The organism is Salipiger pentaromativorans (assembly GCF_024721115.1).
Classification (GTDB): Bacteria; Pseudomonadota; Alphaproteobacteria; order Rhodobacterales; family Rhodobacteraceae; genus Salipiger; species Salipiger pentaromativorans.
Window position 1 is genome coordinate 1 of sequence record NZ_JAMDHK010000003.1, and the last position, 109324, is coordinate 109324.

Annotated in this window: 97 protein-coding genes; 33 read left to right on the forward strand and 64 right to left on the reverse strand. The window is 66.9% G+C overall.

Features of this window, described 5'->3' with window-relative positions; all coding sequences use genetic code 11:
- Window positions 1-74: 74 nt before the first annotated feature.
- The 4 genes from M4578_RS25765 (at window position 75) to M4578_RS06010 (ending at window position 2863) form a co-directional block, all read left to right on the forward strand.
- Window positions 75-323, forward strand: a complete 249-nt coding sequence (locus tag M4578_RS25765) for a HEPN domain-containing protein (RefSeq protein WP_420854802.1) — start codon at window positions 75-77, stop codon at window positions 321-323.
- 310 nt (window positions 324-633) lie between these two features.
- Window positions 634-1335 carry an adenosylcobinamide amidohydrolase gene (locus tag M4578_RS06000; RefSeq protein ID WP_258092551.1) on the forward strand — a complete coding sequence of 234 codons (702 nt, stop codon included), beginning with the start codon at window positions 634-636 and terminating at the stop codon, window positions 1333-1335.
- Window positions 1336-1431: 96 nt separating this feature from the next.
- The gene (locus M4578_RS06005; protein ID WP_258092552.1) at window positions 1432-2136 is read left to right on the forward strand and encodes a DUF1194 domain-containing protein; all 705 of its coding nucleotides are present in this window, start codon (window positions 1432-1434) and stop codon (window positions 2134-2136) included.
- A 46-nt stretch (window positions 2137-2182) separates the two neighbouring features.
- Window positions 2183-2863: a hypothetical protein gene (locus M4578_RS06010; protein WP_258092553.1), complete on the forward strand. Its 681-nt coding sequence runs from the start codon at window positions 2183-2185 to the stop codon at window positions 2861-2863.
- Window positions 2864-2921: 58 nt separating this feature from the next.
- Here the strand turns inward: M4578_RS06010 and M4578_RS06015 are convergent, their stop codons facing one another.
- The 4 genes from M4578_RS06015 to M4578_RS06030 all read right to left on the reverse strand — a co-directional run bounded on the left by M4578_RS06015 (window position 2922) and on the right by M4578_RS06030 (window position 6363).
- On the reverse strand, window positions 2922-3344 hold the full coding sequence (locus tag M4578_RS06015; protein ID WP_258092554.1) for a L,D-transpeptidase: 423 nt from the start codon (window positions 3342-3344) through the stop codon (window positions 2922-2924).
- A gap of 17 nt (window positions 3345-3361) precedes the next feature.
- Window positions 3362-3769, reverse strand: coding sequence for a c-type cytochrome (locus M4578_RS06020; RefSeq protein ID WP_258092555.1), 408 nt, complete (start codon window positions 3767-3769; stop codon window positions 3362-3364).
- 79 nt (window positions 3770-3848) lie between these two features.
- Complete coding sequence (locus M4578_RS06025) at window positions 3849-5348, reverse strand: phosphatase PAP2 family protein (RefSeq protein WP_258092556.1); 1500 nt, start codon at window positions 5346-5348, stop codon at window positions 3849-3851.
- A gap of 625 nt (window positions 5349-5973) precedes the next feature.
- Window positions 5974-6363, reverse strand: coding sequence for a hypothetical protein (locus M4578_RS06030; protein WP_258092557.1), 390 nt, complete (start codon window positions 6361-6363; stop codon window positions 5974-5976).
- Between the two features lie 185 nt (window positions 6364-6548).
- Between M4578_RS06030 and M4578_RS06035 the strand changes: the two genes are divergently transcribed.
- Window positions 6549-8153, forward strand: a complete 1605-nt coding sequence (locus tag M4578_RS06035) for an AfsR/SARP family transcriptional regulator (RefSeq protein ID WP_258092558.1) — start codon at window positions 6549-6551, stop codon at window positions 8151-8153.
- A gap of 12 nt (window positions 8154-8165) precedes the next feature.
- Here the strand turns inward: M4578_RS06035 and M4578_RS06040 are convergent, their stop codons facing one another.
- Complete coding sequence (locus M4578_RS06040) at window positions 8166-8666, reverse strand: MarR family winged helix-turn-helix transcriptional regulator (RefSeq protein WP_258092559.1); 501 nt, start codon at window positions 8664-8666, stop codon at window positions 8166-8168.
- 268 nt (window positions 8667-8934) lie between these two features.
- Between M4578_RS06040 and ectA the strand changes: the two genes are divergently transcribed.
- From ectA to M4578_RS06060, 4 genes are read left to right on the forward strand one after another with little or no spacing between them, the layout of a single operon-like run.
- On the forward strand, window positions 8935-9471 hold the full coding sequence (ectA, locus tag M4578_RS06045; RefSeq protein ID WP_258092560.1) for a diaminobutyrate acetyltransferase: 537 nt from the start codon (window positions 8935-8937) through the stop codon (window positions 9469-9471).
- Between the two features lie 44 nt (window positions 9472-9515).
- On the forward strand, window positions 9516-10790 hold the full coding sequence (ectB, locus tag M4578_RS06050) for a diaminobutyrate--2-oxoglutarate transaminase (RefSeq protein WP_258092561.1): 1275 nt from the start codon (window positions 9516-9518) through the stop codon (window positions 10788-10790).
- Between the two features lie 5 nt (window positions 10791-10795).
- The gene (locus tag M4578_RS06055; protein ID WP_258092562.1) at window positions 10796-11188 is read left to right on the forward strand and encodes an ectoine synthase; all 393 of its coding nucleotides are present in this window, start codon (window positions 10796-10798) and stop codon (window positions 11186-11188) included.
- A 3-nt stretch (window positions 11189-11191) separates the two neighbouring features.
- Window positions 11192-12619, forward strand: coding sequence for an aspartate kinase (locus M4578_RS06060; protein ID WP_258092563.1), 1428 nt, complete (start codon window positions 11192-11194; stop codon window positions 12617-12619).
- Window positions 12620-12926: 307 nt separating this feature from the next.
- Here M4578_RS06060 and katG read toward each other — a convergent pair whose 3' ends face one another.
- Entirely contained in the window at window positions 12927-15101 is a 2175-nt protein-coding gene (gene katG, locus M4578_RS06065; RefSeq protein ID WP_258092564.1) for a catalase/peroxidase HPI, read from the reverse strand.
- A gap of 337 nt (window positions 15102-15438) precedes the next feature.
- Window positions 15439-16560 (reverse strand): alpha/beta hydrolase, encoded by a 1122-nt coding sequence (locus M4578_RS06070; RefSeq protein WP_258092565.1) that lies wholly within the window; start codon window positions 16558-16560, stop codon window positions 15439-15441.
- Between the two features lie 219 nt (window positions 16561-16779).
- On the opposite strand from M4578_RS06070, the gene M4578_RS06075 reads away from it, so the two are divergent.
- The 4 genes from M4578_RS06075 to M4578_RS06090 are packed head-to-tail and all read left to right on the forward strand — an operon-like array spanning window position 16780 to window position 21287.
- Entirely contained in the window at window positions 16780-17346 is a 567-nt protein-coding gene (locus M4578_RS06075) for a 2-oxoacid:acceptor oxidoreductase family protein (protein WP_258092566.1), read from the forward strand.
- Window positions 17339-18508 carry a pyruvate ferredoxin oxidoreductase gene (gene porA, locus M4578_RS06080; RefSeq protein WP_258092567.1) on the forward strand — a complete coding sequence of 390 codons (1170 nt, stop codon included), beginning with the start codon at window positions 17339-17341 and terminating at the stop codon, window positions 18506-18508. The genes M4578_RS06075 and porA overlap by 8 nt, the downstream gene beginning before the upstream one ends.
- A complete protein-coding gene (locus M4578_RS06085) occupies window positions 18508-19593 on the forward strand; it encodes a thiamine pyrophosphate-dependent enzyme (RefSeq protein WP_258092568.1) in 1086 nt (361 codons plus the stop codon). The genes porA and M4578_RS06085 overlap by 1 nt, the downstream gene beginning before the upstream one ends.
- Window positions 19594-19595: 2 nt before the next feature.
- Window positions 19596-21287 (forward strand): FAD-dependent oxidoreductase, encoded by a 1692-nt coding sequence (locus M4578_RS06090; RefSeq protein WP_258092569.1) that lies wholly within the window; start codon window positions 19596-19598, stop codon window positions 21285-21287.
- A gap of 328 nt (window positions 21288-21615) precedes the next feature.
- Here the strand turns inward: M4578_RS06090 and M4578_RS06095 are convergent, their stop codons facing one another.
- From M4578_RS06095 to M4578_RS06110, 4 genes are all read right to left on the reverse strand, one after another.
- Complete coding sequence (locus M4578_RS06095) at window positions 21616-22536, reverse strand: PHP domain-containing protein (protein ID WP_258092570.1); 921 nt, start codon at window positions 22534-22536, stop codon at window positions 21616-21618.
- A 128-nt stretch (window positions 22537-22664) separates the two neighbouring features.
- Window positions 22665-23984: a TRAP transporter large permease gene (locus tag M4578_RS06100; protein ID WP_258092571.1), complete on the reverse strand. Its 1320-nt coding sequence runs from the start codon at window positions 23982-23984 to the stop codon at window positions 22665-22667.
- On the reverse strand, window positions 23981-24601 hold the full coding sequence (locus M4578_RS06105) for a TRAP transporter small permease subunit (RefSeq protein WP_258092572.1): 621 nt from the start codon (window positions 24599-24601) through the stop codon (window positions 23981-23983). The genes M4578_RS06100 and M4578_RS06105 overlap by 4 nt, the downstream gene beginning before the upstream one ends.
- A gap of 124 nt (window positions 24602-24725) precedes the next feature.
- Window positions 24726-25835 carry a TRAP transporter substrate-binding protein gene (locus M4578_RS06110; protein WP_258092573.1) on the reverse strand — a complete coding sequence of 370 codons (1110 nt, stop codon included), beginning with the start codon at window positions 25833-25835 and terminating at the stop codon, window positions 24726-24728.
- A 317-nt stretch (window positions 25836-26152) separates the two neighbouring features.
- Here M4578_RS06110 and M4578_RS06115 point away from each other — a divergent pair, with 317 nt between their 5' ends.
- Together M4578_RS06115 and M4578_RS06120 are read left to right on the forward strand one after the other, a co-directional pair.
- Window positions 26153-27367, forward strand: a complete 1215-nt coding sequence (locus tag M4578_RS06115) for an amidase (protein WP_258092574.1) — start codon at window positions 26153-26155, stop codon at window positions 27365-27367.
- Window positions 27367-28752, forward strand: coding sequence for an amidase (locus tag M4578_RS06120; RefSeq protein WP_258092575.1), 1386 nt, complete (start codon window positions 27367-27369; stop codon window positions 28750-28752). Before M4578_RS06115 ends, M4578_RS06120 begins: the two co-directional genes overlap by 1 nt.
- Window positions 28753-28770: 18 nt before the next feature.
- Here M4578_RS06120 and M4578_RS06125 read toward each other — a convergent pair whose 3' ends face one another.
- The 5 genes from M4578_RS06125 to M4578_RS06145 all read right to left on the reverse strand — a co-directional run bounded on the left by M4578_RS06125 (window position 28771) and on the right by M4578_RS06145 (window position 33253).
- Window positions 28771-29358, reverse strand: a complete 588-nt coding sequence (locus M4578_RS06125) for a cupin domain-containing protein (protein WP_258092576.1) — start codon at window positions 29356-29358, stop codon at window positions 28771-28773.
- A 180-nt stretch (window positions 29359-29538) separates the two neighbouring features.
- Entirely contained in the window at window positions 29539-30021 is a 483-nt protein-coding gene (locus M4578_RS06130) for a flavin reductase family protein (RefSeq protein ID WP_258092577.1), read from the reverse strand.
- Window positions 30014-30637, reverse strand: coding sequence for an FAD synthetase (locus M4578_RS06135; RefSeq protein WP_258092578.1), 624 nt, complete (start codon window positions 30635-30637; stop codon window positions 30014-30016). The genes M4578_RS06130 and M4578_RS06135 overlap by 8 nt, the downstream gene beginning before the upstream one ends.
- 64 nt (window positions 30638-30701) lie before the next feature.
- Window positions 30702-32255, reverse strand: coding sequence for a 4-hydroxyphenylacetate 3-hydroxylase N-terminal domain-containing protein (locus tag M4578_RS06140; RefSeq protein ID WP_258092579.1), 1554 nt, complete (start codon window positions 32253-32255; stop codon window positions 30702-30704).
- A 20-nt stretch (window positions 32256-32275) separates the two neighbouring features.
- A complete protein-coding gene (locus M4578_RS06145; protein WP_258092580.1) occupies window positions 32276-33253 on the reverse strand; it encodes a catechol 2,3-dioxygenase in 978 nt (325 codons plus the stop codon).
- A 688-nt stretch (window positions 33254-33941) separates the two neighbouring features.
- Here M4578_RS06145 and M4578_RS06150 point away from each other — a divergent pair.
- Window positions 33942-34655, forward strand: a complete 714-nt coding sequence (locus M4578_RS06150; protein ID WP_258092581.1) for a DNA helicase — start codon at window positions 33942-33944, stop codon at window positions 34653-34655.
- Window positions 34656-34707: 52 nt separating this feature from the next.
- Here M4578_RS06150 and M4578_RS06155 read toward each other — a convergent pair whose 3' ends face one another.
- From M4578_RS06155 to M4578_RS06170, 4 genes are read right to left on the reverse strand one after another with little or no spacing between them, the layout of a single operon-like run.
- Entirely contained in the window at window positions 34708-35529 is an 822-nt protein-coding gene (locus M4578_RS06155) for an alpha/beta fold hydrolase (protein WP_258092582.1), read from the reverse strand.
- A 7-nt stretch (window positions 35530-35536) separates the two neighbouring features.
- A complete protein-coding gene (locus tag M4578_RS06160; protein WP_258092583.1) occupies window positions 35537-36835 on the reverse strand; it encodes a TRAP transporter large permease in 1299 nt (432 codons plus the stop codon).
- A gap of 10 nt (window positions 36836-36845) precedes the next feature.
- Complete coding sequence (locus tag M4578_RS06165; protein ID WP_258092584.1) at window positions 36846-37385, reverse strand: TRAP transporter small permease; 540 nt, start codon at window positions 37383-37385, stop codon at window positions 36846-36848.
- Window positions 37369-38385, reverse strand: a complete 1017-nt coding sequence (locus M4578_RS06170) for a TRAP transporter substrate-binding protein (RefSeq protein ID WP_258092585.1) — start codon at window positions 38383-38385, stop codon at window positions 37369-37371. The genes M4578_RS06165 and M4578_RS06170 overlap by 17 nt, the downstream gene beginning before the upstream one ends.
- A 214-nt stretch (window positions 38386-38599) precedes the next feature.
- Between M4578_RS06170 and M4578_RS06175 the strand changes: the two genes are divergently transcribed.
- Window positions 38600-39307, forward strand: a complete 708-nt coding sequence (locus tag M4578_RS06175; RefSeq protein WP_258092586.1) for a GntR family transcriptional regulator — start codon at window positions 38600-38602, stop codon at window positions 39305-39307.
- On the opposite strand, the gene M4578_RS06180 is transcribed toward M4578_RS06175, so the two are convergent.
- The 8 genes from M4578_RS06180 to M4578_RS06215 form a co-directional block, all read right to left on the reverse strand.
- Window positions 39308-39874 carry an antibiotic biosynthesis monooxygenase gene (locus M4578_RS06180; protein WP_258092587.1) on the reverse strand — a complete coding sequence of 189 codons (567 nt, stop codon included), beginning with the start codon at window positions 39872-39874 and terminating at the stop codon, window positions 39308-39310.
- Window positions 39871-40065 carry a 2-hydroxymuconate tautomerase gene (locus M4578_RS06185; protein ID WP_258092588.1) on the reverse strand — a complete coding sequence of 65 codons (195 nt, stop codon included), beginning with the start codon at window positions 40063-40065 and terminating at the stop codon, window positions 39871-39873. Before M4578_RS06185 ends, M4578_RS06180 begins: the two co-directional genes overlap by 4 nt.
- 2 nt (window positions 40066-40067) lie before the next feature.
- A complete protein-coding gene (locus tag M4578_RS06190) occupies window positions 40068-40835 on the reverse strand; it encodes a 2-keto-4-pentenoate hydratase (RefSeq protein WP_258092589.1) in 768 nt (255 codons plus the stop codon).
- Window positions 40832-41851, reverse strand: a complete 1020-nt coding sequence (dmpG, locus tag M4578_RS06195) for a 4-hydroxy-2-oxovalerate aldolase (RefSeq protein ID WP_258092590.1) — start codon at window positions 41849-41851, stop codon at window positions 40832-40834. The genes M4578_RS06190 and dmpG overlap by 4 nt, the downstream gene beginning before the upstream one ends.
- A 1-nt stretch (window position 41852) precedes the next feature.
- Entirely contained in the window at window positions 41853-42797 is a 945-nt protein-coding gene (locus tag M4578_RS06200; protein WP_258092591.1) for an acetaldehyde dehydrogenase (acetylating), read from the reverse strand.
- Between the two features lie 5 nt (window positions 42798-42802).
- Window positions 42803-43594 carry a 2-keto-4-pentenoate hydratase gene (locus M4578_RS06205; protein WP_258092592.1) on the reverse strand — a complete coding sequence of 264 codons (792 nt, stop codon included), beginning with the start codon at window positions 43592-43594 and terminating at the stop codon, window positions 42803-42805.
- A 9-nt stretch (window positions 43595-43603) separates the two neighbouring features.
- Window positions 43604-45088, reverse strand: coding sequence for a 2-hydroxymuconic semialdehyde dehydrogenase (locus M4578_RS06210; protein WP_258092593.1), 1485 nt, complete (start codon window positions 45086-45088; stop codon window positions 43604-43606).
- A 406-nt stretch (window positions 45089-45494) separates the two neighbouring features.
- Window positions 45495-49763, reverse strand: a complete 4269-nt coding sequence (locus tag M4578_RS06215; RefSeq protein WP_258092594.1) for a DUF4214 domain-containing protein — start codon at window positions 49761-49763, stop codon at window positions 45495-45497.
- A 314-nt stretch (window positions 49764-50077) separates the two neighbouring features.
- On the opposite strand from M4578_RS06215, the gene M4578_RS06220 reads away from it, so the two are divergent.
- From M4578_RS06220 to M4578_RS06255, 8 genes are all read left to right on the forward strand, one after another.
- Window positions 50078-52282 (forward strand): NADP-dependent isocitrate dehydrogenase, encoded by a 2205-nt coding sequence (locus tag M4578_RS06220; protein ID WP_258092595.1) that lies wholly within the window; start codon window positions 50078-50080, stop codon window positions 52280-52282.
- A gap of 329 nt (window positions 52283-52611) precedes the next feature.
- Window positions 52612-60018: a DUF4214 domain-containing protein gene (locus tag M4578_RS06225; RefSeq protein WP_258092596.1), complete on the forward strand. Its 7407-nt coding sequence runs from the start codon at window positions 52612-52614 to the stop codon at window positions 60016-60018.
- Window positions 60019-60167: 149 nt separating this feature from the next.
- Complete coding sequence (locus tag M4578_RS06230) at window positions 60168-61418, forward strand: NAD(P)/FAD-dependent oxidoreductase (protein WP_258092597.1); 1251 nt, start codon at window positions 60168-60170, stop codon at window positions 61416-61418.
- Window positions 61419-61489: 71 nt separating this feature from the next.
- A complete protein-coding gene (locus tag M4578_RS06235; RefSeq protein WP_258092598.1) occupies window positions 61490-61780 on the forward strand; it encodes an ArsR/SmtB family transcription factor in 291 nt (96 codons plus the stop codon).
- On the forward strand, window positions 61777-62838 hold the full coding sequence (locus M4578_RS06240; RefSeq protein WP_258092599.1) for a permease: 1062 nt from the start codon (window positions 61777-61779) through the stop codon (window positions 62836-62838). The genes M4578_RS06235 and M4578_RS06240 overlap by 4 nt, the downstream gene beginning before the upstream one ends.
- A gap of 13 nt (window positions 62839-62851) precedes the next feature.
- Window positions 62852-63088, forward strand: a complete 237-nt coding sequence (locus M4578_RS06245) for a thioredoxin family protein (protein WP_258092600.1) — start codon at window positions 62852-62854, stop codon at window positions 63086-63088.
- Between the two features lie 23 nt (window positions 63089-63111).
- Window positions 63112-64023, forward strand: coding sequence for an MBL fold metallo-hydrolase (locus tag M4578_RS06250; RefSeq protein WP_258092601.1), 912 nt, complete (start codon window positions 63112-63114; stop codon window positions 64021-64023).
- Between the two features lie 124 nt (window positions 64024-64147).
- Window positions 64148-65725 carry a pyruvate kinase gene (locus tag M4578_RS06255; protein WP_258092602.1) on the forward strand — a complete coding sequence of 526 codons (1578 nt, stop codon included), beginning with the start codon at window positions 64148-64150 and terminating at the stop codon, window positions 65723-65725.
- An 18-nt stretch (window positions 65726-65743) separates the two neighbouring features.
- Here the strand turns inward: M4578_RS06255 and M4578_RS06260 are convergent, their stop codons facing one another.
- The 4 genes from M4578_RS06260 to M4578_RS06275 are packed head-to-tail and all read right to left on the reverse strand — an operon-like array spanning window position 65744 to window position 69704.
- Entirely contained in the window at window positions 65744-67183 is a 1440-nt protein-coding gene (locus M4578_RS06260; RefSeq protein WP_258092603.1) for an AtzE family amidohydrolase, read from the reverse strand.
- Complete coding sequence (locus M4578_RS06265) at window positions 67176-67379, reverse strand: DUF4089 domain-containing protein (protein ID WP_258092604.1); 204 nt, start codon at window positions 67377-67379, stop codon at window positions 67176-67178. The genes M4578_RS06260 and M4578_RS06265 overlap by 8 nt, the downstream gene beginning before the upstream one ends.
- Window positions 67380-67384: 5 nt before the next feature.
- Window positions 67385-68965, reverse strand: a complete 1581-nt coding sequence (locus M4578_RS06270) for a hypothetical protein (protein WP_258092605.1) — start codon at window positions 68963-68965, stop codon at window positions 67385-67387.
- Window positions 68966-69017: 52 nt separating this feature from the next.
- Window positions 69018-69704, reverse strand: coding sequence for a cysteine hydrolase family protein (locus tag M4578_RS06275; protein ID WP_258092606.1), 687 nt, complete (start codon window positions 69702-69704; stop codon window positions 69018-69020).
- 62 nt (window positions 69705-69766) lie between these two features.
- On the opposite strand from M4578_RS06275, the gene M4578_RS06280 reads away from it, so the two are divergent.
- Window positions 69767-70144, forward strand: a complete 378-nt coding sequence (locus M4578_RS06280; RefSeq protein ID WP_258092607.1) for an AtzH-like domain-containing protein — start codon at window positions 69767-69769, stop codon at window positions 70142-70144.
- A 277-nt stretch (window positions 70145-70421) separates the two neighbouring features.
- Window positions 70422-71318 carry a LysR family transcriptional regulator gene (locus tag M4578_RS06285; RefSeq protein WP_258092608.1) on the forward strand — a complete coding sequence of 299 codons (897 nt, stop codon included), beginning with the start codon at window positions 70422-70424 and terminating at the stop codon, window positions 71316-71318.
- A gap of 4 nt (window positions 71319-71322) precedes the next feature.
- Here the strand turns inward: M4578_RS06285 and M4578_RS06290 are convergent, their stop codons facing one another.
- The 3 genes from M4578_RS06290 to M4578_RS25735 all read right to left on the reverse strand — a co-directional run bounded on the left by M4578_RS06290 (window position 71323) and on the right by M4578_RS25735 (window position 73741).
- Window positions 71323-71736, reverse strand: coding sequence for a DUF1987 domain-containing protein (locus tag M4578_RS06290; protein ID WP_258092609.1), 414 nt, complete (start codon window positions 71734-71736; stop codon window positions 71323-71325).
- Window positions 71717-72190, reverse strand: a complete 474-nt coding sequence (locus M4578_RS06295) for a hypothetical protein (protein ID WP_258092610.1) — start codon at window positions 72188-72190, stop codon at window positions 71717-71719. Before M4578_RS06295 ends, M4578_RS06290 begins: the two co-directional genes overlap by 20 nt.
- A 183-nt stretch (window positions 72191-72373) precedes the next feature.
- Window positions 72374-73741, reverse strand: a complete 1368-nt coding sequence (locus tag M4578_RS25735; protein WP_258092611.1) for a SpoIIE family protein phosphatase — start codon at window positions 73739-73741, stop codon at window positions 72374-72376.
- Between the two features lie 198 nt (window positions 73742-73939).
- Between M4578_RS25735 and M4578_RS06305 the strand changes: the two genes are divergently transcribed.
- From M4578_RS06305 to M4578_RS06330, 6 genes are all read left to right on the forward strand, one after another.
- Entirely contained in the window at window positions 73940-77974 is a 4035-nt protein-coding gene (locus M4578_RS06305; protein ID WP_258092612.1) for an SIR2 family NAD-dependent protein deacylase, read from the forward strand.
- Window positions 77975-78005: 31 nt separating this feature from the next.
- The gene (locus M4578_RS06310) at window positions 78006-80090 is read left to right on the forward strand and encodes a S8 family serine peptidase (protein WP_258092613.1); all 2085 of its coding nucleotides are present in this window, start codon (window positions 78006-78008) and stop codon (window positions 80088-80090) included.
- Window positions 80091-80106: 16 nt separating this feature from the next.
- Entirely contained in the window at window positions 80107-81324 is a 1218-nt protein-coding gene (locus M4578_RS06315) for a ComEC/Rec2 family competence protein (RefSeq protein WP_258092614.1), read from the forward strand.
- A 42-nt stretch (window positions 81325-81366) separates the two neighbouring features.
- Entirely contained in the window at window positions 81367-82515 is a 1149-nt protein-coding gene (locus M4578_RS06320) for a patatin-like phospholipase family protein (RefSeq protein ID WP_258092615.1), read from the forward strand.
- A gap of 168 nt (window positions 82516-82683) precedes the next feature.
- Window positions 82684-83412, forward strand: a complete 729-nt coding sequence (locus M4578_RS06325) for a phosphoribosyltransferase (RefSeq protein ID WP_258092616.1) — start codon at window positions 82684-82686, stop codon at window positions 83410-83412.
- An 89-nt stretch (window positions 83413-83501) separates the two neighbouring features.
- Complete coding sequence (locus M4578_RS06330) at window positions 83502-83873, forward strand: cupin domain-containing protein (RefSeq protein ID WP_258092617.1); 372 nt, start codon at window positions 83502-83504, stop codon at window positions 83871-83873.
- A gap of 18 nt (window positions 83874-83891) precedes the next feature.
- Here M4578_RS06330 and M4578_RS06335 read toward each other — a convergent pair whose 3' ends face one another.
- From M4578_RS06335 to nifH, 29 genes are all read right to left on the reverse strand, one after another.
- Window positions 83892-84734 carry an SIR2 family NAD-dependent protein deacylase gene (locus tag M4578_RS06335; RefSeq protein ID WP_258092618.1) on the reverse strand — a complete coding sequence of 281 codons (843 nt, stop codon included), beginning with the start codon at window positions 84732-84734 and terminating at the stop codon, window positions 83892-83894.
- Window positions 84735-84737: 3 nt separating this feature from the next.
- Window positions 84738-84953, reverse strand: a complete 216-nt coding sequence (nifT, locus tag M4578_RS06340; protein WP_258092619.1) for a putative nitrogen fixation protein NifT — start codon at window positions 84951-84953, stop codon at window positions 84738-84740.
- On the reverse strand, window positions 84950-85291 hold the full coding sequence (locus M4578_RS06345; RefSeq protein ID WP_258092620.1) for a nitrogen fixation protein NifZ: 342 nt from the start codon (window positions 85289-85291) through the stop codon (window positions 84950-84952). Before M4578_RS06345 ends, nifT begins: the two co-directional genes overlap by 4 nt.
- Complete coding sequence (locus M4578_RS06350; RefSeq protein WP_258092621.1) at window positions 85291-86031, reverse strand: 4Fe4S-binding leucine-rich repeat protein; 741 nt, start codon at window positions 86029-86031, stop codon at window positions 85291-85293. The genes M4578_RS06345 and M4578_RS06350 overlap by 1 nt, the downstream gene beginning before the upstream one ends.
- Window positions 86032-86038: 7 nt before the next feature.
- Window positions 86039-86233, reverse strand: a complete 195-nt coding sequence (locus tag M4578_RS06355) for a 4Fe-4S binding protein (RefSeq protein WP_258092622.1) — start codon at window positions 86231-86233, stop codon at window positions 86039-86041.
- A gap of 66 nt (window positions 86234-86299) precedes the next feature.
- Complete coding sequence (nifB, locus tag M4578_RS06360) at window positions 86300-87787, reverse strand: nitrogenase cofactor biosynthesis protein NifB (protein ID WP_258092623.1); 1488 nt, start codon at window positions 87785-87787, stop codon at window positions 86300-86302.
- Window positions 87788-88015: 228 nt separating this feature from the next.
- Complete coding sequence (nifA, locus tag M4578_RS06365; protein WP_258092624.1) at window positions 88016-89773, reverse strand: nif-specific transcriptional activator NifA; 1758 nt, start codon at window positions 89771-89773, stop codon at window positions 88016-88018.
- A 279-nt stretch (window positions 89774-90052) separates the two neighbouring features.
- Window positions 90053-91336 (reverse strand): RNA polymerase factor sigma-54, encoded by a 1284-nt coding sequence (gene rpoN / locus M4578_RS06370; RefSeq protein ID WP_258092625.1) that lies wholly within the window; start codon window positions 91334-91336, stop codon window positions 90053-90055.
- Window positions 91337-91474: 138 nt separating this feature from the next.
- Window positions 91475-92176: an ATP-binding cassette domain-containing protein gene (locus tag M4578_RS06375; protein WP_258092626.1), complete on the reverse strand. Its 702-nt coding sequence runs from the start codon at window positions 92174-92176 to the stop codon at window positions 91475-91477.
- A complete protein-coding gene (gene modB, locus M4578_RS06380; protein ID WP_258092627.1) occupies window positions 92173-92868 on the reverse strand; it encodes a molybdate ABC transporter permease subunit in 696 nt (231 codons plus the stop codon). Before modB ends, M4578_RS06375 begins: the two co-directional genes overlap by 4 nt.
- A gap of 1 nt (window position 92869) precedes the next feature.
- Window positions 92870-93610: a molybdate ABC transporter substrate-binding protein gene (modA, locus tag M4578_RS06385; protein ID WP_258092628.1), complete on the reverse strand. Its 741-nt coding sequence runs from the start codon at window positions 93608-93610 to the stop codon at window positions 92870-92872.
- 11 nt (window positions 93611-93621) lie between these two features.
- On the reverse strand, window positions 93622-93894 hold the full coding sequence (locus M4578_RS06390) for a hypothetical protein (RefSeq protein ID WP_258092629.1): 273 nt from the start codon (window positions 93892-93894) through the stop codon (window positions 93622-93624).
- Window positions 93895-93902: 8 nt separating this feature from the next.
- Window positions 93903-94250 carry a nitrogenase stabilizing/protective protein NifW gene (nifW, locus tag M4578_RS06395; protein ID WP_258092630.1) on the reverse strand — a complete coding sequence of 116 codons (348 nt, stop codon included), beginning with the start codon at window positions 94248-94250 and terminating at the stop codon, window positions 93903-93905.
- Window positions 94251-94270: 20 nt separating this feature from the next.
- Window positions 94271-95008, reverse strand: a complete 738-nt coding sequence (gene cysE / locus M4578_RS06400) for a serine O-acetyltransferase (RefSeq protein WP_258092966.1) — start codon at window positions 95006-95008, stop codon at window positions 94271-94273.
- On the reverse strand, window positions 95008-96210 hold the full coding sequence (gene nifV, locus M4578_RS06405; RefSeq protein ID WP_258092631.1) for a homocitrate synthase: 1203 nt from the start codon (window positions 96208-96210) through the stop codon (window positions 95008-95010). Before nifV ends, cysE begins: the two co-directional genes overlap by 1 nt.
- Before the next feature lie 31 nt (window positions 96211-96241).
- Entirely contained in the window at window positions 96242-97459 is a 1218-nt protein-coding gene (nifS, locus tag M4578_RS06410; protein ID WP_258092632.1) for a cysteine desulfurase NifS, read from the reverse strand.
- 10 nt (window positions 97460-97469) lie between these two features.
- Entirely contained in the window at window positions 97470-98483 is a 1014-nt protein-coding gene (gene nifU / locus M4578_RS06415) for a Fe-S cluster assembly protein NifU (protein ID WP_258092633.1), read from the reverse strand.
- A 15-nt stretch (window positions 98484-98498) separates the two neighbouring features.
- Window positions 98499-98819 carry an iron-sulfur cluster assembly accessory protein gene (locus M4578_RS06420; RefSeq protein WP_092419781.1) on the reverse strand — a complete coding sequence of 107 codons (321 nt, stop codon included), beginning with the start codon at window positions 98817-98819 and terminating at the stop codon, window positions 98499-98501.
- 300 nt (window positions 98820-99119) lie between these two features.
- Window positions 99120-99575, reverse strand: coding sequence for a hypothetical protein (locus M4578_RS06425; protein ID WP_258092634.1), 456 nt, complete (start codon window positions 99573-99575; stop codon window positions 99120-99122).
- On the reverse strand, window positions 99562-100116 hold the full coding sequence (locus M4578_RS06430; protein ID WP_258092635.1) for a nitrogen fixation protein NifQ: 555 nt from the start codon (window positions 100114-100116) through the stop codon (window positions 99562-99564). Before M4578_RS06430 ends, M4578_RS06425 begins: the two co-directional genes overlap by 14 nt.
- Window positions 100100-100405 (reverse strand): ferredoxin III, nif-specific, encoded by a 306-nt coding sequence (fdxB, locus tag M4578_RS06435; protein WP_258092636.1) that lies wholly within the window; start codon window positions 100403-100405, stop codon window positions 100100-100102. Before fdxB ends, M4578_RS06430 begins: the two co-directional genes overlap by 17 nt.
- Window positions 100406-100409: 4 nt before the next feature.
- Window positions 100410-100619, reverse strand: coding sequence for a CCE_0567 family metalloprotein (locus M4578_RS06440; protein ID WP_258092637.1), 210 nt, complete (start codon window positions 100617-100619; stop codon window positions 100410-100412).
- A gap of 134 nt (window positions 100620-100753) precedes the next feature.
- Window positions 100754-101224, reverse strand: coding sequence for a NifX-associated nitrogen fixation protein (locus tag M4578_RS06445; protein WP_258092638.1), 471 nt, complete (start codon window positions 101222-101224; stop codon window positions 100754-100756).
- Window positions 101224-101709, reverse strand: coding sequence for a nitrogen fixation protein NifX (nifX, locus tag M4578_RS06450; RefSeq protein WP_258092639.1), 486 nt, complete (start codon window positions 101707-101709; stop codon window positions 101224-101226). The genes M4578_RS06445 and nifX overlap by 1 nt, the downstream gene beginning before the upstream one ends.
- Window positions 101684-103069 carry a nitrogenase iron-molybdenum cofactor biosynthesis protein NifN gene (gene nifN, locus M4578_RS06455; protein ID WP_258092640.1) on the reverse strand — a complete coding sequence of 462 codons (1386 nt, stop codon included), beginning with the start codon at window positions 103067-103069 and terminating at the stop codon, window positions 101684-101686. The genes nifX and nifN overlap by 26 nt, the downstream gene beginning before the upstream one ends.
- A 1-nt stretch (window position 103070) precedes the next feature.
- The gene (gene nifE / locus M4578_RS06460; RefSeq protein ID WP_258092641.1) at window positions 103071-104711 is read right to left on the reverse strand and encodes a nitrogenase iron-molybdenum cofactor biosynthesis protein NifE; all 1641 of its coding nucleotides are present in this window, start codon (window positions 104709-104711) and stop codon (window positions 103071-103073) included.
- A 240-nt stretch (window positions 104712-104951) separates the two neighbouring features.
- Window positions 104952-106490, reverse strand: coding sequence for a nitrogenase molybdenum-iron protein subunit beta (nifK, locus tag M4578_RS06465; protein WP_258092642.1), 1539 nt, complete (start codon window positions 106488-106490; stop codon window positions 104952-104954).
- 123 nt (window positions 106491-106613) lie between these two features.
- Entirely contained in the window at window positions 106614-108119 is a 1506-nt protein-coding gene (nifD, locus tag M4578_RS06470) for a nitrogenase molybdenum-iron protein alpha chain (protein WP_258092643.1), read from the reverse strand.
- Window positions 108120-108192: 73 nt separating this feature from the next.
- Window positions 108193-109077 carry a nitrogenase iron protein gene (gene nifH / locus M4578_RS06475; protein WP_258092644.1) on the reverse strand — a complete coding sequence of 295 codons (885 nt, stop codon included), beginning with the start codon at window positions 109075-109077 and terminating at the stop codon, window positions 108193-108195.
- Window positions 109078-109324 lie beyond the last annotated feature (247 nt).

The window sequence follows — 109324 nt, forward strand, 5'->3', positions numbered from 1 at the left end:
ACGAGCCCAAAATCGGTCCCTGTATGCTAAATCAAAGCCCGATTGCATGGAAATCGGCACAGCCAAAACGGTAGATCAGACGTTCCCTAACTCAAAACGCCGAGAAGAAGGCTCAGCGAAAAAACCTCAAAAAACGAGTAATGAAGCTTGTGGATATTCGGAATGAAATCGCACATGAGGCACACGTCAGATCGAACGGTGTTCCACGCACTATTTCACGTGACGATATTGCAAAACGCATTTCAGATATGAAACTCTTTGTGGAAAAGTGCGATGAGATTATCGACGCAAAGTTTGGCATAAAGCCCGCGATTTCGGCATAGATGAAGCCGGCGCGCCATCGCCGGCCCGCGGGGTGGCGATCCGACCGGTGAGCCTCTCGATTTATCCACGACACATCCGAAAGACCTCGACACGTAGCGCCCAGCCCTACCAAATCGCCAGCCCGATGGGGCGGGCCGGCGATGGCGCGGCGGCCTGCGGCCTTGTCCCGCGCCCGGGGCCACGCTCGGATTCCAGCAAAAAGGCGGCACTTCTACAGCCGCAGCCGGACAACGCACCAACAGCAGCGTCGGGGCTTGCACAGCACCGCTCAAGCGGGTTCAACACCCCGGCAGCAGATACGGGCCCGACATGCTCCACCTCTCCCCTCCCTGGCTCAGCCTCGATCTCGGGCAGGACATGCCCGTCCTCTCCTGGGCGCCGCATAAAGGCGGGCTGACCCGCGCCCGGCGCATCCTCTGGCGCGAGGTGCGCAATGCCGATCTGACCGAGGCGCTCGACGTCACCGACTGGCTACGCCGCGAGCTGGGCGCCATAAGCGCAACCGATGCCGTCTGCTTCCTCACCTCCCGCAAACTCTCCGCCGCAATCATGCGCGAGCATACCGAGGGCGGGATCACCGCAAAGGCCGTGGTCACCGCCGGGCTCTCCAATGCCGAGCGCATCGGCACGCGGCTGCCGCAGACCTGGAAGGACTGGGGCACGATCAATATCGCCGTCACCCTCTCCACCCCGCTCACCCTGCCCGCGCGGATCGAGGCGCTGAGCCTTGTCGCCGAGGCCCGCACAACCGCCGTGATCGACGCGCAGGTCACGCTGCCCAGCGGCACCGCCACCGGCACGGGCACCGATTGCATCGCCGTCGCCGCACCGGATGCGGCGCAAACACATGTCGCACCCGATGCGGCGCAAGCACATGCCGAACGAGACAGTGCGAACCCGACCGCCTATGCCGGCAAGCACACCGATGCCGGCCATGCCATCGGCCGCGCGGTCTATGACGCCACACGCGCCGCCGTGCAGGACTGGCTGCGCGACGCCGCCCGCTGGTGAGCGCCTCACATCTGCGTCAGCCGCCGCGCGGGACGCTAGGCGCCTGCCCCGCCCCCGGCTAGCCTCTCTCCATCGCCCCGCCGACGGAGACCCGCCATGCGCCGCACCGCCCTCGCCCTTAGCCTTCTCGCCGCCCCCGCCGCCGCGCAGGACACCGATCTCGAGCTGGTGCTGCTGGCCGATGCCTCGGGCTCGATCACCCCCGCCGAGCTGATGTTCCAGCGCGAGGGCTATGCCCAGGCGATCACCGATCCGGAGGTGCTCGCGGCCATCGGCAACACCGCTTACGGTGAGATTGCCGTGACCTATGTGGAATGGGCGGCGAACCAGGCGCAGGTGGTGGACTGGACACGGATCGCGGGCCTGGAGGACGCGGAGGCCTTCGCCGAGGATCTGATGGTGCAGCCGCGCCAGGCCTATGGGCGCAACGCCATCGGTGCGGCGCTGCTCGAAGCGCTGCGGCTGATGGAGGAGAACGAGATCGACGGCTGGCGCCGGGTGATCGACTTTTCCGGCGACAGCGCCGGCAACTGGTCGGGCCCCGGCATCGAAGAGGCGCGCGACATGGTGGTGGCCCAGGGCGTGACGATCAATGCGCTGCCGATCCTGCGCCCCGACGATCCGGGCCGTGCCCAGGGCGGGCTGGAGGCGATCTATGAGCAGCGCATCATCGGCGGGCTCGGCGCTTTCGTGGTCACCGCCGACAGCCGCGAGCGCTTTGCCGAGGCGGTGAAACGCAAGCTGATCCTCGAAATTTCGCACTCGGGCATGGTGGAGAAACGGCAGGCGGCGGCAGACTGACCACGCGCCCCTTGCGCCCGTCCGCGACTCCTGCCCCTATCGCACCATGCGCCTCCTGCTTCTCGCCCTCCTGCTGCTCACCGCCTGCGGCCGTCCGCTCACCCCGAACGAGACCGCCTTTCTGACCGCGATCCAGGGCGATCAGCTCGATCCGGCGCGGGTACGGTTCCATAACGGGCTGGCGGCGGGCTCGATCACCTTTCGCCGCCCGATCCGGCCGCGTCTCACCTGCATGGAGCGGATCTGGCCACCCTCGCGCGGCGAGACCATCACCGTCGCGCCCGGAGCGATGACGCTCTTCAACCGGGTGTTCTATCGCAAGGATCTGTACCGCGACGACTTCATGGCGAGCTACCCGACGCGGGTCGATCTGCTCGACGCCATGCTGATGGCGCATGAGATGGTGCATGTCTGGCAATGGCAGAACCGCCGTCGCACCGGCTATTCGCCGCTGAAGGCCGCCACCGAACACGGGCGCTCGGCCGATCCTTATCTCTTCGATCCCGACAGCAAGGCGCAGTTTCTCGATCACGGCTATGAGCAGCAGGGCGCAATCGTCGAGGAATATGTCTGCTGCCATATCCTCGACCCCGAGGCACCGCGCACCGGCCGGCTGCGCGACATGATCGGCGCGGAAATGCCCGTCGAGCGGCTCGACGCGGCGCTGAAGGCGCCGGAGGTGCTGGTGCCCTGGGCGGGGATCCAGAAACAGGGGATCTGCCGCTGAGCCGCGTGACGCGCGACGCCCCCCCCGCGAGACGACCGGGCGCGACACCCCCCGCCGATTACGGGTGGATCACCACCCGCGTCTCGGCAAAGCCCACGGCGCGCACCGCCTCGTAGAGCAGATGCGCGTTCTCGGGTGCCAGACGCACGCAGCCGGCGGAGGCGGGCGTGCCCAGCCGGTCCACGGCGGTGGTGCCGTGAATCGCGTAATTTCCCGTGAAGAAGATCGACCAGGGCATGGGCGCGTTGTCGTAAAGCGTGGAGTAATGCATCCGCTCCAGCGCATAGGGCGTGAAGCTGCCGATGGGGGTGCGCTTGCCCGCCCGCGCGGTGGAGACCGGCCAGACATGGCTGGGCAGCCCGGCCTCGAAAACCGTCATCTGCTGGTCGGAAAGGTCGATCTCGATTCGCAGCGTCTGCGCCTCAAGCGGCGCCGCAAGGACACCGAGACCCAAAAGGACCACCGCCAGACCGCCACGCATCGCGCTCTCCTACGCCGTCAGTCGCTCTTCTGGATTTCGCGCAGATAGGCGATCAGATCCACCACCGGCTGCGAGGTCATCACCGGCTGGCCCGAGGGCGCCTTGATCGGCACGTCGAAACTGCGCGCGAAATAATCGCCATAGACCGGCATCGGAGACCCGTGGCTGACCAGCGGGTCGCGCCCGTCGATGCGCATCACCACCCGTTCCAGCGGAAACACCCCGCCATTGGCGGCGGCAAGCTCGGTCAGGTTCACCGGCTTGACGGTCAGCACCCCGGACATGGGCCCGTCGCCCCGGCCCTCGAGCCCGTGGCAGGTGGCACAATGGGTGTGATAGAGCGCCCGGCCGACATCGGCATCCTGCGCCGAAACGCCCGAGGCCAGCGGCGCAAGCGCCAGGGCAAAAATGATCAGACTGCGCATGGCTCCCTCCCGGTTTGCCGCGCGATTGTCTCACTGGCGGGAGGCGCCCGCCTTGATCCCGGTCAAGCGCCGCGTCGGCTCAGACCACCGCCAGATGCGCGCCGGTGCGCAGCTTTTCCATCGGCCAGGGCGCGAGACGGCCCTCGCGGTGGAAGGTGGCGTGGCTCTTGCCCGGCCCGCGCGGATGCACCGCGACCATCACCGAGCGTCCGTCGAAATCGGTAAAGCCCAGCGACGCGCTGCGCCCCAGCGTCTCGAAGCGCTGGCGCAGCACCTGACAGGCCAGCGCCTCGCCCAGCCGCAGATCCTGGTGGTTCTCGGCTTGGTAATAGCCGCCCGCCACCGCCCGGGCGAGCGCCACATCGGCGGCCAGCCGGTCGGCTTCGACCCCGATATCGACGCCGCCGCCGGCCGCCCCGACCATGCGCAGCCGGGCGTGGCGGCGGGTGTCGAACAGCGCCTTGATCAGCGTCGACAGCGCGCCGGCGATCACCGCCTGCGCGGCGTAATCGGCGCGGTGCTGCGGCACGCTGCTTTGCAGCGCCGGCAGCAGCAGCATCTGGCCGCGCGTCGGCACCCGGCCCTGCGACCGGTTCAGCCGGTCGATCCAGTGCAGCAGATTGGGCGCCTTGCCCGAAAGCTCCTCGGCCGTGGCGCGCAGCCCGCCCTCGCCGCCCGTCATCAGATCCTCATGCGACAGCAGCGCGGTCAGCCGCGCCGCGGTCACCCCGGGGCGGCTCAGACGGTCGGCGCGCGCCTGCATGCGCATCGCGATGGAAAAGGCCCGTTCGGAAATATCCGCCATCAGCGCCAGTATCCGCTGTGCCGAGATCGGCACCGGCGCGGCGGTCTCGCTCAACCCGGGATCGAATTCGGCGCCGCGCGCCAGCAGCCGCAGCACCGCATTGTAATAGATCCGGCAGGGATGGCTTTGCTGCACCCGCGTCACCAGCGCGCGCGGCGTGGCCAGCCCCGCGCCGATCTCTTCGCCGCGCCCGGGAAGCGCCAGCGCCGCCCCCGAACAACGCTCGACCCAATCGAGCCATTGCGACATCGGCGCCTCTGCCTCGGGCGGGTCGCAGGGATCGGGATCGCCGCAGCCGTCGCGATCGGTGTTGTGAAAGGCCGAAAGCCGCGTCTCCTCGCCGCCATGAGCGACGACACCGCGGAACAGGGTGCGCAGAGTCAGCTGACCATCGCCGTTGCGCCGCAGCCCACGGCGATGATCAGCTTCCCCGCAGACGGTCCGGGAGCAAAAGACCGTCTCGACCGGGCCCGGAACAGGGAGGGCCTGATCGTCGAACCAGCTCAGGCTGCGCAGTTCGCACAGCAGCTCGTGCAGGGTGAAATGGGTCATGCCGTCGATCCAGATCTTGCAATGCGGATCGCGCATCGCAGAAAACGGCAGGTCGCGGACCAGCGCCAGCACGTAAAGCTCGGCCAGCTCGGCCGCCAGCTCCGCCGGCCCCATGCGCGGCGGGGGCGGAAGCTGTAGGCAATTGGCCGGCCCGGCGCTTGCCGGCTGGCCACCTTCGATCACGCGAAGCCCGTACGGGGCGTTTTCGGTCCGGACAGTCATTCCATGACCCCCTGTCGGTTGCGGCCCTTGCGCGGGCCGTTCATATTGACGAAACGTAAACACACTCTGTCGACTCAGCGTGAACGCATCGTGAGTAAAACGCGAAACCCGCGTGATCGTTGCGGGAGCTGTGTCAGCCATAGCAGGAGAAAGGCAGGGGCTGCGCGTGAATATTTCGCAAATCCCCGGCCCTTGCCGACGACCTTGACGGAACGGCTGGCTCCGGTGTTTCTCACGGATATTTCAAGCGTTTTTACGGAAATCCGCCGTGCTCCTGATAGGGAGCGCCCCGAATCCGCCGCGTTCCATGACGGGTCTGTGGATTTTTCCTGACCGCAGCGGCGACGCCGTCAGCCCAGGTGCAAATCCCCGTTAACGAACCGTGTTTCGTTCGCCTCAAGGGCGTCGGCCAGCGCGCCGTGCTGACGCTCTGACAGATCCCCCGAGGCGCACAGATCCCGCCCCGGCGGCTATGTGATCGGCCTCGCGGATCCGGATCGCACCCCGCAGGCGGGTTGACGGCGCCCCAACAACCGAGGCCCGGAAACGGATCGGCCGAGGCACAAGGCCCCGGCCTACTCGCACACAAAAGGCAGACAACGCCCGCCCCCACGCGTTAAACTCTTCAGGCTTCGCCCTTGGCCTCGGCCCACATCGCCCGCGACCAGTCCGGCACGCTCTTCGGGCCGATCGGGAGGGTCGTTTCGCTGATCCTGTCCTGCGCGGCGATTTCGGAACTCATCGACGACAGGCTGAAATCCCCGTCAGAAAGATCGCCGCGGGACACCCGCGCAGCCGTCTTGGCCCTGCCCTCCAGCAGATTGATCCGCGCCTCGGCGATGATCGGGCCTGGCAGCGCGGCGGGCATGCTCTCGGTCGGGGAATGCGCCCCGGTCACCGTGCCGTCGATCACGATCCGCCCTGCTTGGCTGAAAATACGGTCCGGCCCCCGCAGCGCCCCGGATCCGGCGGCGCCGTCACAACCCTCGTGGCCTTCATGACCGTAAATCGGCATATCCAGTTCCTCCCAACGGAGCCAAATGCATTCTGAAATCAATGTCCTCCCCTCAGGGTGGCAGAAAAACGAGACGCCCGTCAAAGGCTTATGGACCGATTCACGCACAATTCACGGCAGTTGCCGCAGCGCCGGGGCAATGTTACCTTCGGGTCATAATCGTGTCTTCCGAACAGGATACCCCGATGCGCGACAGCGCCCCCTCGATCCGGATTTCGGTACTGGGCCCGCTGCGCGTCCAATGCGGCGACAGCGGCGCAACGCTGACCCCGAAAGGTGCCAAGAACCAGGCGTTGCTGGCGCTGCTGGCGCTCAGCCCCGAGATGACGCGCCCGCGCCGCTGGCTCGAGGACAAGCTGTGGAGCCAGTTCGGCCCCGAACAGGCCAGCGCCAATCTGCGTCAGGCGCTCAGCAAGCTGCGCGCCGCCCTCGGCCCGCACAGCGGCATCCTGCTGGCGGATCGCAGCGCCATCGCGCTCGACACCGCGCGGGTCGCGGTGGATCTGCCTCTTGATGCCCCGCCAGACGCCCCCCGCGCCGCGTTGCTCGAAGGGCTGGACGCGCGCGACCCGGAGTTCGAGGAATGGCTGCGCCTGGAACGCGCCGAGCTGCAAACGCGCCTGTCACGAGCGCGCCCGCGCAACTCCCGCGGCATCCTGATCAACTGCCGCGCCACCGCCCCCGATGGCGGCAGCGGCGTGCTCATGGCCGATGTCCTGGCCAATCAGATCGGCGAGAATATCTCGGAACAGATCCGCGCCTGGCGCCAGAACGGCGATCCCGAAAACGCCGCCGATCTGCCGCCCAGCGACCTGTCGCTGGTTTGCAGCATCGTGAACACCGACGACGGCCATACCGTCTTTGTGAAGGGGCTCCACCTGCCCAGCGGCCGCGTGCTGCATTCCAAATTGCAGACCATCCCCCGGCTGGAAGACATCCTCGCCTCCGAGGAAACCATCGCACGGCTGGTGTTCGAGGCGGCCGACTGCATCATCGGCCGGCTGCCGCAGGTGCTCGACAGCGACCGGCCGGAAAGCCGCGCCACGGCGCTGGCCCGGCTCAGCATGTACCGCATGTTCAGCTTCGAGCGCGATGCGCTGCGCGAGGCCTATTCGCTGCTGAAACAGGCGCATGATCTGGACAACAACGGCATCTACCTGGCCTGGAGCAGCATGGTCCGGATGATCCAGCTCATGGAGCTTCTGGAGGACGATCGCGAGGCGCTGCGCGAAGAGGCGATTGCGCTGAACTATCGCGCGATGGAAGAGGCCAAGGACAACGCCCTGGTGTATGCGCTCATCAGCAAGGTGCGCGGCACCGCCCAGCACGACGCCGCCGGCGCCTTCGATCTGGCCGAAACCGCGGTCGAGCGGAACCCGGCCTCGGCCTTTGCCTGGAAATCGCTGGCCGAGGCGCATCTGCTGAAGGGCGACACCGCCGCCGCCTTCACCGCCTCGGCGCGGGCGCGCGCCATCGCCCATAACTCGCCGTTCCGGCAATGGTGGGACATGGGCCATTGCATCGTCGCCATCGCCGACAACCGCCCGCGCGAAGCCATCGAGGCCGGCGAGGCCGCCGCTCGGGCCGCGCCGCTGTCGCGCCCGGCGCACCGGCATCTTCTGGCGCTCTACGCGCTCGAGGGCCAGTACGACAAGGCGCAGGAAACCGCGACGAAGCTGGCCAAGATCGAGCCGGGGTTCACCATCGACCAGATCGTGAACGACGAAAGCTATCCGGTGCGCACGCTGCGCAGCAAGGGGCTTCTGGAGCCGATCCGCGCGCTGCTCTGATCCGCCGGCCGGTCAGGGCGCGGGCTTGCCCTCGGTCTTGTCGGTGGTCAGCGCGCCCACGGTCAGCACCGGCGAGGCGTCGATGTCGCGCGCATCCAGCATCGCGGCGACCCGTTCCAGCGACGACAGGAGCTGTGCCTGCTCCCAGTCCTCGAGCCGTTCGAACTCCCGCACGAAGCGCTGTTGCAGCGCATCGGGCGCACGCGCCAGCGTGCGCCGGCCCGCCTCGGTCAGCAGAACGTTGATCTGGCGGCGGTCGGTCTCGGATTGCGCGCGGTGCGCCATGCCCGACTTGACCAGCTTGTCCACAAGCCCGGTGATCGTCGCCTGGCTCACGCCCATCTGCGTGGCCAGCGCCTTGGGCGTGGCGCTGCCGCCCTTCATCTGGACGATCTGCATCACGCGCAGCGTCGCGGGCGAGACACCGGCGGCAGTGGCCAGATCCCGTTCGTAAAGCTCGGTGGCGCGCAGAATACGCCGCAGGGCAATCAAGCTGTCATCCGTTCGATCCATCGGACCCGGGCCTCGTCGCGGTTTGGCGGATGGTCCTTAGTGGCACAGAAGCCGCAGATGCTTCAACCGCCGAAGCACTCATGCGAAATCATTTGCACACCTAAGGATATTGCCTTTGCGACACTTTTCAATAACCTTAAATTTATCATCTAAAATCAACGACAATTTCCTCATATCGGCGGAAACCCGTCCAAAATCCTTTAGAGGTTGAAACTTTTCATCCGCCACATTAGTTTATGGATCAAAGCAAACGGAGGGACCTGACCCGATGCCGAAAGACAGCTACACGACCCGGAAAGAGGCACTTGTGCTGCGCAAGCCCGAGGCGACCGATGGTGCCGCCATCTGGGAGCTGGTGCGCGCCTGCAAGCCGCTCGACGAGAATTCGATGTACTGCAATCTCGTTCAGGCCGAACATTTCCGCGACACCTGCGTGGTGGCGGAGCTGGACGGCGGGATCGTGGGCTGGATCTCCGGCCACATGATTCCAGGTCAGGACGCCTTCTTTGTCTGGCAGGTCGCCGTGAGCCCCAAGGCGCGCGGTCTGGGCCTTGGCCGCAAGATGCTGACGCATCTGGTGAACCGCAGCGAATGCGAAGACGCCACCTGCCTCAAGACCACCATCACCGAAGACAACGATGCTTCCTGGGGCCTGTTCCGCAGCTTCGCCCGCGCCATCGGCGGCGAACTGACCGACACCCCGCATTACGAGTGCGACACGCATTTCGACGGGCAGCACGACACCGAGCATATGGTGACGATCACCCTGCCCGCCGAAGAGATCGCCCTGCCCCGCGCAGCCTGATCCGCGCCTGTCGCCTTTCCAATCAGATCCCGAAAGGACGTCTTATGACTGCCGACATCTACACGCGCCGCGAAAGCGAAGCGCGCTCCTATTGCCGCAGCTTCCCGACCAGCTTCGTGAAGGCCAGCGGCTCCATCCTCACCGACGCCGAGGGCCGCGAGTATATCGACTTTCTCGCCGGCTGCTCGTCGCTGAACTACGGCCACAACGACCCCGACATGAAGGCCGCGCTGATCGAGCATATCTCGAACGATGGCGTGACCCACGGGCTCGACATGCACACCGCGCAGAAAGAGGCCTTCCTGACCGCCTTCGAGGAGATCATCCTTCAGCCGCGCGGCATGGACCACAAGGTGATGATGGTGGGCCCGACCGGCACCAACGCCGTCGAGGCCGCCATGAAGCTGGCCCGCAAGGTGACCGGCCGCACCAATATCGTGGCCTTCACCAACGGTTTTCACGGCATGACGCTGGGCGCGCTGGCCGCCACCGGCAACGCGGGCAAGCGCGCGGGCGCCGGCATGCCGCTCGCCGGGGTGACCCGCCTGCCCTATGAGGGCGCCTTCGGGCCGGAGGTCGATACGCTGGCCCAGATCGAATGGATGCTGGAGAACCCGTCTTCGGGTCTCGATGCGCCCGCCGCCTTCCTGGTGGAGCCGGTTCAGGGCGAAGGCGGGCTGAATGCCGCCTCCAAGGAATGGATGCAGTGCATCGCGCGGCTGGCGAAAAAGCACGGCGCGCTGCTGATTGCCGACGACATCCAGGCGGGCCTCGGCCGCACCGGCACCTTTTTCTCCTTCGAGGAATTCGGCATCGAGCCTGATCTGATCCCGCTGGCGAAATCGCTGTCGGGCATGGGCCTGCCCTTTGCCGCGCTGCTGGTGAAACCCGAACACGACATCTGGAAGCCCGCCGAACATAACGGCACCTTCCGGGGCAACACCCACGCCTTTGTCACCGCCCGCGTGGCGCTGGAAAAATTCTGGAAGGACAATGCCTTCCAGGACAGTATTAAAGCCAAGACGCGCATCGTCGAGGCCGGGCTGACCGCGATTGCCGACATGATCGACGGCGCCCGCCTCAAGGGCCGGGGCCTGATGCGCGGCGTCGATGTGGGCTCGGGAGATCTGGCCGGGCGCATCTGCGCCGAGGCGTTCCAGCGCGGGCTGATCATCGAGACCTCGGGCGCGCATGACGAGGTGGTCAAGGTGCTGGCACCGCTGACCACCACCGAGGCGGAATTCGCGAAAGGGTTTGAAATCCTGCGCGACGCCACCCGTGCCGCCCTCACCGAAACAACCAAGATTGCAGCGGAGTAACCGATATGATCGTTCGCGACTTCAACGAGCTGAAAAACACCGACAAATGCGTGGCCGACGCGCGCTGGACCTCGACCCGCCTGCTGCTGGCGGATGACGGGATGGGGTTCTCGTTCCACATCACCGTGCTGGAAGCGGGTTCGGAACATACGTTCCACTACAAGCACCATTTCGAAAGCGTCTACTGCATGGCCGGCAAGGGCTCGATCACCGATCTCGCCACCGGCGAGACCCACGCGATCAGGCCGGGCGTCATGTATGCGCTGAACCTGCATGACAAGCATATCCTGCGCGCCGAGGAAGAGCTGCACATGGCCTGCTGCTTCAACCCGCCGATCACCGGCACCGAGGTGCACCGTGAGGACGGCTCCTACGCACCGGCCGAGGAGGTGGCGTAAGCCATGGCGGAGCATACGGTTGAAAAGATCGGCGGGACCTCCATGTCCCGCCTGAACGAGCTGCGCGACACGCTGTTTATCGGCGGTCGCGAGGGCGGTGACCGCTATGGCCGTATCTTCGTGGTCTCGGCCTTTGGCGGCATCACCAACCTGCTGCTCGAACACAAGAAAACCGGCGAGCCGGGCGTCTACGGCCAGTTCGCCGCCTCGGACAACAGCCACGGCTGGCACGACGCGCTGAACCGCGTGGCCGATGCGATGATCGCCGCGCACACCGCCGTGCTCGACCACCCCGCCGACATCGAGGCCGCCACCGATTTCGTGCGCACCCGCATCGACGGCGCGCGCAACTGCCTGATCGACCTGGCCCGCGTCTGCTCCTACGGCCACTTCCGGCTGTCGGAGCACATGCTGCAAACCCGCGAACTTCTTTCGGGGCTGGGTGAGGCGCATTCGGCCTATGTGACCGTGCTTCTGCTACAGCGCGCGGGCGTGGATGCGCGGCTGGTCGATCTGAGCGGCTGGCGCGGCGACGGCGACGTGACGCTGGAAGAACGCATCACCGGCGCCATGGAGGGCATCGACCCGATGTCGGAAATGCCCATCGTCACCGGCTATGCGCAATGCGCCGAGGGGCTGATGCGCGAATTCGACCGCGGCTATTCCGAGGTGACCTTCTCGCATCTGGCAGCGCTGACCGGCGCGCGCGAGGCGATCATTCACAAGGAATTCCACCTCTCCTCCGCCGACCCCAACCTCGTGGGCCCGGAGGCGGTGCGCAAGCTGGGCCGGACGAATTACGACGTGGCCGACCAGCTCTCGAACATGGGGATGGAGGCGATCCACCCCAAGGCCGCCAAGACGCTGCGCCAGGCCGATGTGCCGCTGCGCGTCACCAATGCCTTCGAGCCGGAGGATCCCGGCACGCTGATCGACGACCAGCCCGCCGAGACGGCGGCGGTCGAGATCGTCACCGGGCTCGACATCATCGCGTTGGAGCTGTTCGAACAGGACATGGTGGGGGTGAAGGGCTACGATTCCGCCATCCTCGACGTGCTGACGCGGCATGACGTGCGGATCGTCTCGAAAGTCTCGAACGCCAACACGATCACCCACTACGTCGATGCCTCGCTGAAAAGCATGCGGCGGGTGGAAAAGGATCTGTCCAGGCTCTACCCCTCGGCGCGGATCTCGTCGCGGACGCTGGCCATGGCCTCGGTCATCGGGCGCGATCTGAACGGGCTCTCCTGCCTGCAACGCGGACTTCTGGCGATTGCCGCCGAGGGGCTCGAGGCGCTGGGGGCCAGCCAGGGGCCGCGCAATGTGGACGTGCAGTTCGTGCTGGAGCGCGAGATCCTCAAACCGGTCATCAAGGCGCTGCACCAGACCTTCATCGAAGACAACGCCCCGGCCCTCCGGCAAGCCGCCTGAGGTCGGGAAGAACACAGCGTAGGGTGGGCAATTTGCCCACCCTTTTTTTATGCGCACCGCAAGCGGCGCACAGCCGGACTGTCGCCCTCGTGGCTTTTCCCGCCGAACCGCTCCACACAATCGTCGAACACTCGTAGGGTGGGCAATTTGCCCACCATTCCCCACACAAAGGGAGCCGCGCCCGGCGCTTTCGGCCTTGATTCGGCGCCATGGGCGCAGGGATTGACCAAAAAACCCGCCCCGCGATATTGCGGAGCGGGCTGAGGGCGCGGGTCGCGCGGCAGGAGACCCTGCCGCGCCTCTCACATCACGCCAGATCGAACCGGTCGGCGTTCATCACCTTGGTCCAGGCCGCCACAAAATCCTCGACGAACTTCCCGGCGTTGTCGTCCTGGGCATAGACCTCGGCATAGGAGCGCAGGATCGCGTTCGAGCCGAAGATCAGGTCCATCCGCGTCGCGGTCCACTTGGCCTCGCCGGTCTTGCGGTCGCGGATCTCGTAGACCCCCTCCGCCGCCGGAACCCACGTATAGGCCATATCGGTCAGGTTGACGAAGAAGTCCGGCGTCAGTGCCCCCTTGCGGTCGGTGAGCACGCCATGCTCGGTGCCGCCATGGTTGGTGCCCATCGCCCGCATGCCGCCGACCAGAACGGTCATCTCCGGCGCGGTCAGCCCCATCAGCTGGGTGCGGTCGAGCATCAGCTCTTCCGGGCTCACCACATAGTCCTTCTTCAGCCAGTTGCGGTAGCCGTCATGGATCGGCTCCAGCACGTCGAAGGACTCGGCATCGGTCATCTCGTCGGTGGCATCGCCCCGGCCCGGAGCGAAGGGCACCGTCACGTCGAAGCCCGCCGCCTTGGCCGCCTGCTCGACCCCGAGATTGCCCGCCAGCACGATCACATCGGCGACGCTTGCACCGGTTTCCGCCGCGATGGGTTCCAGCGCTGCCAGCACGCGGGCCAAACGCTCGGGCTCGTTGCCCTCCCAGTCCTTCTGCGGGGCGAGGCGGATGCGCGCGCCATTGGCGCCGCCGCGCATGTCCGATCCGCGATAGGTCCGGGCGCTGTCCCAGGCGGTGCTCACCATGTCCGAGACCGAGAGACCGGCAGCGGCGATCTTGGCCTTCACCGCCTCCACGTCGTAGGAGGTCGAGCCTGCGGGGATCGGATCCTGCCAGATCAGGTCTTCCGCCGGCACATCGGGGCCCACATAGCGGACCTTGGGGCCCATGTCGCGGTGGGTCAGCTTGAACCAGGCGCGGGCGAAGGTGTCGGCGAAATAGGCCGGATCGGCCATGAATTTCTGGCAGATCGCATTGTAGACCGGATCGACCTTCATCGCCATGTCGGCATCGGTCATCATCGGATTGTGACGCTTGGTCGGGTCGGTGGCGTCGAGGGGCTTGTCCTCTTCCTTGATGTCCACCGGTTCCCATTGCCAGGCGCCCGCCGGGGATTTCCGCAGTTCCCACTCATGGCCGAAGAGCATGTCGAAGAAGCCCATGTCGAACTGCGTCGGATGCGTGGTCCAGGCGCCCTCCAGGCCCGAGGTCACCGCATTCGCCGCCTTGCCGCCCATCTTGGGGTTGGCCCAGCCAAGGCCCTGCATCTCGGGGCCCGCGGCCTCGGGATCGGCACCCAGCAGCGCGGCGTCGCCGTTGCCATGGGTCTTGCCGACGGTGTGGCCGCCCGCGGTCAGCGCAGCGGTTTCCTCGTCGTTCATCGCCATCCGGGCAAAGGTCTCGCGCACCTGCGCGGCGGTCTTCATCGGATCGGGCTTGCCGTTCACCCCCTCGGGGTTCACGTAGATGAGGCCCATCTGCACGGCGGCCAGCGGGTTTTCCATGGTCGAGGGATCCTCGACATTCTCATAGCGGCTGTCCGACGGTGCCAGCCATTCCTTCTCGGCGCCCCAGTAGACGTCTTTCTCGGGGTGCCAGATGTCGGCGCGGCCAAAGCCGAAGCCGAAGGTCTTCAGACCCATCGACTCATAGGCCATATTGCCGGCGAGAATGATCAGGTCGGCCCAGCTCACCGCGTTGCCGTATTTCTTCTTGATCGGCCAGAGCAGACGGCGCGCCTTGTCGAGCGAGACGTTGTCGGGCCAGGAGTTCAGCGGCGCGAAGCGCTGGTTGCCGGTGCCGCCACCGCCGCGCCCGTCCGCCAGACGGTAAGAGCCCGCCGCGTGCCAGGCCATGCGGATCATCAGACCGCCGTAATGGCCCCAATCCGCCGGCCACCATTCCTGACTGTCGGTCATCAGCGCGCGCAGATCGGATTTCAGCGCATCCACATCGAGCGATTTCAGCGCTTCGCGGTAGTCGAAGCTCTTGCCCATCGGGTCGGTCTTCGAATCGTGCTGGTGCAGAATGTCGAGGTTCAGCGCATTGGGCCACCAGTCCATGACTGAGGCGCCCGAGGCCGAGTTGGCCCCATGCATCACCGGGCATTTGCCCGCTGTGTTCACGTCGTTTCCGTCCATTTTTCCCTCCGGAAGTCGCTGGGTTGATCAGGCGCGGGAAAAGACCCGTCACACTCCGCCTGCCGTCCCGGCAGCGGCGTGCGATCCGGCACCTCCTCCCGTCTTGGAATCGTTCTAGCATGGGGTTTCAATAATGCATAATTTCATTTTCTTACCCATGCGATAAGAATTTCAAATCAACCTTCGCCGCTAACATCCCTCTTCCCTTTCAAGCACTTGCCTTGGAAGCCCTGGCTGAGCCGGACCGGGAACAGGCCCATAGGCCCGGCACAACGGCCCCCCCGCGCAGGCACTGCATGCGAAGCGCCGCCCCCGGAAACCCGCCTTGTCAGAGAGGTCAGTTGCCCGTCAGCGTGGTGCTGACCTGAATGAGCCCGGTGCCCAGCGAATCCAGCACATAGCTGCCCGCCGCCGTGACCGCATCCACCGGCCCGCCATCGTTGCGCAGCACCTGATACATCCGCGCCAGCCGCAGAAAGCGGGAATGGCGCAGCGGGCTTTCCGGCTCCACCGTCGAAATGTCGATGAGCTGCACCTGCGCCTCGCGCGCGGCGCGCTCCACCACCGGGTTCTCGACATCCACCGCGCCGAGCCGGGGCCGCCCGGTGGAGAGCGCCGAGGACAGCGCCAGCGCGCGGTCGTCCTTGGCCACCAGCACGCTGATCGGCCGATCGAGAGGCCCCAGGGACATCAGCTGCTCGCGGAACACCAGCACGTCGATGTCCGGCGCGATCAGCACCACATCCGCATCCCGCACCACGCGCCGTTCACCGCCGATGGCCAGCGTCCGCAGCGCCTCCATCGACAGCCAGCCGCCCATGGAATGCGCCACCAGCACCGTGTCGCCGCCCTGCCGGTCGAGATCGGAGAGCAGCGAGGCCAGCGCGTCGCGCGACCAGAGCGCCTCCTGCCGGTCGGCCACATAATCCAGCGGGCGGCCCTTGGAAGGCCAGGAGAACAGCACCGGCGGCGTCTGCATCCCCGCCTCGAAGCTGAGCTTTGCCAGCCGCAGCAGCGCTTCCTGAAAGGTGTAGTTATACCCGTGTACGAAGACGAGCGTCTCGGGGTTCGCCACCCCGGCCCCGTCGCGCGCCACCCGCGACAGCAATGCGCTCCGATCCATAACCCCATGACCGACAATCAGGAAATCCTGCTCGGGGTCAGGCGCGCCCTGACGCCAGTAGATCCCACGTTCGCGCGGATGCGGCGGGACCGAGACATCGAACCAGCGATAGCTCAGCCCCAGCGCGGGGTGTTCGGAAAAGCCGATGGCGGGGTCGGGCATCGGCGCGCGCGTCGTCGCCACGTAAAGACGCACCACCTGCGCCTCCGCGACGGGCGCCACCGGAATCAGCGCCTCGGGGCCGGGCCGCGGCGTGCAGGCGGCCAGAAGCAGCAGCAGCGCCGCCAGACCGCGCCACAGCCCGAAAAGGCCCCAGATGCTCCGCCCGTTCCGCAAACCGCCTCCCGACTCGTGCCCACGCCCGAGTCCATAGCCTCACGCGATGACAGCGAAAAGACAGATCTCCCAACCATTCCGTTTCCGGAATTTGTCACCTGCCCGCGCGCTGAGCAGGACCCCGCCGAAAGCGCCCGATGAGCAGGCATCCCCGTGGGCGGCCCCGCCCCCTTTGACCTGTGTCATATCTTGTTAGCGTCAGGCCGATACTCTGCCCTCATGATCGAATACCGTATCCACGGCCGGGGCGGACAAGGGAGCGTTTCGGCCGCCTATCTTCTGGCCTCCGCCGCCTTCGAGGCGGGGCGCATGTGCCAGGCCTTCCCCGCTTTCGGCGCCGAGCGCCGGGGCGCCCCGGTCACCGCCTTCGTGCGGACCGACGACAAACCGATCGAGCTGCGCGCCCAGGTGCGCCGCCCGCATTACCTCATCGTTCAGGACGACACGCTGCTGCATGACGAGGCGATCACCGCCGGTCTGCGCCCCGGCGGCGGCATGGTGGTGAACTCCGCGCAGGACAGCACCGAGGTGAGCGCGCATTTCGGCTGCCGCGCGCTCTGCGTGCCCGCCAACGCGCTGGCGGTGGAGATGATCGGCCGGCCCATCCCCAACGCCGTGCTGCTCTCGGTGCTGCTGACACTCACCGGCGACCTGCCGCTCGACGCGCTGAAATCCGCGCTGGCCAAGCGCTTCTCCGGCAAAGTGCTGGAGGGCAATCTGAAGATGGTGGACCGCGCGGCGAAGATGGCAGAGGTCGGCGCCTGGAAGGAAAACGAAGATGCGTGAAGCGCTTGAAGGCAGTCAGGCCATCGCGCGGGCGGTGACGCTGTGCAAACCCGACGTGGTCGCCGCCTACCCGATCACCCCGCAGACCCATATCGTTGAGAACCTCTCGGAACTGGTCGCGGAGGGCGATCTGCACACCGAATTCGTCAGCGTCGAATCCGAATTCTCCGCCGCCTCGGTGGTGCTGGGCGCCGCCGCGGCGGGCGCGCGCGCCTATACCGCCAGCGCCTCGCAGGGCGTGCTGCTCATGGCCGAGGTGCTGTTCAACATCGCTGGGCTGCGCATTCCGCTGGTGATGACCGTCGCCAACCGCGCCGTCTCCGGCCCGCTGTCGATCTGGAACGACCACGCCGACTCGATGGCCGTGCGTGACAGCGGCTGGATCCAGCTGCACTGCGTCTCGAACCAGGAGGCGGTGGACACCACCATTCAGGCCTTCCGCATCGCGCAGGAAACGGATCTGCCGGTGATGGTCTGCATGGACGGTTTCATCCTCACCCATGTGATGGAGCCCATCGACCTGCCCGAACAGTCCGAGGTCGATGCCTGGCTGCCGCCCTTCGTCTTCGACCGGGCGCTCGACCCGAGCGACCCGAAATCGCTCGGCATGATGGTCACGCCCGACTATTTCCCCGAGATCCGCCACGCCCATCACGCGGCCATGGAAAAGGCGCTGCCGGTGATCGAGGCGACCGACCGCGACTGGGAGGCGAGCTTTGGCCGTGCCTGCGGCGGGCTTCTGACGGTCGAGGGCGATGCCGGCGCCAGGGTCGGCATCCTCGCCATGGGCTCCACCGTGGGCACGCTGCGCGCGGGCATGGCCGAACCGGGTGCGGCACCCGCCCGGCTCATCACCCTGCGCGCCTTCCGCCCCTTCCCGGCAAAGGCGCTGCGCGACGCCGCGAGAGGGCTCGACCACCTCATTGTCATCGACCGGGCGATCTCGCCCGGCGCGGGCGGCGTGGTCGGGCTGGAGGTCGCCGCAGCGCTCGCGGGCCATCCCGATATGCCCAGGCTGCACAACCATGCGCTCGGCCTTGGCGGGCGCGACATTCCCGAAACCATCTATGCTGATCTGATCGCCGCCATCGAGGACACCGACGCCCCCGGCTTCTCGGTCTTCGATGCCGATCTGAGCAAACTCGCCCCGGAGGACCGCTGATGTCCGACCCGACCCCCTCAGGATCGTCCATGCCCGACAATCCCCGCCTCGCCGAACTCCGCCGCAAACACGGGCGTCCGCCGCAGGCGCCGGGCGCCGAGCCGCCGCAGATCACCCCCCGCGACAGCCAGCCGCGCTTTCGCGGGCTGGAATCCGGCCACCGCGCCTGTCAGGGCTGCGGCGAGGCGCTGGCTGCAAGGCTGGTGATGGAAAGCGCCGGACCCGATGTCATGGTGTCGAACGCCACCGGCTGTCTGGAGGTCTTTACCACCACCTGGCCGCAATCGGCCTGGCGCGTGCCGTGGATCCATTCGCTCTTTGAAAACGCCTCCGCCGTGGCCTCCGGCATGGAGGCCGCGATGAAGGCAAAGGGCAAAAACACCAAGGTTCTGGCCTTCGGCGGCGACGGCTCGACCTATGACATCGGCTTCCAGACGCTTTCGGGCATGCTCGAACGGCAGCACAATGTGCTCTATGTCTGCTACGACAACGAGGCCTATATGAACACCGGCGTGCAGCGGTCCTCCTCGACCCCGCACGCGGCGGCGACCACCACCTCGCCCGCCGGCAAGGAGCGGATGGGCAAGCGGCATCTCAAGAAAGACCTGCTGTCGATCATCGCCGCCCATCACATCCCCTATGCCGCTGCCGCCTCGGTCGCCTATCCGCAGGATCTGCAACGCAAGGTGCGCTATGCCATGGGGATCGAGGGGCCGACCTTCCTCGTCATCCACTCGCCCTGCCCGCTCGGCTGGAAACACGACTCGTGCCTGACCATCGAGGTGGCGCGCCGCGCGGTGGAATGCGGCCTTTTCCCGCTGGTCGAGCTGGAGCGCGGCGCGGTGACCAATGTCATGCCGATCCGCAAGCCCCGCCCGGTGCGCGATTATCTCGAGTTGCAGGGCCGCTTTCGCCATCTCTTTGCCGAGGATCCCCGCGCCGAGGAAGAACAGGCGCATCTACAGGCGCTGGCCGACCACAATATCGCGACCTTCGGGCTGACCGGCGATGCCGAAGACCCCGCCGATACCGGCGGCGCGGCGCTGGTGCATCGCGGCGGACCGCTGGCTTCGGGAGGGTTCTGATCATGACCACGCTCACACGCGGCGCCTGGGGCTATGCCGGCGCCTCGCTCGACTTCAAGACCGGCAACTGGCGCTCGACCGACAAGCCCGTGCATCTGCACGCCAAGGCGCCCTGTCACGCCGCCTGCCCGGCGGGCGAGGACCAGCAGGCCTGGTTCGCGCTTCTGCAGGAAGGCCGGGCGCAGGACGCCTGGGAGGCGCTGGTCGCCGCCAACCCGCTGCCCGGCGTGACCGGCCGGGTCTGCCCGCATCCTTGCGAAAGCGCCTGCAACCGCGCCACGCTGGACGGCGCGCTTGCCATCCACAATGTCGAGCGCTGGCTGGGTGACGAGGCGGTGGCCAAGGGCTGGGCATATCCGCTGGAAGCGCCCGCCGGGGATGCCCCCGTGGTGGCCATCGTCGGCGCGGGCCCCGGCGGGCTCTCCGCCGCCTATCACTGCCTGCGGCTGGGGCTCAAAGCCGAGATCTTCGAGGCGGCGCCGCAGCCCGGCGGGCTGCTGCGCTCGGCCATCCCGCCGACCCGTCTGCCCCGCGCCGCGCTAGATGCCGAGCTTGAGCGGCTGCTCGCCCTGCCCGGCCTCACGCTCACCCTGCGCGCCCGGCTCGGGCGCGATGTCTCGCTCGACGAGCTGTCCTCGCGCTATGCCGCCGTGCTGCTGGCCCCCGGCTGCCAGGAGGGCAAGGAATGGGACGTGGCGGGCGCCGTGCCCACCGACCACCGCGAGGGGCTGGCGCTCCTGCGCGAGTTCATGGATCACGGCTCCTTCCCCGAGGCGCAGCGGGTCATCGTGCATGGCGGCGGCAACACCGCGATGGATCTCTGCCGGCTGATGAAACGTGCGGGCAGCGAACATGTGACGCTAGTCACCGCCTCCGGCCTGCCGGGACCGAACACCGCGCCGGGCGATCTTATCAACGTGGTGCCACGCGAACTGGAGGAGGCGCTGGAGGAAGGGGTCGAGATCATCGACCACGCCACCGTCGGACGGCTGATCATGAAGGGCAGCAAGGTGACCGGGGTCGAGGTCGTCTCGCTGCGCAAGCTGCCGGGCGGCGACGGGCGCACCCATCGCGTGGCCTTCGAGGGCACGGAACGCATCCTGCCCGCCGATATGGTGATCCCCTGCATCGGCGAACGGGTCGATCCCGAGGGGCTGGAGGGGCTGCTGGAGCGCGGCTATCTGCGCCCGGCCGATAGCTGGGGGTCGCTCTCGCGCCCGAATGTTTACGCCATCGGCGACGCCTCGGGGCAAAGCGGCACCGTGGCCGCCGCCATCGGCGACGGGCGCCGCGCGGCAGAGGCGCTGGCGCTGCGGCTGGCGGGCGAGGTGCCGGTCTCGGACGCGCGCCCGGTGCTGGAGGCGCCACAGCTCAACCCCCGCTACTACGGCGGCGGTGCGCGGCCGCATGTGCCGAAACTGCCGGCGGCGGCGCGGGATTTCGACAGCGAGATCGAGGGCGACATCGGGCGCACCGCCGCGCTCGCCGAAGCGCAGCGCTGTCTTTCCTGCGGCAATTGCCTCGCCTGCGACAATTGCTGGACCTTCTGCCCCGACAACGCGGTGATCAAGACGCAGGAGCTGGCCAGCGACGGCTCGCATTATCTCTTCGATCTGGATTACTGCAAAGGCTGCGGGCTCTGCGCGCAGGAATGTCCGACCGGCTATATCCAGATGGTGCCCGAGGAGGGGTGAGCCCGGATCGCGGGCACAGAATGAACGCAACGCGAGCCGGGCCCGGCGGCGGCCCGTGGGAGACCGCCCTGAGCGTGGAATCCCCGGTTTCATCCCTGCCAGATCCGAAGGATCTCACAACTCGGCGCTGAGGTTCCCAAAGCGGCAGCTCGCCGGATGCATCACCGCTGGGCCCGGCGGCGCGCCACGCTCTGTTCCGGGCCAAGGGGGGCTGGGATCAAGCGCCAAGACCGGAAGGGTCGCGGCAGACGACAAACACGGAGGATCCGGATCGGGTCGGATCAGATCCGTAGGGTGGGCAATCCTGCCCACCAGTCCCCAAAGGCGTTTACCGCCAGACCGGGTTCGACCACGCCCGCTTGCCCGCCCGGTCGATCACCGTCACCCGCAGCCACGGGCTGTTGCGGAACCGCTCCAGCGGCACCTCGGCGCAGGTCATCGACGCGCCATGCACCGCCGCTGCCGCGGACCCGTGCCCCTGCACGATCACCGTCGCGACCGCCGAACTTTCCACCCGCACGGCATCCTCGCCAAGCGTCACCCCGCGCAGCTCCGGCCCCTGGCTGGAGTAGAAATCGCCGCGCTTCAGCGCCTCCAGCAGCAGCGCGGGCTCATTCGCCTCGGCCTTCACCATCACCCAGCCGCCGAAATGGTCGGGCTCGGTGAAATGCGCGTCATCCGTGGCGATCAGTGTCAGCCGCCGCCCCGCGCTCAGCAGCAGATCGGCGGTATGCGCCCCGTCCGCCCGGTCGCAGCCGGTGGCGCAGCCGTGGTTGTAGATCTCCACCGCATGGGCCGCCTCGATGCTGCGCGCATCCTCCGGCGTCAGCCCCGACCATTGCGGATGCGCGATGGCCACAAAGGCCCCCGCCGCGCGCGCCCGCGCCGCGATCTCCGGCCCGCTCTCCTGACCCGCCACCGGATGGAATCCCGGCGCATGCGGCGCCGCGAAATCCTCGGGCAGACCCACGGCGAGAATGTGCCACAGCTCACCGTTCGTCATGGCGCCGGAATGCAGTTCGGCGCCCAGGATCGTGGTGAAGGCATCTTTGCGAAAGGGCTGCGTGTCGGTGATCGGATAACCATAGGCGCCGATGAAATGATCGGTGAGGGCGATGAAATCGTAACCTTCCGCCCGGTAGCGCCGGCAGACCTCTTCGGGGCTCAGGCAGCCGTCGGAGCGGTCGGAATGGGTGTGCAGATTGCCCCGCCAGAACCGGCCCGGAGCGGTGAATGCCGAAAGCGCCATGCTGGCCTCCTGTCTTTCGGCCCCGATAGCCGCGCCGCGCGACGGTTTCGTGACAGCCCCCTGCACCGCTCAAAAGACAGCGCCGCCGAAGACCCGAAGGTCTCCGGCGGCGCGTGAAGGCCGGTGGATCAGTCGAACATCACCCGCGGCAGCCAGAGCGCGATCTCGGGGAAGAGCAGCACCAGGATCAGCGCCACGACCTGGAGGCCGACGAACTGGAACATGCCGCTATAGATCTGCTTCAGCTCCCATTGCGGCGCCACCGCCTTGAGATAATAGGCCGCCATCGCCACCGGTGGCGAGAGGAAGGCGGTTTGCAGATTCACCGCGATCAGCGTGCTGATCCACAGCAGATCGAGATTCGCCTCCTCCACGATGGGCAGGAAGATCGGCAGGAAGATGAACACGATGGGCGCCCATTCCAGCGGCCAGCCCAGCAGGAACACCACCAGCATCAGCGCCAGCACCACGCCCATGGGCGGCAGATCCATGGCGACCATGACATTGGCGATCCACGGCCCCGTACCCAGCCGGTTGAAGACCGCGCCGAACATGTTCGACGCCATCAGCAGGAACAGGATCATGCTCGACACGATCACCGTCTGGAACATCGCCATCTGAAGCCGGTGCAGATTGAAGCGCCCATAGGCAACGGTCAGGATCAGCGATCCCGCCGCGCCCATCCCGGCGCCCTCGGTCGGGGTGGCGACACCGGTCAGGATGCTGCCCAGCGTGGCACCGATCAGCGCCAGCATCGGCACCATGCCCACCACCAGCTCCTTGACCGCGACGCGCCAGTTCTCGGGCCGCTCGTCCTCGGGCATGGCCGGACCCAGCGACGGGTTGATGAAACAGCGGATCAGCGTATAGCCCAGAAACAGCGCGGTGATCAGCAGGCCGGGCAGGATGCAGGCGGCAAAGAGCTTGGGGATCGACACCCCCGCCACCGGCCCCAGCACCACCAGCATGACCGAGGGCGGAATCAGCACGCCCAGCGTGCCGCCGGCGGTGATCGTCCCGGCCGAAAGCGCGGGATCGTATTTCGCCTTGGTCATCACCGGCGCCGCCAGCATCCCGATCAGCGTGACCGAGGCCCCGATGATCCCGGTGGCGGTGGCAAAGATCGTCGCGGTCAGCAGCACCCCGATGTAAAGCGCGCCGGGCACCCGCGCGAGGGTGAACTGAAAGCCCCGGAACAGCCGCTCCATGATGCCGGCCTGTTCCAGCATGTACCCCATGAAGATGAACAGCGGCACCGCGGCCAGCGTCTCGGTCCCCATCACGCCCCAGGCCTGATAGACCATGATGTCGAAGGCGCGCTCGCCCAGCCCGACAAAGCCGAAAACCACAGTCAGGACGATCAGCGTGAAGGCGATCGGGAAGCCCGCAAAAATGCCCGTCAGCAGCGCCAGAAGCTGCGCGAAGCCTAGGATGACGCCAAAGCTCATGATGTCTTTCCGGTCTTGAATTGATACCAGGCCTTGATGACCTCGGAGATGCCCTGAACCACCAGCAACAGCGCGGTCAGGGGGATGACGGCCCGGTAGGGCCAGAGGATCGGGCGCCAGAAGCTGGCGGCGGCGCGTTCGGAGATCAGGAACGAACTCAGCGCCTTCTCGAAGCCCGCCCAGAAGAAGAACACCAGCCCCGGAAAGAACAGCGCGACGTAAAAGACCAGATCCACCGCCGCCTGGGTACGCGGCGACCAGTCCTTGAAGAACAGATCGGTCCGGATATGGCCCTGAAAGCGTAGCGTCAGCGCCGCGCCCAGCATGAAGATGGTGCCATAGAGCATATAGCTCATGTCGTAGCCCCAGATGCTCGGCGCGTTGAAGACGTAGCGGCGGATCGATTCCGTCACCACGACGACCACCAGCGCCAGCACCAGCCAGGACAGCAGGACCCCGAAGCGGTCGGCGAAATTGTCGAGCGCCATCACGATGCGGCGCGCGGGTTGCGGCAGGTGCAGCGGTGGCAGCCGCATCTTCTCGATGTCTGGCAGATCCTCGTCGCTGGTCAGCAGGATATGCTCGAGCTCGTCGAGATCCTCGTCCTTGGAAGTCATCTCGTCTCCATTGGATGCGGCCGGGTCGCGTCCGCGTCTTGGGTGTCTGTGTCAGCGGGTTCGCCGGGCCGAAACGGCCCGGCGAGACAATGCGTGCCGTGCCGGGGTCACCCCCGGCACAGGCTCATTCTCCGAAGCCGAAGGTTTCGAGCGCGATGTCCAGCGGCGGGTTGATGCGCGCCTTCAGCGCCACCGCCCGGTCGGCGAACTCTTTCTGCGAAGCCAGGACCGAGGCAAAGAACGCGTCCTCGGCGGCATAGCGGTCGAGCACCGCCGTCCACGCCTTGAGCTGCGCTTCCATCACCTCACGCGGGGTTTCCGCGACGGTGACGCCCATCTCTTCTTCCATCTGCTTGAGCGCCTTGGAGTTCTCGTTCAGCCCGCGCCAGTAGAAATCGGCCGATTCCGCCATGACCGCATAGGTCACGATGGCCTTGAGATCCTCGGGCAGCTCGTCCCAGCGCTCCTTGCTGACAAAGAAGTTCTGCACCAGGCCGATCTGAAGGTAGCTCGGCATCATGTAGGTCTTGCGGACATCGGGCAGGCCCAGGATCATGTCGGCCTTGGGGCCGAAATATTCCGCCGCCGAGATCACGCCCTGCTCCAGCGCCGGCACCACTTCCGAGCCCGGAACGGTGACCACCGCGGCGCCCATCTCGCGCATCACGTCCACCGGCAGGCCCGGGGTGCGGAACTTCAGGCCCTGGATGTCCTCGACCGAGTTGATCGGCGCCTCGAACCAGCCGAAGGGCTGCGCCTGCGCCGGGCTGATGAGGAAGGGCACGGTGTTGGTATAGCGGAGCGTCTCGGTGATGTAGGAGGTGAACAGCTCCTTGCCGCCGCCGTATTCCATCCACCCCATCAGGTCGATGGAGGGCATGCCATAGCCCGGCGCCGAGGCAAAGAGGCTGCCCGCCGGGTGCTTGCCGACCCAGTAATCGCCGTCGCCGCCCGCGGCGTCGATCACCCCGTCATTGACCGCGTCGAGCACGTCGAAGGCGGGCACGAAGGCGCCGCCCGGGCTCACTTCCAGCACCAGACGCCCGCCGGACATGGCCTCGATCTTCTTGGCCAGTTCGACGAAGGTCAGGTGCAGGTCGTCGCCCGCCGCATAGGCGGTCTGCACGGTCCATTTGAAACTGTCCTGCGCCAGCGCGGGCATGGCACCGACCGCCAGCGCCGCCCCGGCGATGACCGCCCGCAGCGCGCGGCCTTTGGTTGAGAAAAACGACATCTTCGACCTCTCCATTGTTGAATTTCATTCCACTTCTGTGAGTGAATATCCTCAAGGAACGCAGGAAACGCGCCGAACCAAAGAAAAGCCGCCTCCACGTCGCATCCCATGTTCTGAATGCTTAAAATTTACCCACCAATATTTGAGTAATATTCAAATTTGACCGCTTTAGGTTCACGGAGCCCAGAAAATTTTCACTACATTCAAATTTTCATGGACGCCTCACGCCGAACGCGCCTATCGCTCCTCTAGCCCCCGGCGCGCCCCGCGCCCGGACGGGCGCCGTTGACCATAAAAAGACTGGACCGATTGATTACATGACTGCCGTTGATCTGACCGAATCCGCACTTGAACGCATTGAAAACCGCGAAACGGATCTGCTGGCCTATGCCTTTCTCGACCGCGACGCGGCGCTCGCCGAGGCGCGGCGCATCGAGGCCAGCGGCCTCGCCGGCCCGCTCAGCGGCCATGTGATCGCGGTCAAGGACGTGTTCGACACCGCCGATATGCCCACCGGCTACGGCTCGGCGATCTATGGCGGCCACCGCCCCCGGCGCGATGCCGCCGCCGTCTCGGCGATCCGCGCCGCCGGCGGGCTGATCATCGGCAAGACCGTGACCACGGAATTCGCCCATATGACGGCGGGCCCCACCCGCAACCCGCACAACCTCCTGCATACGCCGGGCGGATCCTCCAGCGGCTCGGCGGCGACGGTGGCGGCGGGGGGCGCAACGCTCGCCACCGCCACCCAGACCGCCGGCTCGGTCATCCGCCCCGCCGCGTTCTGCGGCGTGGTGGGCTTCAAGCCCAGCTTCGGCACGATCAGCCGCAGCGGCCTGTCGCTCTTTGGCGAAAGCCTCGACACGATCGGCGGCTTCGCCCGCTCCGTGGCCGAGGCCGCGTGTTTCGTCGGCGCCATGGCCGAACGCGCCGACCTGATCTCGCCGGAACGCGCCGCGGCGCCGCGCATCGCCGTCTGGACCACGCCGGACCACGCGCTTGCCGACGATGCCGCCATCGCCGAGCTGGAGCGCGTGGCCGCGCGCGCCTCGGCCGCCGGTGCGCAGGTCTCGGCCTTCGAGACCCGCGCCGACTGGCAGGCGCTGCAACAGGCGCAGAACACCATCATGGCCTATGAGGGCGCCCGCGCGCTGGCCTATGAGCGGCGCGAGAAATCCGCCCTGCTCAGCACGGCCCTGCGGCTCTATCTCGAAGAGGGTGCCAAGATCTCGGGAGACAGCTATTTCGCCGCGCTGAAGACCGCCCAGGCCGCGGCCCGGATCCTGCTGGACGACTTGCAAGACTACGATGTGCTGCTTACGCTCAGCGCCCATGGCGAGGCACCGCTCATCTCGGAAGGCACGGGCAATCCGCATTTCAACAAGGTCTGGACCTTGCTCGGCGGCCCGGCCCTGCACCTGCCCAGCGGCACCGGCCCCGCCGGGCTGCCGCTTGGGGTGCAACTGGTGAGCGGCCCGCTTCAGGACGCCCGGCTGGTGGCCGCCGCGCTCTGGCTCGAGTCGGCGTTGTGATGACCGGCGATCCGCTCACCGCGCGCCCGGCCCGGGTCATCGCCGCGCAGGTCGCGCGCGGCGAGGTGACGATTGCCGAGGTGATCGGCGCGCATCTCGACCGGGTGGCGGCGCGGAACCCCGAGTTGAACGCCATCGTCACACTCAACCCCCGGCTCGAAAGCGAGGTCGCCGAGGCGCAGGCGCGGCTCGACCGGGGAGCCCCGGCGCGGCCGCTGGAAGGCGTGCCGCTGGTGGTCAAGGACAACCTGCCCACCGCCGGGCTGCGCACCACCTACGGGTCGCTGTCGATGGCCGAACACATCCCGCAGGAGGATGCGGCCAGCGTGCAGCGGCTGAAAGCCGCCGGCGCGCTGCTTATCGGCAAGACCAACACCTCGGAATTCGCCACCAGCCCCGACACCAACAACCTGCTGTTCGGCCCCACCCGCAACCCGGCGAACCCCGCCTACAGCCCCGGCGGATCGAGCGGCGGCACCGGCGCCGCCGTGGGCGCGGGCATGGCCCCCATCGGGCTTGGCACCGATTTCGGAGGCTCGGTGCGCATCCCCTCGGCCTGGTGCGGGATCTGCGGGCTGCGCCCGACGCCCGGCCGCGTGCCGCTGGTGCCGGCGGAATTCGCCTGGGACACGCTGACCAGCCATGTGCAGGGGCCCATGGCGCGCGATCCGCGCGATCTGGCGCTGATGATGTCGGTGCTCGCGGGGCCGCATCCCTTCGACCCGATCTCGCTGCCCGCGCCCGAGGCCGGGTTCTGGGATCTGCCCGCCACGCCGCCGCGGCTGCGCATCGGGCTGTGTTTCTTCGAGGGGCTGCTGCCGCTCGACCCCGAGATCGCCGCCGTCGTCGCGGCGGCAGCGGATCACCTGGCCGCGTGCGGTCACCGCGTCGAGCGGGTCCGTCCCGATCTTTCCGAGATCCGCAAGGCGATCCCCGGCACCCGTGCCTTTGCCATCGCCGCCCGCTTCGGCCATCTGCGCGACGCGCCCGAGGGCTCTGTCTCGGACCAGCTTCGCGCACAGATCGAGACCGCCAGCGCGACAACCCTGCCGATGGTCGCCGAGGCCGAGCGCGCACGTTCGGCCTGGTGGCGCGTTCTGACAGAGGCCATGCAGGGCTATGACATTCTGCTGGCGCCGACCATGGGCGGCCACCCGTTCCGGCTGGGCGCGCCCTTCCCCACCGAACTCCCCGGTCAGCCGCTGGAGAATTACTGGGACATCCTGCTGGGCTGCTACGCGATCAGCCTGCTGGGCCTGCCGGCGGCCTCGGTGCCCTGCGGCCGCAGCGCCACGGGCCTGCCCATCGGGTTGCAGATCATCGGCCACCGGATGCGCGAAGACCGGGTGCTGAGCCTTGCCGCCGAGTATCTGGAGAGCCGATAGACGCGGCGCGGCAACCGCTCAGAACGTCGCCGGTGTCGCCACCCAGAGGATCCGCGTCTTGCCGTCGTGGATGTTGCGGTAGCGATGCGGCAGGTGCGAGGAGAAATAGAACGAGTCCCCCTGCACCAGTTGATAGACCTGCCCGTCCACCGTCAGTTCGGCGGCGCCTTCCAGCACATAGCCGATCTCTTCGCCCTCGTGCTGAATATCCCCGCCGCTGTCCGCGCCCGGCTCCAGATTGTGGATATTCGCGTCGAGCAGCGTGTCGGAATAGGTCGGCGACAGCCGCTCGATGGAAATCGCCGGGCTGTTGATCTTGCGCCGCAGCATGACCGAAGGCCGCTCGCCCTGGCGGTAAAGATTGACCGAGGCGCCATCGGCCTCGGTAAAGAGCCGCACGATCGAGGTGTCCAGCGCCGAAGTGATCTGATGCAATGTCTTGAGCGACGGCGACGCCTGATCGTTCTCGATCTTCGACAGCATCGACACAGAGCAGCCCACCCGCTCGGCCAGATCCTTGAGCGTCATCCCGCGCCCGCGCCGCTCGGCCTTGAGCCGCGCTCCGAGATCGCTGATCTCTCTGCTGCCGGACTTGCTTTGCTCCATGGGCCAATCCTTGCAGACGGTCCCGCCCCATGCAGCGAGCCCGACACCTTTCCAGTGAGGATCCCGGATTGAACCCGTTTCGCAGCGAAGTAAACAGTTTTTGCCGCCCTCACGGCCCTTCCCGGCGCTCTGCCGGCCCTCAGACCACAAAACCGGCCCTTTTGCGGGCCGGCGCGCCACCTAGGCGGTTTCGCGCAGCGCCTGAAACCGCCCCGAGTAGAACAGCAGCGGGGCCTGTCCCGCCGCGTGGTCGATCTCGCGCACCCGGCCGATAAACAGCGTATGATCGCCCGCCGGCACCTCGGCCGCGACATCGGCGAAAAGCTGGACCGAGGCCCCCGGCACCACCGGCAGCCCGTGCTTGATCTCGAGCAGCGCGCCCAGGTCGGGATCGGGGCGCCCGGCGAAATGCAGCGCCACGTTCTCCATGCCTTCGGCCAGGATATTGACCGCGTAACGGCCCGCGGCCCGCACCTTCCCGAGCATCCGCGACCCGTTGTCGAGCGAGATGCTGATGAGCGGCGGATCGAGCGAGACCGACATGAAGGCGTTTGCCGTCATCCCGTGATCGCCGTTCTCGTCGGTGGTGGTGATCACCGTCACGCCGGTGGCAAACCGCCCGCAGGCGTCGCGCAGCGCGCGGGGGTCGATGGTGTCAGACATCCGGGTCTCCTGCGTATTTTGTCTGGTCCAGCACCAGCCGCCCGGCCAGCAGCGCGCCGGTCCCCGGACTGCCATGCAGCCTGTCGGCCAGGTCGCGCCGGCCCTCGGCGCGCAGCCTGCGGATGCGCGAGGACGAGACGACCTCCTCCCCGGCGCAGCAGACCGGCGCGAAGGGCACGACCGGAAACCGCTGCGACAGCAGCGCCACGTCGCCCGCCTGCTGCGCGCCGAAACGAAAATCGCCGCCGACATGGACCTCGGCGGGGCGAAGCCGCCCCAGCACCTCCAGAAACGCCTCCGCGCTGCGCTTGCGATAGGTCTCGGTAAAGGAGGCAACGACGATGTAATCGGGCGAAAGCAACCCGATCCGCGCCAGCTTGTCGTCGAGCCGGGAGAGTTGTTCGAGCCCGGCGAAGAACACTTTCGGCGGCGGATCGAAGGTCCAGACCACCGCAGGCAGACCCAGCGCCTGCGCCCGCGCCACCGTCTTGCGGATCAGCGCCTGATGGCCGCGATGCACGCCGTCGAAGGCGCCGATCGTCACCACCGAGCCCGGCAGGTCCAGCAGCCCTTCGGGCATCACTTCGGTGCGGCTCCCGGAATACTCTCCCAGCATGGTCTCCTCCCTCGCCGTTCGAAAGCGCGGGCGGCGCTTGCGCCGCCCGCCGCATGGCGCCGCCTCAGGCGGGCTGGAAGCTCTCGCCGATCCGGTTCACGTCCCACGGATTGACCATGTCCGGCGCCAGCCAGCCCGAGAGATCGTATTCGGCCATGTAGCTGTCCACGATCCCGCGCATCGCCTCGAGATCGCCGGTCGCCTGGGCGCCCATCAGGGTCTCGACCCGGATGCCCTCGTAGTTCCCGGCATAGTTCATCTCGTAAAGCTGGTGCCGGCCGCCGAATTCCGAGCCCATCGCATCCCAGAGCAGCTTCAGCAGCTTCACCCGGTCCACCGCCAGGATCCCGTTCGAACCGCGCACGAAGCGGTCGAGATAGGGCCGCAGTTCGGCGCTCTGGAAATCCTTGGCCGAGGATGGCAGGTAGATCAGCCCCGAGGCCACATGGCGCTCGATCAACTCCTTGATGCGGGTATAGGCCATGGGCGCGAAGACACGGTAGGCCGCCCCGTAATTCATATTGGGCTGATAGAACCCGTCTGTCCCGGCCCAGGGCGTGCCGCTCTTGACCATGGCATCCGAGAGCCCCCAGAACAGGTTGCGCCAGGCGATGACCTCGCCCACCGCCGTCTGCGGCCCGCGAAAGCCCCCCGCCCCCGTGGCATCGAGCGCCTTGGAGAACAGCCCCGCGATGAAATCGAGCTTCACCGCCAGCCGGGTCACCCCGTGCAGGGTGAAGCGCGGCGCAAAGCCCGAGGCCGGGACAAAAGCGTTCACCGCCTCGACATCGCCATAGACAAAGATGTTCTCCCAGGGGACCAGCACCTTGTCGAAGACGAGGATCGCGTCGTTCTCGTCGAGCCGCGAGGACAGCGGGTAATCGAAGGGCGAGCCCATCACCGCCGAATTCAGCTCGTAGGACGCCCGGCTGATGAGCTTGATCCCCTCCGAGCCGATGGGCGCGGTGAAGATCAGCGCGAATTTCTTGTCCTTGATGGGCACGCCGTAATGGGCGACGAAATTCGCATGCGTCAGGGCCGAGCCGGTGGCCACCACCTTGGCGCCCGAGACCACCACGCCGGCGTCGGTCTCTTTCTCCACATGCATGAAGACATCGCCGGCCTCTTCGATCGACAGATGCCGGTCGATGGGCGGGTTCACGATGGCGTGGTTCCAGTAGACCACCCGCTCCTGCGCCTTCTTGTACCAGTCGAGCGCGTTTTGCTTGTACTCGCCGTAGAAATCCGCGTTGGCGCCCAGCGTACCCAGAAAGGCCGCCTTGTAATCCGGCGCCCGGCCCATCCAGCCATAGGCGGCACGCTGGGTCTCGGCGATGGCGTCGCGGCCCGCGACCAGTTCCTCGACCGATTTCGCGCCCTTGTAGAACGGGTGCGTCCAGCTTCCCTCGCCGGTGTCGGTGCAGACCCCGATCTGGTCCTTCTTCTCGTGCAGCCGGTCGTACCAGCGCGCGATCATCCGGGCCGAGTTGCGGAAGGCGGGGTGGTTCACCACGTCCTTCACCTTCTCGCCGTGGATATAGACCGACCGCCCGTCCTGGAGGCTGTCGAGGAATTCCGCCCCGGTGAAGGGGCTGACCTCTGTGACGTGATCCTTCATGGCGTTTCCTCCGGCTCCGGTCATTCCGCCGCCGCGGCGGCTTGCGGCATGTCGGGCGTGCCGTAGAGGAAGAATTCCTGCGGCACCGGCGAGCCGTAGAAGATCACGCCCTGATCGAGATTTTCCTCGGTCCAGGTGCGGGTCTTCCAGGCCGGATCGAAGATCAGATAGCCGCAGTCGCCGAACAGTTCGACACGGTTGCCGCCGGGTTCGTAGACATACATGAACATCGCCTGGCTGATGCCGTGCTTGCCCGGGCCGGCCTCGACCTGGATGCCGCGTTCGGCAAAGACATCGGCGATGTCGTTGAGATGCTGCGGCAGCCCGTACCAGAAGGCCACATGGTGGAAGCGGCCCTTGGCGCCCGAGCGGTCCTTCATACAGGCGATCTCGTGCACCAGCGGGCTGACGCTCATCCAGGCGCCCGCCTCTTCGCCGCCGAGAACGATGTTCTCGCGGGTGCGGAAGCCCAGCGCATCCTCATAGAAACCGCGGGTCTCGGAGACGTCCGAGGTCATGATGTTCACATGGTCCAGCCGGCGCACCGGCACGCCCTGAAGCGGGCGTTTCTGCGGACGGTTGAGCAGGCAGGAGCGGTCCTCCTCGGGGATCTCCGCGTAATCCACATCCCAGAAGATCCGGTTCAGGTGGCCGTCGGGCGAGGTGAACTCATAAGCCTTGCCATGGCCCGTGGCGCCTTCGATCCAGCCCCGGCCAAGCCCGGTCTTCTCCACCGCGGCGGCGCGGCGCTCCAGCGCCTGCGGCGACAGCGAACGCCAGCCGATATGGCCCAGCCCCGGCTTGTCGCGGTGGGTGATGGTCAGCGAATGGTGATAGAAATCCTCATAGGCGCGCATATGCACCGAATTGCCCTCGCGCCCTGCGACGCTCATGCCGAGCAGATCGCGGAAGAACCAGACGGTGGCATCCACGTCCGGCGAATAGATTTCCACATGGGCAAGCTGGGCCACGTCGTGGATCGGTTCCTGATAAGTCATGCCAAAGTCCTCCCTGGATGCTGGATACATGCTGTCCGCCCCGCCATCGGGCCGGCGCTAGACTGGTCCCCTCGCCGCCGGATCGCCGGAGGCCGCAGACGGCCCGACCGGCACCGCGCAACGCGGCGGAGCGGATGTTTCATTCCTTGCAAGCGGCTGACTCTGCGGACCGGCGGCCGCCGATGGCGCGACAAGGCGCACATCTCCGATGCACCAGAACAGGTGCCTGCGGCCAGTTTGCTTCCGCATCGTCTCCTCCCTTTGTCGTCGAGGCCAGAAAGCCCGTCTGAACTGTCTCGAGAGCGGAAAGAAATAAGCGTTTTGTCAAATAAAAAACGTTTTTTTGAGAGGCCTCGGAAAACCCGGGACAAACATATGAAAAATATGATGTTTTTACCGCCCCTCCCGCCGCGGAACGAGTCCGCCGGGGGAAAATCCCCTCCCGAACCGCCAGGATCGGCAGCATCCTGCCGCCGGTTTCGCGCCGGACGAATCCGGCCTCCCCCGCCGGGCGGCGCTTGCAGAGCCGCCCGGCGGACGCTACCCTCGGAACCACAGGCTCGGCCCGCGCCTCCCCCCTCCGTCCGGGGAAGTATCTCACATACGGGGCATCGGCTTCCTTGGAACATCTGTTCGAGCTTGCGCATGCGGAGGGGTTGCGATTCCGGCTCGTTCTGGAGGTTCTGAAATGCGCCTTTCCGCGCCTGTCCACCATCTGAAACGCCGTGCCCGCGCCCTCTCGCGCGAGGCCCGGATTCCGCTTCATGCCGCGCTCGACCGCATCGCCCGCGACGAGGGCTTTGCCACATGGGGCCCGCTGGCGTCGCGCCTTGCGGCGGACGCTCCGGCCGGCCCCCTGCTGGCGCGGCTCTCGGAGGGCGATCTGCTGCTGCTCGGCGCCCGGCCCGGCCAGGGCAAGACCCTGCTCGGGCTCGCCCTGCTGCTCGACGCACTGCGCGAGGGCCGCAGGGCGGTGTTCTTCACGCTGGAATACACCGAGGCGGAAACGCGGGCGCGGCTGCGGGCGCTCGAGGGCGGCGACAGCCCGTTCGGCGCCCGGCTCGAGATCGTCACCTCGGACGAGATCGACGCGGCCTTCATCGCCGGGTATCTGGCAGAGGCGCCGCGCGGCAGCGTCGCGATCATCGACTATCTGCAAATCCTCGACCAGCAGCGGCACAAGCCCGCGCTGGCCGATCAGCTCCGCGCGCTGCGTGCCTTCGCCCACGCGCGCGGCATCGTTCTGGGCTTTCTCTCGCAGTTCGACCGCCGGTTCGATGCGGCGCAAGCGCCGCTGCCCGGGCTGCGCGACATCCGCCTGCCCAACCCCGTCGATCTGGACCTGTTTTCAAAGGCCTGCTTCCTGCATGCCGGCGAGCTGCGGTTCGAACACCTGCACTGAGCGGCGCGAAGCGCGGGCCGTGACCCGGCCCGCGCATCCCCCGGCGGGATGCTCAGCTCAGGAAATCCGCGACCAGCGCGTTGAACCGCGCGGCCTTTTCGATCTGCGTCCAGTGCCCGCACTGGCCGAACACATGCAGCTCGGCATCGGGCAGCAATTCGAGAAACCGATAGGCATTTGCGACCGGGATCACCCGGTCGTCGCGCCCGTGCACCACCAGCGCCGGAACCGAGATCCCGGCAATCGCCTCGGGCTCCGAGGCCAGCATCCGGATTCCCTCCTGACGCGGCGCCGGGAACATCGCCGAAAACCGCTCCATCACGCCCGGCCTGATCGTCGCCCTGTGGCGCAGCTCGGCCAGATCGTCGTTCACGAACCGCGTGTCGAAGGCAAAGACCTCCAGCAGCCCGCGCATGTTCTCGAGCGAGGCCTCATAGCCCCAGACCCGATCGAGCCCATCGGTCAGCGGGAACTCCAGCCCGGCGGCCCCCATCAGCACCAGCTTTCCGACCGCGTCGGGGTAGCGGATGGCATAGGCCAGCGCCAGCGCCCCGCCAAAGGAATTGCCGATAAGGGCAAAGCGCTCGAGTTCCAGCGCCTGCACCAACCCGTGCAGGTGATCGACCCAGCCCGCCATGGAATAGCGCCCGTCGGCGGGCGGATCGGTATAGCCGAAACCCATCATGTCGGGCGCGATGCAGCGCAGCCCCGCCGCGGTCAGCGCCGGCAGAGTCAGCCGCCAGTTGGCCCAGGCCGAGACCCCCGGCCCCGACCCGTGGATCAGCAGCACCGGCGGCCCCGCGCCCAGATCGTGCACATTCGTGGCGATGCCGTTCACGAGGATCTGACGGCCGATTTCGGGATTGTCGCTCATGGCCGCCTCACATCAGCCCCGGCAGGAACAGCGCGATGGCCGGGAAGGCCAGCATCAGCCCCATGCGCAGGATGTCGATGGCAATGAAGGGCAGCAGGCCGCGGTAGATCGTGGCGAGCCCGATGTCGCGCTCCACCGAATTGATGACGAAGACGTTCATCCCGATGGGCGGCGTGATCAGCCCCAGCTCGATGGCCACCACCACCATGACGCCGAACCAGATCGGATCGAAGCCCAGCCCGGTCACCACCGGGAACAGGATCGGCACGGTCAGCACCACCATGGCCATGCTGTCCAGAACGCAGCCCAGTGCAAGATAGAGCAGCAGGATCAGCGCCATGATCACATAGCGGTTCACCTCAAGATTCGTGAGGTATTCCGCGACGTTCTGGGGCGTTCTTGTGATCGCCAGGAAATAGGAGAACAGCAGCGCCCCGATGAAGACGAAAAAGATCGAGATCGAGATCCGCAGGCTTTCGATCAGGCACTCCATGATGGCCTGCCGGTCGAGCCGCCCGCGCAGCACCCCGATTGCCAGCGCGCCCACGGCCCCCAGCGCAGAGGCTTCGGTGGGGGTGACGATACCCGCATAGATGCCGCCCACCACCAGCAGGAACAGCAGCCCGATGGCCCAGACCTCGCGCAAGGCGCGGAAGCGCGCGGCCCAGCTTTGGCGCTGGCCCACGGGCATGTCGGCGGGGCGCAGATGCGCGATGACCGAGACGGTCAGCATGTAAAGCCCCACAGCCAGCAGCCCCGGCAGCAGGCCGGCGATGAACAGCTTGCCGATGTCCTGCTCGGTGATGATCCCGTAGACCGCCAGCACGATCGACGGCGGGATGAGGATGCCCACCGTGCCGCCGGCGGCGATCACCCCCGACGAGACCGAGTCGGAATAGCCGACCCGGCGCATCTCGGGCAGCGCCACCTTGGTCAGCGTCGCCGCGGTGGCGATGGACGAGCCCGAGATCGCCGCGAACCCGGCGCAGGAGGCGATGGTGGCCAGCGCCAGACCGCCGCGCCGGTGCCCGAGCCAGGCCTCGGCCGAGCGGAACAGCTCGCGGCTCATGCCCGAGCGGGTGGCGAAGGCCCCCATCAGGATGAACATGGGGATCATCCCCAGATGATAGGTGGTGGCTGTCGACAGCGGCGACAGCGACACCAGCTTCAGCGCCTGCGGCAGGCCCACCACGGCGGCAAAGCCGCCGATGCCCACCAGGCTCATCGCAATCGCGATGGGCACCCGAATGGCCATCATGAAAAAGAGGGCCGCAAAGCCCACAAGGGTCACCGTTTCCCGATCCATGTCGTTTCTCTTATTCCTCGATGGTCCGCACGGGGGCGGCATCGCCCGGCTGCGCGCCGCGGATCAACATCCACAGCCGCAGCGCCGTCACCAGCGTCGCCAGCCCCGCGCCCACCACCATCAGCCAATAGGCCGGCCAGATCTGTAGGCGCAGGTCGTAGGAGTGTTCGCCCGTGCGGAACACATCCGCCGCGTTCTCGCCCATCTTCCAGGTCAGCACCCCGAACGAGAGCAGCACCAGCGCGGTCGAGACGATGTCCATCGCCCGTTTCCACCCCGTCCCCGCCGCCTCGTAGAGCAGATCCACTGCGATATGCGTGCCGCGATAATTCACGCTGGCCACGCCCCAGAAGATCGCGATCCCCAGCGCCAGCCGCCCGAAATCATGCGCATCCGGAATCGGCGCCGAGGCCACGTAGCGCATGAAGGCGGACACGAAGGCCAGCAGCGTCACCAGCCCCATGAGCAGCGCCGCCGCCGTCTCGACCCAGCCCGCGAGACGGCGGAGCCCGAAGGCTCCGCCAGGCATGGTGTCAGAACTTGGCGTCATGGGCCTCGAGCCGCTCGACAAAGCCCTGATAGATTGCCTCGGCATCGAGCCCGGCGGCGTTCACGCGCTGCTTCCAGTCGTCCAGCAGGAAGGCCGAGGCGTCTTTCCACTGCGCCAGCTCGTCCCCGGTCGGCGCGATCACATGGTGATCGGGGCTTTCCTCGAACAGCCGTTTGCCCTCGTTGTCGAACCCCACCCATCCGGCGGCGATCTTTTCGCCCCATCCGGGCGTGCAATGGTCGTCGATGACCGCCTGCTGGGTCTCGGACAGCGCCTGATAGCGGTCCTTGTTCATCACAATGATGAAGTTGGTCACGTAGAGCGGCATATCGAGATGGTAATGCACCACGTCATCCATCCCGAAGATCGAGATCGAGCGCCAGGGGAAGGTGATCCCGTCCGCCGCGCCGCGCTCGAGCACCTCGCGGGCCTCGGACGGCCCCACCTGCACCGACGAGCCGCCAAGGCTCTGCATGAGCCGGCCGATCGTGCCGTTCGCCGGGCGGATGGTGGTGCCCTTGATCTGCGCCGGCGTACGGATTTCCTCGCGCGAATGCAGCGTGCCCGGATCGTGCAGATGGACGACGCAGAATTTCACGTCCCCCATCTCCTGATCCATGTAATCGGCATACCATTCGTTCATCGCCACCGTGCCGCCCAGGCCCGACTTGATGAAGAAGGGCAGCTCGCCCAGCGACATGATCGGAAAGCGGCCCGGCGTGTGCCCCGGGTTCGCCCAGACAAAATCGGCGATGCCGAATTTGGCGATGTCGTATTCGTCCTCGGCCTTGCCGAGCTGCCCCGCCGGGAAGAATCCGATCTTCAGCGTCCCGCCCGATGCCTCGGCGATGCTGTCCGCCCAGACCTGGAAGCCTTCCGCATGCAGCGGGTGCTGGGTGGGCAGATCGTGCGAGAACGTCATCTCCACGACCTTGTCTTCGGCAAGCGCCGATCCCGCGATTGCGCAAGCTGCAATCGCCCCGAGAATTCGCTGTTTCATCTGTCTCCTCCAAAAGACTTTGCGCAAGCGACCGGTTCCCCGGCTCTCTTTGCGCCTCCTCCACGCCGACAGTATGTATCAAAATCGTTGTGTCAATAAAAAATCGTTTTATGTTGGAATCCGCAAGTGACATGGCGTCCCGAAGCATGGGCGACGTTGTGCATTCAACGAACCTTTGCTACGACCTTAATTCCGGGACATCAGTCAGACTGCCATGAACCAGCCAGAAAACCTGACGGTCCCCGAGGCCAACGGCGCGGGGAAACGCACTGCAATCGAGACCGTTCACGCACAGATCCGCGAACGGGTGATCTCTGGCGCCTTCAAGCCCGGAGAGCGGCTGCATGTGGACAAGCTGCGGCAGGAATTCGGGGTCTCGACCTCGACCATGCGCGAGGCGATCTCGCGGCTGCTGATCGACTCTCTGGTCACCTCGGAACAGCAGCGCGGCTTTCGCGTGGCGCCGCTGTCGCTCAAGGATTTCCGCGACATCACCGATGCCCGCAAGGTGATCGAGGCGCAGGCGCTGCGCGTCTCGCTGGCCAATCGCAGCGAGGAATGGGAGGCCGAGCTGGTCGGCGCGTTCCACCGGCTGTCGACGGTCGAGCAGAAGATGATCGGCGAGGGCCAGCGCGATCTGGCCAGCGCCTGGGACGAGCGCAATGCCGGGTTTCACGACTGCCTGGTGAAGAATTGCAACAACGCCTGGCTGATCCGCTTCCGGCGCACCCTGCACCAGCATTCCTACCGCTATCACCGGATGCTCCTGGGCGACACCAGCCTGCGCCGCGACGTGCGCACCGAACACCGGGCGATCTTCGACACCGCCATGGCGGGCGAGACCGACCGCTGCGTGGCGCTTATCGAAGAGCATATCGAGACCTCGTATCGCGACCTCATCAGCCAGCACACGCTGGACTGATCACGCGAAAAGCCAGCCCTTCAGCACCCGCGTCACCCGTGGCATCAGCACATAGGTGAGCAGCAGAACCTGCACCACGACGATGAGCAGCGAGCGCAGCCAGTGCGGCCAGCCCGGCGTCAGAGGCGCCACGGCAAGCTGGAGCGGATAGACCACGACAAAGACCACCACGGTCAGCACCAGCGCCATCTTCCATTGCGGCGCCGGCTTTTGCGCCGGCACCTCGGGCAGCTCGAACCAGGCCTCCAGCCCGGTCGCCCGGCGCATCCGCGCCGGGCCCTCGACGATGCCCTCGAGCCGGTCGATCCAGCGCGCGCGGATCTCGGAGCCCTCCCAGGATTCGCAATGCGCCCAGCTATCGAAACGATAGATCAGCACCCAGCGCCCGCCGGTCTGCCCCGAGGGCCGCAGCACGTTCACGCCCAGATGACCGGGAAAGCCCGACGCGGCAGCGACGATGCCATGCACCCAGTCCTCGTAATCGGCCTCGCGCCCGGGCAGCACCCGGCGCGAGATCGACACGGTGACCGGCCCCTCCTCGCCCGGGGCGACCTCGACGCCGCTCACCCGCTCTTGTCGAGGAATTTCTGCTTGCCCGCGACACCCCAGTTCTCGCGGGGGATCTCGCGGATGCAGACGCGCACCGCCTCGATGGGCGCGCCCACCGCCTCGACCGCCGCATCGGTGAGCTTCTCGATCAGCGCCGCCTTCTGCGCGTCCGTGCGGCCCTCGACCATGGTCACTTCGATAAAGGGCATGTCTACGCCTCCACCCTGAATGCAACGGTGCCGAGGCGCTCGACCTCGAGGCTCACCGCCTGCCCCGCCGCCAGCGGGATGGCCGCCGTGGCGCCCCCCGCCAGAACGATGTCGCCCGCGTTCAGCCGCTCTCCGGCCGAGGCCACCATCCGCGCGGCCGCCACCAGCGAGCGCAGGGGATGGCCGAGGATCGCCGCCGAAGAGCCGATCTCGCCGGCGCGCCCGTCGATGGACAGCAGCATGCCGAGGTTGGAAATGTCGGTCTCGCGGCTGGCCCATTGCCCGAGCACAAAGGCCGAGGACGAGGAATTGTCGGCAATCACGTCGCCCACATCGAACTTGAACGCCTTGTAACGGCTGTCGATGATCTCGAGCGCCGGCGCGACGGCCTCGACCGCGTCCATCGCCTGAAGCGCGCTCACCTCGCCCGCAAGCGGCTTTTTCATCAGAAAGGCGATCTCGGGCTCGACGCGGGGATGCACGAATTGCGCCATCGAGACCGTGCCGCCCTCCTCGCGCATCATCGCATCGGTGAGCCGGCCCCAGGTCACGTCCGAAACGCCGACCTGAAGCATCTTGGCGCGCGAGGTGAGGCCCATCTTGATCCCCACCCGCCGCTCGCCGCGCCCGTAGCGGCGCTGCATCGACAGCGCCTGCACCGCATAGGCCTCTTCGACACTCAGCGGCCTCTCGTCGGAAAACTGCGGAATCTCGGACGCCGTGCGGGCGGCCTCATCGACGATCCCGGCGATCTCGGCAAGGCCGCTCATTCCGCCGCCTCCCGCGCCTTGCACATGTCGAGCGCGACATCGACGATCATGTCTTCCTGACCGCCCACCATGCCGCGCCTGCCCAGTTCCACCAGGATCTCGCGGGTGTCGAGCCCGTATTGACCGGCGGCCTTTTCCGCATGGCGCAGGAACGAGGAATAGACCCCGGCATAGCCCAGCGTCAGCGTCTCGCGGTCCACCCGGACGGGGCGGTCCTGAAGCGGGCGCACCAGATCCTCGGCCGCATCCTGCAACTTGAACACGTCGCAGCCATGGTCCCAGCCATACAGATTGGCGACCGCGGCAAAGGCTTCGATGGGCGTGTTGCCGGCCCCGGCCCCCATGCCCGCCAACGAGGCATCGACGCGATAGGCGCCGTGTTCGACCGCCACCACCGAGTTGGCCACCGACAGAGACAGGTTCTCGTGCATATGCGCGCCAAGCTGGGTTTCGGGCTTGAGCGCGGCCCTGTAGGCATCCATGCGCTCGGCCACGCCGGTCATGGTCAGCCGCCCGCCGCTGTCGGTGCAATAGACGCAATCCGCGCCATAGCTCTCCATCAGAACCGCCTGTTCGGCCAGCTTCTCGGGCGTGTTCATATGGGCCATCATCAGAAAGCCCGAAACATCCATGCCCATCTCCTTCGCCGCGGCGATATGCTGGGCGGCGACATCGGCCTCGGTGCAATGGGTCGCGACACGCACCGAAACGACGCCCGCGTCACGCGCCTTTTTCAGATCCTCGAGCGTGCCGATGCCCGGCACCAGAAGGCAGGTGAGCCGGGCGCGCTTCACCACCTTCGCCGCCTCCGAGATCCAGGCCACATCGGTATGGCGCCCGAAACCGTAGTTGAAGGTCGACCCGGCGACGCCGTCGCCATGGGTCACCTCGATGGCATCCACGCCCGCCTCGTCCAGCGCCTCGGCGATGGCCCGCACCTGCCCGAGATCGTACTGGTGGCGCATGGCGTGCATGCCGTCGCGCAGGGTGACATCCTGAATATAGATCTTGGGCATGTCAGGCGGCCTCCTTCACCCAGTTGCGTTTCACGGCCAGCCGCTCGGCGGTGCGCATGGCGGCGCTGGTCATGATGTCGAGATTGCCCGCATAGGCCGGCAGGTAATGCGCGGCCCCTTCCACCTCGAGAAAGACCGACACCTTCAGCCCGGTGAAATCGCCGCCCATCTCGGGAATGTGCAGCGGCTGGTTCGAGCCCACATGTTCGAACTGCACCGCCTGCTTGAGCCGGTAGCCGGGGACGTAGCTCTGCACCTCTTTCACCATCTCGGCGATGGAGGCGCGGATGGCCTCCTGATCGGCCTCGTCGCAAAGGCAATAAACCGTGTCGCGCATGATCATGGGCGGCTCGGCGGGGTTCAGAATGATGATCGCCTTGCCCCGCGTGGCGCCACCCACCTGCTCGATGGCATGGGCCGTGGTCTCGGTGAACTCGTCGATATTGGCGCGCGTGCCGGGACCTGCGGATTTCGACGAGACCGAGGCAACGATCTCGCCATAGTGCACCTTGGCAACGCGGTTGACGGCGGCGACCATGGGAATGGTCGCCTGCCCGCCGCAGGTCACCATGTTGACGTTGGGCTCGGCCAGGTTTGCGTCGATGTTGACCGGGGGGATGGTAAAGGGGCCGATGGCGGCGGGGGTGAGGTCGATCACCTGCTTGCCGTCGCGCTGAAGTACCGCGTTGTGGCGCTTGTGCGCGCCAGCCGAGGTTGCATCAAAGACGATGCGGATGTCCTTGTATTCAGGCAGCTTTACCAGACCGTCAATGCCCTCGTGCGTGGTCGCCACCTTGAGCCGGGCAGCCCGGGCAAGCCCGTCGGACGCAGGGTCGATCCCCACCATGGCGGCCATTTCCAGCACGTTCGAATTGCGCATGATCTTGATCATGAGATCGGTGCCGATATTGCCCGAGCCGATGATGGCGCATTTGATCTTGTCCATATCCCTCATCCCTTTGCAAAAGCCGCGCGGACCGAGCCCAGCCCGTTAATCCGCGCCTCGAAGACATCGCCCGGTTTCGCCGCCACGAAGGGCCCCAGCGCCCCCGACAGGATCACGTCTCCCGGCCCCAGCGGACGCCCCGCCGCCGCCATGGTGCGCGCCAGCCAGAGCGAGGCGTTGAGCGGGCTGCCCATGCAGGCCGCCCCCGCGCCCACCGACACCGGCTCGCCGCCGCAGGTCATCACCATGCCGCACAGGCGCTGGTCGAAATCGGCCAGGCTCCGGGGCGACTGGCCCAGCACGTAAAGCCCCGACGAGGCGTTGTCGGCGACCGTGTCGGTGATCCCGATGTCCCAGGCCGCGACCCGCGACCCCACGATTTCGATGGCGGGCAGCGCATAGGCGATGGCGCCGATCAGATCGACCATGGTCAGATGCGCCCCGGCCAGCGGCGCGCCCAGCACATAGGCGATCTCGGCCTCGACACGGGGCTGCTGCACCCGGTCCCAGGCCACCTCCTCACCGTCCATCACCTCCATGTCGGAAAACAGCATGCCGTAATCGGGCTGGCCGACGCCAAGCTGCCTCTGCACCGCCACCGAGGTCAGGCCGATCTTGCGCCCCGACAGCTTGCGCCCGGCGTCCAGCCAGCGCGTGGTGTTGATCTCCTGCACCGCATAGGCCGCCGCCACATCGCCCTCGCCGAGCAGATCGCGCACGGGCGCCCCGGGGGTGCCGCTCTCCCAGGCCTGCCACAGACGGTCCGCGGCCTCCCGGATCTTGACTTCGCTGGTCATCGTTCGCCTTCAGAGTTTCACGCAGACATTGCTGAGCTCGGAATAGAATTCGAGCCCGTGGACACCGCCTTCGCGGCCGATGCCCGAGTGTTTCGCCCCGCCGAAGGCGGTGCGCAGGTCGCGCAGGAACCAGGAATTCACCCAGACCAGCCCCACGTCGATCCGCCGCGCCACGCGATGGGCACGGGTCAGGTCCTCGGTCCAGAGCGCGGTGGCCAGACCGTAATCGGTGTCATTGGCCATGGCGATGACCTCCTCCTCGCTGTCGAAGGGGGTGATATGGCAGACCGGGCCGAAGATCTCTTCCTTCACGCAGCGCGCGGTTTCCGGCAGCCCGGTCAGGATCGTGGGCTGCACCCAGGCGCCGCCCTTCATCTCGTCCGGCATGTCGGGCTCGCCGCCGCCGGTGATCACCGTGGCGCCCTCTTCCTTCGCCAGCGCGTAATAGGACAGCACCTTGCGCTTGTGCTCCTCCGAGATGAGCGGGCCGAGATTGGTCTCCGGATCCTCCGACGGCCCCAGCTTCAGCGCCTCGGCGCCGGCCTTCAGCCGCGCCACGAAAGCGTCGAAGACTGGGCGTTCCACATAGACCCGCTCGGTGCCCAGGCAGACCTGCCCGCAATTGGAAAAGACCGACTGCATGGTGCCCGCGACGGCCTTGTCCATGTCGCAATCGGCAAAGACGATGCCCGCGTTCTTGCCGCCGCATTCCATCGAGACCTGACGCAGCCCCTTGGCCGCCGATTGCATGATGATCTCGCCGGTGCGCGTTTCGCCGGTGAAGGTGATGCCGTCCACATCCGGATGCGCGGTGAGATACGCGCCGGCGCTGTCCGGGCCGAACCCGTGCACCACGTTGAACACCCCCTTGGGCACCCCCACCGTGTTCATCACCTCGCCCAGCAGCGTGGTGGTGAGCGGTGTCTCTTCCGAGGGTTTCACGATCACCGTATTGCCGCAGGCCAGCGCCGGCCCCACCTTCCAGGTCATCAGCAGAAGCGGCAGGTTCCAGGGCGAGATCACCGCGATCACCCCCTTGGGCTTGCGCACCCCGTAGTTCAGCGCCCCTGCCCCGTCCGGTGTCTCCAGCATGAAACTTTCGGTGGGCACGTTCTTGACCAGGTCGGCGAAGATCTTGAAATTGGCCGCCCCGCGCGGGATGTCCACATGCGCGGCCAGGCTGCGCGGCTTGCCGGTATCGAGGATCTCGGCCTCGAGGAAATCCTCGAAGCGGCGGTTGATCTCGTCGGCGACGGCATGCAGCAGCGCCGAGCGCTCGGCCATCGGCATATGCCCCCAGGGGCCGGTCAGCGCCGCGCGCGCGGCGGCGACGGCGGCATCGACCTCGGGTTTCAGCCCTTCGTGCACGATGCCGATCTTCTTGCCGGTCACCGGCGAGATATTGTCGAAGATCCGGCCCGAGCTGCCGGCGGTGAACGCCCCGTCGATGAAATGCATCGCCTCGCGTGTGGTGGCAATCAGCCCGTCCTTCATGAATCTTACCCTTCCTGCCGCTGGGTCCGGCGGCGCAAACCGCCCGGACGCGCAGATTTCATCCAAATCCGTGAAAGGGTCCGATCCTGTGCCGCCTCCGGCAGAGCGGATCGCGGCACGCGCCGCCGATCCGGCTCTATCCGCCGCGTTTGGGCACACCCCGGACTCTCCTCCACAGTCATCCTCCAAGCCAAGCATTGTCGAGTTTAAACGTTGTTGTCAATAAAAAACGATATTTTAGAAAGCCAGACTCTCCCGCATCCCGGCGCGCCCTCTGCCCGGCGGCGACCCGGCGCAGACACAGGGTCAGCGCCTCCTGTCATAATGTCGGTAAAAGCGTTCGGCCGGGCGCCCGCCTCCGCGCGCGCCCGGCCGTTTCAGAGCTCCGCGAACTCCCCGGTCCGGCTCAGAGCAGGACCATGTCCGGGGTCAGTTCGTTGAGCGCGGTATGCGCAAAGACGATCTCGACACCCTGATCCGAGAACACCAGATCGCCGCCGACCTCGGTCATATGCGCCAGCGCCTCCCCGGCATCGGCATAGCCGAAGCCGGTCAGTTCGAGATAATCCCAGGGCTCGAGATCCAGCACATGATGGCTGCCGCCATCCGCCTGCGCGAACCGGAAGGCATCCGCATAAAGCCCGCCGGCCAGCCAGTTCTCGCCCGTGCCGCCGTCCAGCACATCCTGCGCGACGTCGCCGGTGCCGTGGTCGATGCCCCGGATCCAGGCCTTGAGAGCGTCGGCGGTGCTGTTCACGAATTCGGTGCTTTGCGAAAAGCCCAGCACCACCTCGGCCCGGCCCATGCCGCCGTCGAGCCGCGCCACCCAGTTGGCCAGCCCGGTGGCATCGGGATCGCGACCCAGCACATTGTTGTAAAGCAGCGTGACAAAGCCCGCATTGTCGAGCGCCCCATAGGTGTTCTGGAACTCGGTGCTGTTCACAAAGCCCGAGATGACATCCAGAAGCTCGGTGCCGTCGGCCAGACGCGCGGTCCAGTTGGCAAAGCCGGTGGGTTCCGGTTCGCGGTCGAGCGTCGCCTGATAGAGACGATAGACATCGTCGCTCCACAGCGCCTGCGAGCTGGCCATGGCATAGGCCCGCGCGGCATCGGCGGTATTATTCACGAATTCAGGGCTTTGCGAAAAGCCCAGCACCACCTGCGTCCGGGTCATCCCCTCATCGAGCCGCGCCACCCAGCTGGCCAGCCCGCCCGCATCCGGATCGCGGTCCAGAACGTTGTTGTAGAGCAGCGTCACGAAACCTTCGTTTTCGAGCGCGCCATAGGTGTTCTGGAACTCGGGGCTGGCCACGAAGCCGTTGATCACCTGCAACACGCTGTGCGAGCCGGTAAAGAGCCGCTCGGTCCAGTTCGCAAGCCCGGTCCCGTCCGGCGCGCGGTCCAGCGTCGCCTGATAGAGCCGGTAGACCGTTGCGGCGTCGTCGGGCGCATAGGCCGCATCGAACCCGTCGCCGAAGAGGTAATCATTGTCGGCGCCGCCGTCGAGCAGGTCGCCCCCCGCGCCGCCATCGACGGTGTCGGCGCCTTCGAGCCCGGACAGCGTGTTGCGCTCGGCGCCGCCCTCGAGCCGGTCGTCCCCGGATGTCCCGGTTTCGCTGACCGGCTGCGGCTGCACCACGCCGCTGCGCGCGACAAGCCGTTCCTGCGTGCCCTCGCCGTCGTAATAGCTGACCGTCAGGATCAGCCGTGCGCCCGCGTCATCGGCGGTGGGGGTGTAGATCTCATCCTGTGAGACCACCACACCGTCGCGGCTCCAGGCGTAGGAGAAAGTACCGAGCCCGTCTTCGTCGCTGATCCCGCTGGTGTCGGGCTGCAACGCCGTGCCCACCTCGGCGAAGGCCGCCAGCAGCACCTCGCCCTGCGGGGCATCGTTGACATTCGCCACGACGCCGCTGCCAAAGCTGGTCGCGCTCTCCGCATGCTGGAAATCGTCCACCAGATCGACCCGAACGGTGACCCGGGTGCCCACATCCTCCTGCGTGAGCATATAGCTCGCGCCGGTCGCGCCGGGGATTTCCTCACCGTCGCGCAACCATTGATAGCGGACGCTCGCCATCTCGAACCCGGCCTCCGAAGGCGCCGCCGCGCTCTGGATGTCGTCGGGATCGGAGAGGTTCGAGAGATCGACGGTCAGCGTTTCGCCCTCGGTCATCTCGCCCTCGACCGACAGCGTGCCGGTCAGGGCGTTGTTCCGGGTCAGCCCCTCGAAGATCACGCTGGCGCCGGTGTCGTCGAAGGTCAGCACGCGGTTACCATCGCCGTTGTAGGATACGGCAAACGCGGCCGTTCCCGCATCGCCGACCAGCGCGAAAGCGTCGGTGTAGTAATAGAAATCCGTCAGCAGCGTATCAAAGGCCCCGTGGAGCCGGAACAGATCCGCGTCATAGCCGCCGGTCAGCGTGCTGTCGCCGTAAAGCCCGGCTTCCAGCGTATCCTCGCCACGCTCGCCATCCAGGACATCGCCGCCCTCTGTCGCGTAGAGCAGATCGTCGCCAGCGTCGCCGAGGATCGAATCCGCCGCCTGCGTGCCCCAGATCGTATCGCCCCCCGTGCCCCCCTCGATCCGGTCGAAAACCGCATAGCCACCGACATCGGAAAGGTCGAAAAGCACACCGTCATCGGTCGCGCGCAGCGGGCCTGCGGTGAGGTCGAGCAGTTCGATCCCGACGATGCTGCCGAACCCGGCCAACGGCGCGCCGGAATAGAGATAGGTGTCGGTGCCGGTCCCGCCATCGACCGTATCGGTACCGCCGAAACCGGTGATCGTGTCGTTGCCGGGCCCGCCCATCAGAAGGTTGTCGTCGCCATCGCCCTCGATCAGGTCGTCGCCATCGCCGCCCTCGAGGGTCTCGAAGCCCAGCAGCACGCTGCGGGTGCCCGATCCGTCGATGGCCTCGGCATAGCCATATTGCAGCGAGGCAGTGCCGCCGCCGTCGCCCATCCGGAACGTATCGCTGCCGTCGCCACCATCGTGACGGTCGCTGCCGGCGCTCTGGATCACCAGATCGTCGCCATCCCCGGCGCTGGTGCTGTCGTCACCCGCAGTGCCGGGCAGCGTGTCGTCGCCCTCGGTCCCGGGCTCGGGGGTGTAGAGATCGCTGTCCTTGTAGGCCAACCGCGTGACCGACGAACCCTGATGGAACCAGAGCGCGAGAATCCCGTCCTCGGTCGCTGCAACGGCGGGCGCGTAGAAATTGGAGTTCGTGGTGCCGGTGTAATTCGACACATCGAACCAGTCGCCCAGCGCGCCATCCTCGTCGAGAAACACCGTGAAGGCATGGGCGCCGCGCGCCATCCCCTCCGCCGAGCTGGGGTTCACCTCGATCGTGAGCCAGGCGCCGCCATCGGGATCGGCCACCAGCGACGGGCCGAAATTGGTCCACGCCCCCTCATAGGGTTCGGCGATGGCGCTTTCAGAAACCACCCCGTCTTCGTAAAGCACCAGCGTGAGCTGCCCGTCATCGGTTCCGATCACCGCGGCAAAGCGGTTGTCGGACAGCACCGCATAGCTGGTGTAATAAATCCGCACATCCTGTGGCGTTTCGAACAACGTCCCAAGGGCCGGCCCGTCGCTGCTGCCACCGATGACCCGAAAGCTCAGATGCTCGGTGCCGAGGCTGCCGCCGCCATGGATCAGGACGGATTGCCCCTCCAGCCCGACAAGCCCGGCGCCGGTCTGGAAATTGCTGTAATCGTCGATCTGGCCGGTTGTGCCCAGATAGGCGGCGGTCGCATCGAAAGACTGCACGCTGTAGCGATAGCTGCCGCCGCTGTCATAGCCGGTGCCCACGGCAATGGTGCCATCCGCGAGTTCCTCGAGGCTGATATTGTCGCTGTAAAGCCGCAGGCTGCTCAGCACCGCGACCGGCGCCTCGCGCGGCGTGCCGTCCGCGTCGAAGATCTGCATCCAGACCGTATCGCGGTCGCGGGTGCTGTCGGGATCGTCCGAGGCGACAACCCAGACCATGGCGATGCCACCATCCTGCAACGCGACGATCTGCCCGCCCCGGATCCCGACAAACTGCCCCCCCACGCCGGCCGAGGCTTCGTCGGGCGTGCTTTCCCACAGGATCTGCCCGTCGGAATCCATCGCCCGGAGCACGAAGCGTTCCTCGCCGCGATCGCTGCTGCCCGTGAGGTCGAGCAGTTGCACGACCGTTCCGTCGGGCCGGGACACCACCCGCGAGGCAATCGGTTCGTTGTAGTAATAGCCGGTATCGTCGGTGATCGGCATCGACTTCGCGTAAAAGGGCAGATCGGGCCATTCCAGCGCGTGATCGGTGCCGTCGGGATCGGTCAGCGTCTCGACATCGCGCAGCAGCGCCTGCCCGACGATGTTGAAGGTGTTGTTCGGAAGGTTCTCGGTCAGCAGCAGAACGCGCGTGGTGTAGCCCGCGAACAGCATCGGGTCGATCTGCTCGAACGCATAGGTCGGCGTCAGAAGGGTGTTGCCGGGATCGACATCCTCGACCGCCACCGTGTCGGACCCGTCGCCGCCGTCGATCCGCTCCACCGACTCGAGCGGATAGGTAATGCGGCTGGCCCAGGTTTCTCCGAAGAAGATCCAGTCGTCTCCCGGTCCCGCATAGATCACATCCGCACTCGAACTGGTGATGATACTGTCGTCGCCGGGGGTGCCGAAAATAGTGCTCATTCGAAGGCCTTCAATTTCAATAGATTTCCGTTCGCAGTGCCTTTGTGAACAAACGATTACGCAGGGGCAAGCGGAAAGCCGCCGATTGCGCCACGCTCACGCAAGGGCAGCGCGCCCAGTACGCACCTGCCCTGCTGCACGAGCGGCTAGCGACGCGGCACAATCCCGACTTTCGCGGAATGGGGGCGTTAACAGCGCCTTTTCGCCCCCGATAGGTGCTTTTCGCTACAGGTCCGGGATGCTACAGGCTCTTCCCGTGACGTGCCGCACGGACCGCGGCCGGCAAATTCCAGCAATTGGAGGGGCTCTGTAATATGGCTGACCAAAACACTCCCGACATCGTGTATACAAAGGTAGACGAAGCGCCCGAGCTGGCCTCGGCCTCGCTCCTGCCGATCATCCAGAGCTTTGCCTCCGCGGCGGGAATCACCGTGGGCACCAAGGACATCTCGCTGGCCGGGCGCATCCTCGCGACCTTTCCCGAGGCGCTCAGCGAAGATCAGCGCCAGTCCGACGATCTCGCCTGGCTTGGCGAATGGGTGAAGAAACCCGAAGCCAACGTCATCAAGCTGCCGAACATCTCCGCCTCGGTGCCGCAGCTCGTGGCCGCGATCAAGGAACTGCAATCCCAGGGCTACGCCCTGCCCGATTACCCCGAAGCCCCCGCGACCGACGCGGAAAAGGCCGTGCGCGCCAAATACGACGGCATCAAGGGGTCTGCGGTGAACCCGGTTCTGCGCGAGGGCAACTCCGACCGCCGCGCCGCCGCCGCCGTGAAGAAATTCGCGCAGTCCAACCCGCATCGCATGGGCGAATGGGTGTCCGACAGCAAGACCCGCGTCGCCGCCATGGACGGCGGTGACTTCTTCTCGAACGAGCTGTCCGCCACCCTGCCGAAAGCCGCCACCGCCAAGATCGTGCTGGAAACCGCCGAGGGCGAAACCGTGCTGAAAGAGGGCGTGGCCTATCCGCAGGGCACCGTGGTCGATGCCACCTATATGAGCGCCAAGGCGCTGGACGCCTTCCTGGAAGACGAGATCGCCAAGACGAAAGCCGAAGGCGTGCTCTTCTCGCTGCACATGAAGGCCACGATGATGAAGGTCTCCGACCCGATCATCTTCGGCCACGCGGTCAAAGCCTGGCTGAAGCCGGTCTTCGAGCAGTTCGGCGACAAGATGGCCGCGCTGGGGGTGAACCCGAATTCGGGCCTGGGCGATCTGCTGGCACGGGTGAAGGACGATGCCGAGATCATGGCCGCCATCGAGGCGGTCACCGCCGAGCGTCCGCCGATGTATATGGTGAACTCCGACAAGGGCATCACCAACCTGCACGTGCCGTCGGACGTGATCATCGACGCCTCGATGCCCGCGCTGATCCGCGCTGGCGGCAAGGGCTGGGGCCCGGACGGCAAGGAAGACGATTGCGTCTGCGTGATCCCCGACAATTCCTATGCGCCGGTCTATGACGCCTCCATCGAGTTCTTCAAGGCCAACGGCAAGCTGAACCCCGCCACCGCCGGCACCGTTCAGAACATCGGCCTGATGGCGCAGAAGGCCGAGGAATACGGCAGCCACCCCACCACCTTCGAGATGCCCGCCGCCGGCACCGTGAAGATGATCCTCGACGACGGCACCGTGCTGCATGCGCACGAGGTGGAAGCGGGCGACATCTGGCGTTCGGCCTCGGCCCGTCAGGCGCCGATCGAAGACTGGGTGAACCTCGCCATCGACCGCCAGAAGGCCACCGGCTACCGCGCGATCTTCTGGCTGGACGCGGCCCGCGCCCATGACGCCGAGCTGATCGCCTATGTGAAACCGATCCTCGAAGCCAAGGGCGTTGCCGACAAGTTCGAGATCATGGCGCCGCGCGAGGCCACCATTGCCTCGCTCGAAACCATCACCAAGGGCGAGAACACGATTGCCATCACCGGCAACGTGCTGCGCGACTACCTGACCGACCTCTTCCCGATCCTGGAACTGGCGACCTCGGCCAAGATGCTGTCCATCGTGAAGCTGATGAACGGCGGCGGCCTCTTCGAAACCGGCGCCGGCGGCTCGGCACCGAAGCACGTGCAGCAGCTCATGGAAGAGAACCACCTGCGCTGGGACTCGCTTGGCGAGTTCTGCGCCCTCGGCGAGAGCTTCAAGTTCTTCGCCGACCAGTCGGGGAATGAAAAGGCCCGCGTGCTGGGCGATGCGGTGGACGCGGCAACCCAGGGCATCCTCGACAACGACCGCTCGCCGTCCCGCAAGGTGGGTGAGCCCGACAACCGCGACAGCCATTACTGGTTCGCCCGCTACTGGGCCGAGGCGCTGGCGGCGCAATCGGCGGATGCCGGTCTGGCGGCGCATTTCGCCCCCATCGCCAAGGCACTGGCCGACAGCGAGGCGACCGTCGTCGCCGATCTCGCCGCGGTGCAGGGCAAACCGGCGGATCTGGGCGGCTATTACCACGGCGATGCCGGGAAGACCGCAGCGGTGATGCGCCCCTCTGCCGCGCTGAACGCCATCATCGGCTAAGCCCCGCGCGCGCCTTGCGCCCGGTCTGAAACAGCCCCCGCCCGGTCCTCCGGGCGGGGGTTTTCGTTCCTGGCCCCTGTCCCGCCCGCCCGGCGTGGCTGAGGATCGGACAAAGACCGGAACATCGCTCGGGACGGTTCCCGAGAGCGGGCTCTATCGGCTTGACATGAAAGCCTTTTCATCGTCGTCTCACCGGGAACCGTCCGGCCCCCGGCGCCGCTTCGCCCTCAGCGCGAGCAGACCGGCAGGGTATCCCCACCGGGAACGGGCAGACTGGAGACGGGCGCCTTCGGGCCTCCCCACAAAGATCGAAGCGGAAGAGCCTGGTCATGGGTACGGCGATCACTGGTAACGGCAGTCTGGTTTCCGGGCTGGGCGGCCCCGAGGGCTATGGCGAGATCCGGCTGCCCAACATCGACGATTTTCAACTGCGCGTCGATGTCTCGGCGGTGTTCGCGAACGGGTTCGTCATCGGCGGACGCAGCTACAGCGCCACCGATTTCCGCGTCAGCACCAATGGCTTTGTCGCGTTCGGCCCCAACGCCTATTACTACGACACCAACCACATCCCGACCGGCCAGACAGAGCCGGTGATCGCCGCGCTCTGGACCGACATCGCCCCGCATTTCAACAATGCCCGCATCTATGTGGATGTGGATCCCGTCGGCGATGTGGTCACCATCACCTGGCTCGACGTGCTGCCCTACCAATACAACCGGACCGCTGGCGGCAGCTCGTTCCAGATTCAGCTTTTCGACCGTCCCGGCGACGATTTCGACGTGGTGCTGCGCTATGGGAATGTGACCTGGGGCGCCTCCGATCCCGCCGGCCCCGCGGCCTCCGGTGTCGCCCTCGGCGAGTTCGTGGCGACCACCTCGGCCTCGGGCGATGCCGCGCGCAGCGCCCAGCTCGACACCACGACCGGCAACACCGGGCAGACCGGCATGTGGGTCTTTCAGTACCTCTCGCCCACGCTGCACGCGCCCGATGCGGGCGACGTGCGTTTCGAGATGTCCGAAGACGGTCTTCTCACGCTCACCCCCACGCAGATTCTGGCCAGTTCGAGCGACGCGGACCACGACGTACTCTCGCTTGCCGCCGTGGGGAGCATGAGCAACGGCACGCTGGTGCAAAACGCCGATGGCAGCCTGTCCATCGCACCGGCGGAGAATTTCAACGGCGAGCTGAGCTTTACCTTCACCGTCTCGGACGGTCGGCGCAGCAGCACCGCGACCGCCCGCATCGACGTGGCCCCGGTCAACGACGCCCCCACCGCCGAGGGCGAGGAGATGAAGGGCTTTGCCGGCGTCGCCATGCAGATCGCCGCCGAGACGCTGCTGGCCAACGACAGCGACATCGACGGCGACACGCTGTCGATCGTCGCCGTGGACAGCGCCTTTGGCGGCACCGTCGCGCTGAACGAGGACGGCTCGGTCCTGTTCACCCCAGATGACGGGCTCGTCGGGCCGGCGGGCTTTTCCTATACGATCAGCGATCCCGACGGGCTGACCGCAACCGCGACCGCGACGGTGAACGTGCGCGAGGCGGTGACCGAGGTCACCCTGCGGAACCTCGACGGCGCGGAGGGGGTCAAGCTGACCGCCGAGCTGCTCGGCGGCACGGCGACGCTGCTGGGCGACGTCAATGGCGACGGGCGCGCCGATCTGCTGATTGGCGGACGGTCGGAATGGAGCAACGCCATCAGCAACCTTGTCATCGGCGACAACTATCTGGTCTACGGCCGCGCCGGCGGCTATGCCGACCTGCTCGGCTCGGTCATCGGCGGACCGGCGGTGTTTCTCGAGAACGAGGCCGGCGGCGCCACCACGCGCATCGCCCCGCTGGGCGTTTCGGTCGCGACCGGCGCGAGCATGGCCCCGGCGGGCGATGTCAACGGCGACGGGCTGGCGGATTTCCTCATCTCCTCGCGGAACGCCCGCGCCAATGGCCAGGACGGTGCCGGCATCGTGCATCTGGTCTATGGCCAGGCCGGCGGTTTCGGCACCGACCTGACGCTGTCGGGGCTGAGCGGCGCGCGCGGCGCCACCATCCAGGGCACCACCCGCAACCAGTTTCTGGGGGCCGGCGTGATCGGGGTCGGCGATGTCAACGGCGACGGCTATGCAGACATCATGATCTCGGCCACCCGCGCGACGGTGGACGGGCGCGCTCAGGCCGGCGAGAGCTATGTGTTCTTCGGCGGCCCCGGCGGCGCCGGGCTGAGCGGCACGCTCACCATCGCCGACGCGGATCTGGTCTTGCAGGGGGGCCATGCCTATCAGATGAGCGGCGCCGCGCTGGCCGGCGTCGGCGATGTCAACGGCGACGGTATCGACGACATGCTGATCGGCGCCCCGGATACGCTGAGCGCCGGCACCGGCACCCATGCGGCGGCCTATCTCGTCTATGGCTCCCGCAGCTACGGCAGCCGGACCCTCGACCTCACCGCGCTCACCCCCGATCAAGGCATCGCCTTTACGCTTCCGGCCGCGGACACCGCCCTGGGCGCCCATGTGGCCGCCATCGGCGACATCAACGGCGACGGGCTTCCCGATTTCGCCATCTCGGCGGAATATGCCAGCGTGAACGGCGTTGCGAACAGCGGCAGCGTCTATGTGATCTTTGGCAAGCGTGGCGGGCTCGACGCCGGGATCGACCTCTCCACGCTCAACGGCAGCGACGGGTTCCGCATCGACGGCGCGGCGGGGGCACGACTCGGCTATGGCGCGATCACCGCGGCGGGCGATTTCAACAATGACGGCATTGACGATCTGGCCCTGCTGTCGCTGCTCGACCCGGCCGTCGACGGAAGCGACGGCACCGGCCGCGCCTATGTCATCTACGGATCGGAGGCCGGGATGCCCGCCACGCTTTCGGTCGAGGCGCTGAACGGCGTGCGCGGGATCACCCTCGACAACAGCTTCGTGCAGCGCCTGCTTTCGGTTGCCGGCGGCGGCGACCTGAACGGCGACGGTATCGACGATCTGGTGCTGACCGGCAGCGACGACCGCAGCTATATCGTCTACGGCTTCGACAATGCCTCGCCGATCTCTCCCAGCGCGCCGCAGCTCGTCAATGACGAGCTCGTCGCGCTGGCGAATACCGGGCTGATCATCGCGGCCGCGGACCTGCTGGCCAACGACAGCGACAACCGGCCGCTGGTCACCGGCATCGCCGAGGTGTTCGGCGCCAGCCATGGCACCGTCACGCTGACCGCCGAGGGCGATCTGCGCTTTGTTCCCGAGACCAATTTCATCGGCGAGGCCGGCTTCAGCTACCGGGTGATCGACGAGGACGGCGAGGCCGCCAGCGCGCGCGTCACCGTGCAGGTGCAGGAGCATCCGGCACCGGCCAGCATTTCGGGCGATCTTACCGGAACCGTCGATGAAAGCGCCCCGGCGCAGCGCGCCTCGGGACGGATCCTCGTCAGCGACCCGAACACCGGCGAGGGCCGGCTCGCCCCCATCGACCCCGCCGCGCTCGACGGGCTTTATGGCACGTTCACGCTCAGCTCCACCGGGCTCTGGAGCTATACGATCGACCCCGCCAGCCCCGCCTTTGCCGCGCTGGACGACGGCGATGTCGCGGTCGAACAGCTCACGGTGCAAAGCCTCGACGGCAGCCGCTCGGCCACGATCAATGTCAGCGTCGTCGGGCGCGACGAGACCGAGCTGGCGCGCAGCGGCGACAGCTTCGTGCTGAACCTCGACCGCTCGGACCACAAGTTCGACCTCGACAGCGCGCTGCTCAGCGGCGGCAGCCGGGCCGTGGTCTGGACCGCAACGATGCAGGACGGCTCGGGCACAGGGGTCTATCTGCGCACCGTCAGCGCCAGCGGCGACCCGGTCTCGACCGAGCTGCCGCTGGCCACGGCCACCCAGCTCGACCAGCGCCATCCGGTTGTGGCCGGCATGAGCAACGGCGGCTTCATGGTGGCCTGGCAGGATTTCTCCGGCGGCGCCAACACGCCCCCCGCCATCGAGCTGCGCAGCTTCAACCTGTTCGGTCCCGCGACGGGCACCTTCCGGCTGACCCATATCGACGGGCTGCTTGACCCGCTGGTGCTGGGGCTGGAAGGCGGCGGCGCGCTGGTGCTCGCCCAGCGCCGCGGGTTTCCCGACAACGACAATGCGCTGGTGCTGCAACGCTTCGACGCGACAGCCCAGCCGGTGGGCGGCCTCATCGAGCTGCCCGGAAATCCCGGCGCCGAGACCAACCCCGCGCTGGCGCAGCTTGCCGATGGCTCGATCCTGCTGACCTGGCAGACCTCCGGCGTGCTGATGATGCAGCGGCTGACCGCCAACGGTCATCCCAGCGGCACCCCCTTCGCCACCGGCATCGACGATGTCGGCGGCATGGGCGCCAAGGTCACCGCGCTGAACGGTGGCGGCTATGTGCTGAGCTGGGATGCGACCGGCGGCGACGCATTGGGCGTCAAGGCGCAGATCTTCGATGCGGCGGGCGTTGCGCTGACCGGCGAAATCCTGGTCGATCCCGACGCGGTGATGGCGCTCGGCCATGCCGTAACCGCGCTCGACGATGGCGGTTTTGCCCTGGCCTGGGCCCGCGTGGTCGATGGCCGGACCCTCGTCGGCCTCCAGGCCTTCGACGCCGCCGGCACCGCCGCCGGCGCCATCCTCGAGGCCGGCGTCATCGCCGCGTTCACCGACACGACGCTGTTCGACCTGCTGCCCATCGGTCTCGAAGGCAGCGGCACCACCGATCTGACGGTATATTTCCCGCAGGTTCCCGAGGGCAGCGCCACCAGCGACATCGTCGGCCAGACCGTCGAGATCGTCCTGCCCATCGAGATGACGTTGCAGGACGACACCCATACCGTCGTCGAGGGCGGCACCACCTTGCAGGCGGCGCTGTTCGACAACGACAGCGGGTTCCGCCTGCATGTGGTGGCGGTGGACGGCCAGAGCGTCGATGGCACGCTGGATCTCGCCGGGCCGGTCGGCACGCTGACGATCACCGCCGGCGGCCTGCTGCGCTATGTCACCGACGATCCGGACAACCAGCTTGCCAAGGGCATGTCCGCGACCCAGGTCTGGCAGGTCACCGTCGAGGACGGCGCCGGCAATCGCAGCACCCAGTCGCTGGAGATCACCGTGCTGGGCTCGGGCGAGACGGTCACCCGGATCGGCACGCCCGGGGCGGACAGTCTCGAGGGCGGGTTCGGAGACGACAGTCTCGACGGTCTGGCGGGCAACGACACGCTGGACGGCGGGTCGGGGGCCGACACGCTGACCGGCGGATCGGGCAGCGACCGGCTGACCGGCGGCGCGGGTCCGGATCTGTTCATTCTCTCGCCCGGCAGCGACGACGACGTGCTGACCGATTTCGATTTCTCCGAGGACAGCCTCGACCTCTCGGCCTTCGACACGACCAGCCTCGCGGCCTGGCAGACCCGCTATGACAGCGCCACCGGCAACCGCATCGTGACCCTCGCCGAAGGCGGCACGCTGACCTTCGAGGGGATCGGCGTGGAGAACTTCGCCCCCACCGGCAGCCTTCAGGTCACCGGCACCGCGCAACAAGGCGAGACCCTGAGCGCCGATGCCTCGGGCATCAGCGATGCCGATGGCCTAGGCCCCCTGCCCGCCACCCTGCAATGGCTGCGCGACGGCGAGCCCATCGACGGTGCCACCGGCACCACCTATCTGCTCACCCAGGAGGATGTCGGCCACCGCATCGAGCTGCGCTACAGCTACACCGACCTCTTCGGCACGGCGGAGCAGGTGACCGCCCTCGCCGCAGAAAACGTGACCAATGTGAACGACCTGCCCTCCGGCACGCTCACCGTCACCGGCACCGCGCAACAAGGCGAGACCCTGAGCGCCGATACCTCGGGTATCACCGATGCCGATGGCCTAGGCCCCCTGCCCGCCACCCTGCAATGGCTGCGCGACGGCGAGCCCATCGACGGTGCCACCGGCACCACCTATCTGCTCACCCAGGAGGATGTCGGCCACCGCATCGAGCTGCGCTACAGCTACACCGACCTCTTCGGCACCGCAGAGCAGGTCACCGCCCTCGCCGCAGAAAACGTGACCAATGTGAACGACCTGCCCTCAGGTACGCTCACCGTCACCGGCACCGCGCAACAAGGCGAGACCCTGAGCGTCGATGCCTCGGGTATCAGCGATGCCGACGGAATGGGCCCCCTGCCCGCCACCCTGCAATGGCTGCGCGACGGAGAGCCCATCGACGGCGCCACCGGCACCACCTATCTGCTCACCCAGGAGGATGTCGGCCACCGCATCGAGCTGCGTTACAGCTACACCGATCTGACCGGCACCTCGGAAAGCGTCACCGCGCTGGTCAGCGAGGCGGTGGCGAATGTGAACGACGCCCCCTCGGGCGGTGTCGAAATCTCTGGCGCGGCCCTCCAGGGTGCGGTGCTGAGCGCCTCGCAGAGCATCGGCGATGCGGACGGGTTCGATGCCGCAGCGCTCGTCTACCAGTGGCTGCGCGACGGCGCGCCGATCCCCGGCGCCGACGCGCCCAGCTATACCATCGCCGCGGGCGATATCGGCCACCAGATCTCGGTCCGGGTCAGCTATGAGGACGGCGGCGGCACGCTGGAAAGCCTCACCAGCCCGGAAAGCGCAACGGTCCTGCCCGAGACCGCCTATGGCGGCGATCTGCTGAGCGGCGGCGCGGGCGACACCCGGCTCTTCGGCGACGGCTTCGAGGCGCGCTATGCGCCCGACGAGGCCGCCGCGGTCTATCGGCTCTACCAGGCCACCTTCGCGCGCGCCCCCGATGCCACGGGCTTTGACAACTGGACCGAGCGGCTGGCCACCGATCTCCGGACCCCGGTGCAGGTGAGCGGCGCCTTCGTGACCAGCACCGAGTTCCAGAACACCTATGGTGCGCTCGACAATGCGGGCTTTGTCGCGCTGCTCTATCAGAACGTGCTGGGCCGCGCGGCCGATGAAACCGGGCTGGCCAACTGGACCGCGCGGCTCGACGGCGGCATGAGCCGCGCCCAGGTCGTGCTGGGTTTTGCCCAGAGCCAGGAATTCGTCAGCGACACGCAAGCCGATGCCCGGGCCTTTGCCGAGGCCCGCAGCCCAACGACCTGGAGCGACGAGGTCTACCGGCTCTACCAGGCGACGCTCGACCGCGCGCCCGATCCGACGGGCTTTGCCAACTGGTCCGGGCGGCTGGCGGACGGTATGCCGTTTACCACCGTGATCAACAGCTTCGTGACCAGCACCGAGTTCCAGAACACCTATGGCGCGCTCGACAACGAAGGCTTTGTCGCGCTGCTCTATCAGAACGTGCTCGGCCGCGATGCCGACGCCACCGGGCTGGCGAACTGGACGGCCCGGCTCGACAGTGGCATGAGCCGCGCGCAGGTCGTGCTCGGCTTTGCCCAGAGCAGCGAATTCGTCAGCGCCACCCAAGAGGATCTGCGCCTGTGGATGCTCGACCAGGGGATCGACGACCGGATCGAGGCGCGCGGCACGGCAACGGAGCTGGCCGGCGGGCTCTGGGCCGATCTCTTCGTCTTCGGCACAAGTGACCCCGGAACGTTCCGCGTGCACGATCTGGAGCCCTGGGATCTGCTGTCCTTCGAGGGCTTCGGCTATGCCGACGGCACCGAGGCCCGCAGCCACTTTGCGCCGCAGGGTGCGGATCTGGTCTTCAGCGACCAGGGGGTGACGGTGATCTTCGAAAACACGGGGCTTGCGGCGCTGGATCCCGATCTTATCCTGGTCTGACAGGAACCGGCGCCACGCGGCGCATCCCGACGCCCCGCGAAAGGAGGTCTCATGATCCGCGCATTGCCGCCCCGCCCGGACGTCTCCGGTCCGGGACGACCGGATGCCGCGCCGCCGCAGCGCGCGGCGCGGCCTGCGAGGCCCCGCCCATGTCCGTGATCGTCCTCGGCGCCGGCATGGTCGGCATCGGCTCGGCCCTCGCGTTGCAGGCGCGCGGGCATGAGGTGACCGTGATCGACCGCCGCCTCCCCGGCTCAGAAACCAGCCATGGAAATGCCGGCATCATCCAGGGCGAGGCGGTCGAGCCCTATGCCATGCCGCGCGGGCTGGCGGGCCTGACCGGCATCCTGCTGAAACGCGGCAATGACATCGACTGGAACATCCCCGGCGTGCTGCGCAACGCCCCGGCGCTGGCGGGCTACTGGCTGGCCTCCGCCCCGGCGCGCCACCGCGAGATCTCGCGGGTTTACGCGCGGCTCATCCGCCGCGCCACGGCGGATCACGCACCGCTGATCGAGGCCGCCGGCGCCGGCGATCTGGTCCGGCGCGAGGGGTTTCGCAACGTCCACCGCGATGCGGCGGGGTTCGAGGCGGAGGCGCGCGACGCCGAGCGGCTGGCGCGCAATGCCGGTCTCTCGGTCGAGATCGAGGACGGCGCCGCGCTCGCCACCGCCGTGCCCGCGCTGCGCCGACCGATGGCGGGGGCGGTGGTTTGGAAAGACGCCTGGCCCTGTCGCGACCCGGGCGGGCTGGTGCGGGCCTATGCCGATCTCTTCACCGCGCGCGGCGGGCGCATCCTGACCGGCGACGCGCTGAGCCTGGCGCAGACCCGGCCCGGCTGGCGCGTTGCCAGCGACGACGGTGCCGTCGAGGCGGCGCAGGTGGTGGTCGCGCTCGGACCCTGGTCGCCGGCGCTTCTGGCGCGCTTCGGCTATCGCATCCGGATGGTGCCCAAGCGTGGCTATCACGCGCATCTCACCGCCGCCGGGGGGCGCAATGCCCTGCCGCTCGACCGCCCGCTGATGGATGTGGCCAATGGCGCGGTGTTCTCGCCGATGCGCGGCGGCCTGCGCATCCTGACCGGCGCCGACCTCTCCTCCGGCCGCCGCGATCCCGCCACCGCGCCGCAGCTCGACCGGGCGGTGGCAGCGGCGCGCGACTTGCTGGAGCTGGGTCCCGAAGCGCCCGGCGGGCGCTGGACGGGCGTGCGCCCCTGCATGCCCGACATGCTGCCGCTCACCGGCCCCGCGCCGCGCCATACCGGCCTGTGGTTCAATTTCGGCCACGGTCATCAGGGCTTTACCCTGGGCCCGACCAGCGGCGCGCTGCTCGCCGCCCGGATGGCCGGCGAAACCGACCCCGCGCTCGCGGCGCTCGACCCGACCCGCCTGCGCCTCTAATACCGCCGGTTGATCCAAATCAAGGCAACTCCGCCGCCCTTATGCGCCTATGCGCATAAAGGGGATTGCCGATGATTCTGACCGTTCTCTCGGCCATGGCCGAACCGACCCGCCTGGAAGCGATGCGGATTCTCAGCGATGGCTCTGAGCATTGCGTCTGCGAGCTGATGAAGCGGCTGGGCGCCACGCAAAGCCGCATGTCGCGGCATATGCAGGTGCTCAAGCAGGCCGGTCTGGTGACCGACCGGCGCGATGCCCAATGGGTGCGTTACCGGCTGAACCCCGCCCTGCCCCCGGAGCTGGACGCGGTCGTCGCCGCCGTCTTCCGGGCCGCGCAAAGCCAGGAAAGGAGCGCCGCATGAGCGCCGACATCACCACCCCCGCACATCCCTCGCGCCCCGACTGGCAGTGGCATCTGGGCGTTGCCGCCTTTGCCGTTGCCTGGTGGCTGGTCTATCGCCAGTTGCGCCCGCTATCCGAATGGATCACGGCGCTGCTGCCGGTCGAGCGGCACAGCCACAGCGGCGAGGCCATCGCCTTTTTCCTCTACGACGTGCCGAAGGTGATGATGCTGCTGACGCTCATCGTCTTCGCCATGGGCGTGGTGCGCAGCTTCTTCTCCGCCGAAAAGACCCGCGCGGTGCTGTCGGGCAAGGCCGAGGGCGTCGGCAATGTACTGGCGGCCGGTCTCGGCGTGCTGACGCCGTTCTGTTCCTGCTCGGCGGTGCCGCTTTTCATCGGTTTCGTCTCGGCGGGCGTGCCGCTGGGCGTGACCTTCTCCTTCCTGATCGCCGCGCCGATGGTGAACGAGGTGGCGCTGGTGCTGCTTTTCGGTCTGGTCGGCTGGCAGGTGGCGGTGACCTATCTCGCCTTCGGTCTGGGCATCGCCATCGTGGCGGGCTTTGTCATCGGCAAGCTGCGCCTCGAAGGCTGGTTGCAGGACTGGGTGCGCGAGATCCACACCGGCGCCGGTGCGCCCGCCGACATCGACACCGCGCATCCCGGCATGGTGGACCGCTACAAGCTGGGCATCGCCGCCGTGCGCGAGATCTTCGGCAAGGTCTGGCTGTGGATCCTGCTGGGGATCGGCATGGGCGCGCTGATCCACGGCTATGTGCCCGAGGATCTGATGGTGCGCATCATGGGCGCCGGCACCTGGTGGTCCGTGCCCGCCGCGGTGCTGATGGGAATCCCGATGTACACCAATGCCGCCGGCGTCATTCCCATCGTCGAGGCGCTGCTTGGCAAGGGCGCCGCGCTTGGCACCGTGCTGGCCTTCATGATGAGCGTGATCGCGCTGTCGCTGCCCGAGATGATCATTCTCAAGCAGGTGCTGACCCTGCGCCTGATCGCCGTCTTCATCGGCGTGGTGGCCAGCGGCATCCTCGCGGTCGGCATCCTGTTCAACCTGATCTTCTGAAAGGAGACCCCGCATGAAAACCGTCAAGGTCTATGGCCCCGGCTGCAAACGCTGCGAGACCACCGAAACCATGGTCCGCGAGACCGCCGCGAAGCTCGGGCTCGAGGTCGCGGTGGAGAAGGTGACCGATCCGAAATCCATCGCCATGGCCGGCGTGATGTCGACCCCGGGGATTTCCGTCGATGGCAAGCTCGTGCACGCGGGCGGGCTGCCGGACGCGGCCAAGCTCGAAGCCTGGCTGTCGGCCTGAGCCGGATCGAAGGGAGGAGCCTTATGAAACCCGCTATCCTGGCGGCCCTCGCGGCCGCCCTGCCCCTGCCCGCGCTGGCGGGGGTGCTGGAGATCCAGCCCGTTGCCGAGAACGTCTGGGCGCTGGTCGGCCCCATGGGGCAGCGCGATCCCGAGAACCTCGGCAACAACGCCACCTTCGGCGTCGTCGTGACCCCCGAAGGCGTGGTTCTGATGGATCCGGGCGGATCGTGGAAAGGCGCCGAGATGATCGACGCCGCCATCGACACGCTGACCGACCTGCCGGTGGTCTATGTCATCGACACCGGCGGGCAGGATCACCGCTGGCTCGGCAACGGCTACTGGCAGGCCCAGGGCGCGACGGTGATCGCCTCCGAGGCGGCCCAGGCCGATCATCACGACCGCGGCTCGATGCAGATGAGCGCGCTGGCGCAACTGATCGGCGACGGGCTCGACGGGACCGCCCCCGCCGATGCGGACGAGACCTTTGACAGCGACAAGACGCTCGAGCTGGGCGGCCTGCGCTTCGAGATCCATCACCGCAGCCCGGCCCACACCCCCGGCGACAGCTTTGTCTGGCTCGGCGCGCAGCGGGTGATGTTCACCGGCGACATCGTCTATGTGGACCGCATCCTCGGCGTCGGCCCGCAATCGAACGTGAAAAGCTGGATCGCGGCCTTCGAGGCGATGGCGGCCTTTGACCCGGTGCATGTGGTGCCCGGCCACGGCCCGGCCACCACGCTCGACCGGGCCAGGGCGGACAGCTACGACTACCTCGTGACGCTGCGCCGCGAGATCGGCGCACTGATCGAGGACGGCGGCGACATTCTGGCGGCGCCGACCATCGACCAGTCGGCCTTTGCCTATCTCGAACAGTTCGACGCGCTGGCCGGGCGCAACGCCCAGGCGACCTTTGAAGAGATGGAATGGGAGTAAGGCCCGGGGCGCCGCCGCCGAACCCGGGGCGCGCTGGCGGCAAAATGTAGCATCCCGGCATTATCAAGCTGTCATCAAACGCGGATATGCTGGCGGTCCGCCAAACAACGGGGCTGCGAGACCTATGCTGAAGATCGTCGAGGATGGTATCGAGACACGCGCGCTGGCTGCCGAGCTTTGCGCCCGGCTGCGCGAGGTGCGGCAATCGGTCTGCGCCGAGGCCGACACCATCGCCAAAGGATGGGACAGCGCCTTGCAGCGCGGCGATTTCCGCGCGCGGGCAGAAAACCTCGCGCTGTATCTGGCGATGCGCAAGCGTGATCTGACCGAAGAGCAGGCCGCGCTGTCGATGCTGGGGCTATCGACGCTGGGGCGCTCCGAAGGCCATGTGCTGGGCACGCTCGACTCGGTCATCGCGGCGCTTTGCGCCCTGTCCGGAGAGACGCCCGCCACCCACCGGCGCCTGCACCAAGAGACCGCACTGGCACGGCAGGTGGAAGAGGATCGCGACACGATCTTCGGCGCCGATCCCGCCGGGCCGGACACCCGCATCATGACCACCCTGCCCAGCGAGGCCGCCGATGACCCCGCCATCGTCGCCGCGCTGATCGAGGCCGGGGCGACCTGCGTGCGCATCAACTGCGCCCATGACGGCCCCGACGCCTGGCGCACGATGGCCGCCCATGCGCATAAGGCGGCGGCGCGATACGGCCGCGACCTGCGCGTGGCGATGGATCTGGCGGGCCCCAAGGTCCGCACCCTCGCGGTGCAAATGCCGGCAAGCTATCTCGAGCGAGAAAAGAAGAGCCGCCTGAAGAAGATGCGCCACGAGGGTCAGGACCCGATGCGCGCCGGGCCGAAGCTCTATACCGGCGACCGGTTCGCGCTGGTCCGCGCCCTTTCCAAAAGCGCCGAGACGCCACAGGCGACGCTCAGCCATCCCGAGCTGCTCGCCCATATGTCGGTGGGCGCCAAGCTCTGGTTCGACGACGGCAAGATGTCCGCCAAGGTGGTGGATTGCGGCCCGGAGGGCGCGCTTCTGGAGGTCGAGACCGCCCGCGACAAGGGCGCGCGGCTGGCCCCCGAGAAAGGTGTCAACCTGCCGGGCGTGGCGCTCGACATCCCGGCGCTGACCGGGGCCGATCTGCGCGCGCTCGACACCGTGGTCGAGATTGCCGATGTGGTGGGGTTCTCCTTCGTGCAGACCCCGGCGGATGTGCGCGCCTTGCAGCAGGCGCTGGCCGCGCGCCTGCCCGCCGGCAAGCCCGCCCCGGCGATCATCCTGAAGATCGAGACCGATCTCGCCGTCAGCAACCTGCCGCGTCTGATCGTGCAGGCCGGCGGCGCCGGACCGGTGGCGGTGATGATCGCGCGCGGCGATCTGGCGGTCGAGATCGGCCTGATCCGGCTGGCCGAGATCCAGGAAGAGATCCTGTGGATCTGCGAGGCCGCCGGGGTGCCGGTGGTCTGGGCCACCCAGGTGCTCGAGAATCTCGCCAAGGAGGGGCACCCGACCCGCGCCGAGGCGACCGATGCCGCCATGGCGCAGCGCGCGGAATGCGTGATGCTCAACAAGGGGCCGCATGCGCCGGAGGCGGTGGCCTTTCTCGCCAAGATCCTGCGCCGGATGGACCGGCATTATTCCAAGAAATCGCCCCGGCTCGGCCCGCTCCGGGCCTGGCACGGCCCGCAGGATCTGTAACCTGCAAGCGCCCCGCCGTCAGAGCGCGCGGCGCCCGCGTGGCGCTGAAAGCGCCATCTCGGGCGCATGCGCCGCCGCCACCCCCGCCCGCTCCAGCGCGCGGGCAAGGCGCAGCGCGCGCGCCTCGGCCCAGGGCGGGGTGACGATCTGCACGCCGATGGGCATCTCGCCCGGGCGAAACACCGGCACGGTCACCACCGGCAGGCCGATGCAGGAAAACGGCTGCGCCAGCAGGCCGAGATTGGGCCGCAGCGGCCGGTCCGCGCCGTTCAGATGCAGCACCGTCTGCCCCAGCCGCGGCGCCGGAACCGGTGTCGCCGGAACGATCAGCGCATCGGTCTCGGCAAAGGCCGCCATGGCCCGCGACAGCCACCAGGCCCGGACACGCTGCGCGCGGCTGACCCAGGCGGCAGGCAGCAGCGCGCCGGCCAGGAACCTATCGCGGGTCTCGGGATCGAAGTCCCCGGCTCGCTGACGCAGCCGGTCGAGATGGAAGGCGGCACTTTCGGAATTGGTGATGAGATAGGCCGCCGCGCGCCCCGCCTCGGCGCCCTCCAAGGCAACCTCGCACCGCTTCGCCCCCTGCGCGCAGAGCGCCTCTGCCACCGTCTCGGCGGCGGCGCGCGCCTGCGGCCCCGCCTGCGCGTCCAGCCAGCCGCCGGGCAGGGCCAGACGCAGCCCGACCGCCCCCTCCTCCAGCCCCGGCAGCGCGGGGTCGGGCGGCAGGCCCGCGCAGCCGTGATCCGCCGGATCCGGCCCCTGCATCGCGTCATAGGCCAGCGCCAGATCGGTGACCGAGCGCGCGAAGGGGCCGAGATGGTCGAGGCTGTCGACAAAGGAAAAGGTGCCCGCGCGGGTCAGCCGGCCATAGGTGGGCTTGAGGCTGAACACGCCGCAAAGCGAGGCGGGCACCCGCAGCGAGCCGTTGGTGTCGGAGCCCAGCGAGACCGGCGCCAGGCCCGCCGCCGTCGCCGCGCCGCTGCCCGAGGAGGAGCCGCCGGTCATCCGCCCCGGATCATGCGGGTTGCGGCAGGCGCCTTCATGCGCGTTTTCGCCGGTGAAATCATAAGCGTATTCGCCCATTCCCAGCGTGCCCACCAGCACCGCCCCGGCGGCCCGCAGCCGCCGCACCAGCGCCGCGTCGGCACCCGCGGGCGGGCGGTCGCGGTTGATCCGCGACCCCGCCAGCGTCGGCAGGCCCGCCACGTCGAAGAGGTTCTTCACCGCAAAGGGCACCCCGGCAAGCGGGCCGGGCGCCTGCCCCGCCGCGACCGCGCGGTCGATGGCCTCGGCCTCGGCCAGCGCGCGCTCGGCGGTGACATGGGTGAAGGCGTTGACCACCGGGTTGGCCTCGGCGATCCACGCCAGCGTGGCCTCGGCCACGCCCCGGGCGCTCCGTCTGCCCGCGGCGACCTCTGCGGCGATCTCATGCGCCATGGCCCAGGGCCGCTCAGACATCGCCCCCCTCCCCGCGCGGCGCCGGACGAAAGACCGGCGCCAGCACCAGCTCGGCATCGTCCAGCGGAACGGTGTCGAGGATCGCCGCCATCTCGGCGGCGATCCCCAGGAACCGGGCGGTGCCGGGGCGATGCTCTGCCGCAACAGGCAGATCCATCAACTCCGACACCGCGTCGATATAGGCGTCGAACCCCACCCCGCTTACTCCGCCGGCTGCGGCTCGGCGCCGGGCGCGGCGCTGTCCTCGGGCATCTCGACCACCGCGAATTTCGGGCAGAGCATCAGGAACCCCGCGACCAGCGCATAGGCCAACGCGACGCTTGGGGTCACGCCGAACCCGACCTCGGGCCCGTGCATGAAGCCGAAGAAGGTCAGCACCGCGCCGGCGCCTGCAAACGCCGCGGCCCAATGGAACTTGCGCTCGATGATGAAGACCCCGATGGCGGCCAGTACCAGCCCGGTCAGGATCGCGCCGCTGCCCAGCACGCCAAGCCCCTCGTAAAGCACGCCGCTCTGCGCCATGCCGCCGATGAGCTCCGGCGTGACCGGCACCCCGGCGGCCCCCAGCGCGCCGTCGATCAGCGTCTTGGCCCAGGCGGCCAGATGCGGCACCAGTCCCAGGATGACGGCGGGCGCGTGTTTCATCGGCGTGCTCTGGAACGCCTGCGCGCCGATCAGCATGCCGATATAGAGCAGGATCGGCGAGATCGCGACCACCGGCACCAGGTTGAGAAACACCGCCAGCACGCCGAACCACGCCAGCACCAGCACGAAGAGCCCGGTGGCGGCGGAATAGCCGATCCGCCCGCCCATGGCTTTCCAGCCCGGGTGGCCGATATAGACCGCATTGGCGAAGGGCGAGCCCAGCAGCGTCCCGATGAGCGAAATCGCCCCCTCGGCCGAGATTGCCTCGGTGGTGGAATAGACATCCCCCGCCGCCTCGGCGCTTTCCACATTGTCCATCGCCTCGACCAGATCGTAGACGCCGAAGGGGATGGCGGTGACCAGGATGAAACCAAGGAACTCGAAGCCCGAAAAGACATGGTCGATGGCCGGCAGCGGGATGGAAAAGCCGAAATGCGCCAGGCTTTCGCCCAGGGCGGTCGCGCTCATGCCGCCAATCTCCGGCATCCCCAGCGCCGCCGCGCCCCAGGCGATGATCATACCCGTGACGATGGCGACCAGACCGGCGGGAATCCCGCGCGGATATTTCAGCCCGCCGAACCAGCTTACCAGAATGATCGCCAGACAGGTGAGCCCGATGATCGAGGTCATGAAGATCTCGGTCGCGGGTCGCATGGCGATGAAGGCGATCGAGACGCCGGCCAGCGTGCCCAGCAGCGCCGCGCGCGGGGTTATCTTGCGGATATAGGGCGCGACAAACGATCCGCCGATCAGGATGAAGCCTTGCAGGAAGACCCAGGCGAGGCCCGCCTCCCAGGCTTTCACCGGGTCGCCGGTCTGGCCGAGGATCGGCAGCATGATCACGAAGACGACGATGAACATATGCGGAACCGAGGGGCCCGAGGGCAGCGCGCAGACATCCGCCCTGCCCTCCTTCCGGGCCAGCTTCAGCCCCATCCAGGCGTAATACATATTGCCGAGGAACAGCATCAGCCCCACGGCGGGCAGGATCCGTCCGAAGGTCAGCGCATCGGGCAGACCCACCACGTATTTCAGCAATCCGGTCATCACCAGAAGGTTGACCAGCACATTGGTGCCCAGACCGAAGAGGGCGTTCCAGTCGCCCGGGGTCCAGAGCTTCACTGTCGTCTTGTCCATGTTCTCTCTCTCCTGTCGCATCGGTCCGCGCGGTTCCCGCGCGCGGGTCGTCTCAAGCCGCGTGCTGCGCGGCGGAAAGGGCCGTGGCGAAGCTCTCGGCATCGCTGACCCAGCCGAAAATCCCGCCCTGCGCCTTGATCATCTCAAGGCCCACGCGGTGAAACTCGGGGAAATAGGAGGCGCAGGCATCGCCAAGCGCCACGCAGCGGTAGCCCCGGTCGTTGCCCTCGCGGATCGTCGTGTGGACGCAGACCTCGGTGGTCACCCCGCAGACGATCAGCGTGTCGATGTCATGCACCATCAGGATCTGCGCCAGATCGGTCTGGTGGAAGGCGCCCTTGCCCGGCTTGTCGAGCACCACCTCGCCCGGCGCGGGAGAGAGGCTGGGCACGATGTCGTGGCCGGGCTCGCCCCGGATCAGGATGCGCCCCATCGGGCCCGGATCGCCGATGCGCTTCGAGGGCGCACCGCGCGTCACCTTGGCGGGCGGCGCATCGGACAGATCCGGGCGGTGGCCTTCGCGGGTATGGATCACCAGCAGCCCCGCCCGGCGCGCGGCCTCCAGCGCCCGCCGGCAGGGCTCGACCGCCGCCTGCAACAGCGACACATCGTTGCCCAGCGTCTCGCCAAACCCGCCGGGTTCGAGGAAATCGCGCTGCATATCAATGATCACCAGCGCCGTCCGCAACGGGTTCAGGGCAAGATCGAAAGGCTCGGCGGCAAGTTGCACTTCGCTCATTTTCTGGCATTCCTTTCTCTCGGGGCTGCTGAGAGGCTCTGGCACGCGGGGAGACAAACGGCATGGAGACATTCGACAGGGCGGCCGTGGAGGCCGAGATCCGTGCCGAGTTCGACGCCTACGAGGCGGCGCTGGCCGCCAATGACGTGGCGCGCCTGACCGGGTTCTTCTGGGAGGATCCGCGCGCGGTGCGGCTGGCGCCGGGTGGCGGGCTTTACGGCCACGCGCAGATCGCGGCCTTTCGGCGGGGGCGCGACGTGAGCGACATCGCCCGGGAGCTGAGCGAGGTTCGCATTCACGCCTTTTCGCCCGATTTCGGCACCGCAACCTGCGAATACCGCCGCCTCGGCTCGGGCCGCCGGGGCGGCCAGAGCCAGGTCTGGATGCGCCGCCCCGAAGGCTGGCGCATCGTCTCGGCCCATGTGAGCCTCGATCCCTGAGCACGGGGCATCGGGCGCCCGCCCCCCTGTCACGCGAGCGCGCGGATGGATCATCCGCAGCGGCCGCGGGGCCGCCGCATCGGCGTGCCGCAAGGCGGGCTGCGTGAAAGGCAGATCGTCGGTCATGAGCATCCGTCACATCGGTGGATAAAAACCTTGCAGGCTGGCGGCACCCTCTGGCGTGCCCTGCCCTTGCGGAAGCCTGCCGCTGTGCAGCGCCGCTTTCTACTGCTATGTTTTCACCGTACCGATGCAAAAATTGCAGCAGTGGGTCTTCATGCGCCATCTGACGACGCTCACCATGATCCGCGATGTCGCCCGGGCGGGCTCGATCCGCCGCGCCGCCGAGGACATGAACATCACCGGATCGGCGCTGAACCGCCGGATCCAGAATTTCGAGGAGGAGTTCGGCGCGCCGATCTTCGAGCGGCTGCCGCGCGGTGTGCGGCTGAACCCCGCCGGAGAGCTGTTGATGCAGCATATCCAGGCGCAAATCGGCGATCTGGATCGGGTCCGCAGCCAGATCGCCGATCTGAGCGGCGCGCGCCGGGGGCATGTGTCGATTGCCTGTTCGCAGGCGCTCAACCCGATCTTCCTGCCGCGCGAGGTGGCGCGCTATCGCAAGGCGCATCCCGGCGTGACCTTTTCGATCCGCATCCGCGACCGCGCTCAGGCAGAACGCGAGCTGAGCAGCTTCGCCACCGATCTCGCCATCGTCTTCGAGCCGGTCTATCTGGTTGATTTCGAAGTAATCCAAGCGTCTCAGCAACCGGTTTGCGCGGTACTTTCCACCGATCATCCGCTGGCCGGTCAAGAGGTGCTGCGGCTACGTGACTGTCTGGTCTCTCCGCATGTGATCCCGACGCGGGAATACGGGGTGCGCCATCTGCTCGAGATGGCGACGCGCGGGCGCTCGCTCTCGCTCGATCCGGTGATCGAGGCCGATAGTTTCGAGCTGATGCGCCAATATGTGCTGTATGAACGGGTGGTGGGCTTTCAGATCCCGATCGGGCTGCTACCCGCCTCCGACCCGCGGCTCGTGGTGCGCCGGATCCATCCCGCCGACATCGACCCGGGTCTGCTGCTGATCGGCCAGATGCGCGGGCGGACGCTGCCTGTGGCCACCGCCAAATTCGCTCAGCAGATCGCCCGGGCGATGGAAAATGCCGCCTGACGACTCAGCGGCTCCCGGGGCGTGGGCTCGGGTCCGTCCGGCAGAAGGAGATGGAACTGGGGCAGGTCTGCTCGATCAGCGTTGCGGCGTTGCGGTTCGCCGCACCCGGCATTTCGCACCAGACAACCGCCAGCGTCACCCCGTCGGGCAGCCCCGCGGCGATCTTGGCGAGCATGTCCCGGATCGCCGCCGCAGAGGCGGTCTTGACCGCTATCAGCTCAAACCGCAGCACATATTCGATCCCGTCGCGGGACCCTTCCTCGACAGCCTCGATCAGCATGCCGCCGACATTGCCGTAAAACACGACAGCCTCTTCCATGCGCGACCGGCCTTTGAGCAGGAAGCTGCGCTTCTGAGGATCGAAACGGAACGAGGGGGAATATTCATCCCCCGCGACGCTAAATGCTTCTTGCGTCACGGCGATTGCCCCCGGTATCGGTCGATACATAAACCCGCACGGTCAGTTCCATCAGATCCGCCGTTTCGCTGGGAGCGGTTTCGACAAAAATCAGACGCTCGAGATCGGTGGACAGCGCGCTTCGGATCACCTGAAACAGCCCGACCCCGCCGCGCCCGGTGCCCATATTCCTCCGGAACGTGGCGATTTCTTCCTCGAGCAGCGCCGCATCCGACAGGGTTTTGTGACGTTCGACAAAATCGCGCACATACTCCGCCTGGTCACGGTCGCTGATCGAGGCCACCTCGACAAACATGCCGATCTCATCGTGATCGACGCTGACCCGCGCCTCTTTCCGGCCCGGCGGGCTGTGGTGAGTGGCGTTATGCGTCAATTCGTCCAGCACCGCATAGACGTGATCGTGAAACCGATCGTCGCGGATATCGAAGGTCGCCCGGATCTCGTCTTCGGCCATAAGCGGCGTATTCTGAATGAGAGTCCCGCTATATCCATACATATTGTGGCGCAACATGGGTTTCTTAAACATATCTGCTCTGCCCCTCTGAACTCTGTGGTTCTTGGGGGCAGAATACTATATATTGATGCGATAGACCATATCGCGTCTGCCCAATTCCTGATTTTCGGAAAAGTCCCGAAATCACTTTTGCTGTCCTTTCCAGGGGCGGTTCAGCGGCGAAAAAACAAAGACAAGTTCGTCGTCATCCCGTTCGTTAAGCGGCGCGCCGATGTCGGGCTGGGCCGGCGCGCGGCACTGGTCCAGCTTTTCCACAAGCGCCTTTGCAAGCGCCTCCACCAAATCAACTGTATTCTTCGGCCTTTCCCCCAGATTTGCAACCGTTTCTGCAATCAGGGTCCGGAAATCCGCCCGCCGCTCGCCATAACCCGCATCCTCGAACACGTTTCCGGCACCGTCGCTGAAAGCCACGACGACAGTCGTGGCCTGAAGAGGAAGGTTTTTTTCGCTGAAGCGCTGACCCGGATCCTGACCGAAGGATTCCGACAGCGGAGTGCTGCCATCCCCGGGGTACATATTCCCGATCTTGCGAATATCCGCTTTATCCCGGAAGCCGCGTTCGAACAGATAGATGTCGAACTTGCCCTCGGAAACATAAAGCCGCCGCGCGCTGAGATCGGTCACCATCACCATGCCATCAACACCCCGCGATCCGGTGGTGTTGTGGTCGATGATTTCCCGGTTGAGATGCTCGGCGACCAGACGCGCAGGGCTTTCTTGCCCCGCTGCGCTGCCGAAAAGCTCCTTGGGCTTCAGGCAGAGCGATTTCAGCGTCGCACCGACGCTCGATGCCATCAGCCCGCCGACAATCCCCTGCGCATCGGCATCGCCCGCCATCGTCAGGCGCAGCCTGCGCTTGACGCGCTGGGTCTTGTTGACCGACCAGTCGAAGACGAAATCGCCGCCCACCGGCGCACGCTCGGGCATGATCTTGTAGCTGAGGCCGGGGGTTTGGCCATTCTCCTGTTCGACCAGCACATCGCGCAGCTTCCTGTTCAGCGCCTCCCCCGTGCTTTCCACCATCTCCTGATTTCGTTTCTCGAAGGTTACCGTCTCGATCAAAACGAGATAGCGGCGCTCCCCGCGCCCTCTCTGCCGCCGCGCCCGCAGATAGATCTGAAAGTGCCGCTTGGCCGTTTTCTGCGGATCTTCGACCCCGTCCCGAAACGGATAGGTGAAATCCAGACGCGCCGGCGCCTGGCTCGGCTTCGCGAACCAGGGATAAAAGCAATCCGCCGACGCGATGTCGCCGTCGGACTCTCCCGAAACGGCCTTGTCGCCATAGTGATCGAGGAGGGCCCGCAACATTTCCGAAACGTCCCGCCCCGACCGAGGATCGTCGGAAGGAAGCCCGTCATAAAATAATGACTTGAAACGGTTATTTTGAAAATTCACACGACCGTTCGAATCGAATTCCGCAACTGCAAGTGGGATTTCATCGTCCTGACGCAAACGAATTGAAACCTGTTCAATCTGATTATCGAAAGTCACTCCCCAAAACCCATTTTTTAAGATACCCTTAATGCGCTATCTTTCTGTACCTTCATTTGTCAATGGACAACTCTTTCTTTGTCTGAGCTTATTTCGATCACCGATCATATTCGCGAAGCGCTTTGGCCCCGCAGTGTCGGCGCTGCTCTTGGCGGTGCCCCGCTGAGCCGGGGGGCGGCCGTCTTGGTCGGCGCCGGCATGAGCCTGAACGCCCTGCCGCGCGGCGGCACCGAAAGCCCGCCGACCTGGTCAGAGCTGAGCAGCAAGCTGGTCGGCCAGCTTTGCAGCAACGATCCCATGCGGCAGGAACAGATGCTGCGCGAGACCGGCGCGGTCAGCGGGTTCCTGCGGCTGGCCGAGAAGTTCGAGGCGCGTTACGGCCGCTCGGCACTGAACGATTTCCTGACCGATGCGGTGGGCGACCGACGGCAGGTGCCGGGGCCGATGCATGACGTGCTCGTGCGGCTGCCCTGGACCGACATCTTCACCACCAATTGGGATACGCTGATCGAGCGCGCCGCCGACCGCCAGTCGCGCCGGCGCTACGAACGGGTCTTCAGCCCCGACGATCTGCCGATCACCTCGCGTCCGCGGATCATCAAGCTGCACGGCACCATGCCGAACAACAAACCCTATGTGTTCACCGAAGAGGATTTCCGCACCTATCCGCAGCGCTTCGGCCCGTTCGTGAACACGGTGCAACAGGCCATGATGGAGACCGTCTTTGTCCTGATCGGCTTCAGCGGCGACGATCCGAACTTTCTGAAATGGTCGGGCTGGGTGCGCGACAGGCTGCAAAGCGCCTCGCCCAAGATCTTCATGGTCAACGATTTCAGCCGCACCGAGGACAATCTCGACATCATGCGCGCGCTCAATATCGTGCCGGTCGATCTGTCGCGCATGCCCGAAAGCTGGAAGGACCCGGTGCGGGACATCTATCAGGAGGGGCTGCCGCTTCAGCTTGGCGCCTGGCTGCACCGGCTGGCACAGCCGAAGCGGGCGCTGCCGCGAAACTGGCCCGGAAACATCCAAACCCAGGCCGAGCATCGCCCCCCCGAACCCGCCGTCCCCCCGGTGGACGGCCTCCGGGCGTTTGCGGCCAGCCTGCGGACGCTGCGGCAGGAATACCCGAAATGGATCATCGCCCCCGCCGACAGCCGCGACGAGCTGCGCGAAGACCGCGGCCTGGCGCTCGACTCTTTGCAGGAGGCGGACCGGCGCCTTGGCCGTGGCGACGCGGACGATTTCTCGTGGCACCTGGACGCGGGATGGCTGGCGAAGGCGCTGGACGCACTTTACAGCGAGCGTAAACCGGCCCCAGAGGCCATCGCCGAGCTGGACGATTCATTCCGGCACGATCCGAACGCGCTGCTCGCCGTGGCGCAGGCCTATTACGAAATCCTCTGGCGCCGCCGGATCGACCTGAGCCCCTGGCCCTTCATGGCGGTGGACATCCTGTCGCGGCTCGTTCTCGAAGACAGGACGGTCGAGGGCCCCGCCGACGCGCCCCGCTGGCCCGAAAGCAGCCTGCTGGTCCGGCAGTCCCAGGATCGCCGCGCCGCCACCGCCCTGACCCTCGACCTGGCGGATCTTCTGCTCGCCGCGATGCGGGAGACCGCCGGCGACAGCAAGCGGTTCCGGCGCCTCGCCGACGGGCTCGAACGGCACCACACCGCCGCCTGCGACTATACCCGCCTCAACCGCCTGCTCTACGAACGGGCGCTGTTTGCCATGGATCGCGGCGATCTGGCCGAGATCCGGCGCCTTCTCGACCGTTGGGATGCGCGCTCCACCGATCCGATCTGCGCCTTTCGCCGTGCCGACCTGCTCGGCTATGTCGACACCTCCGCGGATCGGGACGATTCCCGCAAGGACCGCTGGCGCTCGCTCGAGGAGGCCTTTCTCACCTGCCGGACGAACCTCTCCTACGAGGAGAAGAGCTTTGACCTGCTGAGCCGGGAAAGCTGGCTTCTGACCTATTTCGAGCGGCTCAAGGAGGGACAGGTCCCGTCCGCACAAAGCGGCGCCGATGCCCCGGACGAGACCGGTCCCCCCGACCGGCGCAAGAGCGGCGCGCCCGATTTCCTGGCCGAGAACTTCGAAGACCGGCTGGACGAACTGGCCGCTGTGCGCTGCGACCCCCGGCGCGAGCTGCGCCGCATCGGGCGCAATGTCTCGGACCCCGAAACCCTGCGCCAGGGGGCGGTGCTGCTCGACACGATCGGCTGGCAGGTCTTTTCCGCGCGGCTCCGGGACTGGGACGCGCAACCGAGCGGACCTGATCTCGACTACCCCGTCGCCTCCTTCGGCCTGCGCTACATCCGTGCCGCGCTGACCGCGGCGCAAAGGGCCTATGCCTCGGTCGCCAGCGCCAGGAAACCCAGCCGGATCCAGGAGATCGACCGCCATGTCTCGGACGCCATCGCGATGTTGCTGCGCTGCCGGCTGGGCCCGGCGGAACGCCGGGCCCAGGGGCTCGGCTGGTCCGAGGTGGCGCGCCAGCTTCCCTCGATCGGCGCCCGCCTCGCAAGGCTGAGCAAAAGCGAGCAGCAGGCGCTCAGGACATCGCGCACCCTGTCGCTTTGCTTCGATGCGCTCGCGGCCTCCGTCGGCCTGCTCGCGCAGACCAACCATCGGCTCTATAACGACGCACCCAAGCGCTATTACCACGCGGTCGCCATCCTCGGCGCGCTGACCGAGGACATCCCGCTTTATCCGGCCGAGCAGGAGCCGGGCGCGTTGCACATGCACTGGCCCGGCGCCTTCATCGACGAGGCGCTGGACTGCGTCTGCAACGCGATGAACGCCTATCTCGACCACGAACCGCGCCTGCGCCGCTGGTCGAAAGACATCGGCCCGGTGCTGGAGCGCCTCTGCGAGCTGGTGCAGCAGCAGATCATGGTGCAGCCCAGCGCCGACAAGGCCGCCCTGATCGAGCGCATGCTCACGGCCTTCTGGAAGGTAAAACACAGCCGAACGGCCCCCTTCGTCGATCCGCTGAGCCTTGTGCAGAAAGTCAGCCATGACGATCTCAGCGACAAGAAGGAAGCGGCGAACACCTGTGCCTGCCTGACATCTGTCCTGGCCAGACCGGACGACGCGCTGAACGCCGCCACCCGGCTGCGGCTGATCCGCCTGTTCGACGCGGCGCGCGATCTGGGGTTTCAGATCGCGACCGATGAAAGGGAGCGGATGGCCGGGATCATCGCCGCGACGCTCGAAAACGCCCCCGACGGGCTGGCGCCCTGGGAATGGATGCTGCTGCCCGAAGCGGCGGACGCCAGGGAGCGGTTCACCGAGAAGGTCTTTGAACAGTGGATCGCGACCGCGGATCCCGACACCGGGCTGATCGACGATGCCGACACAACGCGGGACCGGCTCGACAACATCGCCTGGGCAATGCGCCACGACCGCGTCAACTACCGCCCGCCGACGCCGGTACATATCACCCGCCTCGTCGCATGGCTCACCCGGCTTGCGGATGGCGGCGGTGCGCAGCTCTCGGCGCCGATGAAAGACGATATGTCCGAGATCTTTCTCGGCGGGCTCGCGCGCGAGGGCATGGTGGCCGAGATCGAGGACCATCAGCTTTGCATTCGCGCCCTCGTCGCCTTCCGCAAGGCGGGGATCCTGGTCGAGCCCGCCATCCCGGCCTTTGCCCGCCTGCTCAGCGCGACCGAGTCCGGGGTGTCGCCGCATTCGCTCGGCGCGTTGCTGCGCGCGGGGCTGGCGGCGCGCGACGGCCCCCGCTTCACCGCCGCCTTCGAGGCGACGCTGGAATGGCTGCGGGATTCCAACAATGACGCCCGGCGGAAGAGCAAGGGCACCGGCAAGAAGACGGACAAGGGCAAGAAGCGCGCGCCCGTCGCGGGACGCAGCACGCTGCCGCTGCCGCCCTCGCTGATGGGGGCTTTTTCGCAGGTGCTGGCCTCGAGCGAGGAAACGCGCATGGACACCGTTCTGGGGGCGCTTCGGGAATATGTCGAGCTCCACGACGACGTGCCCTCCGAATTCCTGATGGATCTGCTGACCAATCTTCAGGACCGCATCGACCTCAGCATCGCGGAATCGCTGGGCGAACATCTGGTGATGCCGCTGGAAGCGCTCCAGACCGCGCTGTCGCGGGTGCGGGCGGACCGGCACAGCGACGAGATCCTGAAAGAGATCACCAAGGCCGTCGAGCATCAGATCGGCGCGTTCATCGCAACCAGACGCGAGGCGGCGCAAGAATGAGCGCCGCAGCGCGACACGAGGGAGGAGAGACATGGCGATACGGTTCCGGGTGACGAAAGCCCTGATCGAGCGGCTGCTCTACGGCAGTTCGGGCGGCACCCGCTTTACCCAGGACACGCCCGTTCTCCTGGATGTCTGGCAGGGCTACGCAGAGGCGCCCGGCGCCCCGCAGGACGTTCTGATCACGCCGCATTTCCGGCACACCGCGCATGACACCGCGAACCACCTCTTCGATGCCATCGCGCTTTTTCGCGCGGGCCTGCCCGGCGGCGGCCCCGAACACGGCACCGATCTGGCTGACGTTCCCGGGATCGTGGTCGGGCGGCTCGATCTGCGGGAACTGGTCAATGTGCTGCTGCCCGATACCAACTGGTGGCGGCGCAACGGCATGCAGGCGCTGATCACGGAGATGACCGAAAAAGACCTCACCGCGCTGGCCGCCGAAAAGGCGGAGATCCTCATTCGTCACAGCCGGACGGGCGGCGACGGCGTCAGCCCTAGCCTCGCCCACAGCCTCAAGACCGGCACCGACGACGAACCAGAGATCCGCATCCCCGAAACCACCTGGCGGTTGCTGATCGCCATCGGGCTCATCTCTGCCTCTTCCGCCGATGCCAATGCCGCGCTCTGGACCGAGCTGAAGGACATCGACCCGGCCCGCGTGCGCCGCGGGCTCGAGCAGCTCCTGCGCATGACATTCCTGCGCCAGCGCCACGAGATGACCGAAAGCGACGACGACACCGACGCCGCGACCCCCTATGTGCTGCGCAGCCGCTATCACATGGTCAGCCGCAACCGCTGCGCCAATGCCAGCGTCGCCGACGGGGTGCCCACGATCAAGGCCGATGCCGCCCGGCGGCTTTTCCAGACCGATTGCAGCGATCTGACCTGGGCGGTGATCGACAGCGGCATCGACGCCAGCCATTACGCCTTTCGCCGTGGAACCTATGACGACAAGGAGATGGCGCCGGATTATTACGACGCCATCGCAGACCCCGAAGACACCCGCATCCGCCGGATCTATGATTTCACCTATTTCCGAGAATTGATCAGCCGCGACCAGCTTGCGCTGTTCGGCGATGCCGACGCGCGCGAGGCGTTCATCGCCCGGCACAATCTCGACACCCGGCTCGACGAATGCGTGATGCACCGCTCTCCGCCCGGGCGCCGGCGCGAGACACTGGCCCAGGCGCTGAACGCCAAGCGTAAAAAGCGCCAGCAGGAACGCCATGCCGAAATCCGCGGCGCGCTCGAAAGGATGTACGAAAACCACGCGGCCCGGCGCCCCTTCGACTGGACCCTGGTCGAAGCGCTCATCCGGCTCGATTTCACGCAAAGCCCCGTCTCGCAGCACGGCACCCATGTGGCGGGGATCCTGGGGGCCGGTCCGCTGACCGAGGACGGCACCGACAGCGGCGTCTGCCCCGATATCAAGATCTACGATTTCCGCGTGCTGGCCGACACGGTCGAGAACAGCGAATTCGCCATCATCGGCGCGCTGCGCTTTATTCGCCATCTCAACGACACCCATGATTTCGTCCGCGTGCACGGGGTCAATATGAGCCTGTCTCTGGAACATGACGTGCGCAATTTCGCCTGTGGCGGCACCCCGGTCTGCACCGAGGCCGACCGGCTTGTGGGCGACGGGATCGTGGTGGTCGCAGCGGCGGGAAATCTGGGCTACAACCACGTTTCGGGCCATGCCGGCGCCGTACCCACCTTCACCTTCAGCACCATCACCGACCCCGGCAACGCCGCCAGCGTGATCACCGTGGGCTCGACCCACCGGCGCGAACCTCACGCCTATGGGGTGAGCTATTTCTCCAGCCGCGGGCCGACCGGCGACGGCCGGCTGAAACCGGATCTCGTGGCGCCGGGCGAAAAGATCAAAAGCGCGGTGCTGCGCGGCGAGACCGGCGTTCTCGACGGCACCAGCATGGCCGCCCCGCATGTCAGCGGCGCGGCGGCGCTGCTGATGGCGCGGTTTCCCGAACTGATCGGTGAGGCCCCGAGGATCAAACGCATCCTTTGCGACAGCGCCACCGATCTGGGGCGCGAACGCTATTTCCAGGGCGCGGGGCTGCTCGATGTCCTGCGCGCCATGCAATCGGTCTGACCGAGGGAGATCCAGGATGCTGACACTCGAAATCCTCCGCGCCCGTCACGGCGATTGCCTGATCGTCCATTACGGCGAAACGGACGCCCCCCGCATGATCCTGATCGACGGCGGGCCGAGCAAGGTCTGGAACGTGCTGAAACCGCGGCTCGAAGAGTTGCGCGAGGAACTTCTGCTGGACGAAGACGAAAGCCTGAATCTGGAGCTGATGATGGTCAGCCATGTGGATGACGACCACATCAACGGCATTCTCGATCTCACCCGCGAGGCGGTGGCGCAGGAGAATGACGGCAAACCGCTTCTGGTCACCACCAAGGAGCTTTGGCACAACAGTTTCAACGACATCCTGAACGACGACGAGATCGGCGCCGGGGCGGCCTCGGTGCAGGCGATGCTCGCCGGGCTGGACGACGCAACCGCGCTGGCCCATGGCCTCGACGATGCCAGCCGCCACGACACGCTCAAGATCCTCGCCTCGATCAATCAGGGCCGGCAGTTGCGCGACGATGCCAAGGTGCTGCGCTGGCAGGTGAACAGCTCTGCCGAGGACGGCCTGATCATGGCGCATTTCGAGGGCAATGACCGCATCGCGCTCGACGGCGGGCTGACCTTCGACATCGTCGGTCCGATGCAGGCCGAATTGACGGAGCTGCAAGAGAAGCACGACAAATACCTGCGCGACAAGGAGCTGGGCGTGGATGTGTCGGAACTGGAAGCCGCCTATGCGGACAAGAGCGTTCCGAACCTCGCCAGCATCGTGGCCGTGCTGCGCTGCGACGGGTGCAGCATCCTGCTGACCGGAGACGCGCGCGGCGACAAGGTGCTGGAAGGGCTGGAACAGGCCGGGGAACTGCCCGCCGGCGGCACGGTGCGTTACGACGTGCTGAAGCTGATGCATCACGGCTCCGACCGCAACGTGACGCAGGGCTTCTTCGAACGGGTGATCGCGGACCACTACGTGTTCTGCGGCGACGGCCATCACGGCAACCCCGAGCGCGCGACGCTCGAGATGCTGTTCGCCGCACGGCCCGAGGGGGGCTTTGCCCTGCATTTCAGCGAGAACGTCGCCAAGATCGACGCCACGCGCAAGAAAGAGCGGCTGGAAAAGGAAAAACCCTGGGACGATGCCCGGGACGGGCTCGCCGCCCTGCTCGCGCGGCCCGACGCAACCGCCGCGCCGGTCGCGGTTTTCGAACCGGGCGGCGCCAACAGCCTGTCCCTCTCTCTTGCCTGATCGCTCCGCCCGCCCCTCCCAGACGACCGAAAGGACCATCACATGACCTGGAACGTCTCCCAAGAGCGTGCCTTCTTTCCCGAAGATAGCCTCGCAAGCTACAATCCCGATGCCCTGGGCCTTGCCATCTCGGGCGGCGGCTACCGCGCCACGCTGTTCCACGCCGGCGCGCTGATCCGCATGAACGAGCTGAAATTCCTACCCCGGATCGACCGCATCTCGAGCGTTTCCGGCGGGTCGATCACCGCCGGCATCCTGGCGATGGGCTGGAAACATTTCGATTTCGACGACGACGGCCGGGTGACGGCAGCCTCCTTCCAGAAGCACTTCATTGACCCGATCCTGGCGGCCACCGCGCGCACCATCGACGTCGGGGTGACCGTTGCCGGCTACATGCCCTTCGTCTCGGCAGGCAACGTGCTGGCGCGAAACTATGACAAGCACATCTTCAAGGGGATGATGCTGTCGGATCTGCCCGAACGTCCCGCCTTCGTCTTCAACGCCACCAACCTTCAGACCGGCGGCCTGTTCCGCTTTACCCGCAACTACGCGGCGGACTGGCGCGCGCTCACGTCCACGGTCAAGACGATCCGCGTCGCCGATGCGGTGGCGGCCTCCTCCGCCTTTCCGCCGGTGCTGGCGCCGGTGCGGCTGGACCTGTCCGGCGAGGAGGTCAGCACGCCCGATCGCGCCCGCTACAACGATCCGCGCCTGCACAAGAAACCGGTGCTGGTCGATGCCGGGGTCTATGACAATCTCGGGCTGGAAAGCGTCTGGAAACGCTGCGGCGCGATCATTTGCAGCTATGCCGGGCACAACGCAAAGCCGAACACCGGCAATTTCAACCTCGGCCACATGGTCACGGTGGTAAACACCTTCCTCGCCGGCTCCATCGACTGGCGCGAACGCACGCTGATCTCGCTGTTCACCAGCAAGCTGAGCGACGGGTTGCCGGAACGGCGGGGCGCCTACTGGTCGGCGGGGTCGACGCTTGAGAACTACCCCGTCCATGACGGCTGGAAACCCGATGCGCAGACCATCGAGGCCGCCAAGCTCACCTCGACCCGGCTCAAGGGCCTGTCGCGCGACGCGCAGAAACAGATCATCTACGCGGGCTACGGCTTCGCCGACGCCGGGCTGCGCAGCTATCTGCCCGATGGCGGGACACCGCCGGAGGGACCGCCGCTCTGAGCCAACGGACTGCCGCGGTTGTGCCGGAAAAACCGGCGCGTCCAGCGTCTTGCGGGCGATTGTACCCGCTGCGCGCGGCGGGTTTCTTGACCCGCGCCCGCGCGCGGGGCTCCCTGACCGGGACTGTCAGCAGACCGCCCCGCCAGAGGGGCGGACCAGGGGGCCCCGATGACCACGACGCTCAACTACACCGACCGCGGCAGCTATGGCGACCGCATCATTCCCGCCGCCGAGCTGCCCGTCCTGCCCCCGCCGCCCTACAAGGATGCCTTTCCGGTCAAGCTGCCCGATGGCGACTGGGCCGAACTGCCCTTTCTGCCGCTGCCGCCGGATTTCGAGACCGCCATCGCCTATCTCTGCATCACCGAGAACAGCTTCGATCTCGAAGACCGGCTGAGCAGCGCCATGGCGGATATGGTCCGCGCGCTCGATCCCGAGATCGTCATCGGCATGCCGACGCTGGGCATGACCCTGGCCGCCTCGGTCGCCAAGAAGCTGGGGCACCCCTATTACGTGCCGCTCTCCTATTCGCGGAAATTCTGGTTCGAGGACGAGCTGTCGGTGCCGGTGATCTCGATCACCAGCCCGACCAAGCCCAAGACCGTGTTCATCGACCCGCGCATGTTGTCGAGGCTCGACGGCAAGCGGGTGCTTCTGGTCGAGGACGTGATCTCGACCGGAGGCACGATCTCGGCCGAGCTGGCGCTGATGGAAAAGATCGGCGCCAATGTGGTGGGCGTGGTCACGGCGATCAAGGAAACCAATGTCTGGCAGGAGAAGCTGGGCGCGCTCAACCCCGACTGGCCGGGGCTGGTGCATGCCCCCATCGGCTGCCCGCTGTTCCGCAAGCAGGGCGACGGCTGGGTGCCCGACCTGTCGACCCTGCCCGACATGTAGCGACAATCCGGTTGCCTGCGCGGCGCCGGGCGGTCTTTGATGGGCGGCGGGCGGTCCGCAAGGCCGCCATCCCGCAATGGAGAGAACGCTTGAAACCCATTTTGCCCGAGCAACGCCGGGTCGCCAGCATCCACGACGACGCAGCCTTCGCCCCCTTCGACCCCGAAGGGTTGCGCGAAACCGGCACCTCCTTCCTCAAGCTCAACCCGGAGGGCGCGCGCGATGTGGGCTTCTACATCTACCGCATGGCGCCCGGCGCGCGCTCGGCACCGCATCGCCATGGCGGCGCCGAGGAATTCCTGATCCTCGAAGGCGAGCTGATCGACAATGACGGCACCGTCTACCGGACCGGCGATGTGGTCTGGCTCGCCCCGGGCACCGAGCACACCTCCCACACCGAGACCGGCTGCCTGATCGCGGTCTACGCCGAAGCCGGAGAAGAGCCGCCGGGCGGCGCCTGACAGGCCGCCCGGGGCCGGTCAGCCTTCGGGCACCGTCAGGGCCTCGGCCACCGCCGAGGCCGGCAGGTCGAGCCAGGTTGCGCCCAGATCCTCGATGAACCGGCGCTCCATGCGGCTGAGCGGCCCCGGCATCACCACGACATGCCCCCCGGCCGAACGCTTGGCGATCTGGCGCGCGAAGATGCGCAGCATCTGGTCGTCGAAGCGGCAGCCGAGAAAGAGAAAGGGCCGTCCGGTGCGGCGGCGGCGCACCTCCTCGGGAATCGGGCGCTGGATGTCGATCTCGGTCAGCACCTCGACATAATCGCTGTCGGACATGAGATAGGAGGAACCGGGGTTCGCCACCCCGTGCGGCTTGTAGACCAGCGTCTTCCACTCGGGGCTGGCCTCCGCCACCTCGGCGCCGGTGCTGGCATAGGCGCGGGTGAAGATGTCGATCCATTCGCCGTTGCGGCTGACGCCCTGCACCAGCCCCCAGTCGGTTTCCGCCTTCTTGGCGGCATCGAAGGCCTGAAGGATCCCGTCGTCGTACCAGATGTCCACCACCATCGGCGGGCGCACGCGGGCGAGCCAGTCATGCACCGGGTTGGGCTGCGCGGGCCCGGCGGCGAAAGCCTCGCGCACCAGCGTGTCGAGCGTGGCGCGGAACTTGCGGCTTTCGACATATTGCGCGACGGACCACAGGTTGCCGCTGGCCCGGCGCGGGGCGCGCACCTGCGCCTCGATCATCGCGCAGAGCGCCTGCGGCGAGGTCGGTGCCCCGCCCCCCGACAGCGCCGAAACATCGGGGCCCAGATAGGCGATGCGCTTGCCCGCGGCGACCTCGTTCATCGCGGTTTCAAGCTGGTCGAGAGCATTCATGGATCAGTCCTCCTCTGCCGACAGGCGGCGGGCATCGACGGTGACGGGCAGGTTGGGGGCTTCGGCGAACGCTGGCATGGCAAAGACCCAGCCGTTCGAAAGCTTCGCCCAGCCGCCCCAGAGCCCCGGTTTCTCGGTCTCGACGATCATCTCCTCGAGATCCTTCTTCGGCACATAGGCCTCCATCCCCTTGGGGGTTTCGCGGATCATGACCTTCATTCGGCGGGCTCCTCAAACTTGCGGGTGACGATGTGGGATTGCAGCGCGCCGGGGTCGTCCCGGCGGCGCGCCTGCGTCTCCGCCGGGGTCAGCTCGCGCTCGCGCATGCCGACGATGCTGGCGCGGTCGACGAAATCGACAGCGTAGATGTAGAACTGCTGAAGAAAGACGCCGATGTCGCGCACATAGCCCACATCGCCCTTTTTCACCACGGTCTCGCCAATCTCCTTGCCGGCCATGGTGCCGTCGTTCTTAACGTTTTTCTTCGAAATCACCTTGTCGCCGGGCATGAAGGCCGGGTCGCGGTAGACCTCGATTTCGCGGTCGTCGGTGGACATCAGGCGCCCTCCTTGAGCTGGGCAAGCCGCGCGCAGGCGGTCTCGCGGATGATCTCTTCGGCATCGCCGGTGAGCTGCGCCGCATCCTCGGCGCCGCCGTTCTCTGCCACCGCGTGGCGCACGCGCAGATCCTCGTCGCCGACGAACAGGCCGGGACGGCGCAGCGCCGCCTCGCGCCGCACCAGCGGGTCGGGATCGGCGCGGAAGCGGTCGAGCCAGCCCTCTCCGATGCGGCGGGCGACGATGCGGCGGATCTCGGGATCTCCGTCGCCGATCATCACCGGCAGCATGCCCGGCTCGGCCCGCCGCGCGACGATGGAGCGGACATAGCCGTCCGCGTCGCTGGCCATGGGCAGAAGCTGCGCCCGCGACAGGCGGTGGGCCACGGCGATGCGGACCCGGCGGTCGGCATCCTTGATCTTGCGTTCCGCATGGGTCGGCGGCAGGCGCAGGATGGCCATGGCGCGCACGCCCGCGTCGGCATCGCTCAGCAGCCTCGGCAGCCGGAACACCGAGGCGACGCGGGCGGCGTTCATCCGGGTCTCGAAATAGGGATGGCCCAGACATTGGTCGGCGAGATCGGGGTTGAGCAGAAAGAACCGCTCGATCCGCTTGGCATAGCGGTCGTGCACACAGGCCCAGCCCTGCCCGCACTGGCCCAGATCGAGCCGCGCGCGGAACCGGCAGGCGCCGCAATCGAGCGCCGCGCCCTGCCAGTCGACCGGTGCCGGGCCGTCCATCACCGGCTCAGGCCGGAACGCAGGTGTCGGGCACCGGGCAGACCTCGGCGCATTGCGGGCTGTCGAAACTGCCCTTGCATTCGGTGCAGAGATCCGGGTCGATGATATAGGTCTCGCCGGTAAAGCTGATCGCGGCATTGGGGCATTCGAACTCGCAGGCGCCGCAGACGGTGCAGGTCGACTGGATGATTTGCAGGGCCATGGCTGTCTCCTTGGAAAACGGGGCATGGTGTAGGGTGGGCAATATTGCCCACCCTACGAGGCGTCGTCAGGCGGTTTCCCTGGCTTGCGCGGGCAGCCCGCGCCTGGCTCGGTACACCGCCGAGACCGCCGTCTCGATGTAGTCATAGGCATGGTCCTGGATCGCCTCGATCCCGGCCGCCGCGAGATCCTCGCGCGGGCAGTCGCCGATCTTGGCGCAGAGGATCGTGTCGATCCCCTCCAGCGTCTTGATCACCAGCTCCAGCTTGTCCTCTTCGCCATAGCCGCCGACGCAGTAATTGTCGCAGCGCCGGTGGGTGACGAAGCGCACGCCCTCGGCATCCACCTCGAAGATCTGGAACTCGGTGGCATGGCCGAAATGCTGGTTGATGCGCCCGCCGCCCTTGGTGGCCACGGCAATGAGCATGGCGCCCGCATCCTCCGCCACGGCGGTTTCCGTCTCGGCCTTCGCCACGGCGGCGGCGGCGCGGCGATCCTCGCGCTCCTTGGCGACCCATTCGCGGTAGGTCTCGCGCTTTTCGGGATCGTAGGTCACCTCGTCGGGCACCAGATCCATGGTGAATTCCTGACCGCGATCCTCGCCCAGAAGGCCCACCGCATCGGCGCGGCACTGGCGGCAGTGCTTCATCAGGTTCGCCCCGCCCGCGCAGGCGTCCTGAAGCGTCTTCAGCTCGGCGGCGGTCGGGCCGCGCTGGCCTTCGAGACCGAAGACCGTGCCGTGTTCGGCAGCCGAGATCAGCGGCATGATGTTGTGCAGGAAGGCGCCGCGCCGCTTGACCTCCTTGTTGACCTCCAGAAGATGCTCGTCGTTGATGCCGGGGATCATCACCGAGTTCACCTTCACCAGAATCCCGCGCTCGTGCAGCATATCGAGCGACTGCATCTGACGCTCGTGCAGGATCTGGCTGGCCTCAAGGCCGATGCGGCGCTTGTGCTGGTAGAATATCCAGGGATAGATCTTGGTCCCCACCTCGGGGTCGATCATGTTGATGGTCAGCGTCACATGGTCGATGTTCATGTCCATGAGATCATCGACATGCTCGGGCAGCGCCAGACCGTTGGTCGAGAGGCAGAGCTTGATGTCGGGCAGCTGCTCCTGCACCAGCTTGAACGTCTCACGCGTCTTGCGCCAGTCATAGGCGCTGTCGCCCGGCCCCGCGATGCCCAGCACCGAAAGCTGCGGGATCTCGTTGGCCACCGCAATCACCTTGCGCGCGGCCTGCTCGGGCGTCAGACGCTCGGAGACGACGCCGGGGCGGCTTTCGTTGGCGCAGTCGTATTTGCGGTTACAATAGTTGCACTGGATGTTGCAGGCGGGTGCCACGGCCACATGCATGCGGGCGAAATAATGGTGCGCCTCTTCCGAGTAGCAGGGGTGATCCTTGACCTTTTCCCAGGTCGCCGGATCCATGTCTTCGGGCGCATCCGAGGATCCGCAGGCCGAGGACGAACAGCCGTCGGCTTCCATGGCTTTGGTCAGGGCGTCTTTCGATCCGACCGACAGGCCGTCGAGTGAGATGACATTGGCGGACATGGGGCATCCTCGCTGTTGGGATCGGTCTGTTAGGACTCAATTCAGCAAGGAACAGGCCAAGTCTGAGCCGTGGTTTTCCGGCGAAACCGGCCAAATTGTCGGGTAAGGGACAAAGGCTGCGACAAAGACCGCGCGGCACGGCCTCGCAACAAATTGCGCGGCCCCGTTGCCGGGACCGCGCTGGGAGGGAGACAGAAAAAACGAGTTCTGGAACAATCCTTTGGGGGGCTAAATCTTGCGAACCTCGATGCCGTGCTTTTGCAGCGCATAGGCCACCTGGCGCGGCGTCATGCCCAGCAGGCGCGCGGCCTTGGCCTGCACCCAGCCCGCCTCTTCCATGGCCGCGATCAGCTCTTCGCGGGCCGTGTTGGCGGTCTTGCGGCGCGGGAAGCTCTCGGCCGGATCGGGCGGCAGCTCGCGCTCAACCGGGCGTTCGGCCACGGACCTGCGGATCGACGGCGTGACCACCCGCCCCACCGCCAGCCCGCCGATGGGCGAGGCGCCTTCCTGAAGCCGCCACAGCTCGGCCGAGAGACACGATCCCTGACGGCAGGCCAGTTCGCCGCCCAGCACCACCTCGCCGTCCGACAGCGCGGCGGCCCGGTTCACGCAGTTTTCCAGTTCGCGCACATTGCCGGGGAAGTTGCATTTGCAGATCGTCTCGAACGCATCCGGCGCAAAGCGCACATTCGTGGCGTTCGTCTCGTTGAACTTGTCGAGAAAGAGCTGCGCCAGCGGGCGGATGTCGCTTTTGCGGTCGCGCAGCGGCGGCAGCAGGATCGGCACGACGCAGATGCGGAAGTAAAGATCGGCGCGAAACTCGCCCCGTGCGACCGCATCCTCAAGATCCCGGTTCGTCGCCGCAACGATGCGCACATCGACCTTGAGGGTCCGCGTGCCGCCGACCCGCTCGAACTCGCCCTCCTGCAAGACGCGCAGCAGCTTGGACTGGAAGGTGGCGCTGATCTCGCCGATCTCGTCGAGAAACAGCGTGCCGCCATCGGCCAGCTCGAACCGCCCTTTCTTGAGCGCGTTGGCGCCGGTAAAGGCGCCCTTCTCATGGCCGAAAAGCTCTGATTCCAAAAGGGTTTCCGAAAGCGCAGCACAGTTCACGCGGATAAAGGGGCCACGGCTGCGGTCCGATTGCGTGTGCACCGCGCGCGCAAACAGCTCCTTGCCCGTGCCGCTCTCGCCGCGCAGCAGGACCGGCGTCCTGGTCGGCGCCACCCGCCGCAGCTGCGCGATCACCTCGGAAATCGCGGGGCTGTCGCCGATGATCCCGTCCAGCGAGATCGGCGGCACCTTGTTGCCGTTCTGGTCGCTCACGCTTTGCAGCAGACGGCGCGTATCCTCGAGCGCGCGCTCGCGGTCCCGGGCGATCCGGCGGCGAAAGCGCAGCGCCTGCTCGAGCAGCGAGGCCACCATGGTCAGCACCCGCACATCGAGATCCGAAAGCCCCGCGCGCTGGTCCTCGTGGCTGCGGTAGGCGCAGAGCACCCCAAGCACGAAATGGCTGCGCTCGGGGTCGCGCAGGGGCACCGCGATCATCGTCTGGCCCTCGCCGCGCAGCCGCGCGGGCACCGCGTCGGGGCCGAATTCCTCCGCCAGATCGAAGGAGACCAGCGGCACGCCCGAGCGGAACACGATCCGGACCACCTCGTCCGGGATCACCTCGGACGGGTCGGCGGCCTTGTCGCGCACAAAGGCGGTGGCGGCGATGGTATAGGGATTCACCGTACCCCAGGCGCCCTCGCTGCCGGGCTCGCTCAGCAGCGCAAGCACCGCGTGACGCAGATCGAGAAAGGAGGATAGAACATTGAGAATATTCGGAACTTCATCGATCGGATCGGGTGCCGTCGCAAAGGTCTTGGCGATCTCATAGATCGCGTCCAGCGCCAGCCGGTCAACGGCCGGTCCGGAGCTCGGTGGAGCCGATGACGCCGGCGTCTCGCCCCCGGCGCAGGTCTCAGTCGCAGCTTCGTCCATGTGCGGGCCCCTCCTTCACTCGGGTTGTCCTCCCTCCCTGTCGCAATGTCCGTCCGGCCTGCGGCCCGGCGCGGGGCACCGGCACACAGCTCACGCACCAGTCTAGCAGCTTCCGTCTCGCGCCGTGTCCGCCGAGGCGAAACATCGGCGCCCTACCGCCGGATAACGAGAATCCGAACCGCTGTTGCGCATGGTTTCGGCAGAACCGCCCATGTTTCGGGCCCTCCCGCCCGCTGTCAGCCCCGCGATGCCGTTCGCGGGCGAACGATCCGATTCGAATCATGCGCCAAGCGCCCGCCGCCGGCGTTCGTAGGACGAACCCAGTCCCAGCACGGAGCGGTATTTCGCCACCGTCCGGCGTGCGATCCGCAGCCCCGAACGCTGTGCCAGCGCAACGATGGCATCGTCGCTGAGCGGCTCTTTCGGGTTCTCCTCGCCCACCACCTGCTGGACGAAATTCATCATGCTGTCGCGCGAGACCGCCACGGCACCGGGCAGGTTCGAGACCGGGCGCGAAAAGAAGCTGCGCAGCGGCAAAGCCCGGGTCGGCATCTGGATCATGCGCCCCGAGACGGCACGGCTGACGGTCGAGGCATGCACCCCCAGCTCGGCGGCCACATCCTCGAGCGTGAGCGGCGCCAGATAGGCCGGGCCCCGGTCGAGGAACCGCGACTGCCGCGCCACCAGAACGGCGGCGGTGCGCAGCAGCGTGTCGCCCCGGCGCTCCAGCGCCAGCGCCAGCGCGCGCGCCTCGGCCAGCGCCTTGCGGCGCAGCTTGCGCGCCGCGCAGTCGGCGCTGCCATCGGCAAGCCGGTCTTCCATCACGGTGATCTTCGGCGTGGTGGCGCGGTTCAGTTCGACCGTCCAGCCCGCCTCGCTCCGCGTCGCGATCAGGTCGGGTGGAAAGACCGGGACCGGCACATGGTCATAGGCCAGCCCCGGCTTGGGATCGAGGCCCCGGATCTGGGCGAGAATGTCGGGAATATCCGAAACCTCGCAATCGCACAGCTCGGCCAGCTCGGCGCGGCGGCCGTCGATCAGATCGAGATTGCGGATCAGCGTCTCGACCTCCCAGCTCAGCAAATCGGCCTCGCGGGCCTGAATCAGCAGGCATTCGGACAGCGAGCCGGCAAACAGCCCCGCCGGTTCGAACCCCTGCAAAACCTCGAGCACCGCCTGCGCCTTGCGCGGCGGACAGCCCGCCAGCAGCGCGACGGTTTCGACCGATTGGCCCAGCCAGCCCGTGGGCTCCAGCGCCTCGGCGAAATGCAGCGCGATCATTCGGTCGCCGGAGGTCTCGAAACCCCGTTCGATCTGCTCGACCACATGCGCCATGAGGCTGGGCCGGTCGGCGGCCACGGTGGCCAGCGCATCGAAATCCCCGCCGCCCCGGGCCGCAAAGGCGGCGGGCGCCCGGTAGGACACATACGGATTGGCCTCGGCGCGTTCCTGAAGATGTTCGGACAGATCCTGCGACGCCATGCCGAGGATCGCCAGGGACTGCAAAAGCTGCCCCCCCATCTGCATCGTCTGGCCCTGCGAGATCGTCTGGACAAATTCCATGCGGATCAGCCTCTCATACCGCCCCGCGCCCGGGGCAAACGCCCGGCGCATCCGGGCAAGATGTGAACGAAGGCGCCCCGCTTTTTCGCGCCGGCGCCGCCAAACGCCGAAAAAGCAGGCCCTGCGGGACACAGCGACTCACCGGGCACAGCGCAGCCTCCCTGCCTCGGCCGGGGCCGGATAGGGCCGCGCGGGCGCGCCGGCAGCGGTCACCGACCGGATACAGCCGCCCTGAAGCGTGACCACCTGATCGCACAACCGGCGGACCTCTTCCGGGGCGTGGCTGATGAAGATCATCGGCACCCGGGTCCGCTCCTGCACGCGGGCGATGAGATCGAGCGTGCGCGCCTTCAGTCCCGGATCCAGCGCCGAGACCGGCTCGTCGAGCAGCAGCAGGTCGGGCTCCGCCATCAGCGCGCGCGCGATGGCGGCCCGCTGACGCTCGCCCCCCGAGAGCCGCGCCGGGCGGGCCTCCAGCAGATGCGCCAGATCCAGCGCCGCGATGACCTCGTGCCAGAAGTCGGTGCCGACATTCTGCGCGCCATAAGACAGGTTGCGGTGGACGTTCATATGCGGAAACAGCACGCCGTCCTGGAACACCACCCCGATGCCCCGCTGCGCGGGGGCGATGTGGATCTTCTGCTCGCTGTGATACAGCGCCCGGCCAAAGAGCGAGATGCAGCCGCGCGTCGGGCGGATATGCCCGGCGAGGCAGGAGAACAGCGTCGATTTGCCCGAGCCCGAGCGCCCGATCAGCCCGATGATCCCCTGCGCGGGCAGCGCCAGATCGACATCGAGACGGAAATCCCCCTGCTTGTGGCGGAGATGTATCTCGATCATGTCGCGGCCCTCACCGGGGTCATGCGGCGCGCGATGCTTTCCGACGCCAGCAGCGCCGCCCCCGCCAGCGCCAGCGACAGCAGACAAAGCCGCATCGCCTCGGCCTCGGTGCCGGGGCTTTGCGTCACGGTGAAGAGCGCCAGCGGCAGGGTCTGGGTGCGGCCGGGGATGTTGCCCGCGAGCGTAATCGTGGCGCCGAACTCGCCCACCGCGCGGGCAAAGGCCAGGGTGATCCCGGTCAGGATGCCCGGCGCCATCAGCGGCAGGGTCACGGTGACGAAGATGCGCAGCTCCGAGGCCCCGAGGCTGCGCGCGGCGCGGGCATAGCGCGGGTCGATGGCCTCGGCAGATTGCCGGATCGCGCGCACCAGCAGCGGAAAGCCCACCACCGCGCAGGCGATCACCACCGCCTCGCCCGAAAAGGCGATGCGAATGCCGAACAGGTCGTAAAGCGGCCCGCCGATGGCGCCGTTGCGACCCAGCAGCACCAGCAGCAGATAGCCCAGCACCACCGGCGGCAGCACCAGCGGCAGATGCACCACCGCGTTCAGCAGCGCATGGCCGGGAAAGCGCCGCGACCCGAGCAGCCAGCCCAGCCCGATGGCCAGCGGCAGCGACCAGAGCACCGCCTGCGCCGAGGCGTTGAGCGACAGCATCAGCGCCGACTGTTCCATGGGGCTGAGCGCGAGCATTTCAGGAGCCCTCCGCCACCGGCAGAAACCCCTTGCCCGTCAGCACGACGCGGCCCCCCGCCCCCAGCAGGAAGTCGAGCAGTTCGGTCGCGCCCTCCGGGTCGTCGCCCTGCGCCAGCGGCGCGATCAGGTAACGGATCGGCGGGTGGCTGTCGGCGGGCACGGTCCAGACCACGCGCACCCCCGGCTGCCCGGCGGCGTCGCTGGCATAGACCAGCCCCAGCGCCGCCTCGCCCTGCGCCACGGCGGCGACGGTGGCCAGCGTATTTCGGGTCGGTACGAAATGGCTTTCGATGGCGCTCCAGAGCCCCAGTGTCTCAAGCGCGGTCTTGCCGTAGCTGCCCACCGGGGCGGTCTGAGGATCGGCCATGACGAAATTCTCGCCGTCGAGCCGTGCCGCGATCCCGTCTGGCGCCAGATCGCCGCTGCCCTCGGGCGCGATCAGAACAAGGCGGTTCGACATCAGCACCGAGACCGCGTCCTTTTCGATCAGCCCCAGATCCACCAGATGCTGCATCCATTTCGGATTGGCCGAGATGAAGAGATCGGCGGGCGCGCCCTGCTCGATCTGGCGTGCCAGCACCCCCGAGGCGCCGTAGCTGGTCAGCGCGGCGATCCCGCTTTCGGCGAGGCCCGCGTCGATGGCATCGCGGGTCGAGGCGGCGGCGAGCAGCATCGGCTCGGACAGCGCCATCCTCGGCAGGGCGGCGCAGAACAGCGAGAGCAGCAGGGTCTTTCTCATGACGGGCTCCTTCAGGCCAGGCGGCGGGCGGGGGCGCCGATGCGTTCGGGCGCGAACCAGGCGATCTCGCCGGTGGCGCCGCAGACCCGGCGGCAGGTGCCGCAGAGGGTGCAGTTTTCCGACGAGAACTCGATGCGGTCGCTCTCGCCGAAGCGGAAGCAGGCCGACGGGCAGATCCGGGTCAGCGCGCGCAGCGCGGCGCTGTCCTCGGCCCGGCGCCGAAGCTCGATGCGGAAGCCGCCGACATCGGCGGAATGGCTGGGTCTCTTGGTGGCGCGGAACATCGGCGGGCTCACTCGGCGGACAGCTTCAGGCTGTCGATGCCGACAAAGCGGGCCTTGAGCTTGGCCTCCTCGTCGCGGAACACCTTGAAGACCTTTTCCTTGAGCGGCGTGCTTTCGACGAAATCCGCATAGGCGGATTTGAGCATCTGGCGCGCCTCCAGAAACACCGTCTCCTCGTCCTTGCCGGCGAAATCCGCGTCGCGCAGATAGGCGCCGAAGCGTTTCATGATGTGCAGGCGCGAGACGTTGATGACCGGCTGCTCGAAAGGCAGCAGCAGATAGGTAAAGATCTCCTCGGCGGCGGAGAGCTTGTTAATGTGGTCCAGAACGCCGGTTTCCTCGAAATCCTTGGGCATGGGTCAGTCTCCTCTTCGCGTCAGTTGGGAAGGTCGTGGTTCGGTGTTTCGGAACAACCCGAAATGGCGATCCGGGCGGCGCAGTGGCTTTCGTGACGGGCAAGCGCGTCGTCCCGCGCCGCCAGCCGCGCCTCGAGAAAGGCGATGCGGTCGGCCAGCCGCGCCAGCGTGCGGCCCACCGGATCGGGCATCAGATGGTGGTTGAGATCGACGCGATACGGGTCGGAGACCGGCGCGCGGTCAGTCTGCACGATGCGCGCGGGGATGCCGATCACCGTGGCCTCGGCGGGCACCGGCTCGACCACCACGGAATTGGCGCCGACACGGGCCCCCGCCCCCACAAGGATCGGGCCGAGGATCTTGGCCCCCGCCCCCACCATCACGCCGTCGCCCAGCGTGGGGTGGCGCTTGCCGGGGGACCAGGACACACCGCCCAGCGTCACCCCGTGATAAAGCGTCACGTCGCATCCGATCTCGGCGGTCTCGCCGATCACCACACCGGCGCCGTGGTCGATGAAGAACCCCGCGCCGATGCGCGCGCCGGGATGGATGTCGATCCCCGTGCCCATGCGCGCGAGATAGGAAAGCAGCCGGGCCGCGCCCTTCCAGTTCGCCCGCCAGAGCCCGTGCGCCACGCGATAGGCAGCGATGGCATGCAGGCCGGGATAGGTGAACGCGGTTTCCAGCTTGCCGCGCGCGGCCGGGTCGCGGCCCCTTATGGCCGCAAAATCGCTGCGGATCAGCGCAAAGAGCCCCATCACGCCGCCTCCCCGCCGGGCAGACCGCCCGGCAAGGCGATGAGCTGGCCGCCGCTGACGCGGGCCACCATGCGCGACAGATCCTCGGCCGTCGCGGGCCGCTTGGCGCGGATCGCATGATCGCGCAGCAAGGGCTTCAGCCGCACCGCGATCTCGTCCGTGGCGGGCAGCCCGGCGGCGGCGAGGGCGGCGCGCAGCCCGGCAAGCCCGGAATGTTTGCCGATGACGATCTGCCGTTCCCGTCCAAAACGCGACGGCGCGCAGCGCGGATCCTCGTAGGTGTCGGCCTGTTTCAGAATGGCATCCACATGGATCCCCGCCTCATGGGCAAAGACCAGCGCGCCGGTGATGGGTTTCGCCACCGGCAGCGCCCGGCCCGAGGCCTCGGCCACCACGGCGGAGAGCGCGGGCAGCGCCCGCAGGTCGAGCCCGGTGGCGATGCCGCCCGCTTCCAGCGCGGCGCCCACCTCTTCCAGCGCCGCATTGCCCGCCCGCTCGCCCAGCCCGTTGACGGTGACCGAGAGATGCGAGGCCCCGGCAAAGGCCGCCATCATGGTGTTGGCGGTGGCCATGCCGAAATCGTTATGCGCGTGGATCTCGATGGGCAGCGCGATGCGCGCCGCCAGATCCGCCACCAGCCTATAGGCGCTCATCGGGTCGAGAATGCCCAGCGTATCGGCGATGCGGAAGCGGATCGCCCCCGCCGCCTCAGCCACCTCGGCCAGCCGCACGAGGAAATCGGGATCGGCGCGGCTGGCGTCCTCGGCGCCCACCGAGACCTCAAGCCCCCGCTGCACCGCGCAATAGACCAGCGCGGCGGTCTCGCGCAGCGCCCAGTCGCGATCCGCGCGCAGCTTGCCCGCAAGCTGCCGGTCCGAGGCGGGCACGGCGAAATGCACCCGCCGCACGCCGGTCTTCTGCGCCATGTCGAGATCGTGGAACCGCAGCCGGCACCAGGCGACCGGCACCGCGCGGGTCAGCTCGGCCATGACCGCGCGGATCTCGGCGATCTCCTCATAGCCCATGGCCGGGATGCCCACCTCGATCTCGGCCACCCCCGCCCGGTCGAGCGCGCGGGCGATGGCCTGTTTTTCCGCCAGCGAGAAGGCCACCCCCGCCGTCTGCTCGCCGTCCCGCAACGTGGTGTCGCAGATCGTCACGGCAGGGCTGGCGCGGGTCGTGTCGAACAGCTCGGGACGCATGGGGCAGCTCCTTTTGCGGCGGGTTGTGGGGTCAGGCGTAGGCCGGGTTGAAACCGTCGGGCTGCGCGCCGTCGCCCGACCAAAAGGGCGACATCTCGCGCAACCCCGAAATGATCTCCGGCATGGCGTCGAGCACGCGCTCGATCTCCTCCACCGTGGTCTCGCGCGAGAGCGAGAAGCGGATGGCGCCGTGGGCGGCGGTGAAGGGGATGTCCATCGCGCGCAGCACATGGCTGGGCTCAAGCGAGCCCGAGGTGCAGGCGCTGCCCGAGCTGGCGGCGATGCCCGCCTGGTTGAGCTTCAGCAGGATCGCCTCGCCCTCGATATACTCAAAGGCCACGGTGGCGGTGTTGGGCAGCCGGTCATGCGGATCGCCGGTGACGAAGCAATGGCCGATGCGCTGCACGAGCCCCTTTTCCAGCCGGTCGCGCAGACCGGCCATGCGGGCGCTGTCCTCGGCCATGGTGGCCAGCGCCATCTCGGCGGCCTTGCCCAGCCCGATGATCGCCGGGGCGTTCTCGGTCCCTGCCCGGCGGCCGCGTTCCTGATGCCCGCCGCGCAGCAGCGGGCGGAACCGCGTGCCCTTGCGCAGATAGAGCGCGCCAAGGCCCTTCGGCCCGTGGAACTTGTGCGACGACAGCGACAGCATGTCGATCTCGGTGCTCTTGAGGTCGATGGGCAGCTTGCCCACCGCCTGCACCGCGTCGGTATGGAACAGCGCGCCGACCTCATGGGCCAGCTCTGCCAGACCGTCGACCGGGAACACGGTGCCGGTCTCGTTATTGGCCCACATAAAGCTCACCACGGCGGTCTTTTCCGACAGCGCCGCGCGATAGGCGTCGATGTCGAGCCGCCCCAGCCTGTCCACCGGGATGCGGTGCACGGTGACGCCCTCGTGCTTTTCCAGCCAGTCGCACAGCGTCAGGATGGCCGGATGTTCCACGGCGGAGGTGATCACCTCGTCCCGCCCCGGCTGCACCAGCAGCGCCGAGCGGATCGCGGTGTTGTTGGATTCGCTGCCGCCCGAGGTGAAGATGATCTCGTGATCGAACTCGGCGCCGATGAGCTGTTGCAGCGATTTGCGCGCCTGACGCAGCGCGCCGCCGACCTCCGAGCCGAAAGCGTGGATCGAGGAGGCGTTGCCGAACTGCTCGGTGAAATAGGGCAGCATGGCCTCCACGACCTCGGGAAAGACCCGCGTGGTGGCGTTGTTGTCGAGGTAAACGGGGGGAAGGACGGTGTCTTTCATCGCGGCCTCCTCAGGCCTTGGCCACGGGCATCACCCGAACCGGGCGGCCGAGGGTTTCGGTGATCTTCTGGGCGATCCCGCCGAGCGTGCTGGCGGCAAGCTGGCAGCCCGAACAGGCGCCGACGAGGCTGACCAGCACCAGGCTGCCCTCCATGTCGACAAGCTCCACATCGCCGCCGTCGCGGCGGAAGGTGGGGCGCATCTCCTCGATGATCTTCGCCACGAGGATCGCCTCCTTGGCCGCACTCAGACCGCTCGCGGGCGCCTCGGTCACCGCGACGGGGGCCGCGGCGGCGGGCATGGCGATCTGAATGGGGGCCGAGGGCTGTGCCGGGGGCATCGGCGCGGGGACCGCGTCGGGGATTACGAAGCCCTGCGCCTTTTTCTTCTTCGGCCTGGGAGCGGAGCCGAAGACATAGGCCTCTTCCGGTCGGATGGCGCCCTCGGCCACCATCTCCTTGTTGATGTCGGCAAGCAGCTCTTCCAGCGGCTCGCGGCAGGAGGCGCAGCTTCCGCCCGCCTTGGTGTAGAAGGTGACCATCTCCAGCGTGGTCAGCTTGTTGGTGCGGATCGCGCGCTCGATCATGCCGGCATCGACGCCGAAGCATTTGCAGATCAGCGCGCCCTCCTCATGATCGTCCTCGTCCAGCGCCTCGCCGGTATAGGCGGCGACGGCGGCGTGCAGCGCCTCCTGCCCCATGACCGAGCAATGCATCTTCTCTGGCGGCAGCCCGTCGAGGAAATCGGCAATGTCCTGATTGGTGAGCGTCTTCGCCTCGGCAATGGTCGTGCCGATGATCAGCTCGGTCAGCGCCGAGCTCGACGCGATGGCCGAACCGCAGCCGAAGGTCTGGAACTTCGCCTCCTCGATGACATCCGTCTCGGGGTTCACCTTCAGCATCAGCTTCAGCGCGTCGCCGCAGGACAGCGAGCCCACCTCGCCCACCGCATTGGCATCCGCCAGCGCGCCCGCGTTCTTGGGATTGAAGAAATATTCCTTGACCTTGTCGCTATAGTCCCACATGCGCCGGGCCTCCGATCAGCAGAACGACTTGCCGCAGCCGCAGGAGCTGCTGGCGTTGGGGTTGTCGAAAACGAAACCCGAGCCTTCGAGCCCGGTGACGAAGTCGATCGTCGTGCCCGAGAGATGCGCCTGGCTTTCCGGGTCGATCAGCACGGTGACCTCTCCTGCGGTCACCACCGCGTCGTCGGGCTGCGCTTCCAGCTCCAGCGCCATGCCGTATTTCATTCCGGCGCAGCCGCCGCCCTGCACCATGACGCGCAGCCCCGCAACGGGCTGTCCGGCGCCGTCTATGGCGGTCTTGATGGCGGAACGGGCGGGTTCGGTGATCTCGATCATGTCTGATGTCTCCTGTCGGTCGCGTGGCCTTTCCATTGCTTTCAGCAAGGAACGGGCCAAGCTCCATACACATTAAAGTTCAATGACTTAGGAAAAATCCGGCAAGGAACGGGCCAACATTGGGGGGTTTGCGACATCGACAAAACCCGTGTCATGCCTGTGACACCCCCCCGGCCCGCGCCCCCCCTGCCCCCCCAATCCCCCCAGGACAGGGGCACCCCGCCGGGAAGGCTCTTCCCTGCTCTTCTTCTCTTTCCAAATACGCGCTTGCCCCCGCAGGGCCGGGCGCGGCGCCGGAGGTCACGCCTCCTCATCCTCCACCGCGTCGAGCCGCGCCAGCAGCCAGGCGCCGCCGAATCTGTCGGAGGGATCGAGTTCCGCCGCCTTGCCCAGCACCGCCCGCGCCTCTGCCAGCGCGCCGGTGCGGGCGGCACAATAGCCGATGGCGACCAGCGCCTGCATATAGAGCCCCGGCGCAAAATCCTGCGCGCCAAATGCGGCATCCTCGGGCGCCACGTCGCGCCAGTCCGGCGCGACGTTCAGCCGCCGCGCGGCGTGGCGCAGCAGCTCCTCCGCCTGCTCCAGCGCGGCGGCATGATTATGGGTATAGAAGTAGAAGCGATAGGCCGCGAGCCGCAGCTCGGCATCCTGCGGTGCCGCGCGCAGGGCGCGGGCGATCACCTCGGCGCTCTGCTCGGGCTGCGTGCGCGCCGCCTCGGCGCCCGCCAGAAGCGCGGCGGGATCAATCGGGGGCAAAGCACTCCGCCCGTTCTTCGCAATCGTCGCAACTGGGCGAGAGACACAGCGAAAACGCCGCGTCGGAACAGATCTGGCGGTAGAAGAACTTTTTCCAGCGCATGTTCTGGCTGTTGGCGGCGGCCAGCCCCGGCAGGTGCCGGGCGATCAGCGCCGACAGCGCCGCACGCGACGGCAGGCCGAGATCTTCCCAAAGGTGGCGCGTCTCCATCGCCCGGCGCGCGAGGATCGCCGCGAGCCAGCGCGCCTCGCGCGACGCCGATCCGCCGCGCCAGAGGATCAGCGTGAAAATCGCCCGCTGATCGTCGGGCAGCGCGGGCGCGCCGAGATCGAGATCGGGCAGCGCCGCGCGCGGCAGCCAGCGATCGCGCAGCGCGGCGATCTCGGCCCCCGAGAGCCCCAGCCGTTCGGTCAGCGGCCCCGCCCCCGCCTCGCGCTCATGCAGCGCGTGGTCGAGGATGCAGGAGAAATCCGACACGGTGACCATGGCATCGGTCACCCGCCCGTCCGCCGCCGCGGCAATGTCAGTCGAGGGCCGCATGGCTCTGGCAGTCCGACGGGCAGACGCGCGCGCAGGCGCCGCAGCCGATGCAGTTTTCGGGATGAATCATCGCCATGACCTTCTTGACGATCTCGTCCTCGACATCCTCGTATTCCTCGGTGCCGGGGCGCAGCACGTCGCCGTCCTCGGTCACCCCGTGCAGGGTCATGACATCGCGGCCGCAGACCTTGTAGCAGCGGCCGCAGCCGATGCATTTCTCCTTGTCGATGGCCATGAGAAACTCGGGAACATATTCCGCCCCGCCGCGGGTATAGGCGACCAAAGTCATGCGCTCAGGCCTCCGCCGCGGCTTTTTTCGCCGCCTTCAGCTCTTTGCGCGCCGCCGTCAGTTCCTTGTAGACCTCAAAGGTCGCGGTGGCGGTCTCGGGGATCTTTTCCCAGTCCACCGGCAGCTCCTCGGCGAGATCGTGCAGGTTCATCTTGGCATCGGTGGCGCGCATCGAGAGTTTCTTGACGCGGGCTTCCAGCTCTTCCACGCTCATTGAAGCACTCCTTTTCTGGGTTTGGCGCCCTTGCGCAGAAACCGCGAGGCGGCGGTGCGCCCCGCCGCCGGCTTCAGCACCAGCGGCGGAAGGGGCTTTTTCGGTTTCGGCAGGGGCGCGATCTGGATCATGGCTCAGGCCCGCGCCGCGTCGGGATAGGTGTCGATGGCCTCGACCGCGCCCGCGACCAGCTTGTCGCCCGCCTCGGCCAGCTTTTCCCAGCTGACAAAGCCGAAGCGGTGGATGTCGCGCAGGTGTTTCGACACCACCACAAGCTTGCCCGAGATCAGCACGATGCGGCCAAAGCCCTCGTGGCTCATCTTCTGCATCTGGCTGGCCATGCAGCCGGTGCGCTTTTCGATCAGCAGCCCCACGGCGTCGTAGAACTTGCTTACGCGCCACATCACATCCGGGTCCGGGTCGCCGATGATCGGGATCTCGCGGCGCTCTTCCTTGGTGACGATGAACTCCGACATGATGTCGGCATCGCTCTTGTCGTCCCACTGGCCATAGCTGTCCTCGGCGCGGATCACCGCCGCGAGCTGGGTCAGGAAATCGCTCTCGACCATTGCGCCGCCGCGCGGCTCCATCACATCCGTGGTCATCAGACCCACTCCTCTTCATCCATGAAGTTCGGTTTTTCCTGTGTGCCCAGGATCTTGCGCAGGAAGGGCGGCGGCGTGCCGTTGAGCATCTCTTGCACCTGCGCCAGCACCGCCTCGATGGGTTCGGGATCCTTGCGCTTGATCGGGTGCACCCCGGCCTTGACGATCTTGGCCGCCGAGGGCCCGCCGATGGCCAGCGCGAAAAGCAGCGCGCAGCCGGTCAGCGCCTCGACCTTGGGCGTGATCTTGTCGTCCTGGTCGTCGTGCTTGCCCTTCTGCTTGGTCACATTGTCGAACGCGTGCGCCTCGACAAAGCGGGCGCCGGTCTTCCAGACCTCGTAGATGGCGAATTTGCGGGCCGAGCCGAAATGCGCCCCGAGATATTCCATGTCGTTGGTGGCGATGGCGATGCGCAGCGGCGTCTCGCCCGGTGCGGGGCCGTCTTTCGGGGCATCCGCCTCAATGACGCGTAGCGTGCGGGACATGCTCGAACTCCTCTGCAATGGGGGCGGCGCCGAAATCCTCGGGCCGCGCGCGGTGGTGGATGGATTGGACGGTGTTGGCGATCTCGTAGAGAAAGGCGCGGCTGCCGCGATAGCCGACGCGGCAGGCATCCTGAGCGCCGATGCGGTCGAAGACCGGAAAGCCCACCCGCACCAGAGGCACATGCAGCCGGTGCTCGGCATGGCGCCCGTGGCTGTGGGTCAGCAGGATCTGCGCGCCCTGTTCCTTCGCGCTGCGCTCGAAATCGCCCAGATCGCCAAGGATCACCTCGTCGCAGGGCATCCGCTCGATGAGCGGTGTGTGCTGGGAGGTGGTGACGGCGGTGACGATCTCGGCCCCCATGGAGGTCAGCGCGGTCGATAGCGAAAACATCAGGTCCGGGTCCGCACCGATGGCGACCCGGAGCCCGCCGGTGTGGAAATGCGCATCGAGCGCCGCGTCGATGAGGCGCGCGCGGTCGCGCTTGACCGAGGGTGGCGGATCCTGCACGCCGGAAAGCCCCATGAGCGTGCGCACAAAGGCATCCACCGGCTTCAGCCCGGTCACCGACTGGAAGACGCGGTAGGGCACCATGGCCCGCTCTTCCAGCGCCCTGGCCGCGTCGCGCATGCTCTCGCCCACCGCAAGGGAGAAGGCGGACCGCGCCGCCGCCGCGATCCGGTCCAGCGGCGTGCCGCCCAGCGACGTGCCGGTCCAGTCGTCGCTCACATGACCGTCGAGCGAGGTGGAAATGTCGGGCAGCACCACGGGCGTCAACCCGAAGGCGCGGATCATGCGCACCAGCTCCTCGATCTCGGCAGGCGTCAGATGCGACCCGCAAAGCAGCGTGACCTGACGCAGATCCGGGTCGCGCTCGGTGACGCGCGGCACCAGGGTCTCCACAATGGCGGTCACCGCCCTGGCCCAGCCGTCCTGCATCGCCCCGTCGAAATCCGGCGTGCTGGCGTAGACGATCTTTGTGTCGTCGAAATCTGTCCGCCGCGCCACGATCTCTTTCAGCTCGCCCGGCACATCCTCTCCCCGCGTCTCGGTCAGCGCGGTGGAGGCGATGCCGATGATTTTCGGCGCGCTCTTCCTGCGCAGGTTCTCGATGGCCTCCTCGATCTGCTCGGCACCGCCGAGGATCGTGGAGACCTCGTTCATCGCGGTGGTCTGAAGCGGCACCGCCTCCTTGAAGTGGCGCACGAGATGGACCATCGCAAAGGCGGTGCAGCCCTGCGAGCCGTGGAAGAGCGGGATGGATTTCTCGATCCCGAGATAGGCCAGTGCCGCGCCAAGGGGGGCGGAGCTTTTCAGCGGGTTGGTGCTCAGCGCGCGTTTGGGGTGAACGAGCTTTGCCATCTCAGCAATCCTCGAAATCGGTTTCAGAGGAGGTAAAACCGGCCACGCCCTGAGCGGCACCAGCCGGGAGGTGCCGGGTCGAGCCCGGCACGGGTGTCTCATCCCCCCCGCCCCGGACCCGATCCGGGGCCTCTCCCTCAGCCCCCGAGCGCGGCGGCAAAGGCGGCACGAGGCTCACGGGCCGTGTCGCCCCTTCGGCGCCGGTCACCGGGCAGGCGCCGCTCAGCGCGGGCAGCACGCGCCCCTCGGTCAGCGGTTCGTCCCAGGGCGCGGCGCCGCGCAGCTCCTCCCACATCGGGTTGTTCATCGACCGGTCCAGCGCGCGCACCAGATCGACCATGCCCATATAGCCCGCATAGGGCTCGTGCTTTTCCTGATTCACATCGACCCAGGGCATCCTGGCCTTGAGCGCCACGAATTGCGACCGCCCGCCCGACATCAGCACATCCGCGCCCGCCTGTTTCAGCAGCCGGTACATGTCCTTGGGCGCCATATTGTCGAACATGTGCGCGGTCGAGCCCATGATCTCGACCACCCGGCCCTTGTCCTCCTCGGTGGCCTTGCGCACCGAGGTGCCGATCACCTCCATTCCCAGCTCCTGAAGCGCCGAGACCACCGACCAGCTCTTGTGCCCGCCGGTATAGAGCAGCACCTTCCTGCCCGCGACGCGGGGCCGGTACGGCTCCAGATCCGCCCAGACCTGCGCCTCTTCCTCGGCGATCAGCGCCTCGCAGCGCTCCAGCAGCTCGGCATCGGCGCCCTGGTCCACCAGAATGCGGCACATGGTGCGCAGCGCCTCGGACGTGTCGGAAATCCCGTAGAAGGAGCCCTCGAAGAACGGGATGCCCCAGCGCTCCTCCAGCTTGCGGGCGACATTGATGAGCGCCTTGGAGCAGACCATCATCGTGACCTTGGCGCGGTGCATCATCGCCACCTGCTTGTAGCGCGCATCGGCAGCCAGCGAGCCCAGAATGCGGATGCCCAGCCGGTCGAGCAGCGGCTTCACCTGCCAGAGCTCGCCGCTCAGGTTGTAATCCCCCACGATATTGATGTCGTAGGGGGTGCACTCCGCGGGCTCCACCGTGCCGATCACGTGATCCAGCATCGCCTCGCCCGCCAGCTTGTTGCCGAGGTTCTTGGAGCCCACATAGCCCGGCGCGTCGATCGGGATGCAGGGGGTGGCGAAGGCCTCGCTCGCCGCCCTGCACACCGCGTCGATGTCGTCGCCGATGAGCGCCGGCACGCAGGTCGCATAGACAAAGACCGCCGGCGGCTGTTCCGCCGCGATCAGCTCGCGCAGCGCGCGGAAGAGCTTCTTCTCGCCGAACCCCATGACAATGTCGAGTTCGGTCATGTCGGTGGTGAACCCGGTGCGGTAGCGCTCCGATCCCGACGACGCCGCGCCCCGGTTGTCCCAGCCATTGCCTTCGCAGGCCAGCGGCGCATGCACCAGATGGGCGACATCGACGATGGGTTGCAGCGCGATCTTGGCGCCGTCGAAGGCGCAGCCCCCCGCTGCGGCACCGGGCGTCAGCGGCTTGGCGCAGCCCTTCTTGCGCTGCTGCTCGGACTTCGAGACATTCGTCCCGCAGGCCGGTTCGTCAAACACATCTGCGATCTTGCTCTTCAAGGCATCGGCCATGGCGCGTCTCCCGGTTGTCAGGAGAAAAACAGCAAGCTTCGTGCCATGCTCCCGCCCCGCAAACCCCGCCCAAGCACCCCGCCATTGTCGCCTTCCCGACAAAGCGTCTTTCATCTTTCTCCAAATACTCGAAACCGCCCGCCCCGCCGGACACAGCCCCGACGGGCCGGGCGCACCCGCGACAAACGCAAAACCGGCGGGCCCTCGGCCCGCCGGTCGCGTCTCGCAAAACGCCGCCGCTCAGCGCGTCAGGTCATAGCTGTAATCGGTCTCGCCCGGCACGATCGTGTCGTCGTCGAGCTTGTCGAAGACCGTATCCAGCAGCTTGACCAGCACGTTCAGCGCCCCCTGATAGCCCATCGTGGGGAAACGATGGTGGTGGTGGCGGTCGAAGATCGGGAACATCAGCCGGATCAGCGGGGTGCCGGTGTCACGCTCCAGATACTTGCCGTAGGAATTGCCGATCAGCATGTCCACCGGCTCGGTATTCAGCAGCGAGCGCATGTGCCACAGATCCTTGCCGGCCCAGACCTGCCCCTGCTTGCCGAAGGGCGAGGAGGCAAGCAGCGCTTCCATCTGCTTGGCCCATTTCTTGCCGCCGTTGGTGGCCAGGCAATGCACCGGCTCGCCGCCCATCTCCATGACGAAACGCGCCATGGCATAGACGAAATCCGGGTCGCCGTAGATGGCGTAGGTCTTGCCGTGCAGATGCGCCTGGCTGTCGGCCAGTGCGTCGACCAGACGGCCGCGTTCCAGCTTCAGCGAGTCCGGGATCGGTTTGCCGGTCAGCTCCGAGACTTTCATCAGGAACTCGTCGGTGGCCTGGATGCCCATCGGGTAATGCAGCGCGGCGGTCTGCTGGCCCTTCTCGGCGATATATTCCATGGTCTTCGGCGTGCACCATTCCTGAAGCGAGATGGTGGCCCTGGCGTTCAGCGCCGCCCTGGCGTCTTCCAGCTTGGTGCCGCCCGCATACATGCGGAACTCGCCGTCCGAAGGGGTGTCGTAGACGTCCGACACATCCGAGAGGAAGGTGAAGGTGACGCCCATCTCGTCCAGCATCCGCTTGATCTCGCGGTTGTTGCCCACCGCAAAGCCGTCAAAGCCGGGGATGATGTTGATGCTGTCACTCTCGACCCGCTCGGCCTTGTTCCAGAAATGCGAGAGGATCCCCTTCTGCATGTTGTCGTAGCCGTCCACATGGCTGCCGACAAAGGCGGGCGTGTGGGCATAGGGCACATCGAACGTGGCCTCGACCGAGCCTTTTTCCTTCGCCTGAAGGATGAAGGAGTTGAGATCGTCGCCGATCACCTCGGCCATGCAGGTGGTGCTGACGGCGATCATCTTGGGATCGTAAAGCGCCTTGGTATTGGCCAGACCGTCCACGAGGTTCACAAGCCCGCCGAACACCGCCGCATCCTCGGTCATCGAGGAGGAGACGCAGGACGAGGGCTCCTTGAAGTGGCGCGACAGGTGCGAGCGATAATAGGCGACGCAGCCCTGCGAGCCATGCACGAAGGGCATGGTGGCCTCATAGCCCTGGCTGGCAAAGACCGCGCCCAGCGGCTGGCAGGCCTTGGCGGGGTTCACCGTCAGCGCCTCGCGGGCGAGGTTCTTTTCGCGGTATTCCCAGGATTTGGTCCAGTCGCCGATCTCCTGGACCAGCTCGTCGGGATGGCCGCATTCGAACTTCACTTTCTTCTGGGCCAGCATCTCCTTGTATTCGGGCTGCTGGAAAAGCGGTGCGTGATCAAGCACCTTGTCTGCCGACTGAGGCATGGTCGTCATCCTTCTGTTGGCCGTCCGCATTCCGAGACGCGCCTGTGTTGAGGGAAATTCGGGAAGGAAGGGCGCGAACGCCCTTCCGGGGTCCGTAGGGTGGGCGATCCGCCCACCCCGCCGTCACTCGGCCGCGATCGCCGGTTTTTCCCAGGGCGCGCCGTACAGGCCCCAGACCGGGTTGTTGATCGCCAGATCCATGTCGCGGGCGAAGATGGCAAAGCCGTCATAGCCGTGATACGGGCCCGAATAGTCCCAGCTATGCATCTGACGGAACGGGATGCCCATCTTCTGCACCGGGTACTTTTCCTTGATGCCCGAGCCCACGAGATCGGGACGCATCTTCTCGATGAACTTCTCCAGCTCGTAGCTGGTCACGTCGTCGTAGATCAGCGTGCCTTCCTTCACGTAATGGCCGGTGCGCTTGTAATCGTCGGCATGGCCGAACTCGTAGCCGGTGCCGGCGATGACCATGCCCAGATCGTCATAGGCGGTGACCACGTGACGGGGGCGCAGCCCGCCGACATAAAGCATCACCGACTTGCCTTCGAGGCGCGGGCGGAACTTGGCGATCACCTCGTCCACCAGCGGCTGGTACTTGGCGATGACCTTTTCGGCGTTCTCCTGAATCGTCTCGTCGAAGTTCTTCGCGATGGCGCGCAGCGACGCGGCGATCTGGGTCGGGCCGAAGAAGTTGTATTCCATCCAGCCGATGCCGTATTTCTCTTCCATGTAGCGGCAGATGTAGTTCATCGACCGATAGCAGTGGATGAGGTTGAGCTTGGCCTTGGGCGCGCGCTCGATCTCGGCAAGCGTCGCGTCGCCGGACCAGTTGCCGACCACGTTGAGACCCATCTCTTCCAGCAGGATGCGGCTCGCCCAGGCATCGCCGCCGATATTGTAATCGCCGATCACGTTCACGTCGTAGGGGCCGGGCTCATAGGCCTTGACCGCCTCGCTTTCGGGCTGTTCGAACACCCAGTCGCGCACGGCGTCGTTGGCGATGTGGTGACCCAGCGACTGCGACACGCCGCGGAAGCCCTCGCAGCGGACCGGCACCATGGTCTTGCCGGTTTCCTTCTTCTTCTCGCGGGCCACGGCCTCGATGTCGTCGCCGATGAGGCCGATCGGGCATTCCGACTGGATCGTGACGCCGTTCGACAGCGGGAACAGCTCGTTGATCTCGTCGATGGTCTTGGCGAGTTTCTTGTCGCCGCCGAATACGATGTCCTTTTCCTGGAAATCGGTGGTGAACTGCATGGTCACGAAACTGTCCACGCCGGTCTTGCCGATGTAGTAATTGCGGCGCTGCGACCAGCTGTATTGCCCGCAGCCCACCGGGCCGTGCGAGATATGCACCATGTCCTTGACCGGGCCCCAGACCACCCCTTTCGAGCCCGCATAGGCGCAGCCGCGAATGGTCATCACGCCGGGGATCGACTTGATGTTGGATTTGGTGGTGTCGCATTTCGAGGCGATGCCGGTCGTGGCGTCGGGCGCTTCCTCGGTGGCGCCGGACACCGACAGATGCTTGGCGCGCTTCTTTCTGGCTTTGACGGGATAGGCTTCGAGGACTTCCTCGATCATTGCCTCATAGTCTTCCGGTCCGCCGGCGTGATCTTTGGCCATCCTTTTGGCTCCTTCACTGATGCGGTTGAAAGGGTGGAGGGCCGGCGCGCGGCCCTCCGGATCGGGAGCGGGCTCAGCCTGCCTGCGCTTCGCTTGCCGCGATGGCGGCCAGGCGTTCGTCCTCGGACTGCATGATGCCGAATTCCATCAGCATCTCTTCCAGCTCGTCCATGGTCACCGGGGTGGGGATGACGCCCTTGCCCGAGTTGGCGTGGATCTTCTGGGCCAGCTGGCGGTACTCGTCGGCCTGCTTGGAGTCCGGTGCGTACTGAAGCACGGTCTGGCGGCGCAGTTCCGCGTGCTGCACGATGTTGTCGCGCGGCACGAAGTGGATGAGCTTGGAGCCCAGCTTGGCGGCCATCGCCTCGGCCAGTTCCAGTTCCTTGTCGGTCTGGCGCTCGTTGCAGATCAGCCCGCCGAGGCGCACGCCGCCGGAGTTGGCGTATTTCAGGATGCCCTTGGCGATGTTGTTGGCGGCGTAAAGCGCCATCATCTCGCCGGACATGACGATGTAGATTTCCTGCGCCTTGTTCTCGCGGATCGGCATGGCGAAGCCGCCGCAAACCACGTCGCCCAGCACGTCGTAGGACACATAGTCCACGTCATCGTAGGCGCCGTTCTCTTCCAGGAAGTTGATCGAGGTGATCACGCCGCGGCCGGCGCAGCCGACCCCCGGCTCCGGGCCGCCGGACTCGACGCATTTGATGTCCTTGTAGCCCACCTTGAGCACGTCCTCGAGCTCGAGATCCTCGACCGAGCCCATCTCGGCGGCCAGGTGCAGCACGGTGTCCTGCGCCTTGGAGTTGAGGATCAGACGGGTGGAGTCGGCTTTGGGGTCGCAGCCGACAATCAGGATTTTCTGGCCCATCTCGACGAGGGCGGCCAGGGTGTTCTGCGAGGTGGTCGACTTGCCGATCCCCCCCTTGCCGTAAAAGGCGATCTGACGAAGTGCGCTCATATCGGGTTCCTTTTGGTCTGTTGGTCGTTTCAATCACACGAGGGTGAGACGGCTCGTGACCGCGCTCAGGGTGGGAAGAGCAGGAAGTGTGCCAAGCCCCTGAAATTCGAAATTCATTTAAAATCAATATGTTGAAATATCCCTCAGGTTTGGCGCAAAGCCGACAAAACCCGACAAAGCCTTGTCCGACACAGCCGCCACAACGCAGCGCCCGGTCATGGGACCTTCTCCCCCTCCTGACCTGCGG

Bases quoted from the DNA above. Each gene is read 5' to 3' on its own strand.
- M4578_RS06000 (WP_258092551.1), top strand. From the start codon at position 634: ATGCTCCACCTCTCCCCTCCCTGGCTCAGCCTCGATCTCGGGCAGGAC.
- M4578_RS06005 (WP_258092552.1), top strand. From the start codon at position 1,432: ATGCGCCGCACCGCCCTCGCCCTTAGCCTTCTCGCCGCCCCCGCCGCC.
- M4578_RS06010 (WP_258092553.1), top strand. From the start codon at position 2,183: ATGCGCCTCCTGCTTCTCGCCCTCCTGCTGCTCACCGCCTGCGGCCGT.
- M4578_RS06015 (WP_258092554.1), bottom strand. From the start codon at position 3,344: ATGCGTGGCGGTCTGGCGGTGGTCCTTTTGGGTCTCGGTGTCCTTGCG.
- M4578_RS06020 (WP_258092555.1), bottom strand. From the start codon at position 3,769: ATGCGCAGTCTGATCATTTTTGCCCTGGCGCTTGCGCCGCTGGCCTCG.
- M4578_RS06025 (WP_258092556.1), bottom strand. From the start codon at position 5,348: ATGACTGTCCGGACCGAAAACGCCCCGTACGGGCTTCGCGTGATCGAA.
- M4578_RS06030 (WP_258092557.1), bottom strand. From the start codon at position 6,363: ATGCCGATTTACGGTCATGAAGGCCACGAGGGTTGTGACGGCGCCGCC.
- M4578_RS06035 (WP_258092558.1), top strand. From the start codon at position 6,549: ATGCGCGACAGCGCCCCCTCGATCCGGATTTCGGTACTGGGCCCGCTG.
- M4578_RS06040 (WP_258092559.1), bottom strand. From the start codon at position 8,666: ATGGATCGAACGGATGACAGCTTGATTGCCCTGCGGCGTATTCTGCGC.
- ectA (WP_258092560.1), top strand. From the start codon at position 8,935: ATGCCGAAAGACAGCTACACGACCCGGAAAGAGGCACTTGTGCTGCGC.
- ectB (WP_258092561.1), top strand. From the start codon at position 9,516: ATGACTGCCGACATCTACACGCGCCGCGAAAGCGAAGCGCGCTCCTAT.
- M4578_RS06055 (WP_258092562.1), top strand. From the start codon at position 10,796: ATGATCGTTCGCGACTTCAACGAGCTGAAAAACACCGACAAATGCGTG.
- M4578_RS06060 (WP_258092563.1), top strand. From the start codon at position 11,192: ATGGCGGAGCATACGGTTGAAAAGATCGGCGGGACCTCCATGTCCCGC.
- katG (WP_258092564.1), bottom strand. From the start codon at position 15,101: ATGGACGGAAACGACGTGAACACAGCGGGCAAATGCCCGGTGATGCAT.
- M4578_RS06075 (WP_258092566.1), top strand. From the start codon at position 16,780: ATGATCGAATACCGTATCCACGGCCGGGGCGGACAAGGGAGCGTTTCG.
- porA (WP_258092567.1), top strand. From the start codon at position 17,339: ATGCGTGAAGCGCTTGAAGGCAGTCAGGCCATCGCGCGGGCGGTGACG.
- M4578_RS06085 (WP_258092568.1), top strand. From the start codon at position 18,508: ATGTCCGACCCGACCCCCTCAGGATCGTCCATGCCCGACAATCCCCGC.
- M4578_RS06090 (WP_258092569.1), top strand. From the start codon at position 19,596: ATGACCACGCTCACACGCGGCGCCTGGGGCTATGCCGGCGCCTCGCTC.
- M4578_RS06095 (WP_258092570.1), bottom strand. From the start codon at position 22,536: ATGGCGCTTTCGGCATTCACCGCTCCGGGCCGGTTCTGGCGGGGCAAT.
- M4578_RS06100 (WP_258092571.1), bottom strand. From the start codon at position 23,984: ATGAGCTTTGGCGTCATCCTAGGCTTCGCGCAGCTTCTGGCGCTGCTG.
- M4578_RS06105 (WP_258092572.1), bottom strand. From the start codon at position 24,601: ATGACTTCCAAGGACGAGGATCTCGACGAGCTCGAGCATATCCTGCTG.
- M4578_RS06110 (WP_258092573.1), bottom strand. From the start codon at position 25,835: ATGTCGTTTTTCTCAACCAAAGGCCGCGCGCTGCGGGCGGTCATCGCC.
- M4578_RS06115 (WP_258092574.1), top strand. From the start codon at position 26,153: ATGACTGCCGTTGATCTGACCGAATCCGCACTTGAACGCATTGAAAAC.
- M4578_RS06120 (WP_258092575.1), top strand. From the start codon at position 27,367: ATGACCGGCGATCCGCTCACCGCGCGCCCGGCCCGGGTCATCGCCGCG.
- M4578_RS06125 (WP_258092576.1), bottom strand. From the start codon at position 29,358: ATGGAGCAAAGCAAGTCCGGCAGCAGAGAGATCAGCGATCTCGGAGCG.
- M4578_RS06130 (WP_258092577.1), bottom strand. From the start codon at position 30,021: ATGTCTGACACCATCGACCCCCGCGCGCTGCGCGACGCCTGCGGGCGG.
- M4578_RS06135 (WP_258092578.1), bottom strand. From the start codon at position 30,637: ATGCTGGGAGAGTATTCCGGGAGCCGCACCGAAGTGATGCCCGAAGGG.
- M4578_RS06140 (WP_258092579.1), bottom strand. From the start codon at position 32,255: ATGAAGGATCACGTCACAGAGGTCAGCCCCTTCACCGGGGCGGAATTC.
- M4578_RS06145 (WP_258092580.1), bottom strand. From the start codon at position 33,253: ATGACTTATCAGGAACCGATCCACGACGTGGCCCAGCTTGCCCATGTG.
- M4578_RS06150 (WP_258092581.1), top strand. From the start codon at position 33,942: ATGCGCCTTTCCGCGCCTGTCCACCATCTGAAACGCCGTGCCCGCGCC.
- M4578_RS06155 (WP_258092582.1), bottom strand. From the start codon at position 35,529: ATGAGCGACAATCCCGAAATCGGCCGTCAGATCCTCGTGAACGGCATC.
- M4578_RS06160 (WP_258092583.1), bottom strand. From the start codon at position 36,835: ATGGATCGGGAAACGGTGACCCTTGTGGGCTTTGCGGCCCTCTTTTTC.
- M4578_RS06165 (WP_258092584.1), bottom strand. From the start codon at position 37,385: ATGACGCCAAGTTCTGACACCATGCCTGGCGGAGCCTTCGGGCTCCGC.
- M4578_RS06170 (WP_258092585.1), bottom strand. From the start codon at position 38,385: ATGAAACAGCGAATTCTCGGGGCGATTGCAGCTTGCGCAATCGCGGGA.
- M4578_RS06175 (WP_258092586.1), top strand. From the start codon at position 38,600: ATGAACCAGCCAGAAAACCTGACGGTCCCCGAGGCCAACGGCGCGGGG.
- M4578_RS06185 (WP_258092588.1), bottom strand. From the start codon at position 40,065: ATGCCCTTTATCGAAGTGACCATGGTCGAGGGCCGCACGGACGCGCAG.
- M4578_RS06190 (WP_258092589.1), bottom strand. From the start codon at position 40,835: ATGAGCGGCCTTGCCGAGATCGCCGGGATCGTCGATGAGGCCGCCCGC.
- dmpG (WP_258092590.1), bottom strand. From the start codon at position 41,851: ATGCCCAAGATCTATATTCAGGATGTCACCCTGCGCGACGGCATGCAC.
- M4578_RS06200 (WP_258092591.1), bottom strand. From the start codon at position 42,797: ATGGACAAGATCAAATGCGCCATCATCGGCTCGGGCAATATCGGCACC.
- M4578_RS06205 (WP_258092592.1), bottom strand. From the start codon at position 43,594: ATGACCAGCGAAGTCAAGATCCGGGAGGCCGCGGACCGTCTGTGGCAG.
- M4578_RS06210 (WP_258092593.1), bottom strand. From the start codon at position 45,088: ATGAAGGACGGGCTGATTGCCACCACACGCGAGGCGATGCATTTCATC.
- M4578_RS06215 (WP_258092594.1), bottom strand. From the start codon at position 49,763: ATGAGCACTATTTTCGGCACCCCCGGCGACGACAGTATCATCACCAGT.
- M4578_RS06220 (WP_258092595.1), top strand. From the start codon at position 50,078: ATGGCTGACCAAAACACTCCCGACATCGTGTATACAAAGGTAGACGAA.
- M4578_RS06225 (WP_258092596.1), top strand. From the start codon at position 52,612: ATGGGTACGGCGATCACTGGTAACGGCAGTCTGGTTTCCGGGCTGGGC.
- M4578_RS06230 (WP_258092597.1), top strand. From the start codon at position 60,168: ATGTCCGTGATCGTCCTCGGCGCCGGCATGGTCGGCATCGGCTCGGCC.
- M4578_RS06235 (WP_258092598.1), top strand. From the start codon at position 61,490: ATGATTCTGACCGTTCTCTCGGCCATGGCCGAACCGACCCGCCTGGAA.
- M4578_RS06240 (WP_258092599.1), top strand. From the start codon at position 61,777: ATGAGCGCCGACATCACCACCCCCGCACATCCCTCGCGCCCCGACTGG.
- M4578_RS06245 (WP_258092600.1), top strand. From the start codon at position 62,852: ATGAAAACCGTCAAGGTCTATGGCCCCGGCTGCAAACGCTGCGAGACC.
- M4578_RS06250 (WP_258092601.1), top strand. From the start codon at position 63,112: ATGAAACCCGCTATCCTGGCGGCCCTCGCGGCCGCCCTGCCCCTGCCC.
- M4578_RS06255 (WP_258092602.1), top strand. From the start codon at position 64,148: ATGCTGAAGATCGTCGAGGATGGTATCGAGACACGCGCGCTGGCTGCC.
- M4578_RS06260 (WP_258092603.1), bottom strand. From the start codon at position 67,183: ATGTCTGAGCGGCCCTGGGCCATGGCGCATGAGATCGCCGCAGAGGTC.
- M4578_RS06270 (WP_258092605.1), bottom strand. From the start codon at position 68,965: ATGGACAAGACGACAGTGAAGCTCTGGACCCCGGGCGACTGGAACGCC.
- M4578_RS06275 (WP_258092606.1), bottom strand. From the start codon at position 69,704: ATGAGCGAAGTGCAACTTGCCGCCGAGCCTTTCGATCTTGCCCTGAAC.
- M4578_RS06280 (WP_258092607.1), top strand. From the start codon at position 69,767: ATGGAGACATTCGACAGGGCGGCCGTGGAGGCCGAGATCCGTGCCGAG.
- M4578_RS06285 (WP_258092608.1), top strand. From the start codon at position 70,422: ATGCGCCATCTGACGACGCTCACCATGATCCGCGATGTCGCCCGGGCG.
- M4578_RS06295 (WP_258092610.1), bottom strand. From the start codon at position 72,190: ATGGCCGAAGACGAGATCCGGGCGACCTTCGATATCCGCGACGATCGG.
- M4578_RS06305 (WP_258092612.1), top strand. From the start codon at position 73,940: ATGAGCCTGAACGCCCTGCCGCGCGGCGGCACCGAAAGCCCGCCGACC.
- M4578_RS06310 (WP_258092613.1), top strand. From the start codon at position 78,006: ATGGCGATACGGTTCCGGGTGACGAAAGCCCTGATCGAGCGGCTGCTC.
- M4578_RS06315 (WP_258092614.1), top strand. From the start codon at position 80,107: ATGCTGACACTCGAAATCCTCCGCGCCCGTCACGGCGATTGCCTGATC.
- M4578_RS06320 (WP_258092615.1), top strand. From the start codon at position 81,367: ATGACCTGGAACGTCTCCCAAGAGCGTGCCTTCTTTCCCGAAGATAGC.
- M4578_RS06325 (WP_258092616.1), top strand. From the start codon at position 82,684: ATGACCACGACGCTCAACTACACCGACCGCGGCAGCTATGGCGACCGC.
- M4578_RS06335 (WP_258092618.1), bottom strand. From the start codon at position 84,734: ATGAATGCTCTCGACCAGCTTGAAACCGCGATGAACGAGGTCGCCGCG.
- nifT (WP_258092619.1), bottom strand. From the start codon at position 84,953: ATGAAGGTCATGATCCGCGAAACCCCCAAGGGGATGGAGGCCTATGTG.
- M4578_RS06345 (WP_258092620.1), bottom strand. From the start codon at position 85,291: ATGTCCACCGACGACCGCGAAATCGAGGTCTACCGCGACCCGGCCTTC.
- M4578_RS06350 (WP_258092621.1), bottom strand. From the start codon at position 86,031: ATGGACGGCCCGGCACCGGTCGACTGGCAGGGCGCGGCGCTCGATTGC.
- M4578_RS06355 (WP_258092622.1), bottom strand. From the start codon at position 86,233: ATGGCCCTGCAAATCATCCAGTCGACCTGCACCGTCTGCGGCGCCTGC.
- nifB (WP_258092623.1), bottom strand. From the start codon at position 87,787: ATGTCCGCCAATGTCATCTCACTCGACGGCCTGTCGGTCGGATCGAAA.
- nifA (WP_258092624.1), bottom strand. From the start codon at position 89,773: ATGGACGAAGCTGCGACTGAGACCTGCGCCGGGGGCGAGACGCCGGCG.
- rpoN (WP_258092625.1), bottom strand. From the start codon at position 91,336: ATGGAATTTGTCCAGACGATCTCGCAGGGCCAGACGATGCAGATGGGG.
- M4578_RS06375 (WP_258092626.1), bottom strand. From the start codon at position 92,176: ATGATCGAGATACATCTCCGCCACAAGCAGGGGGATTTCCGTCTCGAT.
- modB (WP_258092627.1), bottom strand. From the start codon at position 92,868: ATGCTCGCGCTCAGCCCCATGGAACAGTCGGCGCTGATGCTGTCGCTC.
- modA (WP_258092628.1), bottom strand. From the start codon at position 93,610: ATGAGAAAGACCCTGCTGCTCTCGCTGTTCTGCGCCGCCCTGCCGAGG.
- M4578_RS06390 (WP_258092629.1), bottom strand. From the start codon at position 93,894: ATGTTCCGCGCCACCAAGAGACCCAGCCATTCCGCCGATGTCGGCGGC.
- nifW (WP_258092630.1), bottom strand. From the start codon at position 94,250: ATGCCCAAGGATTTCGAGGAAACCGGCGTTCTGGACCACATTAACAAG.
- cysE (WP_258092966.1), bottom strand. From the start codon at position 95,008: ATGGGGCTCTTTGCGCTGATCCGCAGCGATTTTGCGGCCATAAGGGGC.
- nifV (WP_258092631.1), bottom strand. From the start codon at position 96,210: ATGCGTCCCGAGCTGTTCGACACGACCCGCGCCAGCCCTGCCGTGACG.
- nifS (WP_258092632.1), bottom strand. From the start codon at position 97,459: ATGAAAGACACCGTCCTTCCCCCCGTTTACCTCGACAACAACGCCACC.
- nifU (WP_258092633.1), bottom strand. From the start codon at position 98,483: ATGTGGGACTATAGCGACAAGGTCAAGGAATATTTCTTCAATCCCAAG.
- M4578_RS06420 (WP_092419781.1), bottom strand. From the start codon at position 98,819: ATGATCGAGATCACCGAACCCGCCCGTTCCGCCATCAAGACCGCCATA.
- M4578_RS06430 (WP_258092635.1), bottom strand. From the start codon at position 100,116: ATGCGGCCCTCGACTGACATTGCCGCGGCGGCGGACGGGCGGGTGACC.
- fdxB (WP_258092636.1), bottom strand. From the start codon at position 100,405: ATGACTTTGGTCGCCTATACCCGCGGCGGGGCGGAATATGTTCCCGAG.
- M4578_RS06440 (WP_258092637.1), bottom strand. From the start codon at position 100,619: ATGAGCGTGGAAGAGCTGGAAGCCCGCGTCAAGAAACTCTCGATGCGC.
- M4578_RS06445 (WP_258092638.1), bottom strand. From the start codon at position 101,224: ATGACCACGGATGTGATGGAGCCGCGCGGCGGCGCAATGGTCGAGAGC.
- nifX (WP_258092639.1), bottom strand. From the start codon at position 101,709: ATGTCCCGCACGCTACGCGTCATTGAGGCGGATGCCCCGAAAGACGGC.
- nifN (WP_258092640.1), bottom strand. From the start codon at position 103,069: ATGGCAAAGCTCGTTCACCCCAAACGCGCGCTGAGCACCAACCCGCTG.
- nifE (WP_258092641.1), bottom strand. From the start codon at position 104,711: ATGGCCGATGCCTTGAAGAGCAAGATCGCAGATGTGTTTGACGAACCG.
- nifK (WP_258092642.1), bottom strand. From the start codon at position 106,490: ATGCCTCAGTCGGCAGACAAGGTGCTTGATCACGCACCGCTTTTCCAG.
- nifD (WP_258092643.1), bottom strand. From the start codon at position 108,119: ATGGCCAAAGATCACGCCGGCGGACCGGAAGACTATGAGGCAATGATC.
- nifH (WP_258092644.1), bottom strand. From the start codon at position 109,077: ATGAGCGCACTTCGTCAGATCGCCTTTTACGGCAAGGGGGGGATCGGC.